Source organism: Lentzea sp. NPDC036955 (genome assembly GCF_055608005.1).
The window spans coordinates 55,468-165,883 of the sequence record NZ_JBVJRC010000011.1; the positions used below are offsets into that span (position 1 = coordinate 55,468).

A 110,416-nucleotide genomic window follows, 5' to 3' on the forward strand; every position below is an offset into this window, starting at 1 on the left:
ATCTTCTTCAAGCCGTTGAAGGACACGCCGAGCTCGCTCGCCGCCCTGTTGATGTTGCCGCCGTGCGCGGCGACCAGTTCGGCCGCGGCTGCGGCCTCCACTCGCTGATACGCCGCGTGAGCGGCCCGGCTTGCCGCGCGGGCCTGGTCGAACCGCTTTCGCGGATCGGTGATCGACGCCAGCGCCTCGACCGACTTCCACATTCCGACGCTCCATTGGGGAAAGGTTGAGTCACAGGGGCATTCACAGGCTGACTGACCACAGCGGACGCTCCCGTAGGCGAGCGGCCGCGGTGCGGTCGCCGCGCGGGTCAGCGGGCGTCGCAGTCCTGGAGGACGGCTTCCAGGCGCGCGACGTAGTCGTTGACCTGGCTGACGGTGGGAGGTGCTACCACCGGCAGGTGCTCGGTCAGCGTCACCTCACCGGGATCGCTGTGGCCTGTGACGGTGATTCGCAGCGCGGGCCGGTAGACGCCCCCGGCCACGCTGGCGGGGTAGCCGGCCGCGCGCGCGAGCACGACCTCCTGATTGACCAGCGCCTGTTCCGCTGCCGCCCAGCGCAGCCAACCCTCGGCTACGGCCTGCAGCGAACCGGGGTTGTCGTCGAGGTCCGGCAGGAAGATCCCCAGGGTTGCCTCGTGCCGCCGGCTGACCACCCATCCGGCAGGCCGCCCGTCGTTGTCGGTCTCGAGGTGCTCCAGCACGAGCGTGTAGCGCGCCTGCGGGACGTCCTGGACGTCGGTGTGGTCCCAGACCGGGACGTCGCTGCAGGCCGCCAGCTGACGTACCTCGTCCTCGTAGCTGGCCTCCGCGGCGACCCGGTCGTGGAAGTCACGCACCTCGCAGTTGTCGGGGTCCACGCTTCGCACCGCCCAGCGCACCTGCCCGTCAGGACCGGCGTAGTGGGTCAGCAGCACGTGATGACTGCGCTGGCCGACTTCGTCGCAAGCCCAGCTCTCCCGCTCGGGACAGGCTGCCAGCACCGCCGCGGTGATCACCTCGGCGTACCCCTCGGGCAGTTCAGCATCCGCTGGCACCAAGGTCGAGTCGATGATCCGCACGAGCACTCCTCGGGTGTTGAGCCAGCCACATACACCGGCATTGAACCATACGTGCAATCGGTGTTGCACCTATGGTTCAATCCCCTCGGTCGTCGATCGACGACAATGTGTGTTTTGCCGGGCGTCTGGGAATCCTCGCTACCGTGCCCCGCGGTCCGTCAACGGAGGTCAGTTAGTAGACGGCACTCGATGGCAGTAGCGACCGCTGTCGCCTGACGCCCGCACAGGGACGGGGATCTACGCGGTGGGGGTGTTGCTCGACTGGAGCTGCACGATCAGCTCGTCGAGCGCATCGACCGAGGGAATGTCGGCTCCGGTCCGGGCGAGCATGCGTGCGGTGCGTAGGCGGTCGCGGTGCCGTTGGCGTGGCCGGGGAACCTCGGTCATGCGGGCGTGGCCGTTCACGTCGCACGTGATGGTGATGGCGCCGATGCGGTGACGCACGACCGGTCTGACGGTGTCCAGGGTGAACTGGTGGTAGATCGCCGGCGTGCCGACGGTCTCGCTGGCGTCGGCGAGCTCAACCGGTTGCTCGACCCGGTGGGGCTGTACATCGAGGACGACGAGGTGTTCGCGGACGGGTGGGCCGACGGCGAGGACGTCGCTGCGGAGATCGACGACGCTTTCGTCCGCATCGACCTGACGGCGATCACGGCGAAGCACCGGCGCTGAGTCACTCACCCTGTTCCGGAGCATCGCGAGGAGGGCCTGACGCTGGTGCTGTGCGCGTGGCGTTGTCCCATGCGCGTCCTGGCGATGCTGTCTGTTGGCCAGTCGGTGCAGCGTCGAGCACAGGCGCGGTGGCCTGCCAGGACGACATGTAGCGCCGGCCCACTCGGTAGACGGCGTTGCGGGCCAGCGGCATGGCGTTGGGCGGGGTGATCATGGTGCGCACGCTCCTGTGGTGTCGGCGAGAGTGAGATCGGGATAGGTGCGGCGGTACTCGTCGGCGTGGTGGTGGTAGTGGTCGCGGCCGTGCTGGGTGAGCACGACCAGCGGCAAGGTCGGGCGGGTGGTGAGGTGGTGCGGGCTGTTCGGCACGTCGATCACCTCGACCAGCGGCCCGCCGGGGTGGGCGGTGAGCCGGTCGATCGGCTTCTCGCTGTGGGCGAGGTTCTTGACCTGCCAGCGCAGCAGGCCGGACGGGATCGCGTGCACCTGCTCGGGCGCGGACTCGCCGAGCCGCTCGTACGCCTCGATCACCACCTTCCGCAGGTAGCAGGAGCCGGACTCCTCGAGCGCGACCAGCTTCGCCAGCACGCGCAGGTCGGTATCGCGCAGCAGGTGCGCGGGCTTGCGCGTGCGGTGATCGGCCAAGCCGCGGTGGGCGCCGTCGACCTGTTCGGCCTGCGGGAGATCGGCGTCGGGGTACAGCTCGGCGTAGCAGGCCCGGTGCACGGCGAAGTGCTGGCGGCCCAGCGAGGAGAGCCGAACCCGATGCTGACGCAGCATGCGGCGGTCCTGGTCGGGCCAGTCGGCGCTGAACTCCTCGATCAGCGAACCGTCGCGGCGGTCGCGCAGGCGCAGCAGCGTGTTCCACGACGGCGCGCGGTCCTCGCGGTCCCAGGTGGTCTCGTTGCACAGGCCGCGGTCTCCGGCCGCGTACAGGCGGGCCAGCGCCAGCAGCGACCACCGCGACATCAGTCCCTTCGGCGGGCTGGCCGGAGCGGTGATGCCCGCGCCGTGCTTGGCCGCCGCGCGACCGGCGGTGGTCAGCCGGACCCGGATCCGGTCCACCATCCCGGCCAGCGGCACGTACACGCGGTCGTACTCGACAATCACCAGGTCACGCCGGCGCAGCGCGGCCAGCGTCGACCCGGCGCCGCTGTCGTGCTCGCCCTGCTTGCGCAGCACCGACTGCACCGAGCTGTAGCCGACGATCTCCTTGGGCAGCTTGATGTCGTAGGTGATCAGCCGCCACTCCGCCGCCGGTGGCACGCGCATCCGCTTGGCCTGCAGCCGTTTGATGTCGGCCTCCGCGGCCTGGTCGAAGTCGAGGATGGTCGACAGGTACAGCCGCTGCCGGGCGTTGAGCCCAGCCCAAGCCTGCTCCGCTTTGCCGCTCATCGCACCGATCCACATTGGCGGCGCCCGCTGGCCTCGCCCGCGTCGCGGTGGGAAGCCTGGAACAGCGCCCGGCACGCGGCCCGGCGGCACTGCCCGTTCGGATGCACGGTAGTGGCGTCGGCGACCAGGTCCTCCGCGAGCATGATCCGGCGGGGATCGCACGCCGCGGCCACGCCGACCATGCCGCCGGCCGCCATCACTTCGTGCGAGACCACGGCGATGTGGCGGGCCTTGATGCTGTGCACGTCGGGCCGGTCCAGCCAGCTCGCGTCCCGGCTGGCGGCCTGCAACCGGCCCCGCCGCAGCAGCGGGGTGCCGTGCGGCAGCGCGGCGAGCGCGGTGTCGCCGCCGTGCCACTCGGCCGGTGCGGGGCGCAGTGCGGCGGTCCCGAGAGCCTGGCGACCAGCGGGGGTGAGGGTGACCACGTGGTAGTCGGGAAACCGCTCGTCCGGTGGCATCGGTTCGCCGCGTTTCATCGCCACGCCGTGCGGGTCGATCAGTCCGAGCCGGTCCAGCGTGCGGACGCGCTCGACGAGCCGCCGCCGAGGTCCACCGTCGATGCTGCCGTAGTACATCGCACCGCCGACGTTGCCCTCCGCGACGGCGCGCAGCAGCGCGGCCTGCGCGCGGGTCAGCGTCGGTGTGTTCGCGGAATGATCGCCCATCGTGCGCGTCTCCGTTCGGGTAGTCGGCGCGGTTTTCCTTACAGGGACAGGTATTCGCGAATCCGGCCGCGCACGTGCGGTCGGGGATCGCCGAGCAAGAGCCCGAGCGTGGGCAGCTGCTGGGCGATCTGCAGCTCGTTGAGCGGGGCGGTGACGGGGACGTCGGCGTAGCCGCGGTCGTCGGTGTCCCACTTGGACAGGTCCGACTCGACCGCGCGAACGCGGGCCACGACGCCGTCGACGACGTAGACGATCGCCTTGAGCCGGGGCCGGCGGTCCGGAGCGATCGGGAACCATTTGCGGTCGGCGTCGAGCTGGACCTTCTCGCTGGCGCCGGTCTCGCCGTAGCGGCGATTGGTGTCGGGGTCGACCTTGCGGGTGCGGGTGTTGCGGTAGACGACCAGCGCGCAGTCGCGGCCGTCGTGACGGGCGGCGAGCTGCTTGAACAGCGTGGAGCGGCCGACGTGGAACGCCTTGGCGATCTCCTCGGCGGTGTGCTCGCCGCTGTCGTACATGACCTGCGCCTGGTCGAGCTGGCGCTGGGTGAGCTTCGCGGGGCGGCCACCGACGCGGCCACGGGAGCGGGCCGACGCGAGGCCTTCCAGCGTTCCCTCGACGACGGCCTCGCGGTCGAACTCGGCCAGGGCGGCCATGAACCGGAAGAACAGCCGCCCGATCGGGGTGGAGGTGTCGATGCCCTGCTCCAGGACCACGAAGTCCACCTCGTGCTCCTCGAACCACTTGGCCAGGTCGAGCAGGTGCTGGTGATTGCGGCCGATGCGGCGCAGCCGGGTCACGACGACTTGGTCTCCGGACTCCAGCTGATCGAGGAGCTGGTCGAGCTTGGGCCGGGAGGCGAGCTTGCCGGAGAGCTTCTCGATGACGATGTTCTCCGGCGCGACGCCGGCGGCGGTTAGCGCGTCGAACTGGCTTTCCGGGTGCTGCTCGCGGGTGGAGACGCGGGCGTAGCCGTAGCGGGTCACCGGCGGCCGTCCTCGCCGGAACCAGTCGCCTGGCAACGGTGCCCGACGCAGCCGGGCACCCGGCACCGCAGGCGCTCGTAAAGCCAGTCGGCGAGCTGTGCCAGTTCCAGGCACGGCTGGCTGCCGTCGGGCAGCGGCGCGCACACGATGTAGATCAGGTTCTCCTTGCCGCACACGGCGAGGGCGACCTCGCGCGGCACCGGGTGCTTCATCGGCTCGGTGACCGCCTCGACCGGTGCGCCGCACCCGTCACAGTGGATCGTCCGCCCGCTGGGTGTCGTCGCGATCGCCATCGGCGCCACCTTCCCGTTGTCATCAGTCCAAAAAGGTATCCAGAGAAATTCTTGGACGTTGATTTCCGGACGGCGTTGATGGACTGACTTTACCTGGTCTTTCGTCCCGATGGAACATGGGTCCGGAAAACGATCGTTTAAGAGACTGATCACCGAGACGACGCACGCGTCTCGACCGGCCGAAGGACTGGGCTTTTTGTGGGCATCGTGCTTCACGCGACCCATGCCCACAAAAGGCCCAGTTAAGGATGAGGTCGGCGACGCTGTCGCGCGGCTGATGCGGCGCGGGCTGCCGGTGACCTTGGCGGCGGTGGATCCGGTGCTGCTGGAGCTGCGCGGCGTGCTCGCGCGGGCGGTCGACCCCGGTGACGAGGCCAGCCGGATCGCGGCGCTGGACGGCACGCTGCGTGGTCTGCTGGCCCGGTTCCCGGACGTCCGGTACGCCGCGGCGGCGCGGGCGCTGTTTGGCCTGCCGCCGGCCGTGCCGGGAATGAACCTGACCGTGCGCCGCGAGTTCGCGGCCGAGCAGGCCGGGCACGAGGTGCACCACTTCCGCAAGCGGGTCGAGCCGAAGCTGGTGGCGACGCTGGCCGCCGAGCTGCTCGCGGACGCCGACCGGTTCACCCGCTCGCCGCTGATCGCGCCCCGGCTCGCGCCGGTGACCACGCGCCAGCCGGTGATCGCCGACCCGTTCGCGTGGGAGGTCGCCGAGCACGAAGCGCAACTGTCCCTGTTGTGGTCGGCGATCTACGCCGCCCGCGCCGAACTGCTCACCGTGGAACGGCTGATCAGCCTCCGCGCGGACCGCGCCGACATCATCCGCGCCGCGGTGACCGCTGCTTGGCGGTGGGCCGCTGCCCGTGCCGAGGCGATCAGCTACACCACCGCCTTCGCACCCGACCTCGACGTCGACGAGTTGGTGGCGCTAGCCGGGTGGACCCCAACGCTGACCGCCGGGCATGCCTCGCGGCTGACCGAGGCCGCCGCTGGCGGCGCGAGCCGCGAGCAGTTCGTCGCGCACCTGCACGGCGAGACCGGCCTGGGCAACACCTGGACCGAAGGCTTCCTGGCCGCACTCCCATCCCCCGAGCAGGCCAGGACTGTGTCAAGCACCCCTGTCCCGACTGACCCCGACCAGAACGGATGACCGTGACCAGCATCAACCCCGAGCTGTCCATAGCGCTCGCCGCTGCGGCGGCCGGACCTCCGCGCCGCTACGTCATCACTGGCGGCCCGTCCTCGGGCAAGGACGACCTGATCGCCGCGGTGCACGCCGCCGGAATCCCGTGCATGGTCGACGAGCCCGGCCGCGAGATCTACCGCAAGCACCGCGAACGCCTCGGCCGCCACCTGCGCAAGGAAGACCGCCGTGAGTACTCGCTGGAGGTCCTAGAGGCGTTCATCGCCGAGCACATCGCGCACCTGCACGGCGTGCGGTTCTACAACCGGGGCATCCCGGACGGCTACGGCTGGGAGGGCTTCTTCGGCCTCAAGCCCACGCCTGAGCTCGAAGAGGCGACGAAGCAGTACCGCTACGACGCGATCTTCGTGCTGGATCCGCTGGACACCTTCGAGGACCCCGACGACATCGTGTGGGCCAAGGACCGGGAGATCCGCCGGGTGCACGAGCTGGTCGTGCAGGGCTACTACGACGCCGGCTACGAGCCGGTGTTCGTCGCCCCGGACTCCGCGACGGCGCGGCTGGACTTCATCTGCGCCAACCTGCGCCTGCCCAAACCCAGCCGAGGAGCGTGAAGTCTCTTGTCGCGCAACGGAAAACCCGGCCTGCTGGTCTCGCCGAACAGCATCCTGGCCAACGCGCTGCTGCGCTCGGTCGACCTGCTGCGCCCGCGCGTGCTCGCCGCCCGGCCCAGGCGGATCGAGTTCGTGGTCGGCACGCAGATCAACGGCGCCCCGCACCTCGGCACGAATCTGGTGCAGACCGCGGCGGTCCTGCTCGCCAAGATCGCCCGCCGCGAGTTCTCCATCGACACCGTCGTGCGGTTCGGCGCGCTCGATAATGCGCCGTACGCCGTCGAGCTCGACCCGGAAACGCACCACGCCTATCAGCGGACCTACTTCCACGCCTTGGGCAAGGACAAGATCGGCGAGTGATCGAGGGCTACTACCAGGCGTTCTTCGCCTCGCTGTCGGAAGCCACCGACACCGAGTACGCGGTGGAGACCTACACCGACCAGCAGGCCACCCCAGGGTTTCGGGCGGAGTTTCTGCGCACCCTCGAACGACTGGAGGACATCCGCTGGTGGATGGCACCCAGCCACGGGGTGGTGCACATCCGGGTGCCGTGCCCGGAGTGCGGGTGGGCCGAGAAGCGTGCCGACCGCACCAAACTCGCCCATCTCGACGAGGACGGTGCCACCTTCAGCGCGGTGTGCCTTGACCACGGCGGCTACGAGGTGCACATCGATCCCGAGGACGACGCGCCCTACTTGGACCTCGCGACGCTGTACCGGAACCTGGTCAAGGAGCGGGCGTTCGGCCGTGACACCGACGTGCTGCACGTGATGCTCAAGGGCGGCGACTGGGCCTTCGGCTGCCAGCTCGTCGACGGGGCGCTGGGTGCCCTGGGCACGCCGGCGACGCGGATGCCGATCCGGGTGTTCACCCCGCAGGTGCTCGCCCCGACCGGCGCGAAGCTGTCGAAGTCGCTGCTGCGCGAACAGGGACGCGCCGCGCTCCCGCCGGACGTCGAGCCATGGATGCTCGACACCACCGCCTGGCCAGGGTCGGTGGACGACTACGTCGACGCCCTCGTGTGGCTGGTCGGCGAGCTGCTCACCGACCCCAAGCACTTCTTCCGCTCGTTCACTGTCAAGGAACTCGGCCGACTCATGACCCAGCGCCCCACGGAACCCATCGTCCGCGCCCACGAGATGGGCATCTACAAGCGCTACTTCGACCTCATCGCCACTGGCCGCAAGACCACCGAGATCCGGGTCAACGACTCCAGTCGCCGCAACATCAAGCCCGGCTCGCTGATCCGGTTCAACTGCCAGGGCGACAACGTCCTGACCAGAGTCACCAAGGTCAACCGCTACGCCTCGTTCGAGGAGATGTTCGACCACGAGCCGGTCGCCTCGGTCAACCCGACCGCGACCCGCGAGGACCAACTCGCCAACATCCGCCAGATCTACCCGCCCGAGCGCGAGGCGCTCGGGGTCGTGGCGATCGGCATCGAGCTGGTCGACCCGCCCCGGCCCGCCTGACACCCACGCTGCAGGCGAACCACACGCGGCCCCGCCGGGATCTCCTCCGGTGGGGCCGCGTCATGTCCCAGGTGCGGTCTACTCCGGCGGCAGCAGCCGCTCGACCTCCAGCGCCAGGCGCTGGATGATCGCGCTGCGGTCCTGGCCGGAGGCCTCGGCCAGCCACTCGATGAGCAGGCCCTCGACGAACAGGTTCACCCCGGCCTGGCGGCTGCGCACGTCGGCGTACCAGGCCAGCGAGTCCTCCAACACCGCCACATCGCCGGCCGGCAGCGGCGTACGGAGCTCGACGCGCAGCGTCTCCGGCTGGTTGACCTGGGCGATCAGCTCCATCGCCCGCCGCGGCGTGATGCCGGGTTCCCCGGTGATCGTCAGTGCCCGCAACCAGTCCTCGGCCATGGCGCGCGCCGACGGACGCGGCACTGGCTGGGGTTCGCCCGCTCCGGTCGCAGGAGTGTCCGATCCGGAGCCCGACCTGCGTCGCCACCACTTCATGGCCTCACCGTAGGGCCGGGATCATGCGGAAGGCCCGGCACGTCGGGGGGCGAGCGTGCCGGGCCTGTCACTGAAGTGCATCGGACAACAGGGCCTGCGGCGTTACGTGCCGGCCGCGGGCAGCGCCGGTCACCGGTCGGGGTGGGCTGCCTCCCAGTCGACGGTGACCTTGGCGAAGTGCTTGTGCCAGTTCAGTTCGCAGGCGGTCACGACCACGTACGGCTTGTCGCCGCCGAGCTGCCACAGCACGTCGATGACCTGGTACGAGCGCTGCTGGTCGAAGCAGACGAACTCGCCGACGCGTGGCACGTGCGGAGACTGCTCGACTTCCTCGTCACGGCTGTCGCCGTCCTCGCCGCGCAGGGAGTAGATGACGTGGATCAACGCAGGTGTCCCTTTCCTCGGGGTTAGTCGCCGCCGCCGGCGTTCTCGGCGCTGGAGAGCAGTTCCTGGGCCAGATCGCGCAGGCCCGCGACGGCGGAGAACCGCGGATCGTTAGCGGGGTCAAGGCCGTCGTTCTTGGCCTTGACCCACAACGCGTCGACGTAGTCGAACAGCGTCTGCCGGGCCTCGTACTGCGCCACCAGCGCATCCTGGTCCAGTCCTTGCAGACCGATCACGTCGTGCGGGGTGAACCCGTCGCACAACTCGATGGCCATCTGCTGGTGATCCAGCTCTTCGGTGTCGTCCACCCCGCCATCGTCCCAACACCCGCGCGGCACGCCGAGCCGCCGCGCGGGTGCCGCCGGGCTCAGAACAGGGTGTCGCGGACCCGCAGGGGCCGGTAGCCGGTCGGGCCGAGCTGGGCGAGTTCGCCCTCGATGTCGACCTCGATCGCCCCGAAGAAGTTGATGTTCTCCGAGTGCGCCGGAGAGATGTGCGCGAGCACCTCGTCGTCGATGCGGCGCCCGGACCGGCGCATCGACTCCACCGCCAGGCCGTAGTACTCGGTGGTCCAGGCGATCACCGCGTTCGTCACCAGCGTCAGGCACCAGGCCTGCTCGGTCTGCTGCTCCAGGTGACGCGCTCGCACCGCGCCTTCGTGCGCGTAGAGCAGGTCCCGCTTGAGCGCGTGCAGGGACTCGCCCTTGTTGAGCTGCCGGGAGATCTTGCGCCGGTACGCCGGGTCGGTGAGGTAGCGGCGTACTCCTTCAGCGCCGCGGCCAGCGCGTTCTGGCGGCTGGACGCGGACAGCTTGCCGACCAGCAGCGACGCGGTGGCGTGGCCGAACTTCAGCGACCCGGCCAGCCGGAGCAGGTCGTCGTAGTGCTCGGCGATCAGGTCGAGGTTGAGCTTGCGCGTGAGCAGCGGCCCGGTGTGCGGGAACAGGTCCTCGGTCTGCGCCCGCGATCCCGCCCGGTACAGGGTGTTCTTCTCGAGGTCGCGGATGCGGGGTGAGAGCTGCAGGCCGAGCAGGTCGAACAGGCCGAAGTTGACCAGGGTGACGCCGTGCGTGTCGGTGGCGTGTTCGGTGACGGGGATGTCGGTGGCGTTGCCGAGGATCTCGTCGAGCACGTAGTGCGCCTCGCGCTTGGTCGCCACGATGATTTTCGTGCCGTAGGGGGTGTGCTGGTCGGTGACGTGCGTGTACGTCGACAGCCCTTCCGAGGCGAAGTACCGGCTCAAAGCCCTTGCCGTCACGGACTTCCCGCGCGTGGGGAACCGCTGTCCGTCCGAGGAGGACAGCGTGCCGGTGCCGAACACCGGCGTGAGCGGCAGCCGCTGGTGGTAGCCGATGATCGCTAGGTTCGCCGCCCGCAGCGTCTCCTCCCGCACGTACCACTCGCTGGTCCAGGCGAGCACGTCGTAGGAGATCCCGCAGGCCTCCGCCATCCGCGTCAAGCCCAGGTTGGTGGAGTGCGCGAGCAGCACCGCGATCAGGTTGCGCTTCAACTCGGGTGAGCGGGCCTGCTTGCCGCTGGCGTGGGTGAAGCAGTCCAGGTAGCCGGTGCGTTTGTCCAGCTCGATCAGCAGCGACACGATCGGCGCGAACGGCAGCATCTCCGTCAGCTCCGCCTTGAGCGCCAGCGCCTCGGCAGGCACGTCCTCCGCGGTCAGCGGCGAGATCACCAGATCGCCGTCGTCGTCCAGGCGCACCGGGCCGTCGCCGGCGGCGAGGACCTGCTCCAGGCCGTCGAGGGCCTCGTCGAGCTCGTCGGTGGCCTGAGCCAGCGCCCGCGCCGGGTCGGCCGGTTTGCCGACCAGCTGGCAGAACTCCGTCCGCTGCAGGTTCCACTTGTCCGAGGTGAGCAGGTAGGCGGCCGGGTCGGAGTAGCGGCGCGAGCCCGGCACGAACACGTCCCCGCTGCGCATGCCGTCGCGCAGCGCCAGCAGCACGCACAGCTCCCAGTAGTGCCGGTAGGCGTTGCTTCGCCGCGGTCTCCAGGTAGCCGCGCCACCGCGCCGGCACGAACCCGTCCGGTGTTCCGGCCGGGACGCGGCGGGTGCCGGAGGCGTTGAGGTCGCGCAGGACGTCGACCGCGGCGAGCAGATCCGCGGCCGCGGTGCCGTCGGCGAACTGCACGGCCGCGAGCACGTGCGGGGTGAACTGCCGCAGATAGCCGTAGGAGCCGTCCAGCGCGGCCAGGTGCCTATGATCACGAGGCAACCTCGGCAGCGCGGTGGCCTGCGCGGCGCAGTCGCTCCCAGCCGATCCGCTCGCCCCGGATCAGCGCGCCGACGTCCTCGTCCGCCACCGCCGGGTCACCGACGATGGCCAGAATCGCGTCCAGCAGCGCCTGCCGGTCCTCACCGGCCCTGCCCCGCTCGGCCAGCGCGTCGCGCATCTTCCGCTCGGCCTTGCTCTCCCGCGCCGAGATCGCCTGGTCGAACAGCTGCACCACCTCGTCGAGCACCTCGACCGCCGACTGCGCCAGCAGCGTCAGCAGCGTCAGCAGGATCGGATACCGGCGCTGGGCGTCGCGGCGTTCCAGCGACTGCCCGGTCAACCGGCGGCCGACCGTTGCCAGAAACCGGCGCCGTTCCGCTGGCAGCACCGACAGATCAAGTGTGTCCGCGCCCAGGCTGCGCAGGAACTCCAGCTTCGCCACCTCCGCGCGCACCGCCGAGGGCGAGGCCTCCACCGGCCCGGTCGACAACCACCGCAACCGCGACATCTTCAGCTCGGGATCGACCACCAGCAGCCCGTCCAGCGCCGCACAGCGCGCGTCGGTGAACTCGTGCGCCAGCCGGTCGAAGGTCTCCCGCTGCGCCTCCGCGCGAGCGTGCGCAACCCGCTTGACCACCGTCACCGGACCCGGCCGGATCACCTTCGCCGAGATCAAGTACTCACACGCCAACCGGAACAGCAGCGTCGGCGAGTCATGCTCCATCGCCCGCGCCAGCAGGAACTCGTCGAGCTCCTTGAGCTCCAGCGTCGTCGGCAGCCGCCACGACAAGTACTGCGCGGCCAGCCGCAGATGATCCGTCCGAGTCTTCGCCCGCTTCCCGTAGGACCGCAGCTCGCCCGGATCCACACCGAGCTGCTCGGCCAGCCGGGCCACCGCAACCGGCGGCGCCGCCGACACCTTGTCCGGCACGAAACCCAGCCACGGCAACGTACACAACGCCACCGCCAACCCCAGACGATCCGCCGGGCCACGCCCACGACCAGGATCAACGAACGCGATATCCGCCTGCGTCAGCGTGAAGAACCGGGCTAACTCGTCGCGGCCGATCTCCGGGAACTCCCGCAGACGCTCCAGCTCCTCGTCCGCGAACACCTGCGCCGACAACCACAACCCCCAACCCAGAGAATTCCCAGGTCAGAAGCCTACCGAAGCCATACCCGCCCGATTTTTCCCGGATACTACGGCGACCCCTGGAATCCCGTGGGTTCAGCGAGAGTGAAGGCTCCTCATGGGAACCCGAGGCACATCGGTCCTTGGAGTCATGATCCATGCTTGGGTTTACCTCAAGCGAGGCGGAGTGCTCGGACTCGGACTTGCCCTCCGGGGCCCAAGCAGCTGGCACAGGCCGCGACGGGACGCCTGTCGTGCATCGCCCCTCGCTCGCGGGGCACTGTCGTGGAGCTTGGGGTGATCACTGTGGTGGCGCACAGGCAAGGGGTCGTTCGGGAGATGCCGGCCGGGCTTCGGTCCGTAACGCTCCGAGGGGTAGCCGCGAACGTGAGGTCAGAGCCCTGCCGGCCTCGACCGTGATCAACGCGGACATCGCCGAACTGTCGCAGGGATCGCCCGGATATGCGACAGGGGGTGTCATGAACTCCGGTGACTCCATGATCCCAGAGGCCCCGTCCTGGGGGGATATAGTCCATGGGCTCGTGCAATGGATAACCGGGGGGCCAGGGGTTGTCGCGACAGTAGTAATGACTGCAATCGCGCTCTACACCTGGTGGAGCCTTCTTCGTGACACCGCGCGTCACACAGTCAAGGTCGGCGGCGCGGTATCAGGATTTGCCGGTCGGATCCGAGCGCGACTACGTCGCTATAGAAGCGTCCAGCTCATCACGGCGTCGCTTCTAACTATCGTGCTATTGGCGGTGCAGGCCATGTGGCTATTCGCCGTGTGGGCTTTGGGTACGGGACTAGCGAGCGGGTTCTACGATGGTCCGGTACGGTGGCTGACCGGTGGCTGGTTCGCCACCATGTACACAATAGTTCACCTCATAATACTCGTGATCGTATATCTGAAGCCTACTGACGACGTCGTTACCTCTTCTTTTTACGTAGTCGCATTCCCAGCCGTGGCCTGGGCGTTCATTCCCGCGCTAGTGGGTATCTTCTGGCTTTTTGGCGTACTGTTCGCTGAACAGCCTTGGGAGAACGGAGGTCCTCTTCCGTTCGTCGGTGCCATGCTGGCATATGTAGCGTTCAGCGCTGTCGCGCTGTTCTCAGTACTCGCGGTGGTCAACACATGGTGGATCCGGCCGGGCGAAATCCCTATCGACCGATAATTTCCTCCAGCCGTCGAGCCGATTTCTCAACGTGGTCAAGCCCGATTCCGCAGTTTACCCCAAGCCGCCCCCAGGCATCGCCACCGCTATGTAGCGGATGCACTCTGGCCCACTCGTTTTCGCCTGAGTCGCGGACTCCGAGAGTTCCGTCTTCCACGATACAGAATTCGAGACGCCTACGCAGCATGGTGTCCGGGTTCGGCTCTGGCTCTGCCTCAATCCACAGAGGCCAGACCGCACGCTTCCTGGCGATGTTGAACCTCCGCGTCCCTCTCCGCACAACAGCACGGCGTGTATCCGGAGAACCAGCGGCGGAATGAGTCGCGAGAAAAGCGTCGGCCGCAACCCGCCAGCGTTGCCATGGAGTAAGAGTGTTCATTGAAGAATCCTGTTCCTGTTGATGAACTGCGGCTAATTGTCGCATTCTGCTGCGGGTTGTTAGTAGCTGGCGGGCGGAGTTGGCGTAGCGGATCGCGGTCTTCTCGGCGATGCCGAACACGAGGGCCAGGTGCAGGGGTCGGCTCGGTGGGTGAGGGCTTCCTCGAGTTGGCGGTCCATGCGTAGCCGGTCGAGGGTGGCCTCGTGACCGCGGAAGGTGGTGTTGAGCCAGTAGCTGCTGACCGGGCCGGTGGTGAGAGCGGTGCGCATGTTGATCAGCAGGTGCGGGTTGAGGGTCGTGGGCCAGCGGGTGCGGCGGTAGTCGAGCCAGTGCAGCAGGGCGCGGCGGGTCATCTCGTCGAGAGGGCGTGTGCGTCCGGCGATGGTGAGTCGTCGGTTGCCGAGGTCGATGTCGTCGAGCAGCAGGTCGCTGATGCCGCCTGGGCGGGCGGCGTGAATGCTGGCCAGCGCGAGGATGAGCGGATCCGCCGGACGTACCGCTGCGGTCATGGTGCGTTCGACGTGGTCGGAGGCCAGCAGCTGCAGGACGCCGCCGGCACGTTGTCCGACGCGGATGCGGCTGGTGGGGTTGCTGAAGACCGCGCCGTTCTTCTTCGCGGCGGCGAACAACGAGCGCAGGGCGACCAGGACGGTGTGTCGTCTGTTGCCGTGGAAGGGTTCCAGCGCGGCCAGGACGTCGTCTCGGGTGACCTCGCGCAGGTGGGCGTAGCGCTCGGCCCAGGTGATCAGGAGCGGGCGGACGGCGTTGAGGTAGTGCAGGGTCGTGCTGCGGGTTCGGGCGGCGTGGCGTGGCCCGCCGTGGTGCAGTGCCCGTATCCACCGCTCGGTCTCGGCGGCGAAGCCGTCGAGCAGGCTGCGGAGCTTGTTCTCCAGCCATGACTCGAAGGCGGGGCGGCGGTCGTCGACCAGGATGCCCATCTCCTGAAGGACTTCGGCGGCGCGTTCGACGCTGAAGCGAGGGCGCAGGGCGGTGAACAAGGCCGAGTAGGTGACCTGGTCACCCTCGACGTGGTTGGCCAGCACGAGCGTGAGCGCCCGTTCCGCGTCGAGCACGGTCGAGCGGGTCCCGCCACGGATCTCGCCGATGCGGTGCACCAGGTGGTGCGCCCAGCTGATCCAAGGGTTGTGCATAGGCTGGCTAGCGGCGCCGAAGGCCAGGTAGGTGCCGCGCCGCTGGGTGAACAGCACCAGCTGGACGGGCTCGGCCGAGGGGCGTGTCGCTGGCGGTGGTGCTGGTTTGCGTGGTCTGCCGCGGCGTTCGTAGCGGCGAGGTGGAGTGATGGCGGATCCTCGCTGGGACACCATGTTCGCGAAGAACAGCTGGTGGTGGTCGACTGCGGTGATGAAGTCGACCGCGGTCAGCTTCCACTTCCCGCTGGCGTGAGCCAGGGTCCGGGCCTGGTCCCAGCACAGGCGGCAGTAGTGCCTGCGCAGTGGCTGGCGGCGTGCGCAGCCTCGGCAACGGCCGGGCCGGTGCTTGCGTCCGAACATGTAGCAGGCCGCGCAGAGCCCGCGGGCAAAGGTGTGTCCCCAGGCCAGGCAACCGGTGCAGGTGGTGACGGTGCGTCCCTCGTCCCACTTGCTCATGCCGGTGGCAGCGAGCGCCCGTCGCGGCGCCTGGGCGTGACCACCGTGGCGTTACTCGCGGCTGCGGTCTTCGGCGTCTGTTCCGCGCCGGGGCGGGTGACCTTCTCCGGTTCGGGGATCAGCAGCTCGCCGACCTCGCAGCCCAAGACCGCGCAGATGACGTCGAGGTCGTCGAGCTTGATGCTGGCCGGTTCGCCCGACCACAGCCCGGACATCTTCCCGGCCGAGATCACCAGGCCGTGCTCGGCGAGCCGACGTTGCAGCTCGCTGGCCTTCCAGATGCCGCGGTTGGCGGCGGCCAGGCGCAGGTTCCACTTCATGGCAGCAGTCCTTCCAGCCGCCGTGCGGCTCGTTCCTGTCCCGCGATCCAGGCGTCCTCAACGCGGGTCTTGTGGACGTGGACGTACTTCATCGTCGTGGCCACCCAAGAGTGCCCGAGTGTCTCCTGGATGGAGATCAGGTCCATTCCGGACAGATAGAGCTCGCTGGCGCAGAAGTGCCGCAACACATGCGGCGTAAGGGTTTCCGCCCAGCCGGGTAGGTGCGCTGCGGTGGCCTCGGCCAAGCCGGTGCGCAGCGCGTCGGCACCGACCCGGCGGCTGGATCCGTCGGCGTTGCGGCGTTCCGAAGGGAACAGCGGAGCGCCGGGGCGAGTGTGGTCGTCGTCGTACAGGCCCCAGACGTCCTCGATGAACCAGCGCAGCGTCCGGCCCGCGTCGTTGATCAGCGGCACCATGCGTTCACGCGGGCCGCTGCCCCGGCTGCCCTTGCCGAGACGGACGTGGAGCTTGCCGAACCTGCCCAGGTCCCACTTGACGTCGCTGAAGTCCAGGCTGCGGACCTCGTTGATCCGCAGCCCCGCCTCCGACATCAGGCGAGCGGCGGCGTAGTTGCGCGCGGTCGGCGCGAACTTTCGGCAGGTCGCCAGATCACCACGCCACCCGGCGAACAGGCCATTCATCTCGGCCGCGGTCGGCGGGATCCGCAGCGCAGCGGCCTTGTCGCCCCGTGGCCGGTTCATCTCGTCGATCGGGCACTCGACGACCCGGCCGGTCAGCTGGTGGATCTCGATCTTGTGCCGCAGCTCCAGGAACCGGAAGTAGGTGGTCAGCGCCTGCGCGCGGGCATGGCGGGTGCCCTTGGCCGCACCGCGCATCACTTTGCCGAAGTAGACGTCGGCGTCCGCTGGTTCCATGTCCCACAACGGTCGCTCGAACCACGTTCGGACCTGTTCGAGCTGGCCGACGTCGTTGCGGATCGTGCTGTCCGCCAGACTTGCCGATGCCCGCGCGAGCACGAACCCGGCCAGCACGTCGGTCTCGAAGTCCGCCAGTTCCTCTGGCCCGACCGGCGCACGTCGCTCGCGGAGATCCCGCACCACAGCCAGCGCCAACCCGAGCCTCCTCGCCTTCACCTGAGCCCTCGAAGGCTCAGCTTCAGCGAGATCACTTCAGAAATCCTGAAGACCCATCACATCGGGGTCGTCTGCCGGAGAACCCGCCGAACGCCCTGTTCCTGGCGGCGACAGAGCCTCGGCCTCTCCAAGAGGAACCCACGAACTCAAGACATGTGGGTTACTCGCCGCGTCGACAGCGGCGAGGCGAAGCTGGACCTGCCCACCGTGCGCAGCACCACTGGCTGAGTACGTGCTGGCTGCTTCACTGGGCACCAGTCACGGCACGCATCTGCTCTGGACGCCCGAAGATCACTTGTGTTGCTACGGCACAGGAACCCAGCCCGGCCACGGCCGGTCGCCCAGCTCCCCGCGTATGCAGGCGATCCGGTGCGCGGCCTGCTCGGCGATCTCTTCGGCCTTGGGCGCGAGCTGGACGGCCATGGTGGTCATCCGGAGCTCCCGGATGTCGCGCAGCAGCGCGAAGCCTGCCCACGTGGTGACGTCGTGGCCGTAGCCGCCGGTGAACTCGCGATAGGCCTGCTCGCTGATGAAGCCGAAGGACGTGTGCGCGAGCGCGGTGGAGACGAGGTCCCATTCCGGTGGGCCGACCGACATGCGTTCGAGGTCGAGCAGCACGATCTCGCCGTCCTCGGTGGCCACGACGTTGCCGCGGAACGCGTCGCCGTGCACCACGGCTGGCGGCAGGCCAGCTGGTAGCTCGTGGTGGTAGGCGTGGTGCAGTGACGCGAGCCGGTGCCGCAGCCACTGCCGGTCGCGGTCGGTGAACGACGTGGCGCCGTCGATGCGGTCGGCCAGGCGGACGTAGGGCGGGCAGTTCGGCGGGCAGGAGCTTGTCGCGGCACTGCCGGACCTGAACGTGTACCCCGCGCGCCGACATCGACGCCACTGACACACGAGGCTTGCCCGCGACCGCCGCGCCGATGCCCGATTGCGTCAGCACCTCGGCGGCCGGCTGCTCTTGTCGAGAGGACTGTTGCGATCCTCACCCACGGCTGAGGGCGCACCCCGCGTCTACGGGGAACGAGCGATGACGATGAGATTTACCCACGCGCCCCGCCACATCATGTCCGTGCGCAGCTGCGGGTCGCTCGTGCTGCCTCTCGTGGGTGATCATCGAGCGCCAGACCTTTTGGGCGAGCTCCTGAGAATCGGCGGCGCTGGCGCCTCGCCGCCGGTAGAAGGACACGACGTCCGAATTCCTACGCGCCGCGAGCTGCCCAAGGGTCTCGCCCGGATCCACGGGCAGCTCGCCAGTCGACCTCGCCGCGGGGCACTGGTCGGCAGAGAAGTGAGGACGAGGCCGTTCGACCGCGGTTGGGCCGCCGTCAACTCCGCCTGCCGAGCCGTATCGTCACCGCACCCCTGGGCATGCCCACGTCCGACGATGGCCAGGAGGCAACCTTCAAAGCTCCCGGCGGCCGGCGCAGCAGTCCTCATTCGCAGGTCCTGACCCGGCATCCGGTTCTCGGCAGATCGCCGTAGGTACGGTGTGGAGCGTGACTGACCTCGACATCGACGCGATTCGGTCGTTGCGCGCTCTCTACCAGCAGGTGCCGGACGTCCGGTGCAAGGGACTTTGTGCGCACACGTGCCGCAGTCCCATTCACATGAGCGGCACCGAGCAGGCACGCATCACGGCAGTCACGGGGCAACCCGTTCCGGAATGGCTGGAGCAGCGCACGAGCTCACCGTGCCCGCTGCTCGATCTGAGCACGATGCGCTGCACGGCGTACCGGGTCAGGCCGATGATCTGCCGCATTTGGGGTGCAGCCGAGGCGATGAGATGCCCGCACGGCTGCACGCCGGAAGGAGACCGATGGCTGACCGATGCTGAAGCTGTGGAGCTCCAGCTGCGGTCCTATCACTCAGGTGGAGCTCCACTGGGTATCGACGTCGAGATCTGCCTGGCGATGATCGAGGACGATCCACAGATCGCCGTATTGCTCGCGCCCATGCTGCGCGGGGATCACACGCACGCCGAGCGGCTTGCCGACCGCGTGCGCGCCTACGTTGCACGAGCTCGGCAGGCTTAGCGGCTCAGGGCCTGCGGAGGGTGCTACCGCCCGAAGCCGCGTCGCTGTCCGATTGAGTGAACGAGCGAGGGTATCGCAGCGCACGTTGCGGGGTCCTCGACCTATCCGACCGGAGGTCTGCCTTAGCCCGGTGGTCGCCGCCGCAGACCATCTCGTACCCGAGACCTGCTTTAGGTTCCGGTTCCCGTACGCCGAGGTCGGAATGTCAGCACCACGGCGCCACCGGAGTCGGCAGAGTCCACGGTGTTCACAGACGAGCTGGCTTCGGGCGCGGGCACGATGTCGGCCGGCGGAGCCGCCTGGCGCTGGTCGTGGGCGCTCCGGGCTGGTTCGCGGGCCACGTTGGCCTCGGCTTCGGCGAGGGCGCCGACCAGGCCATACAACGGGCTGTTGTCGAGCAGGTCCCGTTTGAGCAGGTGGATCAAGGTCATCCGGGGGTCGAAGTGCCCAGGAAGTCCATAATCTCCAGCAGGCCCTTCTCCTGCCCGAGCAGCAGGTAGGCCGCGGAGTGCCGCAGGGTGTGCGGAGTGATGCGGTCAACCTCCGCCAGGCCGGCACCCGTTGCCGTCTCCTTGACGAGGTTGTGGATGTCGCGGAAGGTCAGCGCCGTGCCGGTGATGGTGATGAACAGCAGCCCGGCCAGCTGGTCGACATCGACGCTCTCGCGCGGCACGCGAGGCCAGGTAGGCGGACAGGCTCCGCATGCTCCAAGGCGGTACGACGGCACGCCGTTCCTTGCCGCCCTCGTTGCGGTACCGCAGAACTTGGTGGCCGCCGGTGCTGAACAGGTTACCGCCGGGCCCGTATGTCTTGTGCAGGACCGCGCCCGGTCCGCACACTCGTCACCAGCAGCAGCTCGAGGATCGCCAGCCGGCGCAGCGCCGCCTCGGTACCGAGCCGCTCGGCCTCGGCGACGGCGTAGTGCAGCAGCCGCCCGATCTGCTCGCTGGTCAGGATCTTGGGGTCGGACTCGTCTCGTTCGGGCCGCGCGACGAGCTTGGCCGGGTTGACCTCGCACACCTGGTTGTTGATCAAGTACTGGTACCAGGCGGAGACGGCGCGAGCCGGTTGCGCACGGTCTACAGGGAGTCGCTGTCGAGCCAGTCCGTACGCCACTCGTCCGCGTCGAGCAGCCGCGCGGTCATCGGATCGATCCGGTACCAGTCGCAGTACGACAGCCACTGCCCCAGGCCGCGCCAGTACGAGCGGCGAGTGTTGTGCGTCTTGAGCTGCCTCCGGAACGCCCTGGTCAGCGAGCGCAGCCTGTACCTGTCACCGGTGTTGGGCGGCAGGGCGGGCAGCCTGCGGACGAGTCTGGCGAGCATGTCGCTCAGCTCCGCTGGACCGGGCTTCTTCGCGGGCATCGCCGGGACGACGCAGGGAACCGGCAGAGGCAGTGCGGCGGTCACGAGCGGGCCTCCTCAACATCGTCGGGGACGGGCGTCGCGTGCGCGAACGCCAGCACCGCGTGCGGGCCCAGCTCGGATGGCAATTGCCGCACAGGTCCTCGCCGGCGAACACCGACACTGCGGCGGCACCGCGGCCGTCGCGGTTGTGGCGGGCCGCATACCCGCACACCGTGGCCACCGGCGCGGTCAGCACCGAGCCCAGCTCCGACCATGCCAGCACCACGGCGTGCCCGCCGGGATCGACTGGCCACCGCATGTGCACCGTGCCGCTCTGTCGATGACGCACGAACCGCTGCTCGACCGCGGGGTTCTCGTGTCCGGTCCGGAGGAAGGTGGCGGTGTTCGGATCTAGTTGGCGGAGGTAGCGGTGGGGTTCAGGGGGTCCATGGCGGGTCGGTGCCCGTCTCGACAAGACCAGCAGGGAGAATGAGAACATGCGCGTTGGAGACCCTGTCGTGTTCACCTACGACGAGCCTGAACTTGACCTGGCAGCCGGCACCCACGGAACCCTCACCGCCATCCGCACGCCGGACGACGTCGACTTCCAGGCCTCCGACGGCCGTGAGTTCACCACCGAGCTGGCCATGCTCGAACCCATCGCCACCGATTCCGCCGACTAGGTCCGGACAACCTCGTCTGCCCGCGTCCGCGCCTACCTGGCGAGTCGCAGGTCGGCGGCTTGATCCTCCGACAAGTACCAGCCGACGGAACACCTCGGCGGCCGCGCGGTCCAGCAGCGCACACAGCCCGCGCCGTCAGTACCTGTCCGGCACCGGCCCGCGCGACCGGGTAGCCTCGCCGCGTAAGTCGCGCCCGACGTGCGTCGCGGTGCCCGACGAGGTCATCGTCGCGGGGCTGTGGCGGACAGGGCCGTGGCGTCGCCACGCGCGCGCAGCCGCTTGGTCGAGATCGAGCGCCAGTTGAGCCGGTCGCCTGGTGTAGGGCGTCGGCGAGCAGGTCGGCGCAGATGTCGCCCTCGTCGAACCGGCGGTGCAGGAACGCGGCCTGCGCCGCCATCCGGAAGAACGACGAACGCGCCTGCTTCGCCGACTCCGGCCGTATCGTGCCCGGCGGGCAGCAGCCAGGACTTCAGGCGGCGTGGGTCGGCGTCCGGCAGCGCAGGACCGGCACCGTGGCCGGGGTGTTGGCGTGCGCGATGTGGTGGACCGCGATGTCGTGGGCGGCAGGTGTACCGGCTCGGTGACGCCGAAGTCGGGCACGGACAGCGCGGCCAAGCGGACCTGCCCGTCGATCTCGATGGTCGCGTAGACGGCTGTCGCGGGCCGCACGCCGTCGTGGAGGTGAGGACTCGTGCTCATGCCTGATTCTCGTGTACCTGGTGTCCGGCAACGGGGTGAGGTGCGCCGGCGGGGATGTGGAACTGGGCCCGCAGCCCGCGGACCTGGGTGGGCGTGATGCTCAGCGCGGCGGCGATGGCGGGATCGTCGCGGTCGGCGCGGGTCAGCGGCGCGATCAGCTTCGCCAGGTTCGCCCGCACCGTGCGGGTTGGCGGCCGAACCCGCGGCGGTGTCGCGCGCGGCGGCTTCAGGCCGCTCCGGTGAGTTCGTCGGTGAGGTACCGGGCAACCTCCGTGCAGATCGTGACGGTCGGGCCGACGAGCCGGCCGTCGCGGCCGACGCGCAGGCCGCCGTCCTCGAGGTCGGTGGAGGCGCACAACACCCGATAGCCGCGGTCGTCGTGCACACCGCCGAACGCCTGCTGCGGGGTGACGATCTTCAGCTCGCCGGCGGCGTCGAGCACCAGCACGGTGCGGTCCTGGCTGCGCGCACACAGCGCGCGGCCGTGTTCCACGGTCACGATCGTCATCGCGTTGCCTCCGTCGCGTCGGCGACGAGCACGTGCGCGCCATCGCCGGTGACACGAGTTCCGAACGGCGACTCAGTCCGCGTCCGGATCACTGTGATGATCAGTCGGCCCGCCATGATGGTGCCCTTCTTCTCGTGGTGACGCCGCAGCGGGCGAACGCCACGGCGGCGCGGGCGAGTTCCGGCACCCGGTCGAGGATTTTGTGCTCGTCCCAGCCGCGCCCCTCGTACGGCTCGACGTGGTCGATCGCGGCGAGCAGCAGCTCGGCGAGCGGGCTGATGTCGACCTGCCGGGGCGGGGCGCCGGTGAGCACGGCCTGCAGCTCCAGGTGGCCGTCCTCGCGGATGCGGCGGGCGGCGTGGCGGAGCAGGCCGGTCAGCGTCTGCTCGGTGTCGGTCATGAGTCCCCCTGTCCAATCAGTGTCCACTTTTCGGGCGCGGATCCAGGTCACGTGCGGTCGCGAGGCGGTACTCCCGCATCTGGGACGACCGTTGGCGTTGGCGTCCACGATGTCGAGGCGACGAACGCGGGTAGCTCACGGCCCTGAACCGGCTGCTCGCTCCGGCTGTGTTTTATATCGTCCTCACTGCACCGCACGGTGACCACCAGTCCCGTCAACACAGGCACGTAGGGATCGATGACGCTGCGCGGTCACCGGCCATACCCTGGAAACAGGACCGGCCGGCGCTGCGCTCCTCCCCCATGAGCCGCCCTCGTGGTACGGCGCCGAGCCCGGATCAGTCGCGACGTCCCGTTTACGGCGGTGCCCCGGCTACGTCGAGCGGGAGGGGCACCGCGTCCTCGCGGTGGTGCTCGACAACGGTTCTAGGACTGCACCCAGTTTCCGGTCCTCGCGGCGTTCAGGAATTGCAGGGCCGCACGGCCGCGGAAGTAGATCCGCCGATGCTCGGGATCCTTGGTGTCTCCGAACCCCCACACCGCCTGGTCAGCGTTCGGACTCTGCCCGCTGTAGCCCACCTCGACGCATGTGTCGTTCGGTTGGGTGTAGGAACTGGTGCGCCAGTTGTTGATCATCATCGCTCCAACCTACGTGGCAGCGTACTCGGTGATGAGCTGCCGTGATTGCTTTGCCGGAAGCGCCTGCTCGCTGAGGCGCTCCATGATGTTCGCGCACTCCTGGACCGCCGCGGGAGCGTCGACGTAGTGCGCTGACAACGGAGTCGGCGCGTACCCGAGCTTCCAGCGGTCGGTGAGCTGGACGACCGAGAGTGGCTTGTTGCCCGTCGGACGCAGCCGGAAGTTGTCCCGCAGCACTCTGACCGTGAGGTTCGGGAGTCGTGCGTCCTCGTCGAGGATATGCCGGAGCTGGCCGGTCATGATCTCGGCGTTGACGGCGGGGTCCTCCACGATAGCGCCGGCGAGTGCTCGTTCCTCGATGAACACGGTGTGCTTGAGCGGTCTGGGCGGGCGGCGCAGCAGCTGCTGGCGCTGCATTCGCTGTGCGAGCGCCGCGATCGGGTCGAGGCCGGGGTTGGTGCGGCGGGCGTAGTCCACCAGGGCGCGGGCGTACACGGGCGTCTGCAGCATCCCGTCGATGAGCACGGGGTCGTAGGCGTGGATGCTCTCGGCGTAGAACTCCAGCGCGAGGTACATGTCGAGGTCGCTGATGACGCCGACAGCGTGTTTCCCGCCCGGTGTGCTCGACCGGGCGACCTCCAGCACCTTCGACAGGATCGGGAACCGATCGGCGAACCCGAGCTCGGTCAGCAGCTGCTCGAGTTGCCTCTGGTCGACACGCCTTTGCTTGGGGCCTTCCTCGACCTCGAACTGCGCGTAGTGCGGTTGCGTGACGCCGATGATCAGGGCGCAGTCGCGCTGGAGCTTCCCGGCGAGGGTGCGGCAGTGGATGAGCTGGTAGCGGATGATCTGCCGAGCCGTTTCGCGACTCATGAACATTTCCACGCTGGTGAAGCCCTCCACAGGTCAGGTACACGGCCGGTAGCCGCACACATCCTGGCACTCACCCGAATTGACCACCCCAGGCTGTCTATACGATGGACAACGACTCGTCTATCTTATGGACAAGCCGTGGCGCCGGATCCTTCCCCACCAGCGACACGGCGTTCCAGGAAGGACCGCGCCCACACGAAGGGCGCGCCGTGTTCTGCCTGGTCAGACGGTGAAGCGGGCGATCACTTCTCCTTGGTCGTCCGGTCCATCGCCTCCACAAGCAGCGGCTGCCCTCCGTCGTGACCTGACCGGCGGGGGCAGCCGCTCCCATCACGGGAGAGCCACCATGGCGTCACAGCCGCAGAGCCCGCCCGCCGTCGTCCGTCCTGGCCTGAGGCAGACGGCGGCGGCACCCCCGCCGGCAGCAGTCGAACCGGCGCGTCCCCGACTCTCGGACACACAGCTCAACGAGGGCCTGGAAGCCTGGCGCCACACCAGGATGCGCACGGCTCTGCCCACGCTGGGTGTGCGATGAGCACGCATGCCGAGGTCCACTCAGACCAGGTCACGTGGGCGTCGGTGGTCGGCACCGAGCGCAGGTACCGCTGGTACCCGCACGCCGGTGGACGGCACGGCATCGACCGCACTGTCGTACAGGGCCGGACGGTGACGCTGTGCGGGAAGGCGCTCACGGTCGCCCCGGACCACACGCTCCGGACCGAGCCCGAGTGCGCCGAGTGCGATCGGATCTGGCGTGAGCGCTGCAACATGCCACTGCGGCCGGCCGCCGACACGGCGACCACCGCGACAACGCGCCGCGACCAGGTCGTCGTCACGCTCCCCGCGATGAGGGCCCAGACGTGACCGCCATGCGGGAACCGGGCTTCGACCACCCTGCGCACGACGGGTTCACGGCCTTCCGGGGCCACGTCGACCCCGAGGACGCCAGGAGCATCCTGACGCCGGTCCGGCGGGTCGACACGCCGGCGCTGCAGGACGCTGCCGACGGGGTCGACCGGTCCTCACCACGCACCGTCGACGACCCCTCGGTCGCGTCGATCGGCGCGTTCCCGGTGGCACGGGAGAAGCACGGTGTCGCCTGGTACGTCGGCCAGCGGGGCTTGTCCTACTTCCCGCTGATCACGGGCACACCGCTGAGCCTGCACTCGTTCGACTGGTCCTCGGCCGCGCTGCCGACACCCGACTTCCCGACAGTGCAGGTCAGTGCCGTCGTCGTGGCCGGATGCGGAACACCGTGCATTCCCCTCGCGGAGCACACCCCGCCTCCGTCCGGTGCCCCGATCTCCGTGTGCACGGACCCGCGCTGCCGACCACAGCCCCACTCCAGGTCGGCGGCCGACCCTCGCGGCGAGGTGACCTCGTGAACACCGCGCTGCGCATCACGGACATCGCCCTGCCCGGCGCCGGCGGCGACCAAGGCAAGGGCCGGCCCACTGCACAAGATCGGATACCTCTATGCGACCGGCACGCCCCATGCTGCCGGGGTACCGGTCGCATGAGCCAGTTGGTACTGCCTTCAGACAGTCCTCACAGGACAGTCTCTGGGTGGGAGTACCAGCGGCAGGCGCTGAAGATGATCGCTGCCGCGATCCTCGACCAGCCCACCGGGTTGGCCTTCCCGCCGCTGGAGCAGATAGCCGGCCGGTTCGCGCTCACCAGGGACACCGCCCTGCGAATGAGAAATGTCTTGGCCGACACCGGGCATCTTCACCGGCTCGGCATCCTCTACATGACCGCACATCCCGGCGTGCCAACGACATCGAGCGCACAGGTGGCGGGATCGCATGACTAGGCCGACGACGCTCGTGCTGCCTGCGCAGCCGCCGACCAACCTGTCGCCGCAGTCCTCCGGCCGGCACAGGGCACAGTTGCTGCAGCAGTACACGATCGACGTCTACGACGCACTCGCGCGGGCCTGCCGCGCCCAGATCGGCGCGGTCCTGCCGGAACCGGCCGTCATCGCCGCGCACTTCACGGCGTTCACCGAAAAGCAGGCCGCCCTCGTCTGCGCTGCGCTGCACGCACGCTACGGCGCGAGCGCGGGCCGCGCCCGCTTCCAGCACACTGGGCACCATAGGCACGACGGCACTCTGGTCGCGAAAGCTCCGCCGATTCACCGCCGAGGAGCAGAACGCACCACAGGCTACACTTTTACCGAACACACGATCGAATGAGACGCCCCACACTGAGCCGTTCGAGTGGTGGCATTATCTCGGTCATGCGCAATTTCGACCCTCGCAGTGACCTGCCTAAGCACCTCGACCCGGCTCAGGCCAAGGTCTTCCAGGAAGCGGACACGGCGCCCCTGCCCAGGCTCGGCGGCCAGATGCTCGTCTGGAATGAAGGCTCCGGTGCCGGGGAGGTCTGGCACCGCCGATCCGACGGCCGCTACCGGCTCGCCGTGTACCAGCCCGCGGACTTGCCCAGCTCCCGCTGGGTTCCCACTGCTGACTGACTCAGCACATCTTCGCAGTGTTGAGGACCCCGGACAAGTCGCGGTTGCGCTGTTTACTGGTATGTCGTGCGAGGATCGCCCAGGTTCGGGGAAGAGGTCGGGTGGCCACGCTCCAGGAAGTCGTCGCGGCGCTGCGCACCGCAGCCGACAAGGCCGCAGCCGCAGTAGCGCCACTGGTCAGCGTGGAGGAACTGGCGACAGACGCGGCGGCTCTGATCAGATCGGCCGGGCAGGGCTCCGACGGGCTGGAAGCTGAGATCGAGCAGGCTGTCGAACAGTTCGCCCTGGTCACAACCGGAGTCCCGGAGCTGCTGAACCTGCTGGATGCTACGCAGAAGGCCATCTCTGGCATCGTCTCCGCGCTGACGGGCACGGACAGTGCGGTCTCGCCGGGGTCTCCTGCGGTCACGTCGGCGCCGGCCTCCGCGGTGCCACGTGCGTCGCGACCGCAACTGTCGTGGGTGGAGCAGCAGCGCCTGAACCTGCCCGGCTACATCACCAGCGGCATCCACGTCGACCAAGACGGGCACTGCGACATGGTGCAGAGCGGCAGCGAAGCCGACGGCGAGCACGAGCGGATCAACGCCTTTCTCATCGAGCAGGAGCTCGTGATCGTTCCGGACGGAGCACGTGCCACGGTGTCGATGCACGTCGAGATGAAGATCGCGTGGCGCATGCGCGTCGGAGGCGCGCGGCGTGTCGAGGTAGTGATCAGCCGGGTCGTGTGCGGCGGGCCGATGGGCTGTGAGGAACTGCTTGAGGACGTCCTCCTGCCAGGACAGGAGTTGACCGTGCACGATCCAGTAGGTCGCGGGTGTTTCGCGGAAGGGATGCGCAGTGACGTACACGCTGGATGTCTGGTACCACCACGACGGCGGCCGGCCGAGGCCGCAGCCGGTTCGTACCGAGTCCGAGCTCGAAGCGTTGCTCACCTATCTGTTGACTCACGAGCAGCCTCACCCCGCGCAGATCGCCGGTCAAGGACTTCCGACGGTGGGGCGGCGTCACCGTCCGGATCGGTTGTTCAAACTCGGCGTCTCCCGTCACGGACAGGTCGGCGCCCTGCTGTACATGGGACCGGGTCCCGCCGCCGACACCAGCAGCGGTGAGGTGACCGCAGGGCTGGAGCGGCGTCCCGGCGTCGTCATCGCTGCCCCTGTCTCTGGACACGTGGCGGTGGCTGAGGTCAAGGTCGGTGCCTGGGTGACACGGACGAGTGAGCCGATCGAGAACGCTCCGACGCTCTACATCGACAAGGCGACGCAAGCAGCGTTCCCGCGGGACGCGGCACTTTCTCTTGACCTTGTGCGGCAAGCGCTTCTGGAGTTCCAGGAGACCGGACAGCGGCCTACCTGCGTCGAATGGCAGCAGACAAGCATCGTCTGATGAGCTGGTGGTGCGTCACGCAACCTTGGCCGCTACTGACAAGGAGGCCCTGGTTGACGCGCAGCTAGGCGGCTTCGATCGTGCAGCACCGTGAGGCGCGTCTATGCCGGAGTAGTGGTGATCGGGACATTCGGGCAGTCAGCCGCCCGTGTGGTGAGCACCTCGTGTTCGACCGGGTCGACGGTCAATGCCCATCGGGTCTTCACCGTCGCCCAGGCGGTGAGGTAGGCACACCTCGCCGGTGCGTGTGGTGGTAGCCAGGTGGAGGGGTCTTGGTCTGCCTTGCTGCGGTTGGATCGCGCGGTCACCGCAACCAAGGCGACCGGCTCGTCGAGGTCGTTGGCGTAGTTCTGGCGTCGCTGCGGGCTCCAGTCGAAGGCGCCGCTGTCCCATGCTTCGGCCAAGGGCACCATGTGGTCGATGTCCACGCCGCTGGGGCCGTCGACGTAGGTGTCGTCGTAGTAGGAGTACCAACGTCCGCCGGTCAGCGTGCAGCGGCCGGCGACCTCGGGTGCTTGTAGGGCCTCGGCCAGCAGTACCTCGGCGCGGGTGTGGCAGCCGTCGCGGTCGGCGTCGATCCAGTGTCTGAACAGGTCGCGGTCGTAGCCTTCACGCTGCTCGTCGGCGACGGGCAGCGCCTCGATCGCGTCGCGCAGCAGGATCACCATCGTGGCCGTGGCAGGGCTCGACGCCGCCTGCGCCTGGATCGGTATGCCGGCCGTGCACGCTGCGAATACAAGGGCGACTATTCCTGGGAAACGCTTCACGGTTGCTCCCACCGGAGAAGGTTGTCGGATGCACGTGGTGTCGCCGGCCGACGACGCCTGAAAATGATCAGGGAGTGCCTGGAATGGGATCACAAGGTGATCCGGCGTCGTCGCTGACAAAGTCGTCGGCTCGTGCGGCCGGAGCGGATCTGTCGGCTTTCCCGGTATAGGCGCCCACCGCTGAACAGCATGTCGATCAGTTGTTGTCGACCTCGTCGAATATAAGCAGAGCCGCTTCTGTCGCCCTAGCCGCAGTGGTCGTTTCCAGCCGATCGAGTCGGGTGGTCGACCGGAGGAGTCGTACTCGCTGGGCAACCGGTGACACCCTGCGGTCTGCGCTGCGGTCGGCAGGCACCCTGCCGGGCGATGGGTTGATGCCCATCGCGCGTCTCCATGTGCTGGCCGGTGCTGAATCCGTGCGACGCCGCGGCCTGGCCGCGGTCCTGCTCGACGAGGACGACCGGGAGGCATTCCTGCGGGTGCTGGAGTCGGCGGCCGACATCAAGGCGGCGGCCAGGGAGATCGGTGCCACCGCCAGCCAGGTCTACGGCCGCATGCGGTGGAACGCGCCGTTTCGCGACGCCGTCGACACGGTGCTGTCCAAGGTCTGCCGAGCGAAGATGGCCGACCGCTGCGGCTCGGCGACCGGCTACAAGCGCGGCGGCCGGTACCGGGCCTGCAGATCCGCGCACCGCTCATCGCGCTAGCACAGGTTTGTCGAGGTCGCGGTGGGTGAGTGCCACGGTCCAGCCAGCCTCGCGGCACAGCTCGGCCAGCATCAGCCCCACCGACGGCGCGCGGTGGCGGCCCCCGACACACCAGATGACCACCTTCGCGGAGCCGAGCCGGACCGGCGTGCGCAGCAGCCGCAGGACATCGGCGGTGAAGTCCTCGACGCCGGGGGTGCGCCGGACGTGCTCGACGACCCGCCGGTCGTGGGCGGAGAGCTGCCGGAACTCCGGGCTGATGTGCGGGTCGCGGAACCAGTCGGCGACCCCGATCACGAGGTTGCCGTCAGGCAGGGCGCCGTGGCCCTTCCCGCACGTCTCGATCAGTACCTGCGGATGCTGTGGTGCGGCCGGTCCGGAGCAAGGCGTCGTGATCGTCATGAGATCAACGTTCGTGCCTGGAACTGTTGCCCTGTAAGCCGTTTCCCGTTGACCGACACGAAGGTCAACGGGAAACGGTGTGCGTGGCGACGGTGGTCGGGGTGGTTCGTGCCGTGTCGCTCGATCGTGTCTGGGCAACCGGGCCTTCTAGGATCCGGCGCCATGCAGACCGGTCCAAACGCCAACCCGTCACGTGTGACCGGGTTGTCCCACACCAAGACCTCGCTGCTGTGGTACCTGCTGGTGCTCCTCGCGGTGCTGGTGCCCTGTTCCGTCCTGCCCTCGACCACGCTGCTGCGCGGCACGCTCCCCGCTCTCGGAGTGCCGGCGATCGTCGCCATCGCGTTGCCGCTCTTGCTGCACGGCGGTGCGGTGTTCGCAGCGTGGGAGGGCATCCGGACCGACGATAAGCGGACGCTGCTGTTCCTGCGCCGCCGCTTCATGCGCATCATCGCCGCGGTGTTGGCGCTCCTGGGAGCGCTCGTCGCCGCCAGGAACTTCAGCGACCACCCGACCTTGTTCGTCGTTTCCGCCCTGACGTTCAGCGCGTGTCCCCTGGCGCTGTCCGCTCTGCTGCGCTTCTCCGGCTCGCGGTTCGAGGCGGGGCAGCAGCCGATCGGAACCTGAGCAGGCGATGAACAGCCGCAGCAGCGCCGCGATCTCGGGCCTACATCTCGCGCTCACGACGCTGCTGCTGGCAATGACCGCCGCGCACCGAACACAACGGAGGAGCAGATGGCGGGAGTGGTCCGCGTCGTGTCGCCTGGAGGGCGCTGCTAATTGTGCAATGACCCTTCCGTCTCCGGGGAGAAGCTCCCAGGACGACGTTCCAAGGTCCGGCCGCTGTGCAAGCGGCACGACGAGCTCACCTTCGGCACACCACGACCAGACGCTGCCCAGGCCGAACACCGCGGCGACCAGTCCTGATCAGCGCATGCTCTGCCCGTGGCGTTCAGTGCGGGTCTCCTGGCGCTGTCCGGTCCGCTGGACGTTTCCCGCCCGCGGTTCGAGGCGGGACAGCAGCCGATCGCAGTCCTGATCGGTACCTCGCGCGGCGGCGGGCGCCGCCGTCAGGACACCAGCCCGAGCCAGCCGGCGTAGGAGACCAGGCCGGGGTTGGATCGCCGGTGCAGGCTGATCAGCACGGCGGTGGTCTCGCGGACCATCGGATGGAACCGGGTCTGTTGCGGGGCAACACGTTTGGCGTGTTCGAGTTCAGTGAGCGCGCCGTCGCGGTCGCCGTGGATGAGGCGGGCGCGGGCGAGATCGATGTGGTGGTGCCCGCGGCGTGTCCTCGGGGTTGCCCGCGACGGCCGCCAGTGCGCGGCGGCGGCGATGGCGGAGGCTCCGTCACCGAGTTCGACGTGCGCGGCGACTTCGTGGCTGGTGGTGTTCGCGGGCCCGAAGGTCAGCCCATAAGAGACCTGGTCGCCGGTGCCGAGCCGGTCAGCGAGGACGCGGGCGGCGGCGAGGTGGTCGCGGGCGAGGTCGGCGTTGCCGGCGCGGGAAGCGAGTGTGACCGAGCGCAGGTGCAGCGACCCGTAGACCACCAGCGCCCGTGGCGACGCCTCGCGCAGCTGATCGTCCAGCGCGGTGCGGGCGGTGTCCATCAGCCGCAGGCCGTGGGCGTAGTCGCCGCCACTCTGGAAGGACTGCGCCCGCGCCCACATCGCCAGGCCGCCGGCGAGGGGGTCGCTGGTGCGGTCGGCGGCGTAGGCGAGCTTGTGCTCGACGCTTTCGGCCAGGTCGGGGTAGCCCAGCCGGTGGGTGAGACTGTGCGCGGCGTGCAGCGCCGCCACCAGCAGCGCGTTCGCCTCCGCCACCTCCGCGCAGTGGTGGGCTGCGGCGATCAGTTCCTCGAGCAGGCCTGGTAGCCGGGCGGCGAGCTTGCCGTAGTCGGCTGCCGCGCGCAGCCCGGCCAGGGTGCTCACCTCGGCGGCGAGGTCCGCGTGGGGGCGGGGTGTGAGGTCGTCGGGCAGGTCGTAGCGGCGCAGCACGGTGCGCAGCGCGTCGACGTCGCGATGGATCCGCGCGTCGCGGCCGGTGTCGCTGTAGGGCTGGCCGGAGAGCCGCTCGACCGGAACGCGCAGGGCGCGGGCACAGGCGGCGAGCAGGGCGTGGCTGGCTGGGCGGTCACCGGCCTCGACCTTGCCCAGCAGGCTCTTCGAGACATTTGCGCGGGTGGCGAGCTGGCGCTGCGTCCAGCCGGCGGCCTTGCGCAGCATGGCGAGACTCCGGACCGTCCGGCACGCACGGCGCGATGAGCGTCGAGGACTGGATCGGCGTGCTGGAGCAGGCCGCCGGGATCGGCGTGCGCGCGGTGCAGCTCATCGGCGGCGAGCCGACCCTGTACCCGCAGATGAGCCGTATCGCGCGGCACGCGCTGTCGCTGGGCATGACGGTCGAGGTGTACTCCAACCTCGTGCACGTCACCGACGACATGTGGGCGCTGTTCGCCACGCCGGGGGTGACGCTGGCGACGAGCTACTACTCCGACGACGCCGGCGAGCACGACACGATCACCCAGCGTCCCAGCCACGCCCGCACCCGCGCGAACATCGCCAAAGCCCGTGCACGGGGCATCGAGCTGCGCGCCGGCGTCGTGCAGGTCCTCGACCGGCAGCGCGTCGCCGAGGCGCGCACGGACCTGGTCGACCTCGGTGTGCCCGGCGTCGGTTTCGACCGCGTTCGGGAGGTCGGCCGCGGTGTGCGCGAGACCGGCACCAGCGCCACGGAGCTGTGCGGGGCCTGCGGCGACGGCCGGGTGGCCATCAGCCCGGACGGCCAGGTCACGGTGTGCGTGTTCGCCGGCGCGATCCAGGTGCTGGGCAACGTGCGCACCACCCCGTTGCACGAGCTCGCCGCCGCCCTGCCGGGCGCGCGTGGCGAGCTGATCGCCCAGGGCATGCCCGACCGTTCCGGCGCGCGTTTCGCGTGCGCTCCTCAGGGCGATCAGTGCTACCCGACCGAGCAGCGGACAGCCACCGGCGCGGCGAGCGCGGGGTGCGCGCCCCAGGGGGACCAGTGCTACCCCACGGAGCAGCGGACGATCAGCCCCGCAGCGAGCACGCGATGAGACACTGCCCCGGTGACGACGTCTGAGGCCTGGACCGATCAGCGGTTCCGCGCGTGGATGGACGCCCACCTCGCGCGGGCCGCCACCGCGTTCGGCCTCGACGTCGTCGGTGAGCCGCGGTACGGCTGGCGTGACCGCTCGGTCAGCACCGCCGCGGTGCGAGGCAGCGGCGAGCGGTACTGGCTTCGGGTCGGGTCCGAGCAGGTCCGGCACCTGGAGAGCCAAGGGCCGTACTGGACCGGCTCGGTCGACGCCAACGTGATCGAGAACGTCGCGAAGCCGCAGGTGGTGGCCAGCCTCGAATGGGATGCCCCTGAGCTCGCCCACCGTGTGCGTGCGGACCTGCAGACGTGGATGCCCGGAACGCCGTGCTCCGCCACGGAAGTCCTGCGTACACCTCTGCACCTGCCCGAGGACTGGTGGAACGCGCTGGCCTCGGCGCTCGCGGCGATCCGCGCCACCCCGACCAGCCGCTACGACGATGAGCTGCCTCGTGAGGGCCGTGTCCGTGCGCTGTTCGGTGACCGCGCCGCCGACGCCGTCCGCGCGGTCACCGACCGCGTCACCCAGCACGGCGATCTGCACTGGGCCAACCTCCAGCACGGCCCGTTCGCCCTGCTGGACTGGGAGATGTGGGGCAACCACGCCGCCGGTGGCGACGAAGCCGCCCTCTACCTGCGCAGCCTGCTCGTCCCGGCCGTCGCCGCCCGGCTGCGGGAGATGTTCGCCGATGTCTTGGACAGCGCCGCCGGGCACGCGGCGCAGCTGCGCGCCGCCGCCGTCCTGCTGCACCGCGCCGACGAGCACCCCGACCTCGTCGACCCGCTTCGGCAGCACCTGCGGCCCCTGCTCAGCAGGCTCACCACGGTCACCACCTACCTCTGACGACACCGACAGGCCTGGGCAAGACCGACGCGGACGCCCTGCTGCCGGTGTGGATGGACGCGACCACCCGCACGACGTTCTCCCGACCGGCTGCACAGCACCGAACCGGACGCACCTGCGTCGTGCTGATCGATGCCGGTGTCGAGGCCTGTACCACCACCGCGTGCATCGCGCGGCGCAGGAAGTTGCGCAGCGCCAGCACCGCCTGGGGGTCTGGGGATTGACCGCGAGCCACTGCCGGGCGGCGGCACGATCGCCCGGCGCGTGGAGGTGACCGCCGAGCAGGTGGTCGACCGCGCGCCCAGGGAACGCCGCACCGGCGGCGATCTGGGCGAGGCGGGTGTACCAGGTACTGCCGTAGCACTCTGGGTCGATCAGGTCGTCGGCCGCGGTGAGGTCTGGTGCGGCACAGTCCGCGCAGGCAGCACCGGCGCTCACCGCGACGCTCTCGCCCTGCTGGCCCGCACGGCCGAGACCGCGCGGGCGAGGACCGGCAGCAGGCGCGGCACCCGGCGGCGTGCGGCGTCGGCCTGCAGGACCCGTGACGCCTTGGTCAGCCCATCCGCGGTGATGCGCCAGTAGCAGCGGCGCGATGCGGCCGGATCGGGCCCGGCGACAGCGCGGCCGGTGATCCATCCCTTGCGGCGGAAGCGGATCAGGATGGGGTATGTCGTCCCGGGAAGCAGGCCGCCGGTGTCGAAGCCGCCGGTGGCCTCGGTGATCTCCAGCCCGTACAGCTCCCGGGCCGGGTCCTCGGCCAGCGCTGCCAGCACGCGGCGGGGGTTGGTGCGCAACGGTTTTTCCTCGCTGGAATCGGTGTGGGCAGGTGGACCTTGCAGGAACGGCGCTACGGCACCGCCTGGGAAGTCACGTCGCGCGGCGGCGACGAGCCGATCGCCCTGGCGCGCAGGCGCGCTGCATGCCGCGAACGCATCGCGGGACGCTTGACGATGTAGAGGTGGCCGCGTACCTGCATGGCGGCCACGATGACCTGACGACGATCATCGACATCCGTCACCGCTGCGGCCTTGACCACCACTCTGACCCGTGGCAGTTCGCCGCCGCGCAGCTTGTCGACGCGCAGCGGCCCGTCATCGACCGGCTGGCCCGCGCCCTGCTCACCCATCGCACCCTGTCGTCACAACGGCTGCGCGACATCGTCGAGCAGCGTCACGCAGCCGGCTTGCAGCGCTGGTGATGCCAGCCGGAACAGGCACCAGGGGATCACCCATTCGTGGCGCAGGTTCGCTGCTAGGATCATGCGCAGTGGGTTGGTGCAGCACTAGCTATCTGCACCAACCCACTGTTGCATCCAGGTCCCGCGCCGCATCAGGCCTACCGTTTCCGGTTGCAGCGCCGCTCGGCCGCTTGGTACGGCAGACGGTCCTCGTGCTTCCCGGCTTGTCTGACCGGCAGTCGCATGCGGCATCCAGCGCCGACGCCGGGATTCGGTGCCCGCCGCGCTCAAGCCCTCTCGTATTTGGGCAACCCACACCAGTTGATGTTTGTGGTCCGGCCGAGAACGCAGCCCGGCAAGGGCGCGCAGGAAAGCGCCCGGCGCTTCTGGAGACCGGACTACCTGCACCCAGGGCCGCAATGGAGAGATCATTACCTGCCTCGCGCGAACGGCGATGGCGTGGCGCGGGCGCACATCGAGTATGTGGTGTGCTTGCCTCGGGGGGTGATCTTGGTAGGGTCGCCACCAAACTCTTGAAGGAGCTCGCACATGGCGCAGAAGGTCATTGTTCAGCTTATCGACGATCTCGACGGCACCGCTGCCGAGGATGTCGAAGCCGTCAGCTTCGGCTTGGACGGCGTCACCTACGAAATCGATCTGAAGCAGGACAACGCCGCGAAGCTCCGTGATGCCCTGGCCGACTTCGTGGCCGGCGCTCGCCGCACGAGCGGCCGAGCCAAGCGGGCGACGAGCACCAGCCGCACCATCGTGGCCGAGTCACGGACCAAGGAACAGACGAAGGCCATCCGCGAATGGGCCAAGGCCGAGGGCCACGAACTTTCCGATCGCGGCCGCATCCCCACCAGCGTCATCGAGGAATTCGAGAAGGCGCACCGCTGAGTCAGCGAACCTGACGGGTGTTGGTGACGCGGCAGATCTAGTGCACGACCGTGGCTCCTGGCACAGCCTGGGTTCACCACCGTCCTCAGCGGCCGCAGGCTTTCCCGGTTTACATGATCCGCCCGCTTGGCCGCGATCTCGTCATGACGTCGGCCAGCGCAGCACGTTGTTCGAGGCGTCAGGTGAAGTGGGCGGCGGCTGCGCATCCGCTGAGCGGTCACCGATTCGGCGAGATGGCCGCCGCGGCGGCGTAGGGGTCGAGCAACGCAAGCACGGGCTCGTCGTACGAGCCGAGCAGCATCGCCGCTGTGGTTTCGATCCGCTCGGTGACCCCGGTCATGCGGCTGGCCAAGATCGCCGACGAGCACTTCGCTCCCGTCACCGGAGATCGCCGTCGCCACCGACCTCGCGGTGCTGATCGGCGATACTCCGCGCGGCGGCGCAACGCCTCCGGTGACTACACGGACACCGCGTGGGCAGGCATCGTCACCGGCACCCGCAGTCGACCACATTCGAACCCGCCAACAAGACCAGCTTTTCCACGGGCCGCGTGGCGTGTTGTGGCTGGAATACGACCCGGTCCCTGCTGTCGTCCTCGCCCTCCCCATTCCGCCTGGCGCGCTGCGGCAGTGGTGCACCGGCACGACCACACAAGCACTGGGTAACCAGGGATTCGGGTCACGCCTCGGTGTTGCCGGACATGACCGAGGCCGACTGCCACGCGACAGCGCTCGGAAGGGATCCGTCTGAGTCCATGAATTCCCTGCAAGCCTGCCAGACAACATCGACCGGATACTCCGCGGTCTTCGGGAACTCGCGGTCGGACGACATGTAGTAGTAGAGACGATTCTCAGGCGCGGAAAACTCGTCATCCGGGTTCATGCTGTACAGCCCGTGCCGGTGTTCGCCGCCCGAGTAGTACAAGACGCCGCGGTCACCGAAGAACCCGGCGTCGAGGATCACGCGGTGGGGTTCGCTCGCGTCCAGCATCTCGAAAACCACCGGGTAGGTGATAGCACTTGCCTGTACCCGCAGGGCCTGCAAGTCCTGCAGGGTGCGGACGAAAGTCGGCTCGTCGCTGTCCTCGTCCCACCAGACCTTCAACTCCACGACGACTTGGCCCCTCCGGTATAGGTCTTCTTCATCTTCACGCCCAGCCGGTTGATCCCGTACACGGTCAACGAGCTTCCTTCCGGCAAGACCACCGGCACCAGCGTGTCACAGCCGTAGTCACCCTTACACGGGACGTGATTGATGACCACCGTCGCCTGGGTGATCCCTGCTGCGCCATGTATACCGCGATCTTGATCTCCACGTCTCTCGACGTGGTGGGCACTGCCGGAATCCCCATGTCCGTGAGGTGTTGTTCGACCGCCTTCGACATCTCGTCGACACCGCTGGCCAGCTCCCTGACAGGTGCACCAGGATCATCGGTGTTGGTGAACCAGCGACCGTGTGTTTCTGACCAGACCCTCGCTGCACCGGCGGAGGTACTTCCCGGCGAAGTTGTTCGATGTGGTCGCTGCTTCCGCGCTGTGCAGCCGCGGCGTGTGGCGGGGCAGATGGCTCAGTCTGTGCAGGAGCCGCGGAGGCTGCTCCGCTGAGTGCGAGGCTGTGCAGGATCGCTTCGACACCGCAGATGCCGGCACCAAAAACGGGTGCAGTTGCTTCGCCCCGCCGACGACCGCGGCGAACTGCGCGTTGGTTGTCTCCACATCGCCTTGCGCGCTGCCCTGCACTGCTGTCAGCAGGTGCTCCTGCGCTTCTTCGGCCAGCTCCGCGGCCTGTTGCAGTGCACCGCCGGCCTGCGCGGCCTTGTCGAGCACCCTGTTCAGACCCTCGCCGACCTGATCGAGCGATGCCACACCGCGCCCCTCCATCACAACGGACCGATCGTCGCACCCGCCACCTGACAACCGACGGTCTCGCGAGTTCACCGGCCTGCGGGACCAACGGTTGCAGCTGCCGCCTGGCGACACATCACCAGCGGCTCCTCTCGATGACCAACGCGGTGTTAGAGAAGGAGTGCCTTGTCTCGCCATGCGAGGTGGAGCAGCGTCAGTGCACTGGCTGACAGTCGTGGATTGAGTCGTTCGATCGCCTCGCCGGAGAACGGCATGTCTGTTCGGCCGTTGGCGCCGACGATCTTGCCTTCGTCGTTGGTGTGCACGAGGTTTGCGAACAGTTCGTCGAAGGCGTGGTCATCGATCACTGCTACTGTGAGTTGCATCGCTCCGAGCTCAAGCGGTTCGATGACCACGCCGTAGTGCCAGAGCCGGAGAAACCCGTTGTTGCGGAACCGCTCGAACGATCTGAACGGCTCTTCGGCGGTGTAGTCGATCGGCTGTGGGCTGTTCCCGTCGTGCTCTGGGTTGCCGAGGAACTCCTCTGAGAATTCGCGCATGATGTTGCGCCACAGGGAAAAGTCGTTGTAGACGTCTGTCGGGTCCACCGACGACGGCTGGAACTCGCCTGCCGGCATGACGTGACAGAGTCCGCCTCCGTCGGCGACCTTGCCGCCGTCGCGCTCGTGCAGCACGAATCGGTGGTCACCGTCGCGGCCGCGGCGGATGGTGAGGGTGTTGATTCCCGGTGACATCAACAGGCGGTGTGGGTCGAAGGGGTCGCCGACAGCGGTGCGCAACGGCAGCGCATCCCAGCCGGGTGCGGATCTGCCGGCCGCGAGCCATGCCGCCTTGAACTCGTGGGCGACGGACTGCTTCACGTCGAATGTCTCGAAGAACGAGGTGGTTGCGAAGGTCAGGTCCAGTCCTCGGCCTGGTCGGACGTCCAGAAGCCTGTAGCTCAGGCGGTTTTCCAGCAGGCGTGGGCGTACCAGGTCGCGCACCGCCCGGCTGTAGTTGGTGTACCGGTGGCCTTGGTCGGTCAGGGGCAGGACGTGGTCGACCGGTGCCAGTGGTGGTGTGGGCGGCTGGGCTCCACTCCAGACCAGACGGACGTCATCGAGCTCTACGGGTCGGTCGAGCAGCCACCCGGGGCCGGTCAGCACGTGTCCGCCGGGTCCTCGTTGCGATGCCGGGTAGAGCCACGCCGCCAGTTCGGTCAGCTCTCTGCCGCGGACGCCAGGGGCGTTGCGGACTTCCAGCCATTGTCGCTGGCTGGTTCGCACCTGGTCAGTGTGCGCGGCGGCGGTTGTGGCCGGTGGCGCTGTCGACGGCGAGGAGTCGGTGAGGCGTTGACGTAGCCGCGTCTGTTCGTGTTTTGCCTGCGCGCGCAGTGTGATCAGCTCGCCTCGGGCGTTGAGGACGTTGTCGAGCGCTGTGACGAGTTCGTGCGACGGGAGGTTCTTGCCGATCTTCTGCGCGGATGCCACGTACTGGCGGGTGTAGCCGGACAGGGTTGCCAGCTCGTTGTCGCTGAGCCCCGCTTGTTTCCTCAGTTCCCGGACTGTGCTGGCCAGCCGCACGGCGGCTGGTTCGGGCAGGTCGCCGCGGGTGGGCTGGTCGTGCGTCACGTGCCTCTCCGAGTCTGTCCGGGGGGAGGCAAATACGCGCCGGTGCCGACTTGCCTCCTTACGTGATCGTAGCCGCGGTGGTCACATGACCGCAGGTCCGTCTACTGCGGCCTGAGATCACCGATCGGAGCCGACCGTGTCTGAGCTGTCGCTTCGTGGCCTCGTTCTGGGGCGCTGGAGTGTCCGTGCTCCCGTCGCCGTGTCCGGGTTCGGGGGCCGCTGGGTGGTGCGGTGCTCGAGTGCGAGGCGCAGATGGACGCCGTCGTGCAGGAATTGGTGGAACGCAGCACGGCGGTTCATGACCGGTGCAGCGGCAGCTGTCGGCTGCGCGGGTTCTCTCCGACACGCAGCGGCCTCGGCTGGACCTCGGTTCAGTCGAGGCCGCACATGCAGTCGTCGTGGACATCATTTGCCGGCCAGTTCGTTCCGCAACCGACTCGGCCGACGCCAGCACAGCCGCCTGCGGCGGGCGAGGCGTGGTGAGCGACGAGCACCTGGCCGAAGGACGGGCTGCGCCTCGGGAGACCGGCCGCCGTAGCCGGCCGTCTGCTGGGATGCCCGTCCCGCTGAAGTCCTCGTGATCCGTGTCCCACCGAGTGATCGTGACTGTGATCGGAGTCGCCGATGTCTGCCCTGTCCCCGCTGGCTCGCACAGTCATGTGTGCGCTCGTGAGCCTGCCGGCCGGTGCACCGGCCTTCGATGTGCGTTTGCTGCGCGCGGTGCTCGGCACCGACGAGCCGGTCGCGGCGGGCGTTGCGGCTGAGCTCGTGCTTCACGACGTGCTGGTGGTGCACGAGCCGAGCCGGTATCTGCTCACCGAGTCCACGGTGGTACTCGCCGGCGATACGGTTCCGGACCCTGGCGCCGTGCAGGCCGCGATCACGTGGTTCGTTCATCAGGCCGTGGCCGCGGACCGCGCGCGAGATCGGTTCGCCACCACGGTCTCTGCCGTGTACGACACGATCGGCGCGTCGGGATTCCGCACGCCTGCCGCGGCGATGGCCTGGTACGCCCCGCATCATCTGTGGTTCATGGCGCTGCTGGACGACCTGGTCGACCGCACGTGGTTCGAGTTGAGCATCACCCTGGCCGAGGCGGTCTTCGGTCTTGCCGGCCACAGTGGACTGCACCACGACCAGGTGCGTGCGGCGACCCACGCGGTGCACTCGCTCGACTCCGTGTACTGGAAGAGTGAGTGGTCCGGCGGTGACGCGGAGACCGACGGCCGCACACGCCGGCACGAGCTGCGATCCGCGAGGTTCACGATGAAGCTGGCGTCGGCGCTGCGCAATCTGGGTGATGTCGACGGTGCACTGGTGGCGTTGCGGGAGGCCGAAGAGCGCGGCCGCGCGACTGCCGACGTGCGGGTGCTGGCCGCGGTGGCACGCGGACGGGGCTGGGTGCACTACGTCGCGGGCAACTGGGTGGAGGCGGAGCGTGAGTTGCGCCGAGCCCGTGTTCTGGACGATGCCGTCGGCGACACGCGACGAATCGCTCTGGGCAAGCGCCGCCTCGGCGCGGTGCTTGCCCGACTGGGTCACATTGACGAGGCGCTGGCCGAGCTCGACGGCGCGGCCGCCGCCATGTCCGAACTCGGCGACCACATCGCGTTCGCCCGCGTGCTCACCGAACTCGGCGCCGCGTTCGTCGCCGCCGGCGAACCGCGCAAAGCCATCACGCCGCTGACCACGGCGCTGGACACGATGCAGCATGAGGACGCCGGCTGCGACGCCTACCTCGCCGACATCTACCGATCTCTGGGGCAGGCCCGCACGGACCTCAGCGAGCTCGACGACGCCGAGTACTGCTTCGGCAAAGCCGTGGAGCACTACCGCCGGGCACACCGCGACGCCGATGCGGCCGCCGTCGAGTCCGCGTCGAACCAGTCGTAGCGACCGTGTCGAGACCGCGCAGTCACGGCGACACTGTCCCGGCACGCCGAAACGGTGACGGGTGCGCACGACGTGGACATCCACCGGCCCACAACCTCCCTGCCCAGGCAGCGACCACGAACCGAGGAGCCCCCAGCTGTGACCGCAGCGCCCGTGCCCGGAGCCCTCGATGGCGCGACGCTGCTGCGGGCGCTCACCGCCAGCGATCCGGCCGTGATGGAGACGCTGCTGGCGGGCCGCCAGTGGACGCGCATACCCGGTAAGGCATCGGGTGCGCCGTGGCCCACGTCCCAGCGTCCGCCCGAGAACGCCACGGCGCCGACACCGGCCCGATCACACGAGCCACGTGACCCCTGGGGCCGGCCATAGTGTCTTCGCTCGGCGATACGGGCCAGGAGAACATGGTGGTGCGTCACGGATCGGCGGAGTCGCCCCGGCCAGGCAGGACCGGGGCGACAACCGGCAGCCAGACGGGCACCGGCTACCCGGTACCCGCGGCATCGGCGCAGGCCTGGGTGGCGCCCGAACTTCCGGGGATCGACACGTCGATCCCCAGCGCTGCCAGGGTCTACGACTATCTGCTCGGTGGGGGCCACAACTTCGCTTCTGATCGCCTGCTGGCGCAAAAGATCATCAAAGTGCAGCCCGGTGCGGCTCGTATCGCCCGGGAGAACCGGGCATTTCTGCAGGTGACTGCCTGACCGGTCACCTGCAGGCGCGGCAACCGGCACGGAACAGCTCGTCGTACCGCTACTCGGGATCGGTACGACGAGCCGCCGAGCCCGCACCGCGACCGCGCGGTTGCCGCCGGGGTCGCCGTCGAGCCGGGCTGGCCGCGGCGGCGGTCGCGGTGCGCGGCCGATACCGAACCGGACGGCACGACGCGTCGAGGTGCTCCCCCGGCGCGGCCGACACCGTGGGCGGCGTCGGTCACCCGCGGACCGCAGGGCGGGGTCTGGAACGCGCTGGAGCTCGGTCGACCACGTCGCGTGCGGATGCGCGCCGAGGAATTCTCTGCCAGGTCTGCGGCCGGCCACGCTCGGAGCAGGTGAGGCGTCGTGATCTCCTCCGAGCCCACTGCGGCGTACGTCCGCACCTCGTACCTCAGCCGGGCGGCGATGGAGCTGTTCACGTGGGTAGTGATCATGGCTGGCCAGCGCGACCAGGACGTGAAGTGCGCCTTCGCTCATCCTGAATTGGAGAACATCTCGTGCCCGACAGTGCGCGGTGCAGCTTGGAGGAAGGCGTGGCCGTGCTGAGGCTGCTGCTCGATCGAGGCGCACCAGCCAATCCGGAGACGATCGCCGCAGAGCTCGATCTGCAGGTGCTGAAGGTTTTCAGGGCTCTGGCCACATTCCGCGAGGCCGGGTTCATCGAACTGCTCCCCCGTACGAGGAAGTACAGGATCGCCCGGGACCTGCTGGATCAGCTGGTCCTGCCGATACGCCGTGACCTGCGCCTGCCTCCACGGCCTCGGGAGCTGAGGCCCACGGACGTGATGGTGATGGACACCGTCGCAAAGGCCCACTACGCCGCCGAGGTCGAAAAGGCCCTGCTCATTGCCTGCGAAGAGCAAGGTCGCGTCGTACTCCCGACGGTGAGGGACCTGGCGCTGCACTTCTACCTGTCTACGGAGTGGGCATCGACCGTGCAGACGCTGCTGGTGGAGAAGGCGGACGTGGCGCTGCCCGACGACGCGTCCTGCGGTCGAAAACCAGTGGGCCGAGCTTGACTCTTTGCTGTCCGAATCCCTGTGCAGCGGTTGAGCCGCTCCGCGTGCCGTCTCGGTAGTGTGACGTCGTATGACCGCAGCAGAGTTCGAGATCACCGGAGACCTGGTCCGCGACCTGCTGCAGGAGCAACATCCAGACCTTGCAGGGCTGGCCATCCGTGAGGTGGCGGGCGGCTGGGGAAACCAGATGTGGCGTCTCGGGGACGAGTTGGCCGTGCGCATGCAGCGCATGGACCCCACCCCGGAGCTGCAGCTCAAGGAGCGGCGCTGGCTACCGGTGTTGGCCCCGCGCTTGCCGCTGCCGGTTCCGACCCCGGTGCGGTTCGGCGAACCGTCCGAGCGCTTCCCCAAGCACTGGACCGTGATGACGTGGGTTCCGGGTGAACCACTCGACCACGGCTCGATCAGCCGCGGCACCCACGCGGCCGATACGCTGGCGGGTTTCCTCCGGGCACTTCATGTAGAAGCACCAGCCGAGGCACCGATAGCCACAGACCGCGGTGCCCATGCCAGGAACTGCACGGGCGGCATCGAGAACTTCTTCCGGGCCGTTACCCCCGACGACATCGCTGCCGACGTCCAGGCCGTCTGGGACGACGCTGTTGCGGCCCCGGTGTGGGAGGGCCCGCCGGTGTGGGTGCACGGCGACCTCCATCCCGCGAACGTCGTCGTCTCGGACGGGACGCTGTCGGGCATCGTCGACTTCGGTGACCTGTTCGCCGGTGATCCAGCGTGGGACCTCGCCGCCGCATGGGTGCTGCTCCCCGCGGGCACGGCCGCACGGTTCTTCGACCAGTACGCGCATGCGGACGAGGCGACGATCCGGCGGGCCCGCGGGTTGGCCGCGATGAAGAGCCTATTCCTGATGCTCATGGGGCAGAACGGAGATCGGGGTCTTCCTGGCGGGAAGCCTCACTGGGGACCTGCGGGCCGGGCCGCACTTGATCGTGTTCTGAAGAGTGTGTGACGCGCGGTCTCGAGTTGAGCTGCGATGAAGTGCGCTCGGACGATCGAGGGGGTCTCGTTGAGCAGGTGCTTGATGCGCACCGCACAGTCGAGCACCGCGGCCGCGCGCGTTGCACGCCTGTGCGGAACTCAGCCATCGCTGACTGGACCTGGGCTGACGCGTTCACAAGTGGGTGGCTGTGCCGTGAGGGTGGCTACGCCCTGATCGGTCCTGTGCCGGTGTCACCCATTCTTGTCGCGGTGAACGCGACATCCGCGGCGACCACGGCAGGCTTCACCGCGGCCGCCGTTCGCCAGTGTGGCCGTGTTGCGCAAGCAGATGGCGAGCGGCGGACAGCATCGTCCTGTTTCGCAGCGTGCGGTGTGGCGTTGATTGTCTCCTCCGGGCGGCGTGGTTCACGGCAGCTTGGCGGCCACGAACTCGGCCGATCTGGTTGCCAGCGAGCAGGCCTTCGCGGTGTCGGTCGATGCGCCGCCTGCGCTAGCGACGACCTGCACGGTGGACGAGTCGGACACGGAGATCACCGCGTGGCAGAGATCCTGCGCCTGGCCGGGCGCCGCGACGATGAAGCCTTCGAGCTCGCCGAACCGGGCCGGGGTCTTGGTGTCGCCCGCGTAGTTCAGGTTGCCGGCTCCCCGCACGGCGTCCACAGCGAGGGTCACGCCGCCATTGCCGCTGCCATCCCACTCGCAGGTCGCCAGGCCCGCGGTTGTCCGGGGGCGCGGCGAGACGATGCCGAGGCCGGCCGCTTCCGCGCTGGTGATCAGCTCGCAGGGCTTGACATCGACGAGGCCAGTGCCGGGTGTGTAGCTGACGTCGCCGGTCGCCGGCGACTGAGTGTTCGCGGGATGAGGCGCACCATCCGGTTTCTCAGCGGAACAGGCGGTGGCGAGCAGGACCAGAGCGACGGCGATGCGCGTGCGGTTCATGAGTTCCCATCACATTCGAATCATCGGAGTGGACGTGCTCTCTGCACGTGCCGGCTAGAGCGCCTGCTCTTGTCCGGCGAGGCTTTGAAATCATTGATCGTCTCTGCCTGATCAGGCGCCACAGCGGCCCTGAACGACGAGGCCCGCGCCTCCTTCGCCTGTGCCGAGCTCGGGGTGCCGGTCGCGGCATCATGCTGATTCGCCGAGCCGGAGCTGTCTGCTACGGATGTGGTCGGCGCTGGACGGTCCCGTGTGCAAGGTGCTGCCGGGCGTTGGTCGCAGAGGGGTGGCCGGCATCAGTCTTCCGGGCCGGGATCATGGTTGTGGGCCGCTGCGGACCACACGGCAGGCTTGTGGGTTCGACCAGCCAGGACTCCGAGCCCGCGTAGCTGCTCTACCCGCTCAGGGGACAGTTGTCCTTGCTCGTTTAGACGTCGCTGGCGCATGAACCACTGGTAGAGGTCGAATCCGGTCGGGGTCTTGTGACCTCGAGACGGGATGTCGGCCAATGGCCCGACAGTACGGACGTGGTGTTCGGCTTCTCTGATCGCGCGGTCCCACAAGTCGCGGTAGTGGTCCCACGTCATGCCCAGGAGGTCCAGGGCCGCGATCTGGTCGGCGGTCAGGGTGCCGCGGGCGCGTCGTTTGCGTTGGTGGGCCAGCCACGAGTGCAGCTTCGTGCCGTTGGCGTCCAGCACGTCGTTCGGGATGTCGATGTGACCGTGTTCGTGATGAAACGCGCTTACCGACTCGTAGGCCTGTTGCCACCGTCGTTCGCGGGCATGGACCACGTTCCACTCAAACCCCAGGGCTTCCAGCGCCTCGATCTTCTCCGGTGACAGCACGCCTCTGGCGCGGGCTGAGCGGTACTGGCTGCCCAGGCTGTACACCGCGCGGGCCTCAGGGTCAGCGGTGGCTTGTTTGCTGGTGACGTTGACCGTGCCGTAGCGCTCGCGGACGGCGGTGAAGGTCCGCAGCACCCGTGCCCATCGCGCGACGCCCTTGTCCCAGATCATGCCGACGCTGTCGAGGTCGGCGATCTGCTTGTCGGTGAGCTCGCCGGCGGCATGACGTCGGCGCTGATGCAACACCCAGTTCGCCACGTTCACACCTGCGCTGTTGGTGAGATCGCTGGGAACCAGGATGTTCCCGTGCTCGTTGTGGTAGTCCCGCAGGGTTTGCATGGTGCGGTCCCAGGCCGCGGCGACCGGATCGTCTGGCCCCCAGTCGATGCCCAGGGCGTCGAGAGCAGCCTCACGCTCGGGATCCAGAGTGCCTTGGCGGCGGTGTGCGCGGCAGTGGCGGAGCACGTTGATCAGCAAGGTGCCGCGGTCGCTGGTCAGGTCGTGGGGGATGTCGAGGTGGCCGTTCTCCCGATGGAACGCTTGCAGCGCGGTGAGACTGGCTTCCCATCGGGAGGTCTGCGGGTCCCAGTCCATGCCGATACGGTCCAGGAGCGCGATCTGGTCGTCGGTGAGTGCGCTGCGCCGAATGCGTTGCCTGTGGATCCAGTGGTCGAGGCGGTACTCCTCGCCGCGGGCGTTGCGGGCGGTGTGGCCCGTGGGCACACGCAGGTGGCCGTTCTCGGCGAAGAACGTGGCGCAGTGGCCGTAGCTGTGATCCCAGGAGGCGCGCGTGAGGTCCCAGATCATGCCCGCCGCGTTCAGGGCCGTGATCTGCTCGTCGGTGAGCTTTCCGTTCTGCCGGTCCGTGCGCTGGCGGATGAGCCACGCGTACAGGCTGATGTCCCGGTCCAGAGGATGGAGCACGTCCGATTGGCGGACTTCGAGATGCCCGTGTACCGCGTGGAACCGGGTCGCCGCAGCCAGGTGCCGGTTCCAGGACTCCTCGGCGACGGTGCCGGCATCCCAGACGACGCCCATCGCCTCAAGGGCCTGGACCAAGTCCTGGGCGAGCCTGCCTTGTCTGTGGGCAGTGCGCATTCTGGCAAGCAAACCGCCGAGTTTGGGGGTTGATTGGGTAGGCAACCGGCCGTGCTCGGCGTAGTAGTCCCGGATCTCGGTGAGACGGTCATGCCAACTGGTGTTGCCGGTTTCCCACGTCATGCCGATGAAGGTGAGCCTGGCTTCTCGTTGCCGGTCAAGGGTTCCCTCCGCGCGGGCTTGGCGTTGCTGTTTGAGCCATACCGCGAGCGTCACACCCTGGCTGCGATAGCTCTGAGAGGGATGCAGGTGACCGCGTTCGCGGCGGAACGCCTCGGCGACGCCGAACTGGTGCTCCCACAGCGCATCTCTGTTGTTCAGTGGGAAATCGATCTTCTCCAGGGCCCGGATTCGATCTGGCGCCAGACGGCCCTTGCGACAGGCGGCGCGCACCGAGGATGCCCACGCGCCCAGAGCGAACTTGTCCTCGGTGACAAACGAGCCAGCGATGCGGGTGTGTCCGTAAGTGTTGTGGAACGTCACGAGCCGGGCATAGTTCTCCCACCAGGCGTCGTCCGGAGTCCAGTGGATGCCCAGTTCGGTGAGAGTGCGGACGATGTGCTGGGCGAGCTCGCCGCGCCGGTGCGCGGTGCGCATCCGCGCGAGCACCCCCGCCAAGGCCTTGTCGGTGCTCGCAGTGGGCAGGGCGCCGTGTTCCCGGTGGAAGGCCACCAGCCCAGGCAGATGCTGTGACGCCCAGTCGATGTTTTCTCGTGGGGCCCAGTCCATGTCGATCTCGTCGAGCAGAGCCTTGTGCTCGGCCGAGAGCGTGCCCTTGGTGTGCGCAGTGCGCTGCCGTTCGAGCCAGGCGCTCAGGTTGATCCCGTCGCTGTCGCGCCAGGTGTGCTCGGGGTTGAGATCACCGTGTTCGGCGGCATACCGGACGGCGACGGCGTAACTGTCCTTCCAGGAGCGATGGGCCTTGGTGTCGAAGAAGCCCAGCTTCTGCAGCGCTGCGATCTGCTCGGGTGTCAGACGGCCGGCGCGGGCGCGGCTGCGGATGTGGGCACACCACGAGCCCAGTTCGAACTCCTCGTCGGCGGCAAAGCCGGTGGGTACGCGGCAGTGTCCTTCCCGGGCGCGGAAGGCCGCCAGGTGGGGATAGCCGTCCCAGATGTCGCTTGCGGACGGCTTCCAGGGCATTCCCATCGAGTCGAGCTCGACGACGAGCTCGGCGTCGAGCTCGCCGCGCTTGCGTGCTGCCCGCACGGCCCGCAGCGCGGCGGCGAGTGGATGAAAGGTCTGGCGTTCGGGCAGCCGGCCGTGCTGCCGGTGATAGGCACGTATCTCCGGAATGCGGTCCTGCCACAGCGATGACATGTCCCATTGCATGCCGATCTCGTCAAGGCACGCCTTGCGGTCGGCCGGCAAGGATCCGCGGGCGTGAGCCTGGCGCTGTTTGCGAAGGAAGGCGCCGAGGGGCATGTCGTTGTAGTGCAGGTCGTCGGACACGCGCAGGTGACCGTATTCGGCATGAAATGCCCTGGCGGCAGCGAAATTGTCTTCCCAGCTCCGGGCACGGAGGTCCGCGACGAACCCGAGAGCGTCCAGTGCGGCGGCCTGGTCAGGATCGAGTCCGCCGCTGCGGTACAGGCGGCGGGCGCTGGTCGCCCACGCACCGAGGGCGAAGCCCGTGTCGGTGATGTGGGTCTGCAGCACTCGGCAGTGCCCCTCACGGGCGTGGAATTCGGCCAGTTGACGGTGGCCTTCCCACCAGTCCGCCGGTGGCGGTGCCGCCCAGGACATGCCCATCTGGTCGAGCTCGGCGATGACCGCGGCGCTCAGGTCGCCGCGTTGGCGGGCGGCACGGAGCTTTCCCATGGCGGCGGAGAGGCGCTCATAGGGTTTCGGGTTGGGCAGTGTGCCGTGCTCGGTGTAGTGGTCGCGCACCTCGGCGACCTTTTCCCGCCACGTCTCGTCCTTGGTCCAGAGCATGCCGATCTGGTCGAGCCGGTGTTGGCGGTCCGCGGCCAGGGTTCCGCGTGATCGCGCATCGCGTTGCCGGCGTAGCCAGCGACACAGGCGCACTCCGTCGCCGGCGTCCTTCTCGGTTGGCTGCAGATGGCCGTGCTCGGTGTAGTAGGCCTGCGCTGCGTGGAATCCCTCCTCCCAGTCCGCGGCGCGGGGGTCGAACATGAAGTCCAGCTTGCGCAGGGCTTCGAGCCGGTCGGGCGCCAGCCGGTTCTGCTTGTACGCCACGCGGGCGGTGCTGACCCAGCCGGCGAGGTCGAACCCGTCGCGGGTGCGATGGAGGTGGTTGACCCTGCTGTGGCCTTCACGAGCGTGGAAGTCGACCAGGTGGCCGTAGCCTTCCCACCACTTCGAGGTGGTCGACTTGACCATCCGAATCGTCAGATACTCGGCGAATTCGGGTACTCGGTGCGTGTCCGGGAGTATGAACTCCAGTCGCGGCAGCACCGTGGTCTTGTTGTGGACCTGATCGACGCGGAATCTGTCGAGTGCGGCGCCGAAGACCTCGTCGTGGGCACGTAGACCCCGCACCACCTGCCACAGAACCTCGTACCGCCCCGCGTCGATGGTCTCGTCGTCGCCGCTGTCATCGTCGTCGAGCAGGATCGGCACGATGATGGTTGCGGTTCCGCTACCGCTGGGGTCGCGGCGCAGCGCCCGGCCGACGGCCTGCACGATGTCGACCGGGGATGATTTCGGTGCTGTGAAAGCGATTCCGTCGATCGTGGGGACGTCGATGCCCTCGGACAGGCACTTCGCGTTGCTGACGACCGTCCAGCCGTCATCAGGCGGCGAGGCGAGGGCTGAGAGGATTGTGCGGCGCTGCGCCTGTTTCATGCTGCCCTGCACGTGCGCGGCGTGCAGCGGCCGGGACGGTCGCAATGCGGCGGGCATCGCGTCGATGGTCTGCGGGAAGGTCTCTGCGAACCGGCGGGCATCGTCGACCAGCGGGCAGAACGCGATGACACGGCGCAGCCCGAGCTCGGCAGCGGCACGAGCGGTGGCGATCTGCACCATCGCCGTGTGCTCGTCGGGCAGCCTCGCACCGGAAGTGGCGCGATTTTTGGTTTTGCGGAGCCCGGCCAGCACTTCGGCCTGGGTGACACCGATGACCACCAGCCGGTAGTCGTCGAGGTAGCCGTCGGCGATGGCGCTGGAGAACGGATAGTTGCACAGGACCCGGCCGAAGACGCGCTCATCGTCCATGCTGTAGGTCGCGGTGCCCGAGACCTTGCTGGAGTCCCACACGCGGGGGGTGGCGGTCATGTAGAGCCGCCGGGCCGCGGGGAGCACTTCGTCATCGTGCAGCAGCGCGGTCTTCTTGCCGATCCAGCCGGAGGTGCGGTGTGCCTCGTCGACGATCAGCAGGTCCGCGATGCGGCCGGCTTTCTGCAGGCCTTCGCCGATGACGTGCGCAGAGGCGTGGGTGCCGACGATGAGCTGGACAGCGGCGGTGTTGTCTCTGCGCAGCCATGCGTCGATGACGTCGGAGTCGGTTGTGACCGGCTCGAGGATGTCCTCGGTACCGCCGTAGCTGTCGTCGCGGACCGAGAGGTCGCTGCAGACGGCCAGCGCGCGGTGAGCGGTGGATTCGTCGGCCCATGCTGCCAGGATTTGAGCGACCAGGCCCACGGTGGGGGCGACCACGACGACGACGCCACCGTGATGCACCAGCCGCTCGGCCGCCCAGTAGGCCATCTTCGTCTTGCCGGTACCGCAAGCCGAGCGCAGCTGGCCTCGGCCTCCGTCTCGCAGGCCGTGGACGACCTCGCCGACGCCGCGGATCTGGTAGGGACGATCACTGAACCCTGTCAGAGACGTGATCCGGGGCGGCAGCGGCGACGGGGCGAACAGCGGCTCGTAGCAGACCGGTGGCGAAGCAAACGTACGAGATGGCAACGGTAATCCTGAGGGGTACACACGCGCGAAGCGCGACAACGGGATGTGAGCCCGACGAATAGGGGCTGTGTGAAGCAAGGCGACAAGGTGTCACCGAGCGCAGGACCGGTGGCGTGATGGCCGGCTACCCGTCTGTTTGACGGTTCGGGGCCAAGGCGCGCTGGGCACTCCACTGCATTCCCAGGGCGTCGAGCTGCGCGATCTGGTCCTCGGTGAGCGTGCCTCTCTTGCGGCCGATGCGTGCCTCCACCAGCCAGCGGCCCAGCCGCCCGTCAGGGGTGTCCGGGTCGGGCGTGATGGTGATGTTGCCGTGACGGCGGTGATAGTCCTGCAGGGCGACGAGGTGGTCGTCGAAGGATTCCGGTTTGGCATGCCAGCGCATGCCCATTGCGTCGAGCTGGGCCCGGCGGCTGTCGGCCAGCTCGCCGGCGGCGGCTCGGGCGCGCTGGCGGTCCAGCCATGCCAGCAGCTCCACACCGTGCATGCGTAGTGACCGCACCGGCTCCAGGTGGCCGTGCTCGGCGTGGAAGTCGGTGACCGCGCGCAGCCCGGCGGCCCAATCCATCGCGAAGGGCAGGTAGTCGAAGCCGAGCTCGTCCAGCGCGTGCCTGCGCTCGGCGTCCAGGCGGCCGTGACGGTACAGCTCACGGGTGCCGTTCGCCCAGGTCCCGAGCTTGTACTGCTGCTCGTCCTCGGTGACGTAGTCGTGTTGGACCTGGGCGTGGCCGTACTGCTCATGGAACTGTTTGAGAGCCGCGTAGCCGTCCCACCACGGGCTGCGCGCCGCGGTGATGATCTTCGTGGTCAGATGCTGCAGGAAGCTGCCGTCGTCGTAGCCGGGCGGCAGGTTGACCTGGATGTGTTCCAGGGGCTGCTCGTCGTAGTAGTAGCGAGGGGCGGTGCGAGGCAGGTCGGCGTGGTCGAGGGTGGCGCCGAGCTTCTGGTCGTGTGCGCGCAGGGCCCGTACGACCTGCCACAGCAGCCGATAGTCCGTAGCGATCTCGGCCGCGTCGAAGTCGCCGGGGTCATCGGGCAGAAGGATCGGAACCAGGATCGTGGCGACGCCGGTACCGCTGGGATCTCGGCGCAACGCGCGGCCGACTGCCTGCACGATTTCGCTGACCGACTGCTTAGGCCGCGTGAATGCGACGCAGTCGATCGCGGGAACATCGACACCTTCATTCAGGCATCGCACGTTCGTCACGACCGTCCAGCCGTTGTCGGGCGGTTCCACCAGCAGGCCGAGACGCTGTTCGCGTTCGGTGGTGGTCATGCCACCGTTGACGTAGGCGGTGGTGAGGTGGCTTTCCGGGCGCATCGAGGAAGGAAGCGCTGAGATGGTGCGGGCCATAGTGCGCGCGAAGTGACTGGCCTCGTTGAGGCGGCCGCAGAACGTCAAGATGCGCCGGAGGCTGAACTCCCGGGCGGCTTTGGCCAGCACCGTCTGCACCATCGCGGTGTGCAGGTCGATTGTTGACAGACCTGCGGTCGCGCCGCGTGGGAGGTTCGCCAGGTGCTCGGTGATCTCCTTGCGGGTCGCGCCCATGACCAGCAACCGGTAGTTGTCCAGGTACCCGTCGTCAATCGCCTGAGAGAACGGGTAGTTGTAGAGGACCCGGCCGAAAATACTTTCGTCGTCCATCCCGACCGAGTGCTTGGTGACGCTTTTGGTGCCGCCACTTCCTTTGCCACTGCGGTAGCGGTAATGAACCTTGTCCTTGAGCACTTTCGGTGTCGCGGTGGCGTACAACCGGCGCGTGGCCGGCAGCCGCGTATCGTCGTGGACGAGCGCGGTGTGCTTGTCCACGTGGCCCGCCGACCGGTGAGCCTCGTCGATGATCAGCAAGTCGGCTTCGCCGCCGATGAGGTGCAGCGCCTCACCGACAACGTGGGCGGAGCGGTGGGTGCCCACGATCAGCCGAAGCTTGGCTGCGGTCGGGGCACGCAACCACGCTGCCACCTCCTCGGCGTCGGTGGTGACCTTCGCCGGCAGGTCCTTCGTGCTTACAACCGCGTCGGCAACGGTCTCGTCACCGCACACGGCCAACGCAACGTGATCGGTATTGGTCACTGCCCACTCACGCAGGGTCTGTGAGACCAGCGCGATCGAGGGGCACAGCACCACAACCAGGCCGCCGAACCGGCACAGCAACTCCGCCGCACGCTGCGCCATCACGGTCTTACCCGTGCCGCAGGCCGAGCGCAGTTGCCCACGACCGCCCAGTCGAAGCCCTGCTTCGATGTGCTGGACGGCCTCGACCTGGTAGTACCGGTCGCCGATCTTTTTGCGGCCGTCGCCAGTAATGGTCTCCAAGGAGAACAGCGCCGGCTCCGATCCCGCGGGCGCAGCGCTGAGCGCATTCTTCTTCGGCACGCGCGGCGCCGGCGGCGCGCTTGGACGACGTGCAGATACCACCAGAACCCCTCACTAATCGAGTCGAAGATGAATCCCGCGCCAGCGCCGACAGCGGATAGACCGGCCGCACCGACACCGTGGAATCATCCGGTAACTTATTCAGGTTGATAATTCTGCAATGCCCGGCCTGCGATAGTGCGCGGACGAGTCAAGCGGATTCATCTGCTCCGATGAATACCGCCCGGCACACGCAGCTGGGTCGCTGGCAAGACGACACCGGCAACCGGCATGGTGTCGTCGTCGTTATCGGTAGCATCGGCTAAAGGACGATGCCGCCTCGCCCTGCGCACCGTGCTGCCCTGGTGGCGGTGCGCCCATGCGCGCAGCCAAGGCGGAACGGAGGTAGGAGACGGCGCTTAGGCGGTACTGGTCGAAGCCGTGTATCAGGTCAAGTCCGTCGTGTCCGGGCCGGAATGCGCCGACGTGGGGAGCCCTGGCGGCCAGGTCGATCGGCATGGCGGTTACGGCGCCGGCAGGCCAGCGCCACATCGGGTACATGACGTGACACGAGCTGGCGTCGTCGATGCCGGGCAGTTCCAGGGTCCGGTCGAGGACTTGGAAGCCGAAGCGCGTGTACAGGTTGCGGGCGTGCGAGTCCGGGGCGACGAGGTAGGCGCCCACTCCCTGGGCGTCGAGTACGGGCAGGTGATGGCGCAGCAGCGCGATGCCCTCGCCGAGCCCGGGATGGATCGCGGCCAGGGACGCGAGATAGTGGTGTGGCCCGCGGTCGAGCGGTCGGTGCTCATCGATCAGCTCGTCCAGCACCGCGAATCGATCCGCACAGGGGCCACAGTCCGCGACGAGCCGCGCACGGTAGTCGCGCGGCGGTGGGGGTGGATTGCCGGTCTGGTCGTAGTGCAACCAGATCGCCGCGGCCTGGGGCACCTGCGCGGTGCGGGTGCCTCCGTCGACCTTGAGGTGGTGGGTCGCGAGATGGATCTCGCCGTGCCGCAGCGCGTGCTCGCACCACATGACGCCGGCGTGGTGCATGACCTCGCCTCGCCGGGCGGGGTCGTCGATCAGCCACCGCGCGATGTCGAGGTCCTGCAATCGGCACGCAAGCACCGCGGCGACCAGTGCCAGCCGGTCCGGCTCGTCACCACAGACACGCTCGATGGTGTGGTCGAAGTTCGGGACGGTGCGGTGGTGGAGCATGCCAGCCGCCGCGGTCTCGGCGGCACCGGTGCCGCCGAGACCGCCAGTCAAGCCGGTACTAGTGGCAACGAGTGCCGGTCTGGTGACGGAACGGGTGTCGGACATGACGAGTGAGGTACTCCCAGGTGCGGGTACGAGTCGGTCGGTGGTCTGGCGGGGTCTCAGGCTGGGTGAGCAAGGGACCGGGCACGCAAGGGCGATCGTGGTGGTGTCCGTCGCCACGACTTGCGAGCACGGCGGAAGTTGCGCAACGGAGATGATCAGCACGGCGGTCTGCGAGAGACCGTTTCACCGCGGCCGCCGGCCAGCATCCACGTCGCGGTCACGACGAGCACACAGAAGATGCGTCCTATCAGGAAGGTGGTCGAGTTGCCCGTGGCGCGCGCCCGGCGTGGTGCTGCCCGAAAGCTGCGATGGGGTCGGGCTCACGCCACATGCGGCGTATGGGCGGGCCCTGCAGCGGCAGGTGAAAAGTTCCGCAGGTGTGGTAGCCCTGTCGCCGGTAGTGGCCGACGTTGAGATCCGTGGCGGCTTCCAGGTACGCCGCCCTGCCTAGCTGGTCCAGGCGGCCATGATGCAGGTTCAGCAGCGCGGTGCCGTAGCCGTTTCCCTGGTGTGTGGGGTGGACACCGATGCTCATCAGGTAGTCGTGGCAGACCCCGTCGACGTGGTGGTCCGTCAGCGTGGCGTCGAACGCCGTGAACCGCTCGTAGTGAGGGCCGGTGCCACGCTTCAGCCGCGTCGCGTAGTCCGGTAGCGGGTCGGGCAGGTAACCGTCATCGGCGTGTACCCAGACCGCGACCGCGCGCATGTCGGATCTGAGGTCGATGTGGCCGTGCCGCAGCGCGTACTCGATGCCGATGCTGAAGTAGTTGCGCAGCGGCTTGAAGCGCTCGACCTCGGAGCGAACGAGCCACTGCGCCTGCGGGAGACCGAAGCACGCCGTGGCCAGCAGCTGCGCGACGTCGTCGACGGTGATGCCGGCACTGCCGAGGCTGGTGATCGGGTAAGCCTTGCCGGTGCGTCCGTCGACCATCGTGATGGTCGGCCCGGTTGTAGACATCACGCGACCGCCACGTCGTCGGTCTCGACGGCGGCTGATGGCGCAATGGCGGCGGATCCGTTGGCGGCCATAACCAGGGAGGTCCCTCCAGGCAGAAGGTAGATGCGTAGGTCAGTCACAGGTGGGGTCGGTCGGTGATCTGTCCGGCTGGTGATCCGTCCGGCCGGGGAGTTTGTGCGATCAGAGGGTCTGGGCGAGCGTGGAGGTGATGAGCAGACGCTCGGTATGGACCAGCAGGACTGCCAGCGAGGTGTCCGCTGCCGCGTGGCCAGGACGCGCGGCAGCGGTGAGCAGGCGGATCCAGCGTTCGATCAGGTCGTCGAGCCGCGGCAGGTCTCCGATGCGGATGCGGTGCAGGTTGGTGGCTTTGAGAAGGCCCGCGAGGAATACCTCTTGGACAGTCAGGTGCTCCTCGCGCAGCAGCGCATCCCGGAGGTGGTCGCCTAGTTTGTGCGGGTCGGCGAGGTCGCGGGGCGCGTACCGGGGTGTGACGCTCATGAACCGGGACCAGGTGGGCATGATCGCCTCGACCATGCCTGCTCTGAGCAGGCGCTGCTCGATCCACCGCGGCGCATCCGCTGCGAGTACAAGAATCCAGTCATCCGGTGACGCGCCTGGAGAACCGGCGATCCGGCCCAGCACCAGATGCGCGACGGTGAACTGCCCGTGCTGCCTCGGAGCGCGCAGCAGCGTCCTGCCTTTCTCCTCCACCCAGGCCGCCTTGTCAGTCAGCGCCAGGCACCCGTTAAGGACGAGCTCGGCGAGCACTGCGCTCGCCGAGCCGAGCTCGATCGCGCGGTTGGTCAGCTGAAGATGACCGCCCACATCGTGCGCGCTCAGGTAAAACTGGTCGGCAGCGGCAGGATCCGCTGGCCACGATCTGACAGCTGTCATGAAGCGACCGCCCACACGTTCTGGTGACCCGGCTGCACCCCATGAGCGCCGCAGCGGTGCCAGCGGCCCGGAGGGAAACCGTTGGATGCCGTACAAACGTCCGAATCTGCGGACCACCACGTGCGGCCAGTTCGCGCCGGGTGGCTTTGAGCGGCATCGACGTCGCGCCGGGCCGTGAACTGCGGCCTGGTTTCGCAGACTTCGCTGGCGGTCGCGACGGTGAAGATAGGTCGCAAAAGGACTGTAGTCATGAGTTGAGGAGAGGGTCGGGCCTCCGGCAAGTTCGGGCGTAGCCCTCGACCAGAGGCAGTAGTCGCCGCCGTGCGGATCAGCTGGTCGCGGATGGGGCTCGCGGTGACCGCATCATCGCGAAAATCATCGGTCCGTTGGGCAACGGGTAGGCCTGCAGCAGTTCGTATCCCTCACGTTCGTACAGTCGGCGGGACCGCTCGCAGCTGGCGACGAGGAACGCCGGTATCCCCTGGTCGTCGAGCACCCTGTGCCGATGCCGCAGCAGCGTCGTGCCCAGGTGCCGGTTCTGCTGTCCGGGATCCGTGGCGAGGAACATCAGCAACATGCACTCGCCATCGGCGGGCTGGTATTTCTTGAACGTGTCGTCCAGCAACAGGAACCGGTCGGTGTGCACTCCGCACGCCTGGCGCAGTTTCCGTTCGTAGTTCGGTGAGGGGGTTGCGGGCAGCCGCAGCCATACCGCAGACGCCGCGTCGTTCTCCGCCACGTCGATGTGCCCGTTCGCGAAGGCCTGCTGCACGCCGAGCAGGATGTGTGCGCGCAGCGGGAACCGCCGTTCCTCGGGATCGGACACCAGCCAGCGCGCGACCGCGAGATCGAAGAAGCTGCGGGTCACCAGGTTCGTGACCATGAAGAGCTGGGTGCGATCTGCCTGCACGACCGTCACGGCGGTCACCGGGTTTGTCCTGCGCGGATCGGGCTGGCGATGGCGGCGTCGAACCCCTGGCCGAGCCGGGCATAGTTGTCGGGGTTCGTGGTTTTGAGCCGTGCGGCGTGAGCAAGGCCGAGCAGGATGACGACCACGAAACCGATCGGCGCACCCCATCGCAGGATGCTATTGGGGTTGTTGAGCACGACGTCGAAGTTCGCCACCGCCAGGATCAGCAGTCCCACGATCGCCAGGCCAGATGCGACAGGGAAACCGAGACGGGTCGACCAGCGGTAGTCAGCGCGGTGGCGGTTGAGGAACAGGAGGGCGGCCACACTGACGCCAGTCAGCAGGATGAGTACGCCAAGTGCGCCGATGGCACCGAAGCGGAAGAACAGGTCCATCATCGGGTCCCAGCCGTTGACGCCCGCGATCATGATGAACAGGTATGCGACGGCGCTTTGCACGAGGATTGCCCGCACCGGTGCTTCGGTTCGCGGCGAGACCTGGTCGAATCCCCAGGAAGCCGGAAGTGCCCCTTCGCGTCCCAGCGAGAAGGCGTACTGCCCGAACGTGGTCAGGAAGGACAGTCCCGCGGCGAACACACCGATCGCGAACAGGACTTCGCCGAGCTGGACCCACGTTTGTCCGAACTCGCCGAAATGCGTCCGAGCGAGATTGAACACCAGTTGGGGCCCCTGAGTGTGGGCTTGGTCCTGGATGGAGTTGGGGCCTACCGCGACAAGCAGTCCCAGTGCGACGAGCACGTAGACGATCCCGAGGGCGGCTAGAACGGCGCGCGTGGCCCGGGGCACGGTGCGCTCGCCGCGGGCGCGGGGCCCGTAGACGGCGGTCATTTCGAATCCGACGCAGCCGAGCACGGCGATGAGCATGCCGACCAAGGCGGCGGAGAGGCTGTCGACGGAGAACACGGAGCTGGCGGTCGAGGCGAGCGTGGTTCCGGGCGCGGGGTTCGCGAGTAGCACGAGCATCGTGATCACGATCCAGGCGGTGTCCACGATGAGCACGACTTTGAGAAGCCACGTGCTGAGTGTGATCTTCTGCAGGCCCATGATGGTCACGACGATGAGCATGGTGGTTGCGGGGATCGCCCAGGGCAGGTCGTGGATGCCGTGCCGATCGAGGATCGGCGCCAGTGCGGGGCCGATCGCGCCGTACAGGCCGATCTGCAACGCGCAGTAGGAGATCAGCGCCACCCACGCGGCCGCGATGCCGGCGGAGGGGTTGAGGCCGGTGGCGATGAAGGCGTAGAACGCGCCGGGGTTGCGGATGTGGCGTGCCATCGCGAGGAATCCGACCGAGAACAGCCCGAAGATCGCGGGCACCACTGCGAAGGCCAGCGGCAGCGCGGTGATGCCCGTGGCGTCGTACGCGGAGGGAATGATGCCGTTGGCGACGGTCATGGGCGTAACGGCGCACATCGCAAGAGCCGCGATGCCTGCGGTGCTGAGCTTGCCGGCGCTGAGCTTGCGCTTGGCAGCGCTGGGGTGAGGCACGACGGGACTCCGTTCGGGCAGGGCAGGTATGCGTGGTGGCGGCGCGATTCAGAGAAGGGTCTTGTTGGTCGCAAAGGTCTCGGTTTCGGTGATCAGGGATTGTTCCCAGGAGCCGAGATGTGCGACTTGGCCGACGATGTAGTCGGCGGAGTCTGCCGCGGCCGGGCCGAGGACGTGCTTGTCGAGCTTGGATGCTCTGATCAGTCCGAGTAGCAGTGCATCACCGCGGGAAATGTGGGGGCGTCGGTTGGCCACGTGGCTGGACACAGTCGCGGATGCGATTGCGACATCGTCGACGTCGATCACGTCGTAGTCGGTATGAACCCGGAATCGCCCGCGTTTCACCTGCCTGACGACTCCCCATGAGACGAGTCTGTGTGCGACCAGCTCGTAGGCGTCTTCGCTGAGCACCTCAAGCCAATCCTGAGGGTGCGTCACGTCTGGGCTTGCCAGAACGTTGTGGTAGACGTGACGCACCGCCGGATCTTCACGGCAGACCTGCACGTCGTCGCCTAGATGGCAGGCTCGGCCAAGCACAGTGCCTGCTGCGGAGCGCGAGTGCCGTGAACCGGATCCCCGCAGCTGCGGGGAGATCAGGCGCTGCGTGACAAGCTTGTTCGCTACCTCGTGGGTCAGCAGATCGCCGTAGAAGGGCATGAGCTCGTCGAAGACCACGACGCGGCTGTCTTCGACCGACATCGTCTCCAGCAGCATCTGCTCGCCGAGCAGCGCGGCGGCGACCACAGTTCTCGTGAGAGTCTCGCCGCAACCACTGCGGCCGTGGAACTCCTCACGTGTGCACAACCACGCCCGGCTGGCGATCAGCAGGTTGGGGTGATGCAGCTTGATGCTCATGCGAGCCGCCCGAGACGTGCCTGCGGTAGCACGATGGCCTCATCCGGCCAACCAGCCACGCAACCCGGCGGAAGGCTCTGTCGTTGACCGACACGCCCCGTGTCGTCTCGCCACGGCCGCGAAGACGCCAGGTGATACTGGCCAGCCGGCGTTGTTGACGCACGGTCGTCGCACGCGGGCATATGTGATCACCTCCAAGGCAGTCGCGGACAAGATCCGCCGACCGGTTCACAGCCGGGGGGATGGCTGCGAACCGGCCCGCCGCCAAGTACTGGGGGACGGCGGCTCTGACGGCGGCCATCGAGCAGTTCCAAAACGGAGATGCTGTGAAGGACCGATCCGACTGCACGATCAAATCGTGTCCAAGTCGCGGGAAATACCCCCGTCCAACCCCCTGTCCTACCCCCGGTGTGGCCGTAACCGCTCCTCTCGCGGCACATCGCGGTCGTACTGTGGACACAGCGTCATAGGCAGGGCTAACAGAGCGATCTGGAGGAGGAGCAGTGGCCGGTTCCGGCGGGAAGGGCAAGAAAGCCAGACCAGCACCGCCTGTTCCGCGTCCCCGGCTTCGCGCTGCGCGACTGGAGCGCGGGTGGAGTGGCGCTGAGCTGGTGAAGCAATTGCTGGCCAGCATGGCACTAGCCGGTGATGCGGCTACTTCGGTGACTTCGGACAACATCTACGACTGGGAGGCCGGACGGGTCCGGCCGAGTGACATCCACCGCAAACACCTCGTGCTGGTGTTCAACACGCGAGCGAGCGACCTCGGGATTCTGTCACCGGAGGAGCTTCAATCGTTGCCGCAGGCACCAGCCACTCCGCCGCTGAGTGAGCACTCGGCCGTGGGCACTCTGGTCGGAGAGGTTGTGGAACAGGTTTTTCGACGACTGGGAATTACGGCAGGACACATGATCACCCGGGAAACGCAAGTTCGCGGACTGCACCTCCGGCTCGAGGCACGGCGCAACGTCAACCGCGGCTCTGCCGCCGGTCTGAGTCTGGACCCGCGGGACGTCGCCACATGCGGCGACAACGTCAGCATGCACGAGCGGTGGTACCAAGACATGCACGCGGGTCAACTGCTCGACTACGCACTGGACCAGCTCAAGGTCGGTGTCGGGCTGCTCGAACCTGCCCAGGCCGACAGCGAAAGGTTCAAGTCACTCGCCTCGGCTGTGGCGCGCCAAGGCCTGCTCGCAGGCCGGCTGGCGTTCTTCGACCTCGGCCAGGCGAGCCTGGCAGACGCGTGTTTCGAGGTCGCGCGGGACGCGAGTGAAGCCGCAGGCGACGACGAGCTCACCGCCGCGATCTGTGTGCACCACGCTTTCATTCCCGGCTTCGCGGGACACAGAATACTGGCGGACCAAGCGCTCGATGCAGGGCTGGGGTACCTGCGGTACGCGACCAGTCCCCTTCTGCGCGCGTGGGCGCATTGCGCGGCCGGCGAGATCTACGGTGCGACAGGCCGTGCGGAGCGCGGCCTGTCCAGCATCAGGACCGCCCAGACTGCCCTGGAGACAGCCGGCGAGAACCCGGTGTGGCTGGACTGGTTCGACCGGTCGAGATTTCTTGGGTTCGCCGGAAAAGCACACCTCGTGGCGGGCAACAACAGCAAGGCAGCGGCGTTGTTGTCGGAAGCACTGCAGTCGTTGGGCGGTGCGAGTGCGAAACAACGTCCCGTGGCTCTGTTCGACCTCGCAGTCGCTCAGAGCGACGACGCCGAGCAGGCGGCGGCCACGGCGCGTCAAGGCTGCGAGGAACTGCTGACCGCACCGTACGCAGTCGGGCTCGAGCGCCTCACGACGGTCATCCAGGCGTTGCAGGGCACGCCGTTCGCCGCAGAAATCGACGAACGGCGGCGCGGAGTCGTCCTCGCGTTGCCCTCGGCCGGTTCCTAGGTCGTCTCAGCCCTCGACTGCGGCGTTGTTGTGCTCGGCGACGAGGCGAGGCAGCGGCACGAGGTCGTCCAGGACGGCGAAGCACGCCTCCTCGACGGCCTCGTCGTGCAAGATAAGCCCCCAAGGGCCCCGTTTGACCAGGACGGTCTGCATCCCGGCCCGCTGAGCGGGCGCGATGTCGTTGTCGATCCGATCGCCGACGTAAAGCACGTGCTCCGCCGCGACCTTCGTCTCCTCGACGGTGCGGTCGAAGAACTCCGGCGACGGTTTCTCGACGCCCCAGCTGTCGGAGGTACGAATCCAGTCGACGGGCAGGTTCAGCCCGTGCAGGAGCTCGCCGGCGCGCGTGGTCTGGTTACCGGCCAGTCCTACCTGGACACCGCTGCGCCGCAGCTGCTTGAGACAGTCGACAATGTCGGGGTACAGGTCATCGGCGGTGAAGGTCTCGGGTTTGCCTGCAGCCGCGCGTGCGGCGCGTTCGGTGGCCAAGTCGAAGCCGGGGCGGAAGATCTGGAACGTCCGGCGGTAGTCCTCGCCGCGGGCGATGGTGGCACCGAACGCCGCCGAGAATGCGTGGCGAGACACGCCGAGGTAGTCCGCCCACGTGCCGTACTCAGTGGTCTCGTCCACGACGATCTCGCCGACGTCGAACACGACGGCCTCGATTCGGGTCATAACGTCCTCCAGTTGATCGGCATCAGCCATGCGGTATCGCACTTCACGATTGCGCCTTCGCTTCCCAGGCTCATCGTGCACACGGCGCGGTCATGGTGTGCGCGCGGGGTCCGCATTGTGCGCGATCGCACCTCCTTCGCCCACGTACCCGGTTGGACAGGGGGTTGGACGGGGGGTTGCGCAGGGGTATCACGTGCGTGCCGCATCGGCTTGACTGAATCGCCTTCTCCCCGCAAGCCACCCGACTCAGCTCTCTGTTCGTGAGCTGAGCAGAACGAGGCACCGCCGTGAACGTATGCGACCGCGCGATCTCGCCCGGCTCAGGTTCTGACAGCGAGATTTGCGTCGATCTCGGCAAACCCTTCGCTGCGATGCTGAGTAACTTCTTGCTCGGCGGCGGGCACAATTTCGCGCTGGATCGCCTCGTCGGCACGAGGCTGCTTCGAGCCGCACCGGGGATGACACGAGCCGCACAGGTTCATCGGGCGTTCATCAATCGAGCGGTCGACTTCCTCGTGCACGCAGGCATCGATCAGTTCCTCGATCTGGGCGCGGGAGTGCCGGCACCAGGCGCCACCCACGACCGCGTTCACGCGATCGCCCCCACGCGGCGGTGATCTATGTCGATCGAGACCCGGTTGTCACCGCACACATCGAGTTGCACATCGACGGCAACCGCATGGTCGCCGTCGTACACGCTGACTTGTGTACGCCAGAGTCGGTGCTGGGCGATCCAGTGATACAGGAGCTGATCGATCCCACTCGCCCGATAGGCGTGGTGATGGCCGCGAGCCTTCATCACCACCTCGGCGACGCGGCAGCGACAGTCGCTGCGTACTGCTCGGCCGTGGCGGCTGATAGTTACTTCGTGATCTCACACCTGACGGCCGACCTCGACCCGGATGCCGCACACGCGGTGCAACACGCCTACAAGGGTGCCAACTATCCGATCATGCCGCGCAGTCGCAGCGAAATCAGGGATCTGTTCACGTCACTCGAGCTGATCACTCCAGGACTGACAGCCCCTGCGCTATGGCGACCGGAATCGAGTCGCGAAACGCCTCATGCCAATGTGTACCTGGGAGGTGTCGGCCGTAAACCCGGCATTGCCGCGTAAGGCTCTTTGCCATGCTGAGTACCCCAGCTCAATGCCTGTTGCATCGCCGTGGCCTGCGCAGCTGTCCGGCGGCATGCAGCAGCGGGTGGCACTAGCCCGCGCGCTGGCGACCCGGCGCGCCCTGCTGCTGGACGAGCCGTTCGCCTCCGTCGATGCCCAGACCCGCTTCGAACTCGAGGACCTGCTGCTGCGGGTCCGGACCGAGCACGCGGTCACCACCGTGCTGATCACCCACGACCTCGACGAAGCCGTCTACCTCGGCGACCGGGTGCTGATCCTGCCCGGCGGACCCGCCACGACCGTTCGGCACCCTCCCGGTCACCCTTCCCTCACCGCGCCACCAGGTCCACACCCGCACCTGCGCCGCCTTCGTCGCCCTGCGCGCCGAGCTCGCGCAGGCCCTGCGACCCGTCTGCGCACCGGTCGGCGCCCAGAACAACCCGAGAAGAACACCTGTGCCGATCGTCCGCGACTTCCTGCTTCCCACGATGTTCCTGCTCAGCGACGACCCTGGGGGCTTCCCACGCCCCCTCCAGCGCCACCGGCATCCACACCGGTCTCGGGCGCGGTATCGCCCTGGCCGCCTCGACCGCACCGCGCAGACGCCACCGGCCCGCACGCCCTGCCCACCGCCACTGGACAGTGGACGCCAACGGCACTCGATTCTTTCGGGCCGGATGATGAATTGAATCCCTCCACCTCAACTGCGATGAGTCGTACTGCGCCTCACTTAATTGAAACCAATCTTTTGGTGAAACATTCCGAACAATACATAGTCGTCGTCGACACGCCCGAAGTTACTGCCCTGCAAGAGAGAATAGACCGAGGAGCACTATGAGCAGCATTGCTGACGTCCGGGCCATCGCCCACAGCCATTCGAACACCACGGAGCACAACACCGCCACCATGATGGGAATGCGCGGCGAACCTGATGTTCCCGTGAGCGTTCCGCAAGAGAGCGTTGTGCTGTCGCGCTCGACGGTGGCGATGTGAGCGTTACCGTGAACTACGAGATCCTGCTCGCTCCACACGGGCAGTCCCATGCGTTCCGTCCAGGTCAAGCCGAGGATTTGCGCGAGGCCGCGTGCGGAGAGCTCGTCCTGGGCGTGCTGCTGCAACCGAACCCAGGTCCCGTTCCGACGTGCGCGACGTGCGCGGTGGCCCTCGGCACGCAGGTGGAGAAGACGCTCTCCGCCCGCGCCCACGCGGTGCAGCAGAAGATCGCCGATGCCGTCGCGACGACGGCCGCGGACGAGATCGACGCACTGATCGCCTCAGCGGACCGGCTCGACGGCCCCGCGCGGACGAACGCGATCCGCGCGCTGGCCGGCAAGAGCCGGGTAGTCCGTATCTGGGGCCGGTGGAGCTCGGCGTCGTCCGTGCTGATGCCGCTGGGCATCGCCTGCCTTGGTGTCGGGATCTGGGACTTCACCACCGCGGCGGTACCGGTCTGGACGCTTCTCACCCTGCTCGCCGGCACCCTCGCCCTCACGGTCAACGTGGTCGGCCTGTGGCGGGCCGTCCACCACGCACAGCACGTCGTCCTCGGTCTGCACCTCACGGCCCAGCACCCAGACCACCGGAGGCCCCGGTGACCGCCTGGGACGAGGCAGCAGACGAGCTGCCACGCGAGGTGAATCCGGACATCCCCAGCGCTGCCAGAGTTTACGACTACCTGCTCGGCGGGGGGCACAACTTCGCGGTCGACCGTCAGCTGGCGGCTGCGCTGCAAGCAGCGCAGCCAGGCGTGGTTCGCATCGCGCGGCAAAACCGGGCGTTCCTGCGCCGGGCGGTGCTGTTCATGATCGACGCCGGGGTCCGCCAGTTCCTCGACCTGGGCTCGGGTATTCCGACCGTGGGCAACGTCCACGAGATCGCCCAGGCCGCCGCGCCCGACGCACGGGTTGTCTACGTCGACCACGAACCGATCGCGGTTGCACACAGCCGCCTGCTGCTGGCTGGCAACCCCAACGCCGACATCGTGGACGCCGACATCACCCGCCCCGAGGACGTGCTCGGCGCCGAACCGGCCCGCCGGCTGCTCGACTTCGACCAGCCGGTCGGGCTGCTGGCCATCACCATCGGCCACTACATCGCACCCGAAGCCGATCCCACAGGCGTCTTCGCCCGCTACCGCGCCGCGCTGGCTCCTGGCAGCCACCTCGCCCTGACCCACCTCACCGACGACTTCGCCGCCATCCGCGGCGAGCAGATCGTCAGCGCGATGAAGTCCTCCCGGGACAACGTCTTCCCGCGCACGCGGGAAGACGTGCTCTCGTTGTTCACCGGCTACGAGCTTGTCGAGCCCGGCCTGGTGACCACCTCGGCGTGGCGGCCCGGCAACGGACCGGGCGGCGCGGGCCCCAGCGAGCAGGACGGCCTGTACGCCGGTGTCGGACGACGCCAGTGACCCACCAGACGCCAGGGTGCCCCGTACTGCGAGCCCTGACAGGAAGTCATGCACCGCACGCACAACCCCATCGCCGGAGTGGTTCTCTTCGCCACGCCGCATCCCAGCGTGGCGACCGACGTGCACCTCAGAGCCGAGGCAATCGGCATGACCCCATCAGCACGCGGCCGGCACCGACCGCGTGCTGATGGGCACGCACGATGCTGGGATCGGCCGAGATCTCCCGGCTCGGCTCGTCGATCGCCTCTGCGATCACTCGTGCCTGGAACACCAACATCGTGACGGTGCCGTTGCGCGGGCACCGCCAGAACCGGTTGCAGACCCTCGTCCACGGCCCGCACCGCTCGGGCAGATCACGCCACGACACCCCGGGGCGCGGAGGCACCGGACCCAGTGGCACACGGAACCAACCCACCGCACCCCCGATCCCCGTCTGTACCCCGACCACAATCCCGTTGAAAGGCGAGAACACCCGCTCATGCGTCTCCCCACCCGCCGCGGCCACCGCTATGCCGGTGCCGCTGTGCGCAGCGACCGCATCGTCACCACTTCTGTGCGCACGTGGACTCCACCGGACGACTCGTACCCGATCACCCTCATCGGTGTCCTGCACATGGCCACCGCGGACTACTACGCGAAGATCGTCGAGCTCGCGAACGCCGACCCTGACGCGGTGGTGCTCCACGAGGGGGTCCGGCCCAGCAACATCGACAACGACGGTGCCGGGCAACTCAGCTCCACGGAGCGCCAGGCGGTGAACGTCGATCTGCAGGCAGGCCCCAGCGCGGCGCACCGTCAGACCGCGGACCTGCTCGGCCTGGCCCTGCATGAACCGACCCTGCTCCCGCACTACAGCCGCCCGAACTGGCACCGCGCCGACCTGGACCAGATCGACTTGATGCGCGCCATCGGCATCGACCCGGCCGCCCGTACGGCGATCAACGGCAGGCCGCTGCTGGTCAACACGGCGATCACGGCACAGGCACAGACCGCGGCCGCCGTCGCTCGACGCGGCGACGCAAGCCCCGTGAACGTCGAGGAAGAACGCGCCGAGACCCAACGTCTCGCCCGGGATATCGTCGCCGGCACAGCCGCCACCCAGCCCGGTCGGATGGCCGCAGCCATCGCGCGGCTGGCGCGGGCGGCCGAAACCGACCCCGCGACGCGGCTGCAGATGATGGACCACGAGCGCACCAAGCTTCGCTGGGCAATCGGCGGAGTTCCATGGCCGCGGCGCTTCCTGAGCGTCCTGATCTTCGGTGTGCCGCGGCTGATCATCTCACTGCGCAGGTCGCCGACCCAGGCGACCGCGCAGCACCGCCACAAGGTCATCCACGACTGGCGCGTTTTCCACGTCATGAGCATGGCCATGCGCCACGCCCGGACCGCGCCGGTAGTCGTGATCTACGGAGCCGCCCACACCCAGGCACAGAGCGAATTCCTCGCCCGCAACGGCTGCACCCAGACCGACGTGTCGTGGCTGGAGGGGCTGTCCCTGGCGAACCCGAAAGGCAAGCAACGCAAACGCGTCCTGGCCGAACTGACCGCGCTGCTCGCCGCCCGCGTCGAACAGCGCACGCGGCACACCACGCACGCCGACCAGAACGCCCGTACCGTGGACAGCCAGGCTGAGGCCGCCGGGAACCCTGAGAACACCGTGGTTCTCGCCGCCGATGTCGGAGCCGCGCCGACCACTGACCGCTAGCAGCAGGTCACGAAACCCAGCAGGGTCGTCCGGTGTCTCACCGGGCGACCCTGCCATTCTGTCGAGCACCTCCGATTCAGGCGTCGGCGGGCAGGACGCGCTGCTCCGGCCGCGCCATGCTCGGCGTTCGGTAAGCGCGCTACCGTGCTCGCTGCAGCTCAGCAGTGGCGGGCTCGAGTCCTCCACGACCGCCGCCCCTCCCCTTTGCCGAAGTTCTGCACGCCGGCCGAGGTACTGTCCTGGTACGCGTCGCACCAACCGTGGCCGACGCCGTCCGGGCTAGGATGCAGCAACTCAAGTCCGCTCGCCCGCCCATTCGTACGCATTCGTTGAGCGAGCCACGCGCGTTCCACAGCGGTCGATGCTGTGATGGAAAGCGAGCTTCACGATCGTGAACCGTCGTGAGATATCGCCGATGCTGACTGATCTGTGCTGCCGGACCGGTGCGCGGTTTTGCACGCCCGGAACCGCCCGCCGCGTCTATAGCCGACTGCGGAGCCGCAGCGGCTGAACTTCCTCGCGCGGCAGACCTTGGTCAGCATCGCGTCGACGGCCTCGCGGAACGGCGTGTCCCAGCGCATCCGCTCGTGGATCTGGGCAGCGATGGCCACGATCTGCTCAACCGCCGCTACGACGTCGGCCGTCGCCTTTAACATCGTAGGAAGTGCTCCCTGACGTTCTCGTCGGGCAACACCTCGGCAATGTCGCGTCGCCAGGTCCGGCTTTGTGTGGTGTTCGCCGAGCGCGCTGCCCTGTCTCATGCTCCAGTTCGATACCAGGGCATCCGCATGTACGACGGGCTTGGGCGTTGGCTTGGAGGAGTCCTTTCGCTTAAGCGTGGGCAAGGCCGGACCGAGGTGATCGAGGGTGCAGCGCACCTCGACCGCGGTCCGGAGCAGCCCCGCGTGCGCGGGAAAAACAATCCTGGTCAGGCTACGGCTGGGTCCGACCTATGAGGGTGTTCGGCAGGGCGCACAGGGTCGCAACAGGCATCAGGGACGATGCGCCCGCCATCAGCAGCGACCGTCAGGGCCCGAAGCGGAGTGGTACGGCCGCGCCAGTCAGGCCACCGCACTGCATTCCCTCCATCAGAACCTCGCCGTGGTCGCGGAACTCGACGGTGTTCAAACCTGCTTGCCGTCAGCGGTATCGTTGTGGCCCATCAAGATCACAGGGGGAGGGGACAGAACGATGCAGCAACAGCACACCGCGGTGAACTCATGGGCTGCGGCGGCGAGTGTCCGCGAGTACCTCGCACGAGGCGGCGTGCTCCCGGCTGTCCACAGCCCCGTGCCGCTCGACGCCGGAGAGCACGCCATTGCTGTCCTCAACCACCACACCGGCTCGTCCTTCCACTACGAGCGGTACCTCTGGGCCGAGGTGATCGTTTCCACCCCAGGACCGAGCGTCATCATCGGACCCCCCGCGTTCGTGGTCGGCGCCGTCGCGATGAACGCACTGCGGCGTTCACGAGCGCAGCACCAGGCCCAAGCGGCCGCGGGATGGCAGTGGCGGTCATCCCCGGTCATGGGGGTCACGCTGACCACGAAGCGGTTGTGGGTGCATCTATACGGAACCGAGCGGCAGCACTTCACGTTCGACTCGATCACCGGGCTATGGATGCACCACAGTTCGATGACGCTTGAGTTCGCGCAGGCAGCGGCAATGCGACTGTCCGGCGCTGCGGTGCCATGGCTGGCTGCGGTGATCGCGCACTACCGCCGAGGTGCAGGCGTTGATCCCGCGTGCTTCGACTGGTCAAACGCAGCCGCAGGCTGACCGACCCGGTCTAGTAGCTCGAACCTGGGTCATGGTTGAGCAGAAGGACGCCGGGGCGAGGGATGTTCTCGACGTCGCGCCTGAAGCACCTCGTCCGTGCGGCTCGCGACTCCGCGCGCCGAAGCGCGCGGGTGACTGCCGAGAGCCCTCGCCCCAGCCTTCTTCCCCACAACCTAAGCGTGAATCCGCGCTCGTCGTGAGAGCACCAGATGCTACTCCTCAGGTCGCAGACGAATGCACCACGTCCGCTGCGTGTGGCGCCCGTCGTACTCTAGGCACGCCGTGGCGGCCGATCCGTCGCGGATATTGGCCAGCGTCCGGCGCTGCGGGCCACTGTGCCCTGGGCGTCGGCCATCAGCTCGCCCGGTGCGACGCCGCGCGTCCGCCGACCACAACCAGCAGCGCCCGCCGCGCGGTGGCTATCCCGGCGGGCTATCTGGCGGTGCTGGCCCAGGCCATCGAACGCGGCAACACCGGGGCCTGCGAGAGCTTCTTCACCGACACCGGCCGCGCCCAGTTCGGCCAGGCCCACGGCGCGGCGGGCTGCGCCGATGTCCTGTTCGGATGATGGTGGCCGTGTTCGGACCTGGTTGGCGGAGGTAGTGACGGAGTTCGGGGCTACACGGCGGGCCGGTGCCGGCGGCACCGGGATCAGCCGGAAGAATGCCCGGCGTGCCCGAGCTGGAGCTGGTCTTCGGGGGCGCTCCGGCCGCCCCGGTCGAGGCCTTCGAGGTCGCGTTCGCGGACGATGACGGTAAGCAGCGCCTGGAGCTGACAGCCGCCCTGTCCGTGCCGTTCGAGGCGTGCCGCCCGGTCCGGGAGTTTGCCTCGTACAAGGGCCAACGCCATCTCTCCGGCCAGTGGTGGACAGCTACAACCGGCACGTTGGTGGGCTACGAGTCCTGGCTGGAACGCGACCGACTGGTGCTGCTGGGCTTCGAACCGGAGGTGGTCGGGATCGCCTCACAGCCGTTCTGGCTGTTCCTCGAGGCCGAGAACGGCAAGCGCCGCTTGCACACGCCGGACTACTTCGCGCGGCTGGCGGACGGCTCCGTGCTGGTGCTCGATGTCCGCCGGCCCGACCGGATCAAGCCGAAGGACCAAGCCGCGTTCGATGCGACCAGGCAGGCCTGCGCCCTGTTGGGCCGGTGCTACGAGGTCGCCGACGCGCCGCCATCGACGCTGCTGGCCAACATCCGCTGGTTGGCGGGTCACCGGCATCCGCGCCACGACCTCGTCGAGGTCTCTACCGCACTGCGCGGTGTTCGCGCACCCGACCGGGCTGCTCACCGGCGCGGAGAAGGCGGGCAACCCGACCGCGGTCCTGCCGGTGCTGTCTCACCTGCTCTGGCGCCAACTGCACGCCGAGCTGTCCATGCCACTGCACACCGACGCGGTCGTGACGGCGGTGAGCGCCTGATGAGCGCGCCGCGGCCGGTGCTGCGGGCCGGCGACCGGATCGGCTTCGACGGCGGCGAACACCTCGTCACGGGCCTGGCAGGCATCCAGGTGCGGCTGCGCGCGGATTCCGGCAGCGAGCGGGTGATCCTGGCCGGGCACCTGATGGTGGCCCCGGACTTCGAGCTACTCGACGCAAGAGCAGAAGGCTGCCTGGCGGTCGCTGATCGCCACACTGGAGCGGTCGCCGCGGCTGCACCAGCATCCGCTTGGCACCCTGGTCGAGCTCGTCGACTACCTCTACGAACGCGCCGGCGGCGCGATCGGCAGCCTCTCCACGCTCATCCGCGGCGCCGCCCGCCTCGCTGTCGACGACGAGACCGAACAGATCACCACAGACCTGCTCGACATCGTTCCGCTGGACCGGGCCGCGACCAGCATGACCCCCGCACGGCGCCGCCAGGCAGGCTCGGCGGGCAAGCGCTGATGGTTTCCCGCCTTCCCATCACGATCCGACCCGCGTACCAGGAGATCACCGTTCCCCACCTCGTCGGATCGCTGCCCTGGCGGCGCCTCGCAGCCGGCGGGCCCGGCGACCAATGCGAGTTCGCCGCCGAGATCGCCCGCCGCCTCGGACAACCCGACTATCGCCCACGCGCGTTCCAGGACCCCATCGCGCACTGGGTCGAACAGAACAGCTGGCGGCCACCCAGTCTGCCCTACATCGACTATCGCGGCCTCAGGACCTTCGGCGGAGCCACCTTCCGCAAACCCACCCAGGACAGCGACAACAAACTCCGCACCAGCGCGCTCTGGTTCAGCCGCCACCGCCGCGAAGGCGACGCGATGCTGCCCCACCGCACCGTCACACCGGTGCTTCTGCGCGACTGGTCACGCAAGCTCGTACTGTTCACCGCAGCGCTCGAACTCATCACGAACAACACCAGGACTCAACCGCTCAAGCCGCTGAAACCGCCTACTGGCAACAAGTTCGCAGCCTTCAAGGCCCGCGATTGGGTCCGACCAGAACCAGCGCCGTCGCCTTCCTTCGATACCGCCGTCGAACCAGTCACCTGGCCAACACGGTCCAGCCTACGAGCGCCCCAGGCACCCGGCCACGACTTGCTCAGGAGCACCGCGGCTACAACCGCGCGCTCACCAATCCGCTCCGCCAGGCGGCCGTCACCGAACCTCCAGCTAGCGGTGGAGTTGCGATTTGACCGAGGACGAACGAATGCTCATCGCGTGGACGCGTCTGATGGCGAAGGCCGCCGGCGGCGGCATCTACGCACTGCTGCTGGATCAGGGAAGGCTGTTCACACCATCTTCGACGCCGATCGCTCGTTCTGGTCATCGGGGAGACTGTTTCCGAGCGGCATCGTTGGCGGATTGGCCCGAAACCGTTGTGGTGGAAGGCCTCGCTCTACGAGCTGGCACAGGCATTATAGGCATTGAACATGCGTGGCGTGCCGCCGATTCAGTCGCGCTCGATGCAACCTGGTCGGATGGGCTTGCCTACTTAGGACTGCCTTTGGTCGACGCGTTCCGACGGCACCGACAGGATCACGGCTACTGGTCAGTGTTGTGGAGTCCTGCAAGCAGGGACCTCGCGCAGGGGCTTCCAGAAACTGCTCTCGCCTCGATCGGGCGTCCCCTCCACATCGAAACCACCAACTAAGTGATCAGTTCAAAATGAGCTGGCGTGTCGGCTTTGCCTACGGGACGGGACATTCCAAGATCATGGTGTGCGTGAGGAGGTCTTGACCGACGAGCTCTGGGCTCGGTTGGAACCGTTGATCCCGATGTCCCCGAGGCGTTTCCGCTATCCGGGTCGCCGGCGTGCCGACGACCGGGCCGCGTTGGAAGGCATCCTCTACGCGGTGCGCACGGGCATCGGCTGGAACCGGCTGCCCACCGCCTTGTTCGGTGCCTCGGGCTCGACCTGCTGGCGGCGGTTGACCGAGTGGCACGAGGCCGGCGTCTGGCAGCAGCTGCACGAGCGACTGCTCGCCGAACTGCGTGTCGCCGGGCTGCTGGATCTGTCCGCGGCTCTGGTGGACTCCACCCACCTGCGCGCTCTCAAAGGGGGGTCCACACCGGGCCGAGCCCGGTCGACCGCCGCAAGCTCGGTTCCAAGCATCACCTGATCACCGACGCGAGCGGGATTCCGCTGGCCGTCACGCTCACCGGCGGCCACCGCAACGACGTCACCCAGCTGATCCCACTCATCGACGCCATCCCACCCATCCGCGGATTGGTCGGCAAGCCACGCCGCCGGCCACGGCGGATCTATGCCGACCGTGGCTACGACCACGACAAGTACCGGCGCCTGCTCCGCGCCCGCGGCATCACGCCCGTCATCGCCCGACGCGGCGTCGACCACGGCTCCGGCCTGGGCACGGTCCGCTGGCCGGTCGAACGCACCTTCGCCTGGCTCAAAGGCTTCCGACGGCTCCGCATCCGCACCGAGCGACGAGCCGACGTTCACCAAGCCATCCTGAGTCTGGCTTGCTCGATCATCTGCCTGCGTAAACTCATTCTGAACTGATCACTAAGTCCGGACAGCAACTGCTCACATCGTTCGGACCTACCTGGCGGACCGCTCGTCAGCCGCTCAGCACCGCCATCTTCAAGCGGACAGGACAGCCGAGGCGATCATCGCACCGCGCGCCCAGGCCACCGACACCGCCAGCTACGGCAATCCGCGCGGCGCGGTGGTGATTGCCACCGCGCCGGGACACGCGACGGTGAACCTGCGCTAGTCGACATGGGTCAGTGCGCCCACGGGCACGTTACTGCCGGGCTTGCAAATCGGGCGCCTGACGCTGCGCACCCAGAGCAGTGGGGTCGACTAACTCGTGAAGGGCTACTCCCCTGCTGATCTTCCAGCTTTCTTTGCCTTGCAATAAAAAAGCCCGGTGCATTCTATCTGTGCTACTGTTCTTCTTGTTGGTTCCGGGTGTCGCGACCAGGACCCAGCAGCCCGCGACAATCCCAGCAGCCGGAGGAAAACGCACGTGAGCAGGATCATCGGAAGAACCGGCGACCTGACGGTCGAGGTGGCGGTCCAGGTCGACGTCAACCACGGCGAGGTCGACCAGTTGGCCGTGTTCATTGAAGGCGAAAAGGTCGAGTGGACCAGGGTTCACGAAGTGCACTACAACGGTGGTGGCAAAACCTGGCTCGACCTGCGGCGGGCCGCGTGGCACGCGACCCGCGCGGGATCGCCCGAGTTCGTCACCACGGTGGACCGCTGGTACGGCCACGCCGAGGGGTACGCGGAAGGCGGCAACATCACGGGAACGGCGGAGCTGATCCAGCCCGGCATCCCGTACGCGGCCGAGCTGAACCCGTCGATGTGGTTCGCTCACAGCGAGCCGGGCACCACGACGCGAGCGGCCGCGCGGGCCACGGTCGCCGTCCGCGTGTTCCACACCTGTAACTGGCAGTCCTACGGCCCCAAGGCGGTGGTCTGCGCACTCAAGGCCTACCGCGCGGCCATCCACCACACCCGACGCGGCGCGTTCGACGTCCTGCTGCGCAGCCTGCTGACCGACCTGCGGCACCTGGCCGAGGCCTACGGAATCCGACTCGACAGCGGATGGCGACGCGGAGACGGCGGGCTGGTCTCCGACTTCGCCGACGTCTACACGGAGATCGGCACTGCCGCGCGTACCCGGTGGGCGCCACTGCTGGCCGAGACGGGGCGCTCCGCCGAGGACGTAGAGCGCGAGGCTTTCGAGGCCTTCCTGGCCGACTTCCGCCTCACCTGATGACCTCGGGGGTGGGTGGGCAATCGTGCCTGCCCACCCCGGTTCGAGGCAGCCACAGCCCAGACACAGCACCCAGGGGCCGGCGCGAACCCTCGCGTGTCGCCAGCCTTGACCTTCCACATCTACGCCAAAACGGGCGGTTTGACGCGATCAAATCATCCAGGCACCCCGCTGATGCCATCGCGGCCCCAGGCACTTCACTACCTGCGCTTCTGCCTTCTGCGTTCTATCTGCGCTACTGTTCTTCTTGTTGGTCGCGGGTGTCGCGCCCGGACCAGCAGACCGCGACAACTCCACGGAACAAGGGAATGCCCATGCCTGAAACGAACAGCCGGCCCGTAATCGAGGTGGCGATCGGTGTTGACGCCTGCGACTCGCGACTGGAGGACATGGTGGTGATCGTCGACGGACAGCTGCTGCGTCCGGATCGCTACTGCATGGTGTTCTACGGCGCCTCGCACACGTCGCAGGTCGCCTTGCGGGACGAGGCCTGGAACCACACGCGCGAAGGCTCGAAGACCTACACCGAACTGCTCGATGCCTGGTACGCCAGCGCGGAGGGCTACGCGGAGCAGGACTTCACCGGCCGTGCCGCGTGCCTGCAGCCGGGCGTGGAGCGCGGAAAGGACCTGGAGCCGACGCTGTGGCTGACCGGCAGCGAGCCCGGCAGCCTGTCGCGTCGAGCGGCGCACGCAGCCGCCGCCGTCGCCGCGTTCTTCACCCACCAGCCGCGCGTGACCGGACCTACCTCGCTCGGCGTCGCGCTGGAAACCTACGGCGAGCTGGTCGAGCTCACCCCGGAGCAGAACTTCGCCGCTCTGCTGTGCAGCCTGCTGACCGACCTGCGGCACCTCGCCGAGGCCTGTGAGATCCGCCTGGAGTCCACGCCCGGCCCCACGGAGCCGCTGGCCGAGGATCTGCGCGCGATGCTTGCCGCGATTCGTCTCTCTGCGCAGGAGTTCTGGACCGGCACCTTGCGCGCCTGCAAGACGACGTTGCGGGACATCGAGTATCGGGCGTTCCAGGCGTTCTTGGACGACTGCTGCAAGTAACCAGGGTGCGGGACCGGTGGCACGACCATGCCCCGGTCCCGCACCACTTTTTTCTTGCCGGTCAACGGTTTCATTGCGCCACTCCGCACTTTGCATTCTATCTGCGCTACTGTTCTTCTTGTTGGTTCGGTTGTCGCGACCGAACCAACGGACTGCGACAACCGACCCGAAGGGGAACGATCACATGTTCAGCTTCCACGGCACCGACTTCACCGTGCTCACGCCTCCCAGCCCCGCCATCGTGGTCAAGGCGGTCGACGCCCAGCCGCAGGTGCCCGCGATCTCCTGCTACGACCTCGACCCCGACGTGTGGCTGGGCGATGGCACGCGGCGTGGGGGCAGCTGCCGCGAGGACCAGGCACACGACAACACGCTGCACGCCGGACTCGCATTGCACGCCGTGTTGCGGTTCGAGGACCGGTTCTCGTATACGGACGGGCCCGCGGCGGAGGCGGCCGAGATGGCGATGCAGGCCTACCGCAGCGCGGCCGACCTCTGCGACGAGGAGGACAGCGCGATCCTGCGGGAGCTGTTCGCCGGGTCGCTGCACCTGATGGACGCACGCGGGATCGACCTGCACGCGACGCCGGCGACAGGCCTGCAGAAGCTGCTGCGCACGATGCTGTTCGAGCTGGAGAACCTCTGCCGGGGACCGTGGGCCGCGCGTTTGGCAGCCGAGTACAGCGACTTCGAAGACCTTCTCGTGGCTGCGTGTGACGACTACCGCGGGCAGATCGTCCGCGACACGCCGGGACACGCCCCCACGACCGGCCCGGCGCCTGCCTGACCTTCACACCGCCTGTTCCACCTGCCGGTCCGGTTGTCGCAACCCGGACCGGCAGGACCGCGACAACCGGCAACGAGAAGGACCAGAACCACCGATGAACGACTGCCTGATCTGCGAAATCATCGACGGCGCCCTGCTCATCGTGGTGGCGAAGTGGCCCGAGGCCGTGCTGATCGAGCCGCTCGACCGGACCAGGGCGAACCACTGGCTGGTAGTGCCCCGCGAGCACATCGAGGACGAGAAATGGGACCCGCACGCGATGGCGGCGTCTCGCGCTGGCCCTGAACCTCGCCGGGAACGAAGCGAGCATCAGGCGCCTGGTCATACCCGGAGGACCCTCGCGCCCCCTGCGTCACGTGCTGCTGGAGATCGTTCCGCACGTCGACACGGCACCGGCCGAAGGGGCTCGGCCGATGAGCAGCACTCTGCCAGCGAACGGGAACTGAACGCCTTGCAAGCCTCCGTGGCCGTGCCGACCGAGCCTGGATATCCCGACATGATCGGCACGATCGCGCAGTGCGACACCGCCGTTGCCCTGGCGCGGTTTCTGGCCATCGCCGGGCGCATGGACGACGCGATGCGACTGCTGACCATGTACGGGATGTACTACGACGCCGACCAGCTCCACTATGACCTGCGCCGCAGGCGAGCCGCAGAACTGCTGTCCGACCTCCACAACGACTGAAGGGCCAGACCACTGAGGGACACCTGCCAGACCTGCGAGCTCACCGCCGATAGGAGTTGCGCCCCCGTGGCCGGCGAACTGTCGAAGTGCCTGCTGCGCGCCTTGTTCGGCAGTTACCAGCAGCCGCACACCCTCGACCAGATCCGGGTCATGGCGGAATGGATCAAGGCCCAGGACACCGCGTTCACGACGCTGCAGGCCAACGCGGCCGCCGGAGAGCTGCTGGGACGTCTGCCGAGCTACTCCACGACCTACAAGTATGTGCAGGGACTGCGTCGACTCGGCCTGGTGCGCGAGATGCACGCGAAGGGCGCGAAGACCCACAAGTGGTTGCACGCCGATCGCGCTACCGACCCGAGCATCTGACTGGTCAGCCGATCACACCTCCGCGCTGCGGTCTATCTATGCCGTAGTTCTTCTTGCTGGTTCCGGGTGTGGCGACCCGGAACCAGCAACACCGCGACACCATCAGGAACTGCGGAGAAACCCAGACGAACACGATCAAGAGGCTTGCCGTGCCGTTCACCATGACCTCTTTGATGAGGTGCGGCTTCACCCACTTCAGCGGTCCTGCCCGGACTGCGGCGCTTACCTCGCCGCAGGCACCGCGGAGTTCACCGAGCACCTCACGGCAGAGCACACGTGCGCCCCGAGGACGTGCGGACCACGGCAATGGTGTGGACGCGCACAACCCCGGCGAGCCCGTTGCGGTGCCGATTGGGGCTGGACGTGAACAGCGTGATCATCGCCGCCAGCGCGGCCGCGTGCGGATACTGCCGCGAGTACGGCCCGATCGGCGACCTGTGCCCGGTCCCGTCGCGCACGCGCTGAGGCAACTGAACCAGGAGGTCGAGCTCAACCGGCACACCGCGTCCGCCGCCTCAGTCAGCACTCCGCCGCCTCCCCGCTGGGACATAGTGCGGGCCGAAATTCTGGAGCGCATCACGCGCGGAACCTTGCAGTCCCTGGGCCTGGTGCACGTCCGCACGGACCGCACACCGCGGACCGTCCTGGGCAAGACCGGCACCCAGCACGTCGCCTCCTGCCACAAGGACGCCACCACGAGCCCCGAGCGCGACACCGCAACCGAAGCCGCTCATGACGCCGAGACGCACCACTGCGACCCGGAACGGGTGCCGGCCGTGGCGGTGCCGTCGACGGAACTCGGCAACACGGCTCCCGCGATCGCGGCGCATCACGAGGAGCAGGCCGACGTGCCCGGCGGCCACGAGGAGCAGATCGCCGTGCTGGCCGACTCGTTACGACCGTAAATCGGCGACATCCTGTACATGGGCACATTCACCGCCCCGCGAACCTGTCCGAAAAGAAAGCGCTGTCGGAGATCGAGAGCCGCTTCGAACGCCTGCTCGACGTCTGACACAAAGGATCGGAAAGAAGCGAGGGGCCAGCCCAACCGCTCTTGCGAGCGGGTCGCGAGGCTGACCCCTCTGTATCGCGACAACCCAGCACAGCTGGGAACGACACAGCGGCATTGTACCGCCGCTGGAAAGACCGATGAACCTTCTGCGACCATCCGCCGGCGTGACCACGCCCACGGCCGCCAGCCAGATCGTGCGCCTTCCCGACGAGGGACCGGCGCACCACGTCCTGACCCTGCGTCTCGGCGGCGACGACGTCGCCTACGTCAGCGCCTGGGCCCACCAGGGAGTGATCCATGTCGAGCGGGTGCACACGACGCCCGCACCGCCGCCAGGGTCACGCCTTCCGGCTGTTGGCCGCCCTCTTCGACCACCTCGCGGGCAGGACGTTCGCGCTGCGCCCGCGCGCGTTCGAGTTTCCCGAGGTGACCGCCGAGCACCGACCACCAGACACCGAGGAACTGACCGCCTGGTCCACCCGCCTCGGCTTCCGCCACGCCGACGACGGCCGCACGCACCTCATTCCTGACTAGGAAACCATCTCAACGCGCGGCCCGAACCGCACTCTGCGTTCTATCTGTGCTACTGTTCTTTTTGTTGGTCAGGGCGTCGCGACCCTGACCGCAAGAACCGCGACAACTACACAGAGGGGAAACCCTGATGCCGGAGAACAGGCACCGAGAGGCCGAGGCGGCGTACGTGCTGTCCACCACGGTGATCGTGGCAGGGGAGCAGGTCACCGACATCGACCTTCAAGGCTGGGCAACCCAGTTTCCAACGGTCAGGCTCCAGCTCGGGCCGGTGCTGTGCCGGGTTAACCAGCCGCACCTGACCGTGCCACACATCTACGACGTGTGGCGTGGCGCAGCAGTGATCGCCAGGCGACTGCCGCAGGCACTGCCCGCGACGGCGATCGGGCATCCGTCGCTGCACCAGCACGTGGCCGGAGTCGTGCTTCTGGTCGACGCGCTGCCGGGTATGTCCGCACGACTGGTGCACCCGACAAAGCAAATTCGGCGTCCGCTGCTGGAGATCCGCATGGGACCGATCACGTGGCTGGTGCTCGACCGGGCCGCATGGGAGTCGATGACCAACAACTGGGGCAAAGCTCTTGATGCAGTAGCGCCACACCGCGAGTGGTCTCGGTCCACCTGATACAGCGGAATCGGAGCGGGTGGGAGACCTCGAACAAGGTCTCCCACCCTCCCGGTTATCCACATCAGCGGAGTTATCCACAGATCCACTGGACGATCCGCCTGGGCACAGCGGAACACGGAAACGCGAAAACGCACACCGCGCCATCCTCAAAACACCTCAGGAGAAGCCCATGAGCCCGCACACCTGGCAGCTGCTGGACGAGCACGCCGGCTCGCCCCAGAAGGCCGGCCGCGGCGCCACCACGCACGCCCAGTCCCCCAGCGTGGGGACCGGCGTCACGCCGGCCATGTCCCCCTCGAGGACCGTGTTCGCGGCCGGCACCGCGGCCACCGCGGCGGCTGCCCTCGAGGAGGCGTTCGACGCTGCGGAGCTGCGCGTCCTGACCACAGCCACACCGTTCGTGCTCATGGCGGCCGGTCAGGAGCTGCACGTGTCCCCCTCGCCCGCCTCGCAAGAGCTGTCGCTCACGCTGCTCGCCGAGCTGCGCCGTGACCTGCGGGCCGAGCTGCGGGGGGTCGGCCGATGATCCGCGCCGGCCGCAGTGTCGTCGACCGGGCCGAGATCGGGCAGCTGCACGGGATGACTCCGGCGACCGCAGAGCGCGAGAAGCCCTGGGCCGCCAACGGACATCCCGCTCCCGTCTACGCCCGCAAGCCGCGGCTGTGGGACGCCGAGCAGGCCGCGGCCTATGCCGAGGGCAAGCCCATCCCGGCGCTGCCCGCCGACGACTCGCCCGACGACCTGCTTGACCACTACGAAATCGCGGCCCTGCTCGGCCTGGACCCCAGCTCGTGGCGCACCGGCCGCTCTCGCGGTACGTTCCCCGAGTCGGACGACATCAGGCATGGCGTGCCGCTCTGGCGGCGCGGCACCGTGATCGCATTCGACCAGTTCCGCAAGGAGCGTGGCGGCAGCAATCCTGCCGGCCGCCCCAAGGGCGTCGCCCAGCGCCCGCGCGTTGACGCGGTCGCGCTGCGGCAGCAGATCCGCACAATCCTCAAGCGGCACGCACGCGCCGGCACGAAGCCACGTCAGATCGACATCGCCGAGGAGCTCGGCGTGCACGTCGAGACCGTGCGCAACCACCTGAAGGCAATCAAGAGCGAGGACGCCGCGCCGGCCTCCGGCACTCCATCCACACGACTGAACAAAAAGCGGTGAAACGCCAAGTTGCGCCCGCTGAGCTGTGGCTGTTTCCGCGCCGATGCGGAGACTGCGATGTAATGCGAGTACTTCGACTGGTTGCTCGGGCTATCCAAAGCTGCGCTGTGCGTCGACCTCATTGAACCCCGGCCTGCCTTTGACGAATCCCACAGGTCATAAATTGTGGCTATATTGAATGTAATCAAATCGGAGGTGACGCTCCGATTTGGCGACTTCTTCCCCGCAATTGACTCAGGGATTCTCATGCTCACAATCGCCGACCATTTCGCAGGGGCGGGAGGCAGTTCCCAGGGATTCGAATCGATCGACTGGGTAAGCCTTGCCCTGGCGATCAACCACTGGGATGTTACTGTTCGCAGTCACGCGCTGAACTTCCCGAATGCCGACCACGCGATCACCAACCTGTCCGTGGTGCCGCCGCGTTACTTCAAGCGCACCGATCTCGCCTGGTTCTCTCCTGAGTGCACTAATCATAGTGTCGCCAAGGGAAAGAAGCGGAATTCGAAAGCTGACCCGACGGCGGTGCGCTCGCGAGCCACGATGTGGGATGTCGTGCGGTTCACGGAAGCGCATTTGTACGAGGCCATCATCGCGGAAAACGTCGTCGACATCATGTTCTGGGAGGAGATCGACGACTGGCTGCGGAGCATGCGCAATCTCGGCTACACGTACCGGATCGTCTACGCGAACTCCATGCACTTCCCGTCCGCCAACACCGCGGCCGCTCCGCAGTCGCGCGATCGGTGCTACGTCAGCTTCACGAAGGTGGGCAACAAAGCGCCTGACCTTCAGCTGCGTCCCCCGGCCTACTGCGCGTCGTGCGACAAGGTGGTCGCGGCGATGCAGGTGTTCAAGAAGCGCACCAGCAAGTGGCCCTGCGCCCAATGGGGCAAGTACGGCCTGCGCAACCAGTACGTCTATCGCTGCCCCAACTCGACCTGCCGCAACGCCGTCATCGAGCCCTTCACGGTCCCGGCGGAGACGATCATCGACTGGGACTCGCCGGGTGAGCGCATCGGCGACCGAGCGACCGAGCTCAAGCCCGCCACGCTCGCACGCATCCAGATCGGCCTCGACCGGTTCGCCAACCCGTTCGTGCCCTTCATCGCCGAGCTGCGCGGCGGCGGCTCCCGCAAGAAGGTCCGCCCGATCACCGAACCGTTCGCGACCATGTGCGCCTCGGGCCGGCATCACATGTTGGTGCGCAACAACGGCACGCGCGGCGCCAAGGACGGCAACATGTGCAGTCTGGTCACCGAGCCCGCGCGCACCATCACCACCCGCGGCCACCAGTCGCTGGTCGGCTGGGAGGGTCCGGCACCGGCCATCAAGGACTGCACGTACCGAATGCTTACCGTGGACGAGATCCGCGCGGCGATGGCCTTCCGCGAGGGCTACCTCCTGGAAGGAACCCAGACCGACAAGATCAAGCAACTCGGCAACGCGGTCACCCCGCTCTCCGCAGAGTTCTTCGTCGGTCGAGTCGCTGAATCCCTCGGGTATCCGCCGGTGGAATACCCCGACGACTACGGCCTCACAGCCTGACCCGGATGGAGCTCCGGATTCTTCTCCGGAGCTCCATCGCATTCTGCCGCCGAACAGCGCACATTCACCGAAACCATGTCTCACGGAAATCGGATAGAGTAATTCTTGTCGGCAAGCGGGCGACGGGCTCGCTGTCGACATATTCGATAACGCCAATCTTCATGGAGATTTCCATGAGCGAGGAAACTCGTCTCACTGTTCGCCCTGCAAAATTACTGACACAAAACAGTCAGTTGCGAGCCCTTGGAATCTACAACTGGACCCTTCCGGCATGGGCCGACCGATTCGAGGACGACGGCTCCACCTTCAACACATGCCCATCGGCAGGCGTGTGCGCAAAGCTCTGCTATGCGCGGGTCAACTCCTACCGCTACCCCATTGTCCGACGTAGACACCAGCAGAATCTCCGCTTCGTCCTCGACGACCTGCCCGGCTGGGAGGAGGCGATGACAGCCGAACTCAGACACAGGAAGTTTCGTGGCAAGTGGATCCGCATTCACGATGCTGGCGACTTCTTCTCGGACGACTACCTGTCCGCCTGGCTTCGCATCATGACCGCTTGCCCCGACTCCATTTTCTACGCCTACACCAAGGAAGTTCCGAGATTTAAGCGCCTCGTGGAGCCCGAATATCCATGGAACTTCAAATGGGTGTACTCACTCGGCGGTAAGTACGACTGGATGCTCGATCCCGCCTACGACCGGGTCGCCGACGTGTTCCCAACCGAGGAAGACATCGCCGAGCTGGGCTGGTTCTCCCAGCTCGATGACGACCGGCTCGCCGTCATCGGCCCAGCCCCGGTCGGAATGGCGAGCAACCGCATCCCGCACCTCCAGAAACTCCAGGGGCCTTTCCGGTTCGGCGAACTTCAGAAAGCCCACGACGAGCGGACACAAAAACGCCGGAAGCAGCGCACGGCAACGCCGCCCGAGGCCGCGACCGGCTGAACCGCGCGGCACCGATTCAGCCGCCTGACGCTGGAACCTCCGGCCTCAGGCGGCTCACCCGACCAACCCCCACAAGCAGGAAGGCATGACCGTGTCCGGCGTCCACCCCGCCATTCGCACGCAGCGATGGCGTGCCAAGACCGCGCTGTACCGACCGATCGGAGAACCGTTCGACCCCCGCCGCTACGAGGTGCGGGAGATCCCGAAGACCGCCGCCGAGGTGTTCACGGTGACCCACCACTACTCGAACGCCTTCCCCGCGACCCGGCTGTGTTACGGCCTCTACGATTCGCGACCACAACAGGGGCACCTGCCTGAACTGGTCGGTGTCGCTGCACTCGGTGTGCCGTCGCATCCTGCGGTGCTGACCAATCCGTTCCCCAACCTGGTTCCCTACGAGGAGTCGCTTGACCTCTCCCGCTTGGTGCTGCTCGATCGCGTGCCGGCGAACGCCGAGTCCTGGTTCTGCGCGCGGGCGTTCACACACGCCGCCGAGAACGGCATCCGCGGCCTGGTCGCCTTCTCCGACCCGATGGAGCGGTGGCGCATTAGCGCGAACGGCCGACCCGAGCGGTTCATGCCCGGCCACTACGGCTACGTCTACCAGGCCCTGAACTTCGCCTACCTCGGCACGACCACCCCACGGCAGATCATCGTCCTGCCCGACGGGCAGCAACTACCCGAACGCTCGCTGAGCAAAGTCACCGGTGACGAACGCGGCGCCGACGGCGTCATAGCCCGCCTGATAGCGCGAGGAGCCCCGCCACTCGAGGACGGCAGCGACCGCGCCCTGTGGCTGGAAGCCGCACTGCACGCCTGTCGAGCCCGGCGGCTGCGGCACCCAGGCAAGCACAAGTACGCGATCCGGGTCGGCCGCACCCGAGCCGAACGGTCCCGCACCGTGCTCGCCCGCATGGATCGGGCATTTCCCAAGCGACCCGCCCAACTCGACCTCCTCGCGCCGCTCGCGGAGCCGTCATGAGCACGTCACGACGGTGCGTGGTGCTCTCGCTCGGCATGGGCATCGACTCCAGCGCCTTGCTGGTGCGCTGGATCCTCGATGCGGCCAGCCGAGACTTCGACCTCCGGGACTTGATCTGTGTGAGCGCAATGACCGGAGACGAGCATGACCGGACCCGCGAACTCATGGAGCGCTACCTCCTTCCGCTGCTGCGCAAGTACGCGATCCGCTACGTCCAGATCGCCCGCCGGGGCCAGGCGGCCAGCGCCGGCTACGAGGTCCTCGACGACTCCCGCGCGCCTGAGCGCATGTACATGCGCGGCAGCTGGCGACTTTCCGACGAAATGCGATCGGCTGGAACATTGCCCAGCCTGGTGAAGGGCCGCCGCTGGTGCTCGGAGCGCGCCAAAGGCGACCCGCTGGACTGGTGGATGCGCGACCACGTCCCGGCCGGCTACACCCACGTCGTCGGCTTCGCCGCGGAGGAGCCAGGCCGCGCAACACGCGACACCGAGGCACGCCGGGCCAAGGAGGCCGAGGGCAAGGTCGTGCCGTGCACGGTCGTATATCCACTGATCGAGTGGGGCTGGGACCGCGCTCGGTGTGCGGCCTATCTACGGCAACAGTTCAACCTGCCCGACGGGCAGGGCTGGGCCCGGTCCTGCTGTACCTTTTGTCCGTTCCAAGCCACCGCCGGGAGCCGCCAAGAGCTCACCGCGCGGTGGCGCGCTCAGCCGGACGCCGGGGCGGACGCGCTTGTGCTCGAACACACCGCGCTCGCTCTCAACGAGCGCATCGGAGCGTTCGGAGTGGACCGGACCGCCGTCGACCTCGCCCGCGACGAAGGACTGGATGCCGTGTTGAAGATCGCCGACAAGCGCTTGGACGCTGTGGCGAAGTGGAGTCTCGTGGAGGTCCGGCGCGTGTTCGACGCGAGAAACCAATCTTCTGAGCTCAAGGGCATGGCCTGGCGCGATGTTCATGCGACCCGCCACGGCTCGCGCGATGAGATGCGCAGCCACTTGACGGCGATCCGCAACACAACAACCTGCACGGACGGCCACGGAATCACTCGTGCATGGCGCCGCAACGACCGCGCGACGGACGTAGTCCGCTACCCGGCAATTGAATGGTTCTGGGTCGCCGTGCCGCACGGACTCCAGGACAAGAAACGAAAAGGCTTCGAGAAAGTATGGACACGCGCGCACAGCGGAACGTTGTTCATCTAAGTCCCCACGTGAGTTCAAGTGCGGTAGATTAACTGCAGTGGCTCCCGAAACCGGCGCGCGAAAACGGTTCGCTTTTGATTCAATGCGATTGAGCCAATAACCCCTTGTTCTCTCTGCTTAAGGCATCGAGGTAATGAATCATCGACATCTGAGGTTTGCAACGTGAATGCGGATGAGTTTTCCCGGATCGCCACGCCGGAAGTCGTCGCCGCGATCAAGGCGGTAATCGACTACAACTGGCCGTCCGAAGAGGCTGACTACAAAGATCAGGATCAGTACGGCCGCTGCAATCACATCTTCACGGACCTGACCGCGATCCGCGCGTGGCTCCACCAAGCGGACTTCCCCAAGCTCATCTGGGAGAACTTCGACTCCGACTCAAACACCTATACGCTTGACCGTCACTACGGGCACGGCGCGTGGACGTTCCGAGTAAAAATCGTACGCGGCAGCTACCTGCACCAGTCGTGGGCGACTGTCAAGGCATTGAACACCCATGGAGTTTCGATCGACGTCATGGATTACCCGCCGTCGAACTGGCACGAGAACACGCCGCCCTGTGATGACCGGCCCAGCCTTGAAAGTTTCAAACTCGGATTCCCCGCGCTCGCTCGCGTGGCGGATGAGCTGGCAAGGCAAGCAGTGCTGATTCTCCCCGTCTGAGTGCCCAGCGAGACCGGCGCGCCAGCCGATGAAGTGGCGCGCCGGTCTCAACTACTACTGCTACCCGCCTCTACTTCTGTGGATGGACGGCCGCGTCCCCGTAGGGGTCTCACGCTCGGAGATGCCACAGTAGAAGAGGCCTGAACGAGCTGGCGAACCTGCGTCAGCAGGACGGCGGCTTCCGGGCCCGGTCCCTGGTCCTCCCAGGTAGTCAGCAGATGCAGCAGATCCGCGGCCACCTCCATGGACCAGGGGCGCCATCCGGCGTTCTGTACCTCACTCTGTGCCTGGGCCGCGTAGTCACCGGGGAGCAGACTCAGGATCTCCTGTGCGATGCGAAGAACGCGTTCGCCGATGCTGTCGAGCGCAGCACCGGCGTCGAGTGCGTTGAGCTCGATGCCGATCTCGTCGGCTGCGATCTCAGCCAGGCCGGCGGGCAGCACGGTCGGAGCCAGGGTGGCAGCGCGACGTAGCACGGCAACCGGATGGCCGTTCACAATGTGGCCGCTGTCTGAGTGGGGCTTGCTCGTGTGTAAACGGATGGCGGATGACCCGCCAGCTGCCGCATGATCGCTTCGGCGATCTCGCTGTGGGAGCTCTGCAGGCCCAGACCATCCAGAGTGGACTCTACGTCGGTGAACTCAGGGTCGTGCTCGTCGCGCCACAAGGTCGCCCATGCCCGTTCGCCGTCCGCCGGAGTCACCACGAACAAGTGATCGTCGTACCCGTCTATGGCGATCGCGGCTTCCTCTTCATCCGACGCGTCGGTCAGGCGCGCCCGCAAGCCCTTAGGGGTGAGCACAGCGATGATCGGGTCGGCGAGAATCCGGGCGTCGGCGACCGGGTGGAAGAATCGCTCGTACAGCACGGCGAGCTCCACGGGGGCCGCGCCGTCGACCTCGTCCGGGCCGTACTGCACTGTGATGCCCAGCAGTCTCACAGAATCCGCGGTCTCCTCAGTCAGCCATGAACGCATCTCATTGACGGCCGCGAGTGCGGTGGTGCCGCCGAACGCGCGACGGGTCACGTGCACGTCTGTTCCGTAGCGGCTGCGCGCGGAAGCCTGAGCGGGGATGGCTTCAGGTGATAGGTAATTGACGTCCACCGTGACGTCGTCGATCGGCACGCGCAGGTTGTGTGCGACGTGCATGCACGCCGCGTTGGTCACCGACGCGGCCGTGGGCTCCTCGACGGTGCCCGGGAAGCCCTCGACCCGGATGGACCACCCAGCACCCCCGTGGTTTCTATGGGCGAACGCTGTGAAACGGTAGCGCGGCATCGGCCATCCCCTCACCTCCATGCGGCATCAGCAGACACGTTCCACCGAGCCGCCGCGAGCGCGCCCTCAGTCGCCCTCCGCTCCTGTTGTCGTCTCGCGCCTAGAGATGACCCCTGAAGCGCAAGGCCTGGAAATGCAGGGCGCGAGAATGAGCGCTCAACGGCTACCTCAGCTGCCTCTTGGACCGCCCCACGCTGCGCTTGCGATCCCAGGCGTCAGACCCGGACCCGGCTCACAGCCGCCGCTGGCGTCAGCCGGCGTCGACTGAACCGTCCCGCTCACCGCTGCCATGCTCCGCAGGTAGGTCCGCCGTGAGCACCACGCTGTGCGTGCTCGCCGGTGCCGCGCGTCGTCTGGACGCCGGGCGTGAACCCAGCTGATCGAGGTTCAGACTGCGAAGTTCCTTCGAGGTCCACCCCATCGAGCGAGCCTTCTGAAAGGCTATACGCGCTTGCTCGACCCGATCGGCCTTCTCTGTCCTGGCGTTATCGAGGATGCGCTGCGCTTGTTCCTGCGCGTCCGTGAGCACTCGCCGCAGCTCTTCTGGCGTGGCCTTGCGCAAGGCGACCGCAAGGTCAGCGAGCGCCTTGAACTTCTGCTCATGGAACTCTAAGGCAGCCTTCTCCGCCGCTGCTCGAATCTGCTTCTCCCCCATGTACAGAGCCTAGCTACGCCAGACGCGATCAGGTCCCGCAAAGGGGACGAAATCCCAACGCGGCATCACAGCACTCGCTTGTCCTGTGCAGCCTCCACGCGGCGAGGTCTTCCGTCCCTGCTGACGCCGTCCGGACATAGGTTGTGACCAGGTACGCGACACTCACGGCAGGCCTGGTGCAGTTGGTTACCGGCTCGCTCGGCGGATGCCGCGAACACACCTGCCCTGCCGGTCGCTGATAAGCCACCCGGTTCGGCGCGGGGTCATTTGACGACTGACGCCCCACAGTCCTTTGAAGCAAGGCGGAAACGGATGACCACGGAAAACCTCTAGCCCCTCATTCTTTTTTTGCGAATCCCATGACTGGCGTAGGTGCGCTAGGGTTTACCTTGTCGGAATTCGGGGTGACGCCCAGTTATCGACCTTCTTCCCCGCAGCTCATAAGCCAAGGAACAGGCCCATGCTTTCGCGCGCTCTCAATCAGTTCACCGAAGCTCAGGTGGTCCCGACTTCTATTCACAGGTGGGACATCACCCAGGAACACGATCCCGCTATTCGACCTCACGACCTTGCGTGGCGCGGACTCGCCCTGAAGCCCGACGCAGCGGCGTGTCGACTCGTCGCAGCCCGTCTCATCGGCTTCGCGCTGCAGCGCCGCAAGCCCGCCGAGCCGCTCCCGGCAACGGTGACCATCACGATGACCGAGCCGACCATGCGAACCGCTTCGGCAGCAACCTGGACGCTCTCACCAGGCGTGAGCCTGGTTCTCGAACTGCCCAGCGCGTCCGAAATCGCGTTCAAGATCCGGCTTGACGCCGACAACGGATGGTTCACCCTGTACCCGCGCATCGCCGAACGCTGGGCATCCGCGCTGCTGACCATCGCCGCTCTGCTCGACGACGCGCACGCCTACGTCGCGACGGTGCTGAATCAGAGGTGGTCAGGCCACACCGTGGAGGCACGCCTCAACTTGTTCCTCGACGCGGCCGAGCCCGACCTCACTCCCGAACAGCGCGTGTTCGCCGACAAGGTGCGCAAGGTCCTCGCCGACGAGCAGGACGCCGCGCAGACCGACCTGATCAACGCCGCGTTCGACGTCGCCAACCCGGACCTGTCCTTCGCGCTGAACGACCTCGTGCACTGCGGCACCCTCGATCACCGTGACGCCGCCGAGGTCATCCGGCGCCTGGCACACAAGTACCGCATCCCGATCTTCGCGCTGTCCGCAGCACACACGGAAATCCGCGCCGTCCTCAAGCGCGACGGCACGGGTGACGACCGACTGACCGAGGCGCAGTGGCGGCGGTTGGCGAACACCGAACACGTGCGCGAGCTTCCCGACCGGATCGCGCACGACGTCAGCTCCGGTCTCCTCCTGACCGACGTCGAAACCTCACTGCTTCAGGCCGGAGTCGTGTGCCGGGGCCCGGTCGACACCCCGCGCCGCTGCACTGAACGCCTGGAGGACGGCGTGGACGTGACGCGGGGACGATGCGCCAAACACCGTCCCGCAACCCTGGCTAGCGCAATCGCCGCGCCGTGCCCGACCGGCTGGGACTCTGAGGAACACAACGACGACGGCACGGGCGTGTGTTCGATCTGCTCGATGCCGCTGACCGAGCACGGTTTCGTGGCCGAACCCGACGAACACGACCTCGTGGCGATTGCCGAACCCGACGAGGACGAGCCCGACGCGGTCTAGTCGACCACTGCTGGTCGTGCCCTGCGCACTGCCGGGCACGACCAGCCCTCATCACCTGCTCATCGTCCATCCGGGCGAATACCCGAAGCACAGGCAGAGACTGTCGCCGCACCGCGTGCGCGCTGACGTCCCGCCGGCCGAACCGCACCTGCGTCAAGGAAACAATCACCATGCTGATCCTCAACGGCGGAGCCCTGCCCACCCTGCAACGCTGGCGCTCGGAAAATCCCAAGGCCCAGCAGCACCTAGGGCGACTTGCCCGCCCCCGGCACTATTCGGACCTACGGGACACAATGAACGCCGGAATCCCGGTCGGCGTCGACAACGAGGCCTTCTGCGACTGGAACCAACCGCTGTTCATCAAAATGCTCGGGCGCCTTGAGACCGCACTGTACGGCCGCCCGGTCCGCATGAGCGAACGATTCGCGCCACTCGCCGCCGACATGGGGCTGGATATGACGCAGTTGGGTCTGCCTGCCGAACCGACGCTGCCGCCATGGCACAAGAACCTCTTGTTCGTCACCGTTCCCGACGTGCCTTTCGACGCGAAAGGCACCGAACAGCTCTGGCAGCAGTGGACGCCGCTGATATCACACCTGCCCCTGGCGCTGTGCGTGCAGGACGGCGCGGGCGACATCGGCATCCCGTGGAACACCCCCAACCTGCGCTGCCTGTTCATGGCCGGATCAACCAGCTACAAGCTCTCCGACGAGATGGCCGCCATCTGCCGCGAAGGCAAGGCCCGCGGACTGCACATCCACGCCGGCCGCGTGAACAGCCGCGCACGCATCCGCTACATGCTCAGCCTCGGCATCGTCGACAGCATCGACGGCTCCGGCTTCGACACCTGGCGCGACACCCACCTCGGATGGGGGACTCGACGAGGTCTCCCGACAGGACTACCAACTCACGCTCTCCCCATCAATCGACCCAGCCGCGAAAACACAATTCCCCGCAAATGCGCTAATGTTCTCGTAGGCCCAGAAAGAACGTCAACGCAACCGGCCTCAATACGGATCAATTTCTGGTGCCGACATTTACGCGAGCGCGGCGTGACGGCCGCGTTCGCTACTTCTTCCCACGACTCGCATAAAGGCGGGAACCTCATGCAGCACAGCTCTGCCCGGACCGGCTCGCAGACGGCGGACCCGGGCCCCAGCCGCGTCACCCGCACCGGCGCCATGAACGGCGTCGTGCGCGCCCCCTTCACCGCCCCGGAGTGGACCGTCGGCGACAACGTGATCGCGGCCCGGTGGTGCGTCGGCGGCCCCGACAGCAACGGCAAGGTGCGGACCACGACGCTGGTCACAACCCCGCTCCGCTGTTTCCTCACGTCTCAGGACATGGCGGACGTGATCTCCTGCGCCACCCTGGAGGACCGCGAGGACCCCACGGCGCTGCAGATCAAGTCCCGGCACCTCCCGGCTGTCGTGCCCGCCCCTCTCCCAGGCTTCGCCGACAGGGCCCTGACCGCCCTGCGTCACGCCGTGATCAGCGGCGATGCGGACGTCCTGGCGTTCTTTCCACCTGACTCGTTCCTGTCCATCCCCATCACCGCTGTCGCCGCCTACCACATCTGTGATGCACTGGAAGCGATGGCACGGCGCCTCCAGGACGTCGCCCGCACCGCGACCGGGCCCCTGCACGAAGCCCTGCACCACGCTGCTCTGCTGCTCTACGCGCAGGCTGCACACGTCCACGTCGTGGAAGCACTGGGCGATGTCCAGCACGAGATCGACGCGCGGGTGATCACGGTCGCCAGCGACCTGTATGAATGGGCCGGTCAGTCTGACGATCACGGGACCGCAGCCGCCCTCGGCGCCGTGGTGTCGATGATGCTCCGCCCGGCCGAGCCGTCGAGGCTTCCCGTCAAGGCCGCGGTCACCGCCGCGCGCGCTTTCGTGGACGCGATCGGATGCGCTGGCACGCACGAGGTCGCCACGGCCGCAGCAGGAAGCAGCTCCCAAGACCAGGCGCAGCTGCTCCGCGTCCTCGACGAGGTGCGGGACTGCCTCACGGAGTCGGTCCAGGACCTTGCGGACGCCGGTGTTGGGTACGTCGGCTCCAGCATGCTGGCCGATGCAGCCACGAAGTTGTGCTCAGCGGGCGAGGACCTCCAGCACCTGATCGGTGGGCTCGACACCGACGAGCTCGACACCGAGGTTCATCGCGCGGCCGAGTAGCCCAGACGAACGGTCCGTATTGGCGGGGCAGCGCATCGCACTGCCCCGCCACCCCGATGGCTGATCTTCACGTTGGGCAACCGGGTCTCTCTCTCTCTCTCTCTCTCTCTCTCACACACACACACACACACACACACACACGACCAGCACGTTCCCGTCCACGCAAGGAGATCCAGTGAGCAACACCGCCGAAGGCTTCTACGTGCCCGGCCCCGCGGGTGGCCTGATCCACACCTCCGACCCCGAGGTTGCCCAGGTCGCCATCGAGGAGCAGGGCGAGGACTGGGACGACTACGACCCCAAGACCCACAACACGACGACCTGCTGGCGTGACGCCGCCAGGTGCCCCGGATGCCGCGACGAGATCTGACGCAGAAGAGGGAACAACCGTGACCAGCAAGGACCCAGACGCCCGCGGGCAAGGACGGCGTACGCGCGATCATGGCACCTTATGTGCACGGTGCTGCCAAGCGGCAGATGTGCCGGTTCGACCTCATCGCACCAGCTCCGGCCGCCGGGTTCGTACCAGAACCCGAACTCACGAGCCACGACTGGATTCTGTTCAACTCCTCCGGCGGAAAGGATTCCCGGCCTGCGCTATCGCACGGCGTGGCGCTCGCCGACGCGGCCGGCGTCGACCGGGCGCGCATCGTGGTGGTCTATGCCGACGCGGCCGCGTCTTGTGGCCGCAGGCCCCGCGAGAGCGCCGAAACGCAAGCCGGAGTGCTCGGCGAGCGCAGCGTTGCCCTTCACCCACCACATACCCCCTAGGGGTATTATTGGCGTTGTTGGAGCCGGTGAAGTCACCCGGTGGCTGCCAACACATCCCCATTGGTCGGTCACGCCTCGACTGGAGGCGCAGCTTTTCTCCCGCCGTTCGCGTGCTGAACCATAGATCTCACCTTGGACGAAAACTCATGAGCAGCAGTAACTTCTGGGCCGCCATCAAGGCTCAGCTTGGGGAATTGCAGTCCGCGAACACCGCCGCTGATGTGGTGGCGGTCCTTTCGCCGGAGCGAAACCCAGACGGATCAGGCACGAGCTGTGCCGACGGATTCTTCGCAGGCAGCGGCGGTGACGACACCGTCCAGGCTGCGCTGGAGGCGGCCGGTTGGACCAACGAGTGGTTCGACGCTTACTACCACTTCTGCATGCGAGCGCCGGACGGTTCCTTCATCACCTACGTCGAAGGAGACATCTATCTCGGCAATCGCCAAGCGGTCGGGAACGCCTAACCCGCCGTGTGCGGCTGCCGCGGCAACAAGGTGCGTGGCGGCCCACCTGACTCGGACGGAGACAGCCGACGTCGCTGTGTCGCAGTCGTGAGCTCTCACACCTGCGACACAGCGCCTTCTGGCCCCCTCACTCTCGGAAGGACTCCTATGTGGACGAATGACACAGTCCAATTCGCTCGCCTGATCGCGGCATTTGAGGCCACTAGCCGGTTCGACAGCGGCACTGTGGCGTCACTCGCGACCTCAACTGGCTTGCAGCCGCGCGACATCATTGAACTGAAAAACCGCGCGGCGCAACTGTGGGAGGAGGTTCAGCAGCACGCCAACCCAGCAGCCTGGCTCGAGGAAGCCATGGGGTCAGGAGCACTGCGTTCACTTGCTGATGCCCCAGTCAGTCACGTCAGCCCAGGCTGACGCCCAGGCCGGTCGTTCGCGGCCCGACGAGGATTAGAGGTCCTAACAGAATCGTTGGACGTGGCGGTAGCAGATGATGCAGGTAGCGAGGCCGAGGAAGGCTTCGTGGATGTCGTCGCGGCGTTCCCAGCGGATGCGCAGGCGTTTCATGCCGTGGTACCAGGCGATCGTGCGCTCCACGACCCAGCGGACTGTCCCCAGGCCGGAGCCGTGGGACTCGCCGCGGCGAGCGATCCGCGGTGTGATTCCCCTGGCGCGTAGGCGTCTGCGGTACTTGTCGTGGTCGTAGCCGCGGTCGGCGTAGACCGTCCTCGGGCGTCGGCGCGGCCGGCCCCGTCTGCCGCGCACGTTGGGCACCGCGTCCAGTAGCGGCTCGAGACCGGTGACGTCGTTGCGGTTGCCGCCGGTGAGCAGGACCGCGAGCGGGATGCCCCCGCCGTCGGTCAGGACGTGGTGTTTGGAGCCCGGCCGGGCGCGGTCGACCGGGCTCGGCCCGCTTTTGGGCCGCGTCGAGCAGCACGGACGTGCGAGGTGTCGATCACTGCCCGGTCCCAGTCCAGCCTGCCCGCCGAGTGCAACTCCGCCAGCAGAAGCTCATGCAGCCGCGACCACACGCCAGCCTCGTTCCAGTCGCGCAACCGCCGCCAGCAGGTCATCCCGGAGCCGAAGCCCAACTCCTGTGGCAGGAACTCCCACTGGATCCCGGTGTGCAGCACGAACAGAATTCCGCACAGCACCTGCCGGTCCGGCACCCTCTTACGACCAGGATTACGCGGCCTGCGCGGCACCACCGGCAGTAACGGCTCGATCCGCTCCCACAGACCGTCCGAGACGATCCACGGCGGCGACTGACCCCTCTTCACGGTCAAACATGATCCACATCCGACATGCTGCACACCACCACGTTGATCATTCTGTTAGGACCTCTTAGAGCGCGGACGGACAGGGCGATGGCCGGTGGCCGTGTGCCTGCGACGCGCGTCGCCGCGATCGCGACCCGATCAGGAGAAGAAGTAAGTGAGTGTGGAGCGTGGGGACCACCGCACCCAAGTGCGGCTCCGCCGGAGCGGCTTGACTGATCTGACCGCGCTCCACACTCATCGAAGACCAACCCCGCCGGGAGGAGCCCCTGGAGGTCGGTACCGCCCCAGTGTATCGCCGGCATCGGGCCGAACCAGATCCACCATTGGTGTACGGTGTAGTCGTCAGTGCCCCATAGGGGGATGACAACCCTGGCAGGCATCGAAGACCGCCACCGGGAAGAGGTCCGTCATGATCCGCCACGGCCGCAGCGCCATCGACCGCAGGGGCATCGCCGACCTGCACGGCTTGAAGATGACCGCCTTCAAGGGACATCGCCGTCGCACGCCGCCGTGGGAAGACCCCGGCCACCCCCAGGCGATCAATCTCGACCCGAACGGCGAGACGTCGCCCCGGACCTTCCTCTACGACGAGGAGCAGGCCAGGGCATTCGCTGCTGGCGAGGACATTCCCGCACTGCCCACCGAGGACCACGCCGAGGATCTGCTCACCGAACGGGACGCGGCGGTCTGTCTGGACATCGCGCTGGAGGAGTTCCGCGACCTCGGGAAGTCGCTGCGCTTCCCCGAAGCCGACGAGAAGGTCTTCGGAGTCAACCACTGGTACCGGAGCACCCTCGACGAGCACGGAACCTCGCCCGGCCGCGGCGCTGGAAGCGGAGAATCTCGCCGAGACGGCGCGGCTCGGCGGCGACTGAAGGGCGTGGTCCGCTCTCTGCCGCCCGGCGAGACCCTGGGCGTCACCGAACTGGCACGGAGGGCAGAGGTCAGCCTCGCGACCGCGCGGAAGTTCCTGCGCGAGCCGGACCTGCAGATCATCGCCACCCTCGCCCAGCCGATCGGGCCCGGCCTGGAGACCTGGGACGCCTTCCTGGCCGACGTGCGCAAGCTCGCCGGGCGAAAGAAGTACTCCGGAATCACCATTCGCATCACCGAGAAATAGCCCACTCGTAAGAGTGCAACACATCGCCAAAACGCGCGTCCTCAGCGCGATTTAGGCGAAACACTCGCGTGCACAAAATTGATAGAGTTCTTTATGTCGAATACAGGGATGACAACCTGGAGCCGTCGCATCGAATACCAAATTTTACGCGCGAAGGAATACGATGCTTACTCTCATCGACCATTTCTGTGGCGCGGGCAGCAGCGCCGAGGGTGCGGAAGCCGTTCCTGGAATCCAGCTCGTCCACGCCATCAATCACTGGGATCTCGCGGTCCAGAGCCACGCCGCGAACTCCCACGCGCTGACCACTCCGTGACCGATCTGTCCACGGTGAACCCGCGCTACTGGTCAATAGTCAGGTGAACCGCTGGCCGAACGCGCCCTGGCCCGGCTGCGCCCGCTCGCCGTCCAGTTCGGATTGACGCTCGCCATCGCCTGATTCCCTGACCACCAAACCCCGTCACGAAGCTCCGCGAACTTATTCGGACCCGCTGGTCGGCGGACCTGACAGCACGCCGACCAGTGCACATCGAAGACCAACCCTCTGAGAGGACACCATGCCGTCTCATGCGGCCCAACTCGCCTTCATCGGGCTCGACAGCGTCCAGCACGCCCTGAGCGCCAGTCCCGCCGAGGACCGCCCGGCACCGAGCACGATCACCCACGGGCCGGAACCGGACCTCACCGACTACGACCTGATCGTGGCGGGCGTGTCCGGCAAGGACGCCCATGCCATGCTCGACCGGCTCGCCGCGCAAGCCCGCCGGGCCGGCGTGTTCGACCGCCTGTTCACCGTCCATGCGGACATGGGATTGATGGAATGGCCGTCAGTTCGCCACGGCGGCCGGAACTACCCGAGCAACCGCGAATTGGTCGCCCAGACCTCGCTGCACTACGGCATCCCAGCCGAGCGGCACATCGAGACCCGCCGCGTCGTCACCGACCCCGATGGCGCCCGCCGCGCCCAGACCCTGCTCGAACAGGCCGCGATGTGGCGCAAGTTCCCCGACGCAGCAAGGAGATGGTGTACCAGTGACTCCAAAGTGGACAAGATCCGGGCCGCGCTGACCCCGCTCGTGCGCCACCACCGCCGCCAACTCGGCCGCCCGGTCCGGATCCTCAACGTCACCGGCGTGCGCGCCGAGGAGAGCACGAAGAGAGCGGCCCGGCCGGCCTATAGCGTCGGCTACGCCAACGCGCACCGGCACCAGGACGAGTACCTGCCCGTGCACCACCTCAGCACGGCTGCCGTCCACGCGATCGTCGACGGCAGCGGCGCGGACCACCACTGGGCCTACGACAGCGAGCCTGGCGCCCGCGACTGGAATGGCATGTCCCGCCTGAGTTGCTCGATCTGCATCATGAGCAACAAGGCCGACCTGATCCTCGCCGTGCGCCGTCGCCCGCGGCTGGCCGCGCTCTACGCCGAGGTCGAGCGGAGCATCGGCCACGACTTCAAGCTCACGATGCCGATGAGCCGGATCCTCGCGCTCGCAGAGGAGCCCACCGGCCCGGCACCCGGCGTGGTCCTAGACGAGGACGGGCCGGAGTTCGATGCGCTCGAAGCCGCCGTCCGCGCCCAGCTCGCCGAGCCGAGCCGGCTGCGAGCGTCCACCGACTTCACCGTCGTGCCGCCGGGCTGCCTGTCCTGCACCGCGTGCTGAAACCCGCCCTTCCGCTGCCCGCCGGTCTACCGATCGGGCAGCGGTTTCGCGTCGAGCACATTCCCTGCACCAAAATCGAATCAGTGAAAAAGGTATAGTCACTTATACCGGAAACAGAGGTGACAGACTGTGGTTCCGGTGAAGTCAAAAACCAACTCACGGGAGGCCTGCATGTCCTCCCCTGCGCCATCGGCAGTCAGGAGAACTGACATGGACAACATGCCCGAAGCGTGGCGCGACCTGATCGCGGCCCTAAGCCTGTTGGCCAAGCACCCCGCAAACAACCTCAGCCCGTTCCACTGTGAACACGACACGCTGCACGTCTGCGCCGATGACCGCGCGTTCACGGAGGCCGAGATCGCCCAGCTCGACGCGTGGGGATTCCACGTTGACGATGACGGTGGCTTTCGTTCCTTCCGTTACGGGAGCGCGTGATGGTCGACCGGCTAGACGCGCCGAACGCCGCGATCGACGACGTCACCGCCGCGTTCACCGGCGACCTGCTAGCCACCGCGAGCGCCCTTCTGCGCGCTTGCGACCTCATGCCGATCCGCTGAACCGGCACGCGGGGACGGTGAGACCGCAGGCCCCGTCCCCGCGTTCTTCGCTGAATCGCCTGCTCGGACGCCGTGTGACGACGGTGGCCCGGCACATCGAAGCCCCCCGGAAGGACCCGACCATGACACGTATCCGCTACGGGCACGCCGAACTCGACGCGCTGCTGGATCTCTTCGCCCTTTGGCAACTGACTCACCCGCCGCCCTGCCCCGACCATGCACGCAGCCCTCCATCGACGGCTGCCTCACCGAGGTGCAGGCCTAGCACCCTCCCGGCCGGACCGCTCGGCTCTTCCCGCAGCGCCGAGGGGTCCGGCCCCTATTACCTATCACCAGACTGGAGGCACCCCGTGGCGCTGTCCCCCCGCAACTATCCGTACATCTGCAATGTCGGTGAGTTGGTCGACCTCGCCAGCAAAGGCCACTGGCTGACCCTCGCTGTCGACTTCGCCCGTCAGCTTCACGGCGACGACCTCACCGACGAGCAGCTCCAAGGCATCCTTGCCGCCCGCCTCGACACGCTCGCCGCACCCGGCTCGAAGCTAGTCCCGGCTTCCGTGCCCAAGCGCCTGCCGCGTCATAACCCGCAGCCCTGACTGCGCCACACTGCATACGGCAAGCATCTAAGTGCGTGACTACAGCGGCGCGCTCCAGCTTCAGTAGCGCCCAACCGAGAAAGACATATCGCTGCCCGGTCGACTGGTGAGGGCAGCGTTATGTCCGGGATTCAGCGAATCTCTGCAACAAAACAACAGCACTCTCCTTGGTATAGTTAGTCATGTCGGAAACAGGGGTGACATCCTGGAGCTTCCGGCGGCATCGAAGACCAACTTCCCGACACATAATCAAGGTGGAGCGTCTCATGCAACGCAACTCTGACAGGACCAGCTCGTCAACGGCGCATTCGCACCTCAAGAGCGCCGCGCCTACCAACCACACGCAAAACGTCCAGTACCCACCCTTCAGTGAGCCCGAATACAGCCACTTCCACGACGACTCCGGTGGCATCACACTGATGGCAAGCTGGCCCGTCGGCAATCCCGATACCAGCGGCCGCACCTGCACCACGACTCTCGTCACGAACAGGGACGGGTCATTCCTCACGACTGCGGATGTGCACCACGCGCCGTACAGTCGCGAGGCTCCCGATTCGTTCCCGATCGTCTCACGACACATTGAGGTTTCTGGCGTCTCGCTGGCGATCGTCGAAGCTACGGGTCTGGGCGAAACGAGGCCGGCGGCCGTAGCCGACGTGCGACACGCCGTCACCAGTGGCGACCCGGACGTGCTCGCGTTTTTCGCGCCCGACGCTGTGGCCACCCCCGCTACCGCCGTCGCCGCTCTGTACCTCTGCGACGCGGTGGAGAAGAAGATCCAAACGATCCAGCGGTCCGCTGAGAACTCGACCGGCGCACGGCAGGAGGCACTGCGGGATGCTGGCCTGCTGCTTCGAGACCAGACGACACGAGTCCATCTCGCGCAGGCGCTCGGAGATGTTGAGCACGAGTTCCAGGCGCGGATGGTCTCCGTCGCCAGCGTGCTGTGCCGCCAGGCAGAGCACGCCGACCCGGAAACGGTGGCGGCCTACGCTGCCGCCGCCGAGATGGTTCTCCGGCCGCTACAGCCGGCGACTCCCGCCGAATCCGCGATCGCTGCTGCCCTCACGTTCGTCGACGCGATGGAGCGCGCCGGGCTACACGAGGTGGCCGACGATGCCGCGGTGAGCAGCGTGGACGTGCAGGTAAGGCTGATCCAATCTCTCGACGGTGTCCGCGACTGCATCGGGGAGACGTTCACCGAACTCGCGGCTGCCCTCGACCGCGACATGGACGCCGACGCGCTGAACAACGCCGCCGCGCACCTGAGCACAGCGGGTGAGGACGTTCTCGGCTTGCTCGATGTGCTCGACCCGGACCGCGACGACGCCGCCCATCACTGATCAGCACCGATTCCGTAGCGGCGGGGCATGTCAGTCCTGTGCCCCGCCGTGGCGGAGGGCCGCCTACCCCGCAACCGCGGTGTACGCGGTCGTGCTTCCAGCTGACCGGTAGACGCTCGATATCCGAGCGCATCACACGCCGCCGCATCAGCCGGCTGCCGCATCTAGAACCATCCCCACTCCTCACGAGGTGAAGACGATGACGCACGCCCAAGACCTGGACCTCTTGCTCCACCGCCACCGGCTCGACTTCCTGGAAGCCGCCCACAGCCACGACCCCCACGACTGCCCGTGCGACGGGAATTGCGACCCCGCCACGTGCGAATGCGGCGACGGCCACGACTGCAACGAGATGAAGACCTACGAGGGCGATCAGGACAGGCACCTGACTGAAACCTTCACCGCACTGCGGGAGTTCGTTCGCGGCGTGCAGGCGCTGCTGCTCGCCCAGCACACGCCAGAAGCCCACGACCCTGCCGCGAACTAGCGCCCGCGAACCACACCCGGCCACCACGAGCACCCGAGACCAAGGAGACCAGACGCGCTCGCCTCAAGATCCTGACCTGTCCCACCCCAACGAACGGTGGCGGGCTCCGTTATGCGGCCTGCATGTCCAGGCCACCCGGGCCTGGCCGGAAGGCACTGGTGATCTTTCTTATCCGAAGTGCGCAAGCGACAGCGAAATTAACAGCGTGCCTTAAGGCATAGTTATTCATGTCGGAAACATTTGGACTGACCCCCAGATGGATTCCGGCGACATCGAAGACCAATTGCCAGGAGAACCGCAATGAACATCCCTGACGGCGTCGTGCTCGAACGCTTTCATCCCACCACGTTCGACGCTGGAATTCCCCAGGTTGAGCTGACCTGCTACGACCCGGCGTGCATGGCCGAGCCCGGCGAGGCGTGCGACTCGTTCTGCACCCACGGCGAGCCCGACCCCGCGCCCGACCACAAGGACCTGGTTGCGGTCGACTCGGGTGCGTTCGCCGTGCGCCACTGCCCGCGCTGCCACGGCAGCGGCAAGGACGTCGCGAGCCCAAGGCAGGAGGACTGCCGATGCCGCGTCGACGCGCTGCGCGAGCTGGAGATGCACGCGGGCGCGTTGTACTGCCAGGCCAAGAGCCAGGACGGCGAGCAGGCCACGCGCACGCTCGCCGAGTCCCGCCGCCTCGACGCCGAAGCGCTGGTCATCGCACTGACCGAGTTGGGCGTGACGGCTCGCGTCCACCTCGAATCGGCGCCGAGCTACTGCGTGGCGATCGACACGAAGTTCGGCTCCATCCTCACCGGCCTCGACCACGACGACCACCGCGTCCTGGTCCAGCGCGTGGACGGCACCCAGTGGTCGTTGCGTGCACTCCTCGGCAGCGTCCGCTCGGTCGCGTGGACGCTGCGCGACCGCGTGCCCGAGCTGGCCCGCGACGGCGACCGCCTGGACTGGGTGGTCGCCATCATGCCCACGTTCGCCCCGGACGCCGCGGTCGTCTTCGTCGGCCGCGACTGCCCCACCGGACCGGCATGCCCTGACTGCAGCAATGGCTCCCTCGTCTGCGCTGGCCTACGCACGCACCTGTGGGACGCCCGCAACCAGTACCGCGACCACCCCTTGAGCATTGTTTTCGGCGCGCTCCCGATGCCCGCCGACGCCCCGCGCGGCGGCATCGAGGCCCTCCGTGCGATCGACGTGGCGATCAGGCCTCTCGTGAATCTGATCTGGCGCGAGGACCTGATCATCACCTGATCCCGCCCGGCAGGCGCGGACCGGGCACGCGATCCGGTCCGCGCCTGCCTCGCGCTCCAGAATCACCCAGCAGCAAGGAACAACCTCGCCGACTGAGCGCCCCCTCAAGGAGTCGAGAGCCATGTTCGAACCAACGAAACGACGCGCGGACGAGCACACCGAGACGGGCGATCTGCACGAACAGAACGACGGCGACCGCCCAGCCGAACCGGGGCGGGCGTACTCGTGAGCTTCCACCGCGCGAACACGACATGGCAGTCGCCTGATGGAAGCTGGAACGTCGGCTTCTGGACCGTCCTCGAACCTGACCCCGAGGACAGAAACGAGGACTACGACCACGAGTGAGAGCCGGAGTACGGCAACGACTTCGAGTGGGTGACCACCAATCATCCCGACGAGGACTCGGCGTGGCAGACAGTCCACCAGCACCGTCCCAACCCCGGCGGCTCGTACGTGCGCAGCCTGACCAACAGCTCCGACGCCGAGCGCGCGGAACTGGACGACTTGGCCGCCACGTGCTCGAACCGCATTCCCGGAACTCCTGCGGCCGGTAGATGACCACGCACCGCGCCTGGCCCTGTCAGCAGGGCCAGGCGCGGTGCGTGATGTCACGCTGTGTCCCCGCCGGCGGTGGACCCAGCTTCTCGGCGGTAGCCGGCGACTGGGCTTCGGATGTGCCCTGACCGGCGTTGCGCGCGGGTTGGTTCGAGCTCGACACGCCAGATGGTTTCTTCTTCGACACGGCGGGGGGCTGCTGCTGGTCGATCGGTGCCGCGCGCAGCCGCTCCACTGTCCACCCCTAGTCCCGAGCCCTCTTCTAGGCAGCGCGCCACTGATCGAACCGCCGCGCGATCCCCGCCTTCGCGCCGTCGACGATCTGCTGTGCCTTGAGCTTCGCCGCCGCGGACCGCGTCGGCGTCACCCGTCGCCGCGGCCGCGACCGCCAGGTCACCCCGCGCATCGAACTGAGACTGAAGCGCGTCGGCCGCCCGCCTGTGCCGCTTGCGCTCGTATCTGTCTTTCCCCCATGCCTCGATGGTAGGTCGAACGCCCCGGAGTACGCGGCGAGTCCGCGCATACGCGTGCGCTTCGCACCAGGGTCAACCCAATAAAGAAGGTATAGTCAGTCATGTCGGAATCAGGGGTGACACCCGGGGAGTTCCGGCGACATCGAAGACCAACAAGGAGAAACCTCCGTGGATCAACCACGCCCCGAGAACCCGCTGCCCCACGTCCCGCCGGCCGGGCACCCGCTGCTGGTCGTACCCGGCAACGGGAGGACCAAGGGCGCCGCACTGTGGCGCATCAACGGCCGGACCTGGCTCACCCCCGTCCTGGACTGGGGCCTGATCGCCTGGCCCAGGTCCCACCGGACGACCCCCGCCCTCGCCAGGCCGGAAGCTGTCCGGCTCGCCGTTCCCGGCCTGCTCGACCGGGTGCGGACCGAGGCTGACTTCTCCGCTGCGTTGCGCGCGACCCGAGGCGGTGACGCCTGATGGGCGGCATCAGTTTCGAGGTCCACCAGCAGGTCGCCGACCTGTCCGCCGCATTCGAGGCCGCGCGGCAGCACGCCGCGCACGAAGTCGGCTGGCGCGAGGACAGCGGCACCATCGCGACCAAGGAGACGGCGATGGTCGTGCATGAGGGCACTCTGACCCTTGGCGTTGCAAAGGAGCTGGCCAACCGGCTGCTCGAAGGGTTCGGCGAGCCCTACTGCAACCACTACGGCGTTGTCGCCGCAGCCATCCCGGTCGCCGACGCCGATGGCGGACCGCGAACCGGCTGGCTGTTCTTCGGCATCGCAAACGACTAACCCCACCCCCAAGCCGGGGCCGCGCCGTCGCGCGGTCCCGGCCCTCGCGTCTGAACCTGCTGGCCGTAGAACAGCACCCGAGGCTGGGAACGTCCGCGTAGCCGTGACAGCCGGCATCTCGCTCGAACGGGTCGATCTCGGTGTCAGTCGTCGAGTTCGTCGGTAGCGGCGAGAACCGGCTCGACTTCCTGCATTGTGCGGCAGGGCCACCGCTGGCGCCGTCCGTCGACGCCCACACATTCGGAGCATCGCGGCGGGTCCTCATCGTCGCGGCGGTGGATACGCCGCAGAAGTCGCAGTCCTTTCCGGTTGCGGGTTTCCGCGTCCTCGCGCACGACACGGCGCACGAAGACGCCCTTGCCCTGCCGCGAGACGATCAGTCCGTCATCGCGCAAGACCTGCAACGCCTTCTGCACCGTCATGGGTGCCACGTCGAACATGGAGGCGATGTCGGCGCGGCCCGGCAGCCTGTCCCCCGCTGCGTACCGACCGATTTCGATCGCGTCTCGCAACTGGTCGGCCACCTGCTCGTAGGCAGGACGCGGGTCGTCTGGATTCAACGGCACCTCAGAAGCCTAGCCTGGCTAGCCATCTTCGCGGAGGCCTCCCGAGTCCGCGCTCCGCGCTCGCGTGCGGGTTTCAGCGAGCCAACCACAAGGACTGAAGCAGAAAACGACGGCACCAAATTGAGGTAAATTTATTTATATCGGAGACAGGGGTGACGCCCTGGGAATTCCGGCGACATCGAAGACCCGATTCGGAGGAGAAATCCGCATAATTTACCTGGACTGCTTCAGTGGCGCGGCCAGTTCGACCAGGCTCCCGACGCTGTACGTCTGCGCCTACGGCAAGCAGTCGCGCTACATCCGCTCCTTGGTGGCCGAAATCGACTTGGCGGCCCTGATGAGCCAGGAGCTCAGCGCGAACGACCTCATGAGGCTCGCGGCCATCGTCGACGAAGGCGCGGCCCACGTCGACGACGCCGTGACCATGCTCGCCGAGGCACTGCACCTCGGCCAGGAGCGGCTGTTCGGCCGTCCGCCGCTGTGCCCGGTCGCGCGGGCCTCCAGCGTGCGCGCGACGGGCGCTGCGCTGCACCACATCACCGACACCATCGGCCCGCTTGCCTTCACCGAGTTCAAGGGCGAGGCCCTGCGGGACTACTGATTCCACGGCCACATGCGCGCCAACGCCTTCACCGTCCAGATTCTCATGCTGGCCACTACGGCGGCTGGTCGCCGACCTGCACGGCCGGTGGGCGCGAGAGTCGCACCTCGCGCCCACCGGTGATCACGACAACGGACACCAGGAGAACGACCGCTGTGACGCACACCATCACCCTCGACAACTCCAGCTCCAAGGCGCTCACGCACGCGCTGCGGCAGCTCGACGACACCCTCCGCAACGCGATTGCGCAGACACTTCGCGAGATCGAGAACGAGAGTAACGAGGCGCTCGTCCTCGACACCGTGCGCGAGGTCTTGGCTCGTGACCTGCCTGGCCGCCTCTCAGCAGGCGTGCTGTTCAGCTCGTCTCTGAGCCAGTGCGGCCACTTCTACTACCTCGACATCACCGCCCAGGTGCTCTGTGACGACGGCACGATCGTCGAGGTCGACTTCGACGACCTCGACGACGCGCTCGAAGAGCAAGGCGAGGTGGGCGTCAACACCACGGTCCTGGTTGACCTCCAGCGCGGCACGGTGGTCTTCAGCGATTTCGTGCCCGACCTGCACCGGGAGCTGAACATTCCCATGCCCGCCGCACAGGCGAGCAGCGCGACCCCCTGACCCACCGGAGTGCGATGTGCGGGCTGCTCCGGTCACACAGCAACCCGCGCATGCCTGCTCCACAGCTCCGCACGGCCCCCGGCCGCCACATTTCCCCGGCCACGTCCGCCGGACGCGGACCGGTTCCCCATCCGGTCGGCACCAGGGGTGACGCCCAGGTCCCGGCCACATCGAAGACCGACCCGGAGGACCACCTTGAGCACCACCGACACCATCGATCCCGAACCGATCGAGGTCATGATCGAGCCACAACTGATGCGCTGGGCGCGCTACGTCGTCGGCGATGACGGCGAGTTCGCCGACCGCGGCGTGGCATTCGCCCGCGACGGCGAGCCCGCCGTCATCGAGCTGGCCGGCCCGCAGGACGCCCGCGTGTCCGTCACCTACGACAGCAGCACGGCGCGCACCGCCGCCGCCCGCCTGCTGGGCTACGCCCACCAGCTCGACTCCGACGAGCCGCTGCCCGACTACATCCTCACCACCCTGCTGCCACCCGGCACCCGCACCGCGACCGGCACGACGTGGGACCTCGAAGACGGGCTCGTGCTCCGCTACACCACGCCGTTCGGGTCCTCGCTCACCGCCGAGAACGCCGAGTGGACGCTCACCGCCGAGCAGGCTCAACTGTGGGCGCGGGCGCTGTTGACCCTGGCCGCCGAGCTCGACCACGCGCACGCCGTCGCGGCCCAAGCTGTCGTCGCCCAGCGCACCGGGACGACGCCGACGGAGAACATCCGGCGCTGGGTGACCGACCTCGCGCACGAGCTGACGGCCCAGCAGCGACGGTTCGTCGACCGGCTGCTCGGCGTGCTCGCCGACGAGGAGAGCACCGAGCGCGGCGACACGTTGTTCGCCGCGCTCGACATCGCCCACCGGGGCCTGCCGACGTCGCTGGCGGACCTGCGGCTGCTGTCTCGCGAGACCGTCACGCACCTGGACGCGGCCGGCGTGATCACCGAGCTCGCCGCCCGCTACGCCCTGCCGATGTACCTGTGGACCGCCGCGAGCGGGTACATCCGCGACGAGCTCGATGGCAAGCCGCTGACAGAGCAGGAGTGGCTGCGAGTCGGGCGCACGAGCGAGATGAACGCCTTCGGTTCGATGATCGAGGACGAGCAGAACAACCAAGGCGCGGCACTCGACATCCGCCTCGCGCTCTACCAGGCCGGTGTCCTCTGCCGAGAGTGCGGCACCCGCATCACCGGCGAGATCACCGCCACCCTCGGCCGGTGCAATGAATGCCGGCCGGAGAACTGGGCCAAGGCGCTGGCCGCGGGATGTCCAGGTGCGCCGGACGTAGAGAACTACGAGAGCCACTTCCTCAGCAGCAGCGGGCCGTGCGAACGGTGCGGTGTGCCGCTGCCTGAGGACTACCAACTGCTCCTGGAATCCGAACAGGCCGAGCGCCAGCAGCAGGCAGAGGCCCGCCGAGCCGTGAGGGAGAAGAAGCACCAAGTGCTGCAGGTGGCTCGTCGACTCCTCACCGAGCGCATGGCGCAGGACGCCAGGAGCATGGAGAAGGACGACGACTCGCCCGAGGCGGCCGAGCGCCGTCTCGTGCTGGCACGGGAGACGGTCAGCAGAATCCCCGGCTGGGAGCTGGAAAGCACCTACGCCGGCGTCTTCGCCGAAGCCACGCGGATCATCGAGCAGAGCGACTCGGCCACCGGGACCGACTGCTGACCCACGAGAGTCCGCACGGACAAGGCACTGAAACGGGCCGACACCCATTCCGCGCGGGTGTCGGCCCGCAATTCTGCGCACCTAAAATGAGGTAGAGTAATTTATGTCGGAACCGGGGGTGACGCCTTGGAATCCGGCGATATCGAAGACCAATTCATCCACGGATTCCCGGCGGTCATTGTGCTTATCCTCAATGGCGGCGGCTTGCCGACGTTGGAACGGTGCCGAGAGCAGTACGGCGCCGGTGCGACTCATCTGGGCAGGCTCGCGCGCCCCCGACACATCGGTCGGCTTCGCGACACCCTCGACGCGGGCTTCAAGGTCGCCCTCGACAACGACGCCTTCTGCAAGTGGGACCAGCCCGCGTTCATCCGGCAGATCGGCCACGTCGAGCAGGCCGTCTACGGGCGGATTCTGCGCCCGTACGAGCGCATCGCCCCACTGGCCACGATCCCGGCCGCCTCGTGGGCCGCGATCGGCAAGACGCAGCCGGGGCCGCTGCCCGCCTGGCACCCGAACCTGCTGTGGATGACAGTGCCAGACGTGCCGTTCGACGCTCGCGCCACGCTGCGCCGGTTCGCCGACTGGGCTGGACTCGTGTCCCACCTGCCGCTGGCCTACTGCGTCCAGGACGGAGCCGGGGATGTCGGAATCCCTTGGGACTGGCCCAACCTGACGTGCCTTTTTATGGCTGGAAGTACTGAGTACAAGCTGTCGCAGGAGATGGCCGACATCTGCCGTGAGGGCAAGCGTCGCGGCCTGTTGATCCACGGCGGCCGGATCAACTCCCGCAAGCGGATTCGCTACATGCTCGGCTTGGGATTCGTCGATTCGATCGACGGAACTGGGTTCGACAGGTTCCGTGACACGCACCTCGAATGGGGACTGCGCGAGGTGTCGGCTACCAGCTATCAGCTCGTTCTGTGATCGGTCGCTCGTAGCGCAAAAAGAGTGACATAAATTTAGGTAAATTTCTTTGTGTCGGGTACAGGGGTGACGCCCTGGGGTTCCGGCCACATCGAAGACCAGCAATCCGAGGAGTACATCAGCGTGACCGCGATCGATTCCGCGCGCCCTGATCAGCAACCCGCGCCCCTGACCCGCTGGGTCCACACCGGTATCGAGGCCCCCTACAAGCTCGACGTCCAGGGCTTCAACATGCTGGAGACCAACTGCGGCGCGGCCTACAGCGCCGAGATGATCCACCCCGAGCACGGTGTCGTCGGTCGGATCTTCAACGAGGGCTACGGCGGCCCCACCTCGTTTGACAGCTATGACCGCGAGAAGTTCGGCCACCGCGATCTGGAGGCGTTCGTCGCCCAGTGCCGCCAGGACGGCGAGCCGCTGAACCACGGTCTCGGCGGCGTCGAGACGCTGCTGGACGAGGTGATCGATGAGGGCGAGTACGCCGACTGCGTGGCCGCGATGCGCAAGAAGGGCAGGTTCCTGGTCCGCTCCTACAAGCCGCGCACCGAGGACAACTACGGCTCCCGGCGCGGGCCAGCCCTGGTTTACGCCCGGCCCGTCCTGTACCGGGCCAACCGCGAGAAAATCGCGGCCGCGCTGGCCGAGATGCCTCAGTACCGACTCGCGGCTGAGGCGGCGTTCTGGCAGATGTTCAACGGCCAGGAGTGGGTGCCGCTGCTGGCCGAGTCCGCGCTCACTGCCGAGCAGGCGACCACACGCATCCGTGACCTGGTGCGGCACCTGGAGACCCCCAAAGCGGGCGACGTCGCGAACGGCCACCAGCTCAACAACGGTCTCTACGTCTTCAGCTTGCCGGACATGAGTGTGTTCACGCTGGTCGGCGACACCACATTCCAGATCAACAGCGAACGCTGGTGCCGGTGCAAGCGAGTGGCCAAGGCGGTGCGTTTCGAGCGCTGGAGCGTCCATCACGGCCTGCTCGAATCCGGCACGGTACACGCCGCAGAGCGGTGCCGCCGCCTGGTGACCATCGACTGATCGCCCCGCCGTCCGCCCTCCACCAGGGCGGACAGCCCGCCCCGGCCGGCCCGGAGTGACAACCCGGACCGGCCAAATCGAAGACCAACGCCAGGAGCGATCGTGAACCACAGCACGCAGCCCGCGCCGAACCAGGCTGAACAGGACCGCGAACACCGCTGGTCGCGGAAAGCCGAGTGGGCGCCGCGGGGCGCCAACGGCGGGGAGGTGCTGACTCGGTTCTGTGTGCGAACCGCCTGCGGGGTCACCGAGGTGTCCCACCGCGATGCGCCGAGCCCGTGCGAAGGATTCGACGACGCCGACATCGTGATGACCTACCAGACCGGCGATGCGGGAACCGCGATCGTGGCCATCGGGTCCAGGTTCAACCTGTGGTGGACCGACCACGTCGCCGACGACTGGAGCGAGCGCTTCGAGTCGCTTTCGACCGCCGTCGCCCGGCTGGCCACGCTGATCTACTGCCTCGAAACGGACGGGGAGCGCATGTTCGCCACCTCCGATGCGGCTCAGTTCGCTGTGGCCGCCGTCGAGTTCCTGCACACCAACACCGAGTGAGTGGGAATCGCTGACACGAAGCCACGCCGTACGTCCGCTACCCGTGGCGGACGTACGGCACGGCCTGAGAACACCCTGCGCCAACAGGAACGCACGGGTGTCGCACACCTACAAGATTCCACGACGAGGCAAGGAACGAGCATGTCCACATTGGTGTTCGGGGCAGTCAGCGCGGTGATCGTGACCGTGACGCCGAGCTCCGCTTCGACGACCTTCGCGCGGCACTCGTCCCGCGAACTGACCGAGCTCTACCGCGAGCTGTCCGACGGTGACGAGCGTCGGCAGGTGGCAGACACGATCAACGACCGAAGCCGCGAACTACTGGCGTGGCTGCACGACGAGAACGACTTCCAGCAGCGCCTCACCTGGCCTCGACACTGCCTCACAGAGCAGCACGAGACGTGGCTCGCCCACGTGCGAACCGAAATCGACACCGCGATCTCAGCGCTGGACCTCAAAATGCTTGACGCCGAATAAGGTAAATTAATTTACGTCGGAAACGGGAGTGACACCCCAGTTCCCGGCGACGTCGAAGACCAACAATCCGAGGGAGTACCGCATGTCCCGCAGAGGGCACGACGGCTCGTACATCTGTCCCCACCGTGACATCTCGTGCTGCCCGCAGTGCTTCGCCAAAAACGAGGAACTCGTCAACGTCGGTGGCGTCGCGTTCTGGATCAGCGACCCCGCCGAGCGGGAAGAGACCCGCAAGAGCATGGCCGCCGTGCCTCAGCCGATGGTGCCGGGCACCGAGCACGACCGGGAACGCGTGAGAAACGGCGCCGACGGCTGGTACGCCCACCCGTTCATCGGCGGGTGGCTCCCGTGGCTGCGTCAAGGCAGCCGGGGAACGAGCCTGAGCATCGACCCGTTCGCCACGAGAAGTGAGTGCGAGGAGTTCATCCGCACCCACATCGGACCCGGTGCGGTCCTGCACCTCGACGACTGAACCTGATGTCGCGCCAGGCTTCACGCGCGCGGTCAACGGAGCGTCCTGTCGCCGTCTCGTGACCATCAACTGATCGCCCCGCCGTCCGCCCTTCAACCGAGGGCGGACGGCCCGCCCCGGCCGGCCCGGAGTGACATCCCGAACCGGCCAAATCGAAGACCAGCACCAGGAGAACGCGTATGTCCCTGTACCCCCCGACGATCCGGAACCGTCATCGAGATCCGCCGCTCCCAGTCGAACGCCGTGCACTTCGCCATCGAACGCGGGGTGATCCTCCACTGCGCGATGACGTGGCTCGTCGCCTACTTCC

General features: G+C 67.6%; 126 protein-coding genes and 5 pseudogenes (2 of these 131 running past the window's edge). 75 read left to right on the top strand and 56 right to left on the bottom strand.

What is annotated here, in order from left to right; translation table 11 throughout:
- The 3 genes from ACZ7CF_RS33695 to ACZ7CF_RS33705 all read right to left on the bottom strand — a co-directional run.
- Positions 1-203, bottom strand: the 5' portion of a protein-coding gene (locus ACZ7CF_RS33695; protein WP_470371543.1) for a hypothetical protein. The gene continues 793 nt to the left of window position 1, outside the view; the window shows 203 of its 996 coding nt (coding positions 1-203); the start codon lies at positions 201-203; its stop codon lies beyond the left edge, outside the window.
- A gap of 107 nt (positions 204-310) precedes the next feature.
- Entirely contained in the window at positions 311-1,060 is a 750-nt protein-coding gene (locus tag ACZ7CF_RS33700; protein WP_470371544.1) for a hypothetical protein, read from the bottom strand.
- A gap of 237 nt (positions 1,061-1,297) precedes the next feature.
- Entirely contained in the window at positions 1,298-1,504 is a 207-nt protein-coding gene (locus tag ACZ7CF_RS33705) for a hypothetical protein (protein WP_470371545.1), read from the bottom strand.
- Between the two features lie 30 nt (positions 1,505-1,534).
- Here ACZ7CF_RS33705 and ACZ7CF_RS33710 point away from each other — a divergent pair, with 30 nt between their 5' ends.
- Entirely contained in the window at positions 1,535-1,732 is a 198-nt protein-coding gene (locus ACZ7CF_RS33710) for a hypothetical protein (RefSeq protein ID WP_470371546.1), read from the top strand.
- Between the two features lie 210 nt (positions 1,733-1,942).
- On the opposite strand, the gene ACZ7CF_RS33715 is transcribed toward ACZ7CF_RS33710, so the two are convergent.
- The 4 genes from ACZ7CF_RS33715 to ACZ7CF_RS33730 are packed head-to-tail and all read right to left on the bottom strand — an operon-like array spanning position 1,943 to position 5,068.
- Positions 1,943-3,127: a hypothetical protein gene (locus ACZ7CF_RS33715; protein WP_470371547.1), complete on the bottom strand. Its 1,185-nt coding sequence runs from the start codon at positions 3,125-3,127 to the stop codon at positions 1,943-1,945.
- On the bottom strand, positions 3,124-3,792 hold the full coding sequence (locus ACZ7CF_RS33720; protein ID WP_470371548.1) for a hypothetical protein: 669 nt from the start codon (positions 3,790-3,792) through the stop codon (positions 3,124-3,126). Before ACZ7CF_RS33720 ends, ACZ7CF_RS33715 begins: the two co-directional genes overlap by 4 nt.
- A 38-nt stretch (positions 3,793-3,830) precedes the next feature.
- Positions 3,831-4,775, bottom strand: a complete 945-nt coding sequence (locus ACZ7CF_RS33725) for a recombinase family protein (RefSeq protein ID WP_470371549.1) — start codon at positions 4,773-4,775, stop codon at positions 3,831-3,833.
- Entirely contained in the window at positions 4,772-5,068 is a 297-nt protein-coding gene (locus ACZ7CF_RS33730; protein ID WP_470371550.1) for a hypothetical protein, read from the bottom strand. Before ACZ7CF_RS33730 ends, ACZ7CF_RS33725 begins: the two co-directional genes overlap by 4 nt.
- Positions 5,069-5,378: 310 nt before the next feature.
- Here ACZ7CF_RS33730 and ACZ7CF_RS33735 point away from each other — a divergent pair, with 310 nt between their 5' ends.
- Genes ACZ7CF_RS33735 through ACZ7CF_RS33750 form a run of 4 tightly spaced genes read left to right on the top strand, consistent with a single transcriptional unit; the run spans position 5,379 to position 8,295 of the window.
- Positions 5,379-6,215: a hypothetical protein gene (locus ACZ7CF_RS33735; RefSeq protein WP_470371551.1), complete on the top strand. Its 837-nt coding sequence runs from the start codon at positions 5,379-5,381 to the stop codon at positions 6,213-6,215.
- Complete coding sequence (locus tag ACZ7CF_RS33740; protein WP_470371552.1) at positions 6,212-6,823, top strand: AAA family ATPase; 612 nt, start codon at positions 6,212-6,214, stop codon at positions 6,821-6,823. Before ACZ7CF_RS33735 ends, ACZ7CF_RS33740 begins: the two co-directional genes overlap by 4 nt.
- Before the next feature lie 6 nt (positions 6,824-6,829).
- The gene (locus ACZ7CF_RS33745) at positions 6,830-7,183 is read left to right on the top strand and encodes a hypothetical protein (RefSeq protein ID WP_470371553.1); all 354 of its coding nucleotides are present in this window, start codon (positions 6,830-6,832) and stop codon (positions 7,181-7,183) included.
- Complete coding sequence (locus ACZ7CF_RS33750) at positions 7,180-8,295, top strand: ASCH domain-containing protein (protein WP_470371554.1); 1,116 nt, start codon at positions 7,180-7,182, stop codon at positions 8,293-8,295. The genes ACZ7CF_RS33745 and ACZ7CF_RS33750 overlap by 4 nt, the downstream gene beginning before the upstream one ends.
- Positions 8,296-8,373: 78 nt before the next feature.
- Here the strand turns inward: ACZ7CF_RS33750 and ACZ7CF_RS33755 are convergent, their stop codons facing one another.
- The 6 genes and pseudogenes from ACZ7CF_RS33755 to ACZ7CF_RS33780 form a co-directional block, all read right to left on the bottom strand.
- Positions 8,374-8,790: a hypothetical protein gene (locus ACZ7CF_RS33755; RefSeq protein WP_470371555.1), complete on the bottom strand. Its 417-nt coding sequence runs from the start codon at positions 8,788-8,790 to the stop codon at positions 8,374-8,376.
- Between the two features lie 129 nt (positions 8,791-8,919).
- Complete coding sequence (locus tag ACZ7CF_RS33760; protein WP_470371556.1) at positions 8,920-9,174, bottom strand: hypothetical protein; 255 nt, start codon at positions 9,172-9,174, stop codon at positions 8,920-8,922.
- A gap of 23 nt (positions 9,175-9,197) precedes the next feature.
- A complete protein-coding gene (locus ACZ7CF_RS33765) occupies positions 9,198-9,482 on the bottom strand; it encodes a hypothetical protein (protein ID WP_470371557.1) in 285 nt (94 codons plus the stop codon).
- A 59-nt stretch (positions 9,483-9,541) separates the two neighbouring features.
- Entirely contained in the window at positions 9,542-9,898 is a 357-nt protein-coding gene (locus ACZ7CF_RS33770) for a Tn3 family transposase (RefSeq protein WP_470371811.1), read from the bottom strand.
- Between the two features lie 95 nt (positions 9,899-9,993).
- Positions 9,994-11,103, bottom strand: a pseudogene (locus tag ACZ7CF_RS33775) (Tn3 family transposase); the annotation flags it as partial.
- A 284-nt stretch (positions 11,104-11,387) separates the two neighbouring features.
- Positions 11,388-12,524 carry a DUF4158 domain-containing protein gene (locus tag ACZ7CF_RS33780; protein WP_470371558.1) on the bottom strand — a complete coding sequence of 379 codons (1,137 nt, stop codon included), beginning with the start codon at positions 12,522-12,524 and terminating at the stop codon, positions 11,388-11,390.
- 422 nt (positions 12,525-12,946) lie between these two features.
- Between ACZ7CF_RS33780 and ACZ7CF_RS33785 the strand changes: the two genes are divergently transcribed.
- Entirely contained in the window at positions 12,947-13,705 is a 759-nt protein-coding gene (locus tag ACZ7CF_RS33785; protein ID WP_470371559.1) for a hypothetical protein, read from the top strand.
- A gap of 438 nt (positions 13,706-14,143) precedes the next feature.
- On the opposite strand, the gene ACZ7CF_RS33790 is transcribed toward ACZ7CF_RS33785, so the two are convergent.
- The 4 genes from ACZ7CF_RS33790 to ACZ7CF_RS33805 all read right to left on the bottom strand — a co-directional run bounded on the left by ACZ7CF_RS33790 (position 14,144) and on the right by ACZ7CF_RS33805 (position 18,002).
- Positions 14,144-15,292 (bottom strand): hypothetical protein, encoded by a 1,149-nt coding sequence (locus ACZ7CF_RS33790; protein ID WP_470371560.1) that lies wholly within the window; start codon positions 15,290-15,292, stop codon positions 14,144-14,146.
- 395 nt (positions 15,293-15,687) lie between these two features.
- Positions 15,688-16,011 carry a helix-turn-helix domain-containing protein gene (locus tag ACZ7CF_RS33795; RefSeq protein ID WP_470371561.1) on the bottom strand — a complete coding sequence of 108 codons (324 nt, stop codon included), beginning with the start codon at positions 16,009-16,011 and terminating at the stop codon, positions 15,688-15,690.
- Complete coding sequence (locus ACZ7CF_RS33800; RefSeq protein WP_470371562.1) at positions 16,008-17,084, bottom strand: tyrosine-type recombinase/integrase; 1,077 nt, start codon at positions 17,082-17,084, stop codon at positions 16,008-16,010. The genes ACZ7CF_RS33795 and ACZ7CF_RS33800 overlap by 4 nt, the downstream gene beginning before the upstream one ends.
- 324 nt (positions 17,085-17,408) lie before the next feature.
- Positions 17,409-18,002, bottom strand: coding sequence for a phosphotransferase family protein (locus tag ACZ7CF_RS33805; RefSeq protein ID WP_470371563.1), 594 nt, complete (start codon positions 18,000-18,002; stop codon positions 17,409-17,411).
- A 602-nt stretch (positions 18,003-18,604) separates the two neighbouring features.
- On the opposite strand from ACZ7CF_RS33805, the gene ACZ7CF_RS33810 reads away from it, so the two are divergent.
- On the top strand, positions 18,605-19,141 hold the full coding sequence (locus ACZ7CF_RS33810) for a YkgJ family cysteine cluster protein (protein WP_470371564.1): 537 nt from the start codon (positions 18,605-18,607) through the stop codon (positions 19,139-19,141).
- Positions 19,142-19,311: 170 nt separating this feature from the next.
- Here ACZ7CF_RS33810 and ACZ7CF_RS33815 read toward each other — a convergent pair whose 3' ends face one another.
- The 4 genes from ACZ7CF_RS33815 to ACZ7CF_RS33830 all read right to left on the bottom strand — a co-directional run bounded on the left by ACZ7CF_RS33815 (position 19,312) and on the right by ACZ7CF_RS33830 (position 20,550).
- The gene (locus tag ACZ7CF_RS33815; protein WP_470371565.1) at positions 19,312-19,572 is read right to left on the bottom strand and encodes a hypothetical protein; all 261 of its coding nucleotides are present in this window, start codon (positions 19,570-19,572) and stop codon (positions 19,312-19,314) included.
- Positions 19,569-19,814 (bottom strand): tyrosine-type recombinase/integrase, encoded by a 246-nt coding sequence (locus ACZ7CF_RS33820; protein ID WP_470371566.1) that lies wholly within the window; start codon positions 19,812-19,814, stop codon positions 19,569-19,571. The genes ACZ7CF_RS33815 and ACZ7CF_RS33820 overlap by 4 nt, the downstream gene beginning before the upstream one ends.
- Positions 19,815-19,930: 116 nt before the next feature.
- Positions 19,931-20,176 carry a hypothetical protein gene (locus ACZ7CF_RS33825; protein WP_470371567.1) on the bottom strand — a complete coding sequence of 82 codons (246 nt, stop codon included), beginning with the start codon at positions 20,174-20,176 and terminating at the stop codon, positions 19,931-19,933.
- 44 nt (positions 20,177-20,220) lie between these two features.
- Positions 20,221-20,550 (bottom strand): hypothetical protein, encoded by a 330-nt coding sequence (locus ACZ7CF_RS33830; RefSeq protein WP_470371568.1) that lies wholly within the window; start codon positions 20,548-20,550, stop codon positions 20,221-20,223.
- Between the two features lie 434 nt (positions 20,551-20,984).
- On the opposite strand from ACZ7CF_RS33830, the gene ACZ7CF_RS33835 reads away from it, so the two are divergent.
- Positions 20,985-21,170 carry a hypothetical protein gene (locus ACZ7CF_RS33835; protein WP_470371569.1) on the top strand — a complete coding sequence of 62 codons (186 nt, stop codon included), beginning with the start codon at positions 20,985-20,987 and terminating at the stop codon, positions 21,168-21,170.
- A gap of 695 nt (positions 21,171-21,865) precedes the next feature.
- Here the strand turns inward: ACZ7CF_RS33835 and ACZ7CF_RS33840 are convergent.
- The 5 genes from ACZ7CF_RS33840 to ACZ7CF_RS33860 form a co-directional block, all read right to left on the bottom strand.
- The gene (locus ACZ7CF_RS33840) at positions 21,866-22,048 is read right to left on the bottom strand and encodes a hypothetical protein (RefSeq protein ID WP_470371570.1); all 183 of its coding nucleotides are present in this window, start codon (positions 22,046-22,048) and stop codon (positions 21,866-21,868) included.
- Between the two features lie 47 nt (positions 22,049-22,095).
- Complete coding sequence (locus tag ACZ7CF_RS33845) at positions 22,096-22,377, bottom strand: hypothetical protein (protein ID WP_470371571.1); 282 nt, start codon at positions 22,375-22,377, stop codon at positions 22,096-22,098.
- Positions 22,378-22,477: 100 nt separating this feature from the next.
- Positions 22,478-22,777, bottom strand: a complete 300-nt coding sequence (locus tag ACZ7CF_RS33850; protein ID WP_470371572.1) for a hypothetical protein — start codon at positions 22,775-22,777, stop codon at positions 22,478-22,480.
- A gap of 425 nt (positions 22,778-23,202) precedes the next feature.
- Positions 23,203-23,415, bottom strand: a complete 213-nt coding sequence (locus ACZ7CF_RS33855) for a DUF397 domain-containing protein (RefSeq protein ID WP_470371573.1) — start codon at positions 23,413-23,415, stop codon at positions 23,203-23,205.
- A 9-nt stretch (positions 23,416-23,424) separates the two neighbouring features.
- Positions 23,425-24,288 (bottom strand): DUF5753 domain-containing protein, encoded by an 864-nt coding sequence (locus ACZ7CF_RS33860; protein WP_470371574.1) that lies wholly within the window; start codon positions 24,286-24,288, stop codon positions 23,425-23,427.
- A gap of 531 nt (positions 24,289-24,819) precedes the next feature.
- Here ACZ7CF_RS33860 and ACZ7CF_RS33865 point away from each other — a divergent pair.
- The 7 genes and pseudogenes from ACZ7CF_RS33865 (at position 24,820) to ACZ7CF_RS33895 (ending at position 28,150) form a co-directional block, all read left to right on the top strand.
- A complete protein-coding gene (locus tag ACZ7CF_RS33865) occupies positions 24,820-25,152 on the top strand; it encodes an HC3 family zinc finger protein (RefSeq protein WP_470371575.1) in 333 nt (110 codons plus the stop codon).
- The gene (locus tag ACZ7CF_RS33870) at positions 25,149-25,673 is read left to right on the top strand and encodes a hypothetical protein (protein ID WP_470371576.1); all 525 of its coding nucleotides are present in this window, start codon (positions 25,149-25,151) and stop codon (positions 25,671-25,673) included. The genes ACZ7CF_RS33865 and ACZ7CF_RS33870 overlap by 4 nt, the downstream gene beginning before the upstream one ends.
- Positions 25,670-26,101: a hypothetical protein gene (locus ACZ7CF_RS33875; RefSeq protein ID WP_470371577.1), complete on the top strand. Its 432-nt coding sequence runs from the start codon at positions 25,670-25,672 to the stop codon at positions 26,099-26,101. Before ACZ7CF_RS33870 ends, ACZ7CF_RS33875 begins: the two co-directional genes overlap by 4 nt.
- A complete protein-coding gene (locus tag ACZ7CF_RS33880) occupies positions 26,094-26,483 on the top strand; it encodes a hypothetical protein (RefSeq protein WP_470371578.1) in 390 nt (129 codons plus the stop codon). The genes ACZ7CF_RS33875 and ACZ7CF_RS33880 overlap by 8 nt, the downstream gene beginning before the upstream one ends.
- Before the next feature lie 44 nt (positions 26,484-26,527).
- Positions 26,528-26,764 carry a hypothetical protein gene (locus ACZ7CF_RS33885; protein WP_470371579.1) on the top strand — a complete coding sequence of 79 codons (237 nt, stop codon included), beginning with the start codon at positions 26,528-26,530 and terminating at the stop codon, positions 26,762-26,764.
- A gap of 536 nt (positions 26,765-27,300) precedes the next feature.
- Positions 27,301-27,507: pseudogene (locus tag ACZ7CF_RS33890) on the top strand (DddA-like double-stranded DNA deaminase toxin); the annotation flags it as partial.
- A 94-nt stretch (positions 27,508-27,601) separates the two neighbouring features.
- Positions 27,602-28,150 carry an Imm1 family immunity protein gene (locus ACZ7CF_RS33895; protein ID WP_470371580.1) on the top strand — a complete coding sequence of 183 codons (549 nt, stop codon included), beginning with the start codon at positions 27,602-27,604 and terminating at the stop codon, positions 28,148-28,150.
- Between the two features lie 101 nt (positions 28,151-28,251).
- On the opposite strand, the gene ACZ7CF_RS33900 is transcribed toward ACZ7CF_RS33895, so the two are convergent.
- Complete coding sequence (locus ACZ7CF_RS33900; RefSeq protein WP_470371581.1) at positions 28,252-28,818, bottom strand: HNH endonuclease family protein; 567 nt, start codon at positions 28,816-28,818, stop codon at positions 28,252-28,254.
- A 515-nt stretch (positions 28,819-29,333) separates the two neighbouring features.
- On the opposite strand from ACZ7CF_RS33900, the gene ACZ7CF_RS33905 reads away from it, so the two are divergent.
- On the top strand, positions 29,334-29,624 hold the full coding sequence (locus tag ACZ7CF_RS33905) for a hypothetical protein (protein ID WP_470371582.1): 291 nt from the start codon (positions 29,334-29,336) through the stop codon (positions 29,622-29,624).
- Here ACZ7CF_RS33905 and ACZ7CF_RS33910 read toward each other — a convergent pair.
- The gene (locus ACZ7CF_RS33910; RefSeq protein ID WP_470371583.1) at positions 29,613-30,026 is read right to left on the bottom strand and encodes a RapZ C-terminal domain-containing protein; all 414 of its coding nucleotides are present in this window, start codon (positions 30,024-30,026) and stop codon (positions 29,613-29,615) included. The two genes, ACZ7CF_RS33905 and ACZ7CF_RS33910, sit on opposite strands and share 12 nt — an antisense overlap.
- Positions 30,027-30,188: 162 nt before the next feature.
- On the opposite strand from ACZ7CF_RS33910, the gene ACZ7CF_RS33915 reads away from it, so the two are divergent.
- On the top strand, positions 30,189-30,653 hold the full coding sequence (locus ACZ7CF_RS33915) for a hypothetical protein (RefSeq protein WP_470371584.1): 465 nt from the start codon (positions 30,189-30,191) through the stop codon (positions 30,651-30,653).
- A 443-nt stretch (positions 30,654-31,096) separates the two neighbouring features.
- On the opposite strand, the gene ACZ7CF_RS33920 is transcribed toward ACZ7CF_RS33915, so the two are convergent.
- On the bottom strand, positions 31,097-32,251 hold the full coding sequence (locus ACZ7CF_RS33920; RefSeq protein WP_470371585.1) for a helix-turn-helix domain-containing protein: 1,155 nt from the start codon (positions 32,249-32,251) through the stop codon (positions 31,097-31,099).
- A 35-nt stretch (positions 32,252-32,286) separates the two neighbouring features.
- Between ACZ7CF_RS33920 and ACZ7CF_RS33925 the strand changes: the two genes are divergently transcribed.
- Both ACZ7CF_RS33925 and ACZ7CF_RS33930 read left to right on the top strand, forming a co-directional pair.
- A complete protein-coding gene (locus ACZ7CF_RS33925) occupies positions 32,287-33,102 on the top strand; it encodes a radical SAM protein (protein WP_470371586.1) in 816 nt (271 codons plus the stop codon).
- A 12-nt stretch (positions 33,103-33,114) separates the two neighbouring features.
- Complete coding sequence (locus tag ACZ7CF_RS33930) at positions 33,115-33,987, top strand: aminoglycoside phosphotransferase (RefSeq protein WP_470371587.1); 873 nt, start codon at positions 33,115-33,117, stop codon at positions 33,985-33,987.
- A gap of 434 nt (positions 33,988-34,421) precedes the next feature.
- On the opposite strand, the gene ACZ7CF_RS33935 is transcribed toward ACZ7CF_RS33930, so the two are convergent.
- Genes ACZ7CF_RS33935 through ACZ7CF_RS33945 form a run of 3 tightly spaced genes read right to left on the bottom strand, consistent with a single transcriptional unit; the run spans position 34,422 to position 35,248 of the window.
- Complete coding sequence (locus tag ACZ7CF_RS33935; RefSeq protein WP_470371588.1) at positions 34,422-34,781, bottom strand: PadR family transcriptional regulator; 360 nt, start codon at positions 34,779-34,781, stop codon at positions 34,422-34,424.
- A gap of 53 nt (positions 34,782-34,834) precedes the next feature.
- Complete coding sequence (locus ACZ7CF_RS33940; protein WP_470371589.1) at positions 34,835-35,113, bottom strand: hypothetical protein; 279 nt, start codon at positions 35,111-35,113, stop codon at positions 34,835-34,837.
- 12 nt (positions 35,114-35,125) lie between these two features.
- The gene (locus ACZ7CF_RS33945; RefSeq protein ID WP_470371590.1) at positions 35,126-35,248 is read right to left on the bottom strand and encodes a hypothetical protein; all 123 of its coding nucleotides are present in this window, start codon (positions 35,246-35,248) and stop codon (positions 35,126-35,128) included.
- A 465-nt stretch (positions 35,249-35,713) separates the two neighbouring features.
- Between ACZ7CF_RS33945 and ACZ7CF_RS33950 the strand changes: the two genes are divergently transcribed.
- The gene (locus ACZ7CF_RS33950; protein ID WP_470371591.1) at positions 35,714-36,064 is read left to right on the top strand and encodes a histone-like nucleoid-structuring protein Lsr2; all 351 of its coding nucleotides are present in this window, start codon (positions 35,714-35,716) and stop codon (positions 36,062-36,064) included.
- 217 nt (positions 36,065-36,281) lie between these two features.
- Here ACZ7CF_RS33950 and ACZ7CF_RS33955 read toward each other — a convergent pair whose 3' ends face one another.
- From ACZ7CF_RS33955 to ACZ7CF_RS33975, 5 genes and pseudogenes are all read right to left on the bottom strand, one after another.
- A complete protein-coding gene (locus ACZ7CF_RS33955) occupies positions 36,282-36,446 on the bottom strand; it encodes a hypothetical protein (RefSeq protein ID WP_470371592.1) in 165 nt (54 codons plus the stop codon).
- Between the two features lie 296 nt (positions 36,447-36,742).
- Positions 36,743-37,174, bottom strand: coding sequence for an Imm1 family immunity protein (locus ACZ7CF_RS33960; protein ID WP_470371593.1), 432 nt, complete (start codon positions 37,172-37,174; stop codon positions 36,743-36,745).
- Positions 37,165-37,469 (bottom strand): annotated as a pseudogene (locus tag ACZ7CF_RS33965) (DddA-like double-stranded DNA deaminase toxin). Before ACZ7CF_RS33965 ends, ACZ7CF_RS33960 begins: the two are co-directional and overlap by 10 nt.
- A gap of 22 nt (positions 37,470-37,491) precedes the next feature.
- Positions 37,492-37,929, bottom strand: a complete 438-nt coding sequence (locus ACZ7CF_RS33970; protein WP_470371594.1) for a hypothetical protein — start codon at positions 37,927-37,929, stop codon at positions 37,492-37,494.
- A gap of 149 nt (positions 37,930-38,078) precedes the next feature.
- On the bottom strand, positions 38,079-39,539 hold the full coding sequence (locus ACZ7CF_RS33975; protein WP_470371595.1) for a helix-turn-helix transcriptional regulator: 1,461 nt from the start codon (positions 39,537-39,539) through the stop codon (positions 38,079-38,081).
- A gap of 669 nt (positions 39,540-40,208) precedes the next feature.
- Between ACZ7CF_RS33975 and ACZ7CF_RS33980 the strand changes: the two genes are divergently transcribed.
- The 4 genes from ACZ7CF_RS33980 (at position 40,209) to ACZ7CF_RS33995 (ending at position 44,131) form a co-directional block, all read left to right on the top strand.
- Complete coding sequence (locus ACZ7CF_RS33980) at positions 40,209-41,432, top strand: tetratricopeptide repeat protein (protein ID WP_470371596.1); 1,224 nt, start codon at positions 40,209-40,211, stop codon at positions 41,430-41,432.
- A gap of 368 nt (positions 41,433-41,800) precedes the next feature.
- Positions 41,801-42,133: an SAM-dependent methyltransferase gene (locus ACZ7CF_RS33985; protein ID WP_470371597.1), complete on the top strand. Its 333-nt coding sequence runs from the start codon at positions 41,801-41,803 to the stop codon at positions 42,131-42,133.
- A gap of 551 nt (positions 42,134-42,684) precedes the next feature.
- Positions 42,685-43,164, top strand: a complete 480-nt coding sequence (locus ACZ7CF_RS33990; RefSeq protein ID WP_470371598.1) for a hypothetical protein — start codon at positions 42,685-42,687, stop codon at positions 43,162-43,164.
- Between the two features lie 70 nt (positions 43,165-43,234).
- Complete coding sequence (locus tag ACZ7CF_RS33995) at positions 43,235-44,131, top strand: aminoglycoside phosphotransferase family protein (RefSeq protein WP_470371599.1); 897 nt, start codon at positions 43,235-43,237, stop codon at positions 44,129-44,131.
- Between the two features lie 395 nt (positions 44,132-44,526).
- Here ACZ7CF_RS33995 and ACZ7CF_RS34000 read toward each other — a convergent pair whose 3' ends face one another.
- The 9 genes from ACZ7CF_RS34000 to ACZ7CF_RS34040 all read right to left on the bottom strand — a co-directional run bounded on the left by ACZ7CF_RS34000 (position 44,527) and on the right by ACZ7CF_RS34040 (position 59,674).
- Positions 44,527-45,060 carry a DUF3558 family protein gene (locus tag ACZ7CF_RS34000; protein ID WP_470371600.1) on the bottom strand — a complete coding sequence of 178 codons (534 nt, stop codon included), beginning with the start codon at positions 45,058-45,060 and terminating at the stop codon, positions 44,527-44,529.
- Positions 45,061-45,356: 296 nt separating this feature from the next.
- Complete coding sequence (locus ACZ7CF_RS34005; RefSeq protein WP_470371601.1) at positions 45,357-50,873, bottom strand: helicase associated domain-containing protein; 5,517 nt, start codon at positions 50,871-50,873, stop codon at positions 45,357-45,359.
- 124 nt (positions 50,874-50,997) lie between these two features.
- Positions 50,998-53,289 carry a helicase associated domain-containing protein gene (locus tag ACZ7CF_RS34010; RefSeq protein ID WP_470371602.1) on the bottom strand — a complete coding sequence of 764 codons (2,292 nt, stop codon included), beginning with the start codon at positions 53,287-53,289 and terminating at the stop codon, positions 50,998-51,000.
- 243 nt (positions 53,290-53,532) lie between these two features.
- On the bottom strand, positions 53,533-54,549 hold the full coding sequence (locus ACZ7CF_RS34015; RefSeq protein ID WP_470371603.1) for a hypothetical protein: 1,017 nt from the start codon (positions 54,547-54,549) through the stop codon (positions 53,533-53,535).
- A gap of 247 nt (positions 54,550-54,796) precedes the next feature.
- Positions 54,797-55,507: a GNAT family N-acetyltransferase gene (locus ACZ7CF_RS34020; protein WP_470371604.1), complete on the bottom strand. Its 711-nt coding sequence runs from the start codon at positions 55,505-55,507 to the stop codon at positions 54,797-54,799.
- 180 nt (positions 55,508-55,687) lie between these two features.
- On the bottom strand, positions 55,688-56,401 hold the full coding sequence (locus ACZ7CF_RS34025; protein WP_470371605.1) for a GOLPH3/VPS74 family protein: 714 nt from the start codon (positions 56,399-56,401) through the stop codon (positions 55,688-55,690).
- Between the two features lie 328 nt (positions 56,402-56,729).
- Complete coding sequence (locus ACZ7CF_RS34030; RefSeq protein WP_470371606.1) at positions 56,730-57,329, bottom strand: GNAT family N-acetyltransferase; 600 nt, start codon at positions 57,327-57,329, stop codon at positions 56,730-56,732.
- Positions 57,326-58,819, bottom strand: coding sequence for an APC family permease (locus tag ACZ7CF_RS34035; protein WP_470371607.1), 1,494 nt, complete (start codon positions 58,817-58,819; stop codon positions 57,326-57,328). Before ACZ7CF_RS34035 ends, ACZ7CF_RS34030 begins: the two co-directional genes overlap by 4 nt.
- Before the next feature lie 48 nt (positions 58,820-58,867).
- Complete coding sequence (locus ACZ7CF_RS34040; protein WP_470371608.1) at positions 58,868-59,674, bottom strand: GPP34 family phosphoprotein; 807 nt, start codon at positions 59,672-59,674, stop codon at positions 58,868-58,870.
- A gap of 611 nt (positions 59,675-60,285) precedes the next feature.
- On the opposite strand from ACZ7CF_RS34040, the gene ACZ7CF_RS34045 reads away from it, so the two are divergent.
- Positions 60,286-61,572: a hypothetical protein gene (locus ACZ7CF_RS34045; RefSeq protein ID WP_470371609.1), complete on the top strand. Its 1,287-nt coding sequence runs from the start codon at positions 60,286-60,288 to the stop codon at positions 61,570-61,572.
- A gap of 6 nt (positions 61,573-61,578) precedes the next feature.
- On the opposite strand, the gene ACZ7CF_RS34050 is transcribed toward ACZ7CF_RS34045, so the two are convergent.
- Entirely contained in the window at positions 61,579-62,247 is a 669-nt protein-coding gene (locus ACZ7CF_RS34050) for an HAD family hydrolase (protein WP_470371610.1), read from the bottom strand.
- Between the two features lie 371 nt (positions 62,248-62,618).
- On the opposite strand from ACZ7CF_RS34050, the pseudogene ACZ7CF_RS34055 reads away from it, so the two are divergent.
- The 5 genes and pseudogenes from ACZ7CF_RS34055 (at position 62,619) to ACZ7CF_RS34075 (ending at position 65,774) form a co-directional block, all read left to right on the top strand.
- Positions 62,619-63,364, top strand: a pseudogene (locus tag ACZ7CF_RS34055) (SAM-dependent methyltransferase).
- A 73-nt stretch (positions 63,365-63,437) separates the two neighbouring features.
- The gene (locus tag ACZ7CF_RS34060; protein ID WP_470371812.1) at positions 63,438-64,202 is read left to right on the top strand and encodes a hypothetical protein; all 765 of its coding nucleotides are present in this window, start codon (positions 63,438-63,440) and stop codon (positions 64,200-64,202) included.
- Positions 64,199-64,357 carry a hypothetical protein gene (locus ACZ7CF_RS34065; RefSeq protein ID WP_470371611.1) on the top strand — a complete coding sequence of 53 codons (159 nt, stop codon included), beginning with the start codon at positions 64,199-64,201 and terminating at the stop codon, positions 64,355-64,357. Before ACZ7CF_RS34060 ends, ACZ7CF_RS34065 begins: the two co-directional genes overlap by 4 nt.
- A complete protein-coding gene (locus ACZ7CF_RS34070) occupies positions 64,354-64,959 on the top strand; it encodes a hypothetical protein (protein ID WP_470371612.1) in 606 nt (201 codons plus the stop codon). Before ACZ7CF_RS34065 ends, ACZ7CF_RS34070 begins: the two co-directional genes overlap by 4 nt.
- Positions 64,956-65,774, top strand: coding sequence for an SAM-dependent methyltransferase (locus tag ACZ7CF_RS34075; RefSeq protein ID WP_470371613.1), 819 nt, complete (start codon positions 64,956-64,958; stop codon positions 65,772-65,774). The genes ACZ7CF_RS34070 and ACZ7CF_RS34075 overlap by 4 nt, the downstream gene beginning before the upstream one ends.
- Before the next feature lie 127 nt (positions 65,775-65,901).
- Here ACZ7CF_RS34075 and ACZ7CF_RS34080 read toward each other — a convergent pair whose 3' ends face one another.
- The gene (locus ACZ7CF_RS34080) at positions 65,902-66,051 is read right to left on the bottom strand and encodes a hypothetical protein (protein ID WP_470371614.1); all 150 of its coding nucleotides are present in this window, start codon (positions 66,049-66,051) and stop codon (positions 65,902-65,904) included.
- A 201-nt stretch (positions 66,052-66,252) separates the two neighbouring features.
- Between ACZ7CF_RS34080 and ACZ7CF_RS34085 the strand changes: the two genes are divergently transcribed.
- On the top strand, positions 66,253-67,479 hold the full coding sequence (locus ACZ7CF_RS34085) for a hypothetical protein (protein WP_470371615.1): 1,227 nt from the start codon (positions 66,253-66,255) through the stop codon (positions 67,477-67,479).
- A 383-nt stretch (positions 67,480-67,862) separates the two neighbouring features.
- Here the strand turns inward: ACZ7CF_RS34085 and ACZ7CF_RS34090 are convergent, their stop codons facing one another.
- On the bottom strand, positions 67,863-68,135 hold the full coding sequence (locus ACZ7CF_RS34090; protein WP_470371616.1) for a hypothetical protein: 273 nt from the start codon (positions 68,133-68,135) through the stop codon (positions 67,863-67,865).
- 535 nt (positions 68,136-68,670) lie between these two features.
- Here ACZ7CF_RS34090 and ACZ7CF_RS34095 point away from each other — a divergent pair.
- The 9 genes from ACZ7CF_RS34095 to ACZ7CF_RS34135 all read left to right on the top strand — a co-directional run bounded on the left by ACZ7CF_RS34095 (position 68,671) and on the right by ACZ7CF_RS34135 (position 77,319).
- A complete protein-coding gene (locus ACZ7CF_RS34095) occupies positions 68,671-69,258 on the top strand; it encodes a hypothetical protein (protein WP_470371617.1) in 588 nt (195 codons plus the stop codon).
- Positions 69,259-69,673: 415 nt separating this feature from the next.
- Positions 69,674-69,826 (top strand): hypothetical protein, encoded by a 153-nt coding sequence (locus ACZ7CF_RS34100; protein WP_470371618.1) that lies wholly within the window; start codon positions 69,674-69,676, stop codon positions 69,824-69,826.
- 104 nt (positions 69,827-69,930) lie between these two features.
- A complete protein-coding gene (locus tag ACZ7CF_RS34105; protein WP_470371619.1) occupies positions 69,931-72,111 on the top strand; it encodes a TnsA-like heteromeric transposase endonuclease subunit in 2,181 nt (726 codons plus the stop codon).
- Positions 72,112-72,401: 290 nt separating this feature from the next.
- Positions 72,402-73,204 (top strand): IS5 family transposase gene (locus ACZ7CF_RS34110; RefSeq protein ID WP_470371620.1). Its coding sequence is split into 2 segments (ribosomal slippage): positions 72,402-72,747 and positions 72,747-73,204, totalling 804 coding nucleotides; the frame shifts between segments, so codons are not numbered across the junction.
- Positions 73,205-73,673: 469 nt separating this feature from the next.
- Positions 73,674-74,429 carry a hypothetical protein gene (locus ACZ7CF_RS34115; protein WP_470371621.1) on the top strand — a complete coding sequence of 252 codons (756 nt, stop codon included), beginning with the start codon at positions 73,674-73,676 and terminating at the stop codon, positions 74,427-74,429.
- A gap of 314 nt (positions 74,430-74,743) precedes the next feature.
- Positions 74,744-75,481: a hypothetical protein gene (locus ACZ7CF_RS34120; RefSeq protein WP_470371622.1), complete on the top strand. Its 738-nt coding sequence runs from the start codon at positions 74,744-74,746 to the stop codon at positions 75,479-75,481.
- Between the two features lie 184 nt (positions 75,482-75,665).
- The gene (locus ACZ7CF_RS34125) at positions 75,666-76,268 is read left to right on the top strand and encodes a hypothetical protein (RefSeq protein ID WP_470371623.1); all 603 of its coding nucleotides are present in this window, start codon (positions 75,666-75,668) and stop codon (positions 76,266-76,268) included.
- A gap of 94 nt (positions 76,269-76,362) precedes the next feature.
- Positions 76,363-76,953, top strand: coding sequence for a hypothetical protein (locus tag ACZ7CF_RS34130; protein WP_470371624.1), 591 nt, complete (start codon positions 76,363-76,365; stop codon positions 76,951-76,953).
- A 66-nt stretch (positions 76,954-77,019) separates the two neighbouring features.
- A complete protein-coding gene (locus tag ACZ7CF_RS34135) occupies positions 77,020-77,319 on the top strand; it encodes a hypothetical protein (protein WP_470371625.1) in 300 nt (99 codons plus the stop codon).
- A gap of 4 nt (positions 77,320-77,323) precedes the next feature.
- Here the strand turns inward: ACZ7CF_RS34135 and ACZ7CF_RS34140 are convergent, their stop codons facing one another.
- Together ACZ7CF_RS34140 and ACZ7CF_RS34145 are read right to left on the bottom strand one after the other, a co-directional pair.
- Positions 77,324-77,578 (bottom strand): hypothetical protein, encoded by a 255-nt coding sequence (locus ACZ7CF_RS34140; protein WP_470371626.1) that lies wholly within the window; start codon positions 77,576-77,578, stop codon positions 77,324-77,326.
- Between the two features lies 1 nt (position 77,579).
- Positions 77,580-77,777 (bottom strand): hypothetical protein, encoded by a 198-nt coding sequence (locus ACZ7CF_RS34145; RefSeq protein ID WP_470371627.1) that lies wholly within the window; start codon positions 77,775-77,777, stop codon positions 77,580-77,582.
- A gap of 150 nt (positions 77,778-77,927) precedes the next feature.
- On the opposite strand from ACZ7CF_RS34145, the gene ACZ7CF_RS34150 reads away from it, so the two are divergent.
- The 11 genes from ACZ7CF_RS34150 (at position 77,928) to ACZ7CF_RS34200 (ending at position 86,472) form a co-directional block, all read left to right on the top strand.
- On the top strand, positions 77,928-78,224 hold the full coding sequence (locus ACZ7CF_RS34150; protein WP_470371628.1) for a hypothetical protein: 297 nt from the start codon (positions 77,928-77,930) through the stop codon (positions 78,222-78,224).
- A 404-nt stretch (positions 78,225-78,628) separates the two neighbouring features.
- Positions 78,629-78,865 carry a hypothetical protein gene (locus tag ACZ7CF_RS34155; RefSeq protein ID WP_470371629.1) on the top strand — a complete coding sequence of 79 codons (237 nt, stop codon included), beginning with the start codon at positions 78,629-78,631 and terminating at the stop codon, positions 78,863-78,865.
- Between the two features lie 127 nt (positions 78,866-78,992).
- Positions 78,993-79,487 (top strand): hypothetical protein, encoded by a 495-nt coding sequence (locus ACZ7CF_RS34160; RefSeq protein ID WP_470371630.1) that lies wholly within the window; start codon positions 78,993-78,995, stop codon positions 79,485-79,487.
- A gap of 172 nt (positions 79,488-79,659) precedes the next feature.
- Positions 79,660-80,016, top strand: a complete 357-nt coding sequence (locus ACZ7CF_RS34165) for a hypothetical protein (protein ID WP_470371631.1) — start codon at positions 79,660-79,662, stop codon at positions 80,014-80,016.
- Positions 80,013-80,651: a hypothetical protein gene (locus tag ACZ7CF_RS34170; RefSeq protein WP_470371632.1), complete on the top strand. Its 639-nt coding sequence runs from the start codon at positions 80,013-80,015 to the stop codon at positions 80,649-80,651. The genes ACZ7CF_RS34165 and ACZ7CF_RS34170 overlap by 4 nt, the downstream gene beginning before the upstream one ends.
- A gap of 246 nt (positions 80,652-80,897) precedes the next feature.
- Complete coding sequence (locus ACZ7CF_RS34175; protein WP_470371633.1) at positions 80,898-82,199, top strand: DNA cytosine methyltransferase; 1,302 nt, start codon at positions 80,898-80,900, stop codon at positions 82,197-82,199.
- Positions 82,200-82,372: 173 nt separating this feature from the next.
- Positions 82,373-83,146, top strand: a complete 774-nt coding sequence (locus tag ACZ7CF_RS34180; protein WP_470371634.1) for a GP88 family protein — start codon at positions 82,373-82,375, stop codon at positions 83,144-83,146.
- Between the two features lie 85 nt (positions 83,147-83,231).
- Entirely contained in the window at positions 83,232-84,128 is an 897-nt protein-coding gene (locus tag ACZ7CF_RS34185) for a Mom family adenine methylcarbamoylation protein (protein ID WP_470371635.1), read from the top strand.
- Positions 84,125-85,336, top strand: coding sequence for an adenine nucleotide alpha hydrolase family protein (locus tag ACZ7CF_RS34190; protein WP_470371636.1), 1,212 nt, complete (start codon positions 84,125-84,127; stop codon positions 85,334-85,336). The genes ACZ7CF_RS34185 and ACZ7CF_RS34190 overlap by 4 nt, the downstream gene beginning before the upstream one ends.
- A 162-nt stretch (positions 85,337-85,498) precedes the next feature.
- Entirely contained in the window at positions 85,499-85,999 is a 501-nt protein-coding gene (locus tag ACZ7CF_RS34195; RefSeq protein WP_470371637.1) for a hypothetical protein, read from the top strand.
- Between the two features lie 218 nt (positions 86,000-86,217).
- Positions 86,218-86,472 (top strand): hypothetical protein, encoded by a 255-nt coding sequence (locus ACZ7CF_RS34200; protein WP_470371638.1) that lies wholly within the window; start codon positions 86,218-86,220, stop codon positions 86,470-86,472.
- Positions 86,473-86,492: 20 nt separating this feature from the next.
- Here ACZ7CF_RS34200 and ACZ7CF_RS34205 read toward each other — a convergent pair whose 3' ends face one another.
- On the bottom strand, positions 86,493-87,167 hold the full coding sequence (locus ACZ7CF_RS34205) for a hypothetical protein (protein WP_470371639.1): 675 nt from the start codon (positions 87,165-87,167) through the stop codon (positions 86,493-86,495).
- A 361-nt stretch (positions 87,168-87,528) separates the two neighbouring features.
- Positions 87,529-87,933: a hypothetical protein gene (locus tag ACZ7CF_RS34210; RefSeq protein ID WP_470371640.1), complete on the bottom strand. Its 405-nt coding sequence runs from the start codon at positions 87,931-87,933 to the stop codon at positions 87,529-87,531.
- A gap of 460 nt (positions 87,934-88,393) precedes the next feature.
- Between ACZ7CF_RS34210 and ACZ7CF_RS34215 the strand changes: the two genes are divergently transcribed.
- From ACZ7CF_RS34215 to ACZ7CF_RS34235, 5 genes are all read left to right on the top strand, one after another.
- Positions 88,394-89,635, top strand: coding sequence for a hypothetical protein (locus ACZ7CF_RS34215; RefSeq protein ID WP_470371641.1), 1,242 nt, complete (start codon positions 88,394-88,396; stop codon positions 89,633-89,635).
- A 170-nt stretch (positions 89,636-89,805) separates the two neighbouring features.
- Positions 89,806-91,818, top strand: coding sequence for a hypothetical protein (locus ACZ7CF_RS34220; RefSeq protein WP_470371642.1), 2,013 nt, complete (start codon positions 89,806-89,808; stop codon positions 91,816-91,818).
- Positions 91,819-91,993: 175 nt separating this feature from the next.
- The gene (locus tag ACZ7CF_RS34225; RefSeq protein WP_470371643.1) at positions 91,994-92,188 is read left to right on the top strand and encodes a hypothetical protein; all 195 of its coding nucleotides are present in this window, start codon (positions 91,994-91,996) and stop codon (positions 92,186-92,188) included.
- Positions 92,189-92,259: 71 nt separating this feature from the next.
- On the top strand, positions 92,260-92,589 hold the full coding sequence (locus tag ACZ7CF_RS34230) for a hypothetical protein (protein ID WP_470371644.1): 330 nt from the start codon (positions 92,260-92,262) through the stop codon (positions 92,587-92,589).
- 146 nt (positions 92,590-92,735) lie between these two features.
- The gene (locus ACZ7CF_RS34235) at positions 92,736-93,053 is read left to right on the top strand and encodes a hypothetical protein (RefSeq protein WP_470371645.1); all 318 of its coding nucleotides are present in this window, start codon (positions 92,736-92,738) and stop codon (positions 93,051-93,053) included.
- Positions 93,054-93,509: 456 nt separating this feature from the next.
- On the opposite strand, the pseudogene ACZ7CF_RS34240 reads toward ACZ7CF_RS34235, so the two are convergent.
- Positions 93,510-94,363: pseudogene (locus ACZ7CF_RS34240) on the bottom strand (IS5 family transposase).
- Between the two features lie 376 nt (positions 94,364-94,739).
- Here ACZ7CF_RS34240 and ACZ7CF_RS34245 point away from each other — a divergent pair.
- The 8 genes from ACZ7CF_RS34245 (at position 94,740) to ACZ7CF_RS34280 (ending at position 101,354) form a co-directional block, all read left to right on the top strand.
- A complete protein-coding gene (locus ACZ7CF_RS34245) occupies positions 94,740-95,450 on the top strand; it encodes a hypothetical protein (RefSeq protein WP_470371646.1) in 711 nt (236 codons plus the stop codon).
- A 557-nt stretch (positions 95,451-96,007) separates the two neighbouring features.
- Positions 96,008-97,114: an adenine nucleotide alpha hydrolase family protein gene (locus ACZ7CF_RS34250; protein WP_470371647.1), complete on the top strand. Its 1,107-nt coding sequence runs from the start codon at positions 96,008-96,010 to the stop codon at positions 97,112-97,114.
- A gap of 210 nt (positions 97,115-97,324) precedes the next feature.
- Positions 97,325-97,549 (top strand): hypothetical protein, encoded by a 225-nt coding sequence (locus ACZ7CF_RS34255; RefSeq protein ID WP_470371648.1) that lies wholly within the window; start codon positions 97,325-97,327, stop codon positions 97,547-97,549.
- On the top strand, positions 97,549-97,671 hold the full coding sequence (locus tag ACZ7CF_RS34260) for a hypothetical protein (protein WP_470371649.1): 123 nt from the start codon (positions 97,549-97,551) through the stop codon (positions 97,669-97,671). The genes ACZ7CF_RS34255 and ACZ7CF_RS34260 overlap by 1 nt, the downstream gene beginning before the upstream one ends.
- A 350-nt stretch (positions 97,672-98,021) precedes the next feature.
- Complete coding sequence (locus ACZ7CF_RS34265; RefSeq protein WP_470371650.1) at positions 98,022-98,267, top strand: hypothetical protein; 246 nt, start codon at positions 98,022-98,024, stop codon at positions 98,265-98,267.
- 419 nt (positions 98,268-98,686) lie between these two features.
- A complete protein-coding gene (locus ACZ7CF_RS34270; protein ID WP_470371651.1) occupies positions 98,687-99,610 on the top strand; it encodes a hypothetical protein in 924 nt (307 codons plus the stop codon).
- Between the two features lie 190 nt (positions 99,611-99,800).
- Entirely contained in the window at positions 99,801-100,097 is a 297-nt protein-coding gene (locus ACZ7CF_RS34275) for a hypothetical protein (RefSeq protein WP_470371652.1), read from the top strand.
- A 300-nt stretch (positions 100,098-100,397) separates the two neighbouring features.
- Positions 100,398-101,354 carry a hypothetical protein gene (locus ACZ7CF_RS34280; RefSeq protein WP_470371653.1) on the top strand — a complete coding sequence of 319 codons (957 nt, stop codon included), beginning with the start codon at positions 100,398-100,400 and terminating at the stop codon, positions 101,352-101,354.
- 817 nt (positions 101,355-102,171) lie between these two features.
- Here the strand turns inward: ACZ7CF_RS34280 and ACZ7CF_RS34285 are convergent.
- Entirely contained in the window at positions 102,172-102,315 is a 144-nt protein-coding gene (locus ACZ7CF_RS34285) for a hypothetical protein (protein ID WP_470371654.1), read from the bottom strand.
- 235 nt (positions 102,316-102,550) lie between these two features.
- On the opposite strand from ACZ7CF_RS34285, the gene ACZ7CF_RS34290 reads away from it, so the two are divergent.
- Both ACZ7CF_RS34290 and ACZ7CF_RS34295 read left to right on the top strand, forming a co-directional pair.
- Positions 102,551-102,850: a hypothetical protein gene (locus ACZ7CF_RS34290; RefSeq protein ID WP_470371655.1), complete on the top strand. Its 300-nt coding sequence runs from the start codon at positions 102,551-102,553 to the stop codon at positions 102,848-102,850.
- Entirely contained in the window at positions 102,850-103,167 is a 318-nt protein-coding gene (locus ACZ7CF_RS34295) for a hypothetical protein (protein WP_470371656.1), read from the top strand. Before ACZ7CF_RS34290 ends, ACZ7CF_RS34295 begins: the two co-directional genes overlap by 1 nt.
- A 143-nt stretch (positions 103,168-103,310) precedes the next feature.
- On the opposite strand, the gene ACZ7CF_RS34300 is transcribed toward ACZ7CF_RS34295, so the two are convergent.
- Positions 103,311-103,733 carry a GntR family transcriptional regulator gene (locus ACZ7CF_RS34300; protein ID WP_470371657.1) on the bottom strand — a complete coding sequence of 141 codons (423 nt, stop codon included), beginning with the start codon at positions 103,731-103,733 and terminating at the stop codon, positions 103,311-103,313.
- A 310-nt stretch (positions 103,734-104,043) separates the two neighbouring features.
- Here ACZ7CF_RS34300 and ACZ7CF_RS34305 point away from each other — a divergent pair, with 310 nt between their 5' ends.
- The 9 genes from ACZ7CF_RS34305 to ACZ7CF_RS34345 form a co-directional block, all read left to right on the top strand.
- Entirely contained in the window at positions 104,044-104,334 is a 291-nt protein-coding gene (locus ACZ7CF_RS34305; RefSeq protein WP_470371658.1) for a hypothetical protein, read from the top strand.
- A gap of 155 nt (positions 104,335-104,489) precedes the next feature.
- Entirely contained in the window at positions 104,490-104,954 is a 465-nt protein-coding gene (locus ACZ7CF_RS34310) for a hypothetical protein (RefSeq protein ID WP_470371659.1), read from the top strand.
- 195 nt (positions 104,955-105,149) lie between these two features.
- On the top strand, positions 105,150-106,637 hold the full coding sequence (locus ACZ7CF_RS34315; protein ID WP_470371660.1) for a hypothetical protein: 1,488 nt from the start codon (positions 105,150-105,152) through the stop codon (positions 106,635-106,637).
- Positions 106,638-106,763: 126 nt separating this feature from the next.
- Complete coding sequence (locus tag ACZ7CF_RS34320; RefSeq protein ID WP_470371661.1) at positions 106,764-107,564, top strand: hypothetical protein; 801 nt, start codon at positions 106,764-106,766, stop codon at positions 107,562-107,564.
- Between the two features lie 66 nt (positions 107,565-107,630).
- Positions 107,631-108,602 (top strand): hypothetical protein, encoded by a 972-nt coding sequence (locus ACZ7CF_RS34325; RefSeq protein ID WP_470371662.1) that lies wholly within the window; start codon positions 107,631-107,633, stop codon positions 108,600-108,602.
- A 102-nt stretch (positions 108,603-108,704) separates the two neighbouring features.
- Positions 108,705-109,157, top strand: a complete 453-nt coding sequence (locus ACZ7CF_RS34330) for a hypothetical protein (RefSeq protein ID WP_470371663.1) — start codon at positions 108,705-108,707, stop codon at positions 109,155-109,157.
- 174 nt (positions 109,158-109,331) lie between these two features.
- Complete coding sequence (locus ACZ7CF_RS34335; RefSeq protein ID WP_470371664.1) at positions 109,332-109,634, top strand: hypothetical protein; 303 nt, start codon at positions 109,332-109,334, stop codon at positions 109,632-109,634.
- Positions 109,635-109,716: 82 nt separating this feature from the next.
- Entirely contained in the window at positions 109,717-110,106 is a 390-nt protein-coding gene (locus ACZ7CF_RS34340) for a hypothetical protein (RefSeq protein ID WP_470371665.1), read from the top strand.
- A gap of 243 nt (positions 110,107-110,349) precedes the next feature.
- Positions 110,350-110,416: the beginning of a hypothetical protein gene (locus tag ACZ7CF_RS34345; RefSeq protein WP_470371666.1), read on the top strand. The gene runs 404 nt beyond the window's last position; the window shows 67 of its 471 coding nt (coding positions 1-67); its start codon is at positions 110,350-110,352; the stop codon falls past the right edge of the window.

What these genes read in the sequence shown, in the direction of transcription:
- ACZ7CF_RS33715 (WP_470371547.1), bottom strand. Translation starts at nt 3,127, where the DNA reads ATGAGCGGCAAAGCGGAGCAGGCTTGGGCTGGGCTCAACGCCCGGCAG.
- ACZ7CF_RS33720 (WP_470371548.1), bottom strand. Translation starts at nt 3,792, where the DNA reads ATGGGCGATCATTCCGCGAACACACCGACGCTGACCCGCGCGCAGGCC.
- ACZ7CF_RS33730 (WP_470371550.1), bottom strand. Translation starts at nt 5,068, where the DNA reads ATGGCGATCGCGACGACACCCAGCGGGCGGACGATCCACTGTGACGGG.
- ACZ7CF_RS33740 (WP_470371552.1), top strand. Translation starts at nt 6,212, where the DNA reads ATGACCGTGACCAGCATCAACCCCGAGCTGTCCATAGCGCTCGCCGCT.
- ACZ7CF_RS33755 (WP_470371555.1), bottom strand. Translation starts at nt 8,790, where the DNA reads ATGAAGTGGTGGCGACGCAGGTCGGGCTCCGGATCGGACACTCCTGCG.
- ACZ7CF_RS33795 (WP_470371561.1), bottom strand. Translation starts at nt 16,011, where the DNA reads ATGAAGTGGAACCTGCGCCTGGCCGCCGCCAACCGCGGCATCTGGAAG.
- ACZ7CF_RS33815 (WP_470371565.1), bottom strand. Translation starts at nt 19,572, where the DNA reads ATGACCTTGATCCACCTGCTCAAACGGGACCTGCTCGACAACAGCCCG.
- ACZ7CF_RS33835 (WP_470371569.1), top strand. Translation starts at nt 20,985, where the DNA reads ATGCGCGTTGGAGACCCTGTCGTGTTCACCTACGACGAGCCTGAACTT.
- ACZ7CF_RS33845 (WP_470371571.1), bottom strand. Translation starts at nt 22,377, where the DNA reads ATGACGATCGTGACCGTGGAACACGGCCGCGCGCTGTGTGCGCGCAGC.
- ACZ7CF_RS33850 (WP_470371572.1), bottom strand. Translation starts at nt 22,777, where the DNA reads ATGACCGACACCGAGCAGACGCTGACCGGCCTGCTCCGCCACGCCGCC.
- ACZ7CF_RS33855 (WP_470371573.1), bottom strand. Translation starts at nt 23,415, where the DNA reads ATGATGATCAACAACTGGCGCACCAGTTCCTACACCCAACCGAACGAC.
- ACZ7CF_RS33860 (WP_470371574.1), bottom strand. Translation starts at nt 24,288, where the DNA reads ATGAGTCGCGAAACGGCTCGGCAGATCATCCGCTACCAGCTCATCCAC.
- ACZ7CF_RS33865 (WP_470371575.1), top strand. Translation starts at nt 24,820, where the DNA reads ATGAGCACGCATGCCGAGGTCCACTCAGACCAGGTCACGTGGGCGTCG.
- ACZ7CF_RS33880 (WP_470371578.1), top strand. Translation starts at nt 26,094, where the DNA reads ATGACTAGGCCGACGACGCTCGTGCTGCCTGCGCAGCCGCCGACCAAC.
- ACZ7CF_RS33885 (WP_470371579.1), top strand. Translation starts at nt 26,528, where the DNA reads ATGCGCAATTTCGACCCTCGCAGTGACCTGCCTAAGCACCTCGACCCG.
- ACZ7CF_RS33900 (WP_470371581.1), bottom strand. Translation starts at nt 28,818, where the DNA reads ATGGTGATCCTGCTGCGCGACGCGATCGAGGCGCTGCCCGTCGCCGAC.
- ACZ7CF_RS33910 (WP_470371583.1), bottom strand. Translation starts at nt 30,026, where the DNA reads ATGACGATCACGACGCCTTGCTCCGGACCGGCCGCACCACAGCATCCG.
- ACZ7CF_RS33915 (WP_470371584.1), top strand. Translation starts at nt 30,189, where the DNA reads ATGCAGACCGGTCCAAACGCCAACCCGTCACGTGTGACCGGGTTGTCC.
- ACZ7CF_RS33920 (WP_470371585.1), bottom strand. Translation starts at nt 32,251, where the DNA reads ATGCTGCGCAAGGCCGCCGGCTGGACGCAGCGCCAGCTCGCCACCCGC.
- ACZ7CF_RS33925 (WP_470371586.1), top strand. Translation starts at nt 32,287, where the DNA reads ATGAGCGTCGAGGACTGGATCGGCGTGCTGGAGCAGGCCGCCGGGATC.
- ACZ7CF_RS33940 (WP_470371589.1), bottom strand. Translation starts at nt 35,113, where the DNA reads ATGGGTGAGCAGGGCGCGGGCCAGCCGGTCGATGACGGGCCGCTGCGC.
- ACZ7CF_RS33945 (WP_470371590.1), bottom strand. Translation starts at nt 35,248, where the DNA reads ATGATCCTAGCAGCGAACCTGCGCCACGAATGGGTGATCCCCTGGTGC.
- ACZ7CF_RS33950 (WP_470371591.1), top strand. Translation starts at nt 35,714, where the DNA reads ATGGCGCAGAAGGTCATTGTTCAGCTTATCGACGATCTCGACGGCACC.
- ACZ7CF_RS33995 (WP_470371599.1), top strand. Translation starts at nt 43,235, where the DNA reads ATGACCGCAGCAGAGTTCGAGATCACCGGAGACCTGGTCCGCGACCTG.
- ACZ7CF_RS34000 (WP_470371600.1), bottom strand. Translation starts at nt 45,060, where the DNA reads ATGAACCGCACGCGCATCGCCGTCGCTCTGGTCCTGCTCGCCACCGCC.
- ACZ7CF_RS34015 (WP_470371603.1), bottom strand. Translation starts at nt 54,549, where the DNA reads ATGTCCGACACCCGTTCCGTCACCAGACCGGCACTCGTTGCCACTAGT.
- ACZ7CF_RS34020 (WP_470371604.1), bottom strand. Translation starts at nt 55,507, where the DNA reads ATGTCTACAACCGGGCCGACCATCACGATGGTCGACGGACGCACCGGC.
- ACZ7CF_RS34025 (WP_470371605.1), bottom strand. Translation starts at nt 56,401, where the DNA reads ATGACAGCTGTCAGATCGTGGCCAGCGGATCCTGCCGCTGCCGACCAG.
- ACZ7CF_RS34040 (WP_470371608.1), bottom strand. Translation starts at nt 59,674, where the DNA reads ATGAGCATCAAGCTGCATCACCCCAACCTGCTGATCGCCAGCCGGGCG.
- ACZ7CF_RS34050 (WP_470371610.1), bottom strand. Translation starts at nt 62,247, where the DNA reads ATGACCCGAATCGAGGCCGTCGTGTTCGACGTCGGCGAGATCGTCGTG.
- ACZ7CF_RS34060 (WP_470371812.1), top strand. Translation starts at nt 63,438, where the DNA reads ATGCAGCAGCGGGTGGCACTAGCCCGCGCGCTGGCGACCCGGCGCGCC.
- ACZ7CF_RS34065 (WP_470371611.1), top strand. Translation starts at nt 64,199, where the DNA reads ATGAGCAGCATTGCTGACGTCCGGGCCATCGCCCACAGCCATTCGAAC.
- ACZ7CF_RS34080 (WP_470371614.1), bottom strand. Translation starts at nt 66,051, where the DNA reads ATGTTGGTGTTCCAGGCACGAGTGATCGCAGAGGCGATCGACGAGCCG.
- ACZ7CF_RS34085 (WP_470371615.1), top strand. Translation starts at nt 66,253, where the DNA reads ATGCGTCTCCCCACCCGCCGCGGCCACCGCTATGCCGGTGCCGCTGTG.
- ACZ7CF_RS34090 (WP_470371616.1), bottom strand. Translation starts at nt 68,135, where the DNA reads ATGTTAAAGGCGACGGCCGACGTCGTAGCGGCGGTTGAGCAGATCGTG.
- ACZ7CF_RS34095 (WP_470371617.1), top strand. Translation starts at nt 68,671, where the DNA reads ATGCAGCAACAGCACACCGCGGTGAACTCATGGGCTGCGGCGGCGAGT.
- ACZ7CF_RS34120 (WP_470371622.1), top strand. Translation starts at nt 74,744, where the DNA reads ATGCCTGAAACGAACAGCCGGCCCGTAATCGAGGTGGCGATCGGTGTT.
- ACZ7CF_RS34125 (WP_470371623.1), top strand. Translation starts at nt 75,666, where the DNA reads ATGTTCAGCTTCCACGGCACCGACTTCACCGTGCTCACGCCTCCCAGC.
- ACZ7CF_RS34130 (WP_470371624.1), top strand. Translation starts at nt 76,363, where the DNA reads ATGAACGACTGCCTGATCTGCGAAATCATCGACGGCGCCCTGCTCATC.
- ACZ7CF_RS34155 (WP_470371629.1), top strand. Translation starts at nt 78,629, where the DNA reads ATGTCGAGCGGGTGCACACGACGCCCGCACCGCCGCCAGGGTCACGCC.
- ACZ7CF_RS34160 (WP_470371630.1), top strand. Translation starts at nt 78,993, where the DNA reads ATGCCGGAGAACAGGCACCGAGAGGCCGAGGCGGCGTACGTGCTGTCC.
- ACZ7CF_RS34165 (WP_470371631.1), top strand. Translation starts at nt 79,660, where the DNA reads ATGAGCCCGCACACCTGGCAGCTGCTGGACGAGCACGCCGGCTCGCCC.
- ACZ7CF_RS34170 (WP_470371632.1), top strand. Translation starts at nt 80,013, where the DNA reads ATGATCCGCGCCGGCCGCAGTGTCGTCGACCGGGCCGAGATCGGGCAG.
- ACZ7CF_RS34175 (WP_470371633.1), top strand. Translation starts at nt 80,898, where the DNA reads ATGCTCACAATCGCCGACCATTTCGCAGGGGCGGGAGGCAGTTCCCAG.
- ACZ7CF_RS34180 (WP_470371634.1), top strand. Translation starts at nt 82,373, where the DNA reads ATGAGCGAGGAAACTCGTCTCACTGTTCGCCCTGCAAAATTACTGACA.
- ACZ7CF_RS34185 (WP_470371635.1), top strand. Translation starts at nt 83,232, where the DNA reads ATGACCGTGTCCGGCGTCCACCCCGCCATTCGCACGCAGCGATGGCGT.
- ACZ7CF_RS34190 (WP_470371636.1), top strand. Translation starts at nt 84,125, where the DNA reads ATGAGCACGTCACGACGGTGCGTGGTGCTCTCGCTCGGCATGGGCATC.
- ACZ7CF_RS34200 (WP_470371638.1), top strand. Translation starts at nt 86,218, where the DNA reads ATGCAGCAGATCCGCGGCCACCTCCATGGACCAGGGGCGCCATCCGGC.
- ACZ7CF_RS34210 (WP_470371640.1), bottom strand. Translation starts at nt 87,933, where the DNA reads ATGGGGGAGAAGCAGATTCGAGCAGCGGCGGAGAAGGCTGCCTTAGAG.
- ACZ7CF_RS34215 (WP_470371641.1), top strand. Translation starts at nt 88,394, where the DNA reads ATGCTTTCGCGCGCTCTCAATCAGTTCACCGAAGCTCAGGTGGTCCCG.
- ACZ7CF_RS34220 (WP_470371642.1), top strand. Translation starts at nt 89,806, where the DNA reads ATGCTGATCCTCAACGGCGGAGCCCTGCCCACCCTGCAACGCTGGCGC.
- ACZ7CF_RS34230 (WP_470371644.1), top strand. Translation starts at nt 92,260, where the DNA reads ATGGCACCTTATGTGCACGGTGCTGCCAAGCGGCAGATGTGCCGGTTC.
- ACZ7CF_RS34235 (WP_470371645.1), top strand. Translation starts at nt 92,736, where the DNA reads ATGAGCAGCAGTAACTTCTGGGCCGCCATCAAGGCTCAGCTTGGGGAA.
- ACZ7CF_RS34245 (WP_470371646.1), top strand. Translation starts at nt 94,740, where the DNA reads ATGATCCGCCACGGCCGCAGCGCCATCGACCGCAGGGGCATCGCCGAC.
- ACZ7CF_RS34250 (WP_470371647.1), top strand. Translation starts at nt 96,008, where the DNA reads ATGCCGTCTCATGCGGCCCAACTCGCCTTCATCGGGCTCGACAGCGTC.
- ACZ7CF_RS34255 (WP_470371648.1), top strand. Translation starts at nt 97,325, where the DNA reads ATGGACAACATGCCCGAAGCGTGGCGCGACCTGATCGCGGCCCTAAGC.
- ACZ7CF_RS34260 (WP_470371649.1), top strand. Translation starts at nt 97,549, where the DNA reads ATGGTCGACCGGCTAGACGCGCCGAACGCCGCGATCGACGACGTCACC.
- ACZ7CF_RS34270 (WP_470371651.1), top strand. Translation starts at nt 98,687, where the DNA reads ATGGCAAGCTGGCCCGTCGGCAATCCCGATACCAGCGGCCGCACCTGC.
- ACZ7CF_RS34280 (WP_470371653.1), top strand. Translation starts at nt 100,398, where the DNA reads ATGAACATCCCTGACGGCGTCGTGCTCGAACGCTTTCATCCCACCACG.
- ACZ7CF_RS34285 (WP_470371654.1), bottom strand. Translation starts at nt 102,315, where the DNA reads ATGCGCGGGGTGACCTGGCGGTCGCGGCCGCGGCGACGGGTGACGCCG.
- ACZ7CF_RS34295 (WP_470371656.1), top strand. Translation starts at nt 102,850, where the DNA reads ATGGGCGGCATCAGTTTCGAGGTCCACCAGCAGGTCGCCGACCTGTCC.
- ACZ7CF_RS34340 (WP_470371665.1), top strand. Translation starts at nt 109,717, where the DNA reads ATGTCCCGCAGAGGGCACGACGGCTCGTACATCTGTCCCCACCGTGAC.